This is a genomic window from Streptomyces sp. SudanB5_2050, from assembly GCF_964272335.1.
GTDB lineage: Bacteria > Actinomycetota > Actinomycetes > Streptomycetales > Streptomycetaceae > Streptomyces > Streptomyces rochei.
The window spans coordinates 7,209,980-7,321,518 of the sequence record NZ_OZ186760.1 but is presented as its reverse complement, the minus strand read 5'-3'; the positions used below and the strand labels follow the sequence as shown (position 1 = coordinate 7,321,518).

Sequence of the window (111,539 nt, the reverse complement as noted above, 5' to 3'; positions counted from 1 at the left end):
TGCGCCCCGAGGGGTTCGAACCGCAGGTCACCGGCATGGACTGGCTGCCCGACGGACGCCTCGCGATCAGCACCTGGGGCGGCTCCGACAACGTTGCCGGTGAGGTGTACCTGCTCGACAACGTCACCGGCGCGACCAGCCGCGACAAGGTCACCGTGAAGAAGGTGGCGAGCGGCCTGCGCGAGCCCATGGGCATCAAGTACGTCGACGGCTCGCTCTACGTCTCCCAGAAGCACGAGCTGACCCGGCTGGTGGACGAGAACGACGACGACGTGACCGACGCGTACCGCACGGTCGCCACCTGGCCGTACGGCGGCAACTTCCACGAGTTCGCCTTCGGCCTGCTCTACCGCGACGGCTACTTCTACGTGAACCTCTCGGTCGCCATCGACCTGGGCGGCGCGACCACCACCCCGCAGCCCGCGCCGAACCGCGGGACCACGTACAAGATCAGCAAGAAGACAGGGAAGATCACCCCGGTCGCGGGCGGACTGCGCACGCCCAACGGCATCGGCTGGGGGCCGGGCGGCGGTCTCTTCGTCACCGACAACCAGGGCGGCTGGCTGCCCTCCTCGAAGCTGGTCCAGATCAAGCAGGACCGCTTCTTCAACCACTACACCGAGCCCGCGGGCCCCTTCGAGGACTCCCCCGTCACCGAGCCGGTGCTCTGGCTGCCGCAGAACGAGATCGGCAACTCGCCCTCCACCCCGCTGTACCTGAACAAGGGCACGTTCGCCGGCCAGATGCTGATCGGCGACGTCACCTACGGCGGTCTCCAGCGCGCCTACCTGGAGAAGGTGAAGGGCCAGTACCAGGGTGCCGTCTTCCGCTACACCCAGGGCCTGGAGGCCGGCGTCAACCGCATCACCATGGGCCCGGACGGAGCCATCTACGCCGGCGGCCTGGGCGCCGACGGCAACTGGGGCCAGGCCGGCAAGCTGAAGTTCGGCCTGCAGAAGCTGACGCCCAACGGCGGCGACACCTTCGACATCCAGAAGATGCGGGCCGTGCCCGGCGGCTTCGACCTGACGTACACCCAGCCGGTGTCCGAGGAGACCGCGGCGAAGCTGGCCGAGCGCTACGACGTCCGGCAGTGGCGCTACACCCCGACCGCCGACTACGGCGGCCCGAAGATCGCCGAGGAGGAGCTGTCCGTCAGCTCGGCGACGCTCTCGAAGGACGGCCGGACCGTGCGGCTGCGGCTGGACGGGCTGAAGCCGGACCGCGTGGTGCACGTGCGCTCGCCGCGGCCCTTCACCTCCGCGTCCGGTGAGGCGCTGTGGAGCACCGAGGCCTGGTACACCCTCAACGAGATGCCCGGCAAGCAGCCGCCGCCCGCCACCCTCTACGAGGCCGAGGAGGCCCGGCTCACCGGCAAGGCCGGCGTCAACACCGACCACGTCGGCTACTCCGGCAGCGGATTCGTCGACCGCTACGCCACCGAGGGCAAGGCCGCCACGACCTTCGACGTGACGGTCCCGAGGACGGGCACCTACGACGTGGGGCTGCGCTACTCCAACGGCCCCAACCCCTTCGAGGGCACCAAGTCCCTGTCGCTGTACGCCAACGGCAAGAAGGTGCGGCAGACGGAGCTGGCCTCCACCGGGGACTGGGACACCTGGTCCACCCGGACCGAGCGCCTGCGCCTGCGGGCCGGTCACAACACCGTTTCCTACCGGTACGACCCCGGCGACACCGGCCATGTCAACCTCGACCTGATCACCGTGCACCCGCAGGGCGCCCGCGTCGACCTGTTCGACGGCACGGCCGCCTCGCAGGCCCGGTGGCAGCATCCGGACGGAAGGAGCGTGGCCTGGCCGCTGGCCGAGGAGCGGTCGATGGAGGTGTGCTGCGGTGACATCCGCACCAAGGACGCCTACCAGGACTTCAAGCTGCACGTGGAGTTCCGCGTCCCGCAACTGCCGCCGGACGTGACCGGCCAGGACCGCGGCAACAGCGGCATCTACCTCCAGGACCGCTACGAACTCCAGATCCTGGACTCCTACCGGGACACCACCCTCGCCGACAACGAGGCCGGGGCCCTCTATCTGAAGAAGGCCCCCGACACCAACGCGGCGACCGCGCCCGAGACGTGGCAGACGTACGACATCGTCTTCCGCGCGGCCCGCTACGACGACGGCGGACGCAAGACCGCCGACGCGCGGGTGACCGTGGTGTGGAACGGTGAGACGGTCCACGACGACGTGGCCCTCGACGGTCCCACCGCGGGCGGCCGGGCCGAGACCCCGGCGGCCGGGGCGATCCGGCTGCAGGACCACGGGAACAAGGTCCGCTTCCGCGACATCCGGGTGCAGCGGCTGAGCTGATCCGGACCGGTATGTCGGGTGTGCGGGGTGGCCGTGGTCGGTCACCCCGCTCGCCGTGCGCCGCGCCCCACTCGGCCCGTATCGGCCGGGGACCACTGGGTACGCTGAGTGAGGAGTCCCCGCACATCGAACAAGGAGCGGAATTGAGCGAGCCGGCGTCCATCGCCCTGCAACTGGAGATCGCCCGGGAACTGGAGGTCGCCGAGACCTTCGACGCCGAACGGGAGATCGAGCGCCGGGTGGCCTTCCTGACCGAGCGGCTGACCTCCACCGGGCTGCGCTGCCTGGTCCTCGGGATCAGCGGCGGCGTCGACTCGACCACCGCGGGCCGGCTGTGCCAGCTCGCCGTGGAGCGGGCGCGGGCCGAGGGCCACGACGCGCACTTCTACGCGATGCGGCTGCCGCACGGAGTCCAGGCCGACGAGCACGACGCCCAGCGCGCGCTCGACTTCATCCAGGCCGACCACGTGCTGACCGTCGACATCAAGCCCGCGAGCGACGCCATGCTGGACGCGCTGCTCGCCGCCGACGTGGCCTTCCGCGACGCCCACCACCAGGACTTCGTGCACGGCAACATCAAGGCCCGGCAGCGCATGATCGCCCAGTACGCCGTGGCCGGTGCGCACAACGGGCTGGTCGTGGGCACCGACCACGCCGCCGAGGCGGTCTCCGGCTTCTTCACCAAGTTCGGTGACGGCGCCGCCGACCTGGTCCCGCTGACCGGTCTCACCAAGCGCCGGGTGCGGGCCGTCGCCGAGGCGCTGGGGGCACCCGCCGAGCTGGTGGGCAAGGTCCCGACGGCCGACCTGGAGTCCCTCGCCCCCGGCAAGGCCGACGAGGACGCCCTCGGTGTCACCTACGACGAGATCGACGACTTCCTGGAGGGCAAGCCGGTGAAGCCGGACGCCTTCGAGAAGATCGTCTCCCGCTACCGGGCGACGGACCACAAGCGCCGGATGCCCATCGGCCCCTGAGCCTCCGTCCGCGGCCGACGAGCCGCACTCTATGTGCGGCTTGTCCGATATCGCCTTAATGTGTCGACTGAGAGACGCGGACAGTCGACGCCGGTCCAGCCGGCGGAAGGTGAGCTTCCATGGCTGCACGGCTCAAGAAGTCAGGTCTGCTCGGTGAACTCTCGGCGGAGTTCGCCGGCACGATGATCCTCATCCTCTTCGGGTGCGGAGTGGTGGCGCAGGTGGCCGCGGGCGGCGCCCTCACCGATCCGGAGGGCGGCCTCGGGGACCACGACAGCATCTCCTGGGCGTGGGGCCTCGGCGTCACCCTCGGTGTCTATGTGGCCGCGCGGCTGAGCGGCGCCCACCTCAATCCCGCGGTGACCCTCGCGCTCGCCGCCTTCAAGGGCTTCCCCTGGCGCAAGGTGGCCCCGTACGCGCTGGCCCAGACGGCCGGCGCGTTCGTGGCCGCGCTCCTGGTCCGCTGGAACTACACCGAGGCGCTGGCCAAGGCGGACCCCGGACACACCATCAAGACGCAGACGGTCTTCTCCACGCTCCCCGCCAACGGCAACACCGCGCTCCCGGTCCACGAGTGGGGCGCCTTCCGCGACCAGATCATCGGCACCGCCATCCTGCTGCTGCTGATCATGGCCATCACGGACCTGCTCAACACTCCGCCGGGCGCCAACCTCGCCCCCTTCGTCATCGGCCTGGTGGTGGTCGCCATCGGCATGGCCTTCGGCACCAACGCGGGCTACGCCATCAACCCGGCCCGTGACTTCGGGCCCCGGCTGGCGAGTTTCCTCACCGGGTACGGCGGGGCCTGGCGGGACCAGTACGGGAATCTCTACTTCTGGGTCCCGATCATCGCGCCGCTGATCGGCGGTGTGCTCGGAGCGGGGCTGTACAAGGTCTTCGTCGGCCGGTTCCTGCCGACCGCCGAGCCCGAACCGACGGGGCGCGTACCGGCGCCCGAGGACTGACTCACCGGCCGGAGAGGCGGCACCCATGGCGGACTTCATCGGCGCGGTGGACCAGGGAACCACCAGCACCCGATTCATGATCTTCGACCACGGCGGCAACGAGGTGGCGAAGCACCAGCTGGAGCACGAACAGATCCTCCCCCGCTCCGGCTGGGTGGAGCACGATCCCGTGGAGATCTGGGAGCGGACCAACTCGGTGATGCAGAACGCCCTGCGTCACGGCGGCCTGTCGGGGACCGACCTGGCGGCCATCGGCATCACCAACCAGCGCGAGACCACGGTGGTCTGGGACCCGCGCAACGGCCGCCCGTACTACAACGCCATCGTCTGGCAGGACACCCGCACCGACACCATCGCGGCCAACCTCGAACGGTCCGGCCGGGGCGACGTCATCCGCCGCAAGGCCGGACTGCCCCCGGCGACCTACTTCTCGGCCGGCAAGATCCAGTGGATCCTGGAGAACGTCGACGGCGTGCGCGAGGCGGCGGAGGCGGGACACGCCGTGTTCGGCAACACGGACACCTGGGTGCTGTGGAACCTGACCGGCGGCCCCGACGGCGGCATCCACGCCACCGACGTGACCAACGCGAGCCGCACCATGCTGATGGACCTGGAGACCCTCGACTGGGACGACGAACTGCTGGGCTTCTTCGGCATCCCCCGGTCGATGCTCCCCACCATCAACCCCTCCTCCCATCCGGATGCCTACGGCGCCACCCGCACCTCCCGGCCGCTGCGCGCCGCCGTCCCCATCGGCGGCGTCCTGGGCGACCAGCAGGCGGCCACCGTCGGCCAGGTCTGCTTCGCGCCCGGCGAGGCCAAGAACACGTACGGCACCGGGAACTTCCTGCTGCTCAACACCGGTACGGAACTGGTCCGTTCGCAGCACGGTCTGCTGACGACGGTGGCCTACCGGTTCGGGGACGACCCGGCGGTCTACGCGCTGGAGGGGTCCATCGCGGTGACCGGCTCCGCCGTGCAGTGGCTGCGCGACCAGATGAAGATCATCAAGACCGCGGCCGAGAGCGAGGAACTCGCCCGATCCGTGGAGGACAACGGCGGCATGTACTTCGTGCCCGCCTTCTCCGGCCTGTTCGCGCCCTACTGGCGCTCCGACGCCCGCGGCGCGATCGTCGGCCTGGCCCGGTACAACGACAACGCGCACCTGGCACGGGCGACCCTGGAAGCCATCTGCTACCAGAGCCGGGACGTCGTCGAGGCGATGGAGCAGGACTCCGGCGTCCACCTGGACGTGCTCAAGGTCGACGGCGGGGTGACCGCCAACGACCTCTGCATGCAGATCCAGGCCGACGTCCTGGGCGTCCCGGTCAGCCGCCCGGTGGTCGCGGAGACCACCGCGCTCGGCGCGGCCTACGCGGCGGGACTGGCCACGGGCTTCTGGCGGGACACCGACGAACTGCGCACCCACTGGCACGAGTCCAGGCGCTGGGAGCCGAAGTGGACCGAGGAGCGGCGCGCGCAGGGGTACGCCGGCTGGAAGGCCGCCGTGCGGCGCACCCTCGACTGGGTCAAGGTCGAGTGACCCCGGCCTGAGACCGCCGCGGGCGCACGACGGGGATCACCATAAGGTGATCCCCATGTCTGCCAGATTGAGTTCCGCGAGGACGCGCGCCGCGATGCGCACCACCGCGCGTGTCTCTGCCGAGTTGCTGCTGATACTCGCCATGCTCGCGGTGGCCCTGTGGGTCCTCGGCCGTATGTGGCCCGTCGTGTGGCCGCTGATAGTCGGTCTGCTCCTGACCACCCTGACCTGGCCCGCGGCCCGTTTCCTGCGACGGCACGGGTGGCGCCCCGCGCTCGCCGCCTCCGTGGTGACCGTGGGCTTCCTGCTGGTCGTCACGGGCATCGTGGCGCTGATCGCGGTCCCGATGTCGTCCCAGACCGACGAGTTGACCGACGGCGTGGTCGAGGGCATCGAGCGGCTGCGCGAGTGGGCCGCGGGTCCGCCGCTGAACATCGACGACGCCCAGATCACCGGGGCGCTCGACTCGGCGATGGCCCGCATCCAGGACAGCGTCGACGGTGTGGTCACCGCGGTGGCCACCGGGGTCGGCACGGTGGTCAACGGTCTCATCACCGCCGTCCTGGGCGTCTTCCTGATGTTCTTCTTCCTCAAGGACGGGCCGCGCTTCCTGCCGTGGCTCGCCCGCCAGCTGCCCGGCCGGCTCGCCACCGACGTCCCGACCGTGGCCCTGCGCAGCTGGGAGACCCTGGGCTCCTTCGTCCGCTCGCAGGCGCTGGTGGGCCTGCTCGACGCGGTCTTCATCGGGCTCGGCCTGTGGATACTCGGCGTGCCCCTGGTGCTGCCGCTGGCGGTTCTGACGTTCGTGTCGGCCTTCGTGCCCATCGTGGGCGCCCTCTTCGCCGGCTTCGTCGCGGTCCTCATCGCCCTGGTGTCGAACGGTCTGACGGACGCCCTGATCGTGCTGGCGATCATCGTGGTGGTTCAGCAGCTGGAGGGCAACGTGTTCCAGCCCATCATCCAGAGCCGCGGCCTCGGGCTGCACGCGGCGGTGATCCTGCTGGCGGTGACCCTGGGCGGGAGCCTGGCCGGGATCGTGGGCAGCCTGCTCGCCGTACCGGTCGCCGCGCTGATCGCGGTGGTGTGGAACTACGTCCGCGAGCAGCTCGTCGATCCGCCGCGGGAGCCCGCTCCGTCGGACACCTGAGAACGGCGGGACCCGGGCCCGTCCTTCCCGGGGCGGCCCGCCCACGGCGGGGGCGGACCCGGTCCGACCGCCCTCGCGCCACGGCCGCCTGCTGTTAGCTTGCGGCCGTGGACCTCTTCTCTCTCTCCTGGTCGGCGTTGCGCGCCGCGGTCGCCGGGCTGCGCGACGAGGACTTCGGGCGCCCTTCCGGCTGCGCCGGCTGGCTCGTACGGGATCTGGTGTGCCATCTGGTCATCGACGCCCAGGACGTCCTGATCACCCTGGCCACCCCCGCCACCGCGGAACCGACGCGGGACGCGGTGACGTACTGGAACGTCGTCGACGCCCCGACGGGCGACGATCCGCTCGACGCGCTGACCGTCCGCCTGGCCGCCGCGTACCAGGAACCCTGGCTGCTCAAGTTCCATCTGGACGACGTCGGCTCCGCCGCGGGCCGGGCCGCCGGCCTCGCGGACCCGACGGCCCGGGTGGGCACACGCGCCGAGGTGCTCACCGCCGGCGACTACCTCGGCGCGTACGTGCTGGAGTGGACGCTGCACCACCTCGACCTGGGCGCGCACCTGCCGGACGTCCCGGGGCCGCCCGCCGAAGGGCTCGCCCGGTCACGGGAGATGCTGGAGCGGCTCGCGGGGACCGCCTTCCCGGCGTCCTTCACGGACCGGGACGCGCTCCTGGTCGGCACCGGACGGCGGGCACCGACCGAGGCCGAACGCGCGGCCCTGGGCGGGACGGCCGCGCGGCTCCCCTTCCCGGTCGGCTGAGCACCCCGCGGGACGCCCACGGGCACTGGAGACAGTGATCGACGGGGGTTACGTTGGTCCCGTACCGATCACCTCGCGGAGAGGACGCCATGCCCGCCGACGGCCCGTACGACATCCTGGACGACCGCTTCCGTACCGGGCGCTGCGCCAACGGGGACAGCAGGCTGGAGGTCCTCCACGACGACTGCCGCTGGGCCGAGGGCCCGCTGTACGTCCCCGCCTGGCGCCAGCTCGTCTGGAGCGACATCCCCAACGACCGCATCCTGCGCTGGGACGAGGCCACCGGCACGGTCGGCGTCTTCCGCGCCCCGGCCGGGCACAGCAACGGCAACACCCTGGACCGTCAGGGCCGCCTGGTCACCTGCGAACAGGGCAACCGCAGGGTCACCCGTACGGAGCCCGACGGGGCCGTGACCGTCCTCGCCGACCGCTACGACGGCAAGCGCCTCAACAGCCCGAACGACTCCGTCGTGCGCTCGGACGGCACCGTCTGGTTCTCCGACCCGGACTTCGGCATCACCAGCGACTACGAGGGGCACCGCGCCGAGTCGGAGATCGGCGCGTGCAACGTCTACCGGATCGACCCGGTGTCGGGCGAGGTCCACCTGGCCGCCGACGGTTTCGACGGCCCCAACGGCGTGATCCTCTCCCCCGACGAGAAGCGGCTGTACGTCTCGGACTCCCGGGCGGCCCGGATCCACGTGTTCGACGTCCACGAGGACGGCGCGCTCTCGGGCGGCAAGGTCTTCGCCGAGGCCCGGGGCGACGTGCGGTTCGACAACATCCGCTTCGACGACGAGGGCCGCCTGTGGGCCGCCGCGCTGGCCGACGGTGTCCACTGCTACGACCCCGACGGCACCCTCATCGGACGGCTGCGGGTGCCCGAGCCCGTGTCCAACATCGCCTTCGGCGGCCCCAAGAACAACCGTCTGTTCATCACGGCCACCACCTCCCTGTACTCGCTGGTGATGTCGGTGACGGGAGCACCGCGCCTGTGAGCGGCGCAAGGGGCCGAACCGGTGTGCGAGGCAAGGCCGTTGCGGCGTAGGTTGTGACGAAGCACCCATGCCTCGGCTGAAAGACGGACCGTACCCATGAGCGATCCCGTGACGACTCCCGGCCCCGCACCGCACCAGAAGATCGACACCTCGGTGCCGCACTCGGCCCGGATCTGGAACTACTGGCTGGGCGGGAAGGACAACTACCCGGTCGACGAGCAGGCGGGTGACGCGTACACCTCGGTCTTCCCCGGCATCGTCACCATCGCCCGCAGCAGCCGAGCCTTCCTGCGCCGCAACATCACGTATCTGGTCGCCGAGGCGGGTGTGAGGCAGTTCCTCGACATCGGGACCGGTCTGCCGACCGCCGACAACACCCACGAGGTCGCCCAGCGCATCGCACCCGAGTCCCGCATCGTCTACGTGGACAACGATCCGATGGTCCTCGCGCACGCCCGCGCGCTGCTCTACTCCACGCCCGAGGGCGCGACGGCGTACATCGACTCCGACGTGCTCGACCCGGACAGCGTCCTGCGGGACGCCGCGAAGACGCTGGACTTCGACCGGCCCGTCGCGCTCATCCTCAGCAACATCCTGGGCCACGTCGCCGACTACGACCGGGCGCGTTCCATAGTCACCCGCTTGATGGACGCACTGCCGTCCGGCAGCTACCTCTCCGTCAACGACGGCTCCCGGGGCGTCGATCCGGCGTTCGACGAGGCCCAGGACGGCTACAACGAGAGCGGCGCCGTCCCGTACAACCTGCGCACCGTGGAGGAGATCACGGCGTTCTTCGACGGGCTCGAGCTGGTGGAACCCGGGGTCGTCTCCGTCCCGCTCTGGCGTCCGGACGCCGACGCGCCCGCCCCGAAGCCCATCGCCGAGCACGGCGGCCTGGCCCGCAAGCCGTAGGACCGACCGGGGCGCGGACGCCCCGCACGTGAGGAGCACGGATGACCGAGTGGACACTGCCCGAGACCTTCGCCGGCAGTACCGGGTCCGTCCGGTGGAACCGGCTGGGCGAGCCGGGCCGGCCGCCGCTGGTCCTGCTGCACGGCACGCCGTTCTCCTCGTACGTCTGGCGCGCGGTGGCCCGTTCGCTGGCGCGGGACCACCAGGTGTTCGTCTGGGACATGCCGGGTTACGGGATGTCCCAGATGTCCGCCGGTCAGGACGTGTCCCTGGCCGCGCAGGGCCGGGTCTTCACCGAACTGCTGGCCCACTGGGGCCTGACGGAGCCCGTGGTGGTCGCCCACGACTTCGGCGGTGCGGTGGCGCTCCGCGCCCACCTGCTGCACGGCGCCGCCTACCGGGCCCTGGCCCTGGTCGACCCGGTGGCGCTGGCCCCTTGGGGCTCGCCCTTCTTCCGGCTGGTGCGCGAACACGCGGAGGTCTTCGAGCGGCTGCCGCCGGCGCTGCACGGCGCTCTGGTCCGTGAGTACGTGGGGTCGGCGAGCAGCCCGGGGCTGCACCCGGCGGTGCTGGAGCGGCTGGTACGGCCGTGGCTCGGCGAGCGGGGCCAGGCCGCCTTCTACCGGCAGATCGCCCAGGCCGACCAGCGCCACACCGACGAGATCCAGGACCGCTATCCCGCCATCGGCGTACCGACGCTGGTCTGCTGGGGTGAGGACGACGCCTGGATCCCGGTGGCCAAGGGACGCGAACTCGCGGCGGCCGTCCCCGGCGCCCGCTGGGAGCCGGTCCCCGGCGCCGGTCACCTCGTCCAGGAGGACGCGCCCGCGGAGCTGACCGCCGCGCTGCTGGGCTTCCTGCGGCGGCTCGCCTGACGGCGGTGTGACGACGCCCGAGGGACCCGGGGGCGTGTGACCGCGCGCGGGGCCGCGCGCGCTGCTCGTGCCCACGGAGACGGCACGGTGCCCGGGAACCGAACGGTTCCCGGGCACCGTGTCTCGTCCGACCGGTCTACCGGTCAGGCGGGGGTGATGTTCTCCGCCTGCGGGCCCTTCTGGCCCTGGGTGATGTCGAAGGTGACGGCCTGGCCTTCCTGCAGCTCGCGGTAGCCGGTGGCGTTGATGTTGGAGTAGTGCGCGAAGACGTCGGGGCCGCCGCCGTCCTGCGCGATGAAGCCGAAGCCCTTTTCGGAGTTGAACCACTTGACGGTTCCGCTGGCCATGCCTTTTGCCTTTCAGCCGATATCGGATCCGCACCGTGCGAACCCGGAGGTGGTCGTCCTGGTCCTCCGGCATTGCACAGCAAACCGCCCGCACTCCGGCGCGGGCGGTCTGGGCGAACCACGACATCTGCTGCTGACGCTACACGGCATGTCCGAGCCCCACCAGTGAGTAAGGGGTCCGAGCGGCAACGATGTTGCCTCCTGGGCCATACGGGGGAGACGGCGAGGCGGGCGCACAACCCGGTTCCGTTAGTGGTGAAGCAATGAGTAGTCCACCCACGGAGTCGGAGAACGATATGACCGTCAGAAGAGCGCTGGCCCTGGTGATCGGCGCCGTGCTGTGCACCGGCGTGCTGGGGACCGGGTGCGCCCAGCAGCCGTCGGGGCTCTCCTCCGGGGACGCGCAGCCGCCCGCCGCGTCCGCGTCGTCCCCGGCGGCCGAGGCGGCCCGTACGTCCCCGCAGGCCGGTCCCCCGCGTTCGTTCCCCCGGCCCCTGCCGGGGATCGGGCCGGCCATGCGGGCCCGGCTCCCCGACGGCTCCCGGCAGGCGCTGGTGGTCACCGGGGCCACCGAGACGTCGAACCGGGCGGAGGTGGTGCTGTACGAGCGGTACCCCGCCGAGGGTTGGCGTGCCGTCGCCGGTCCCTGGCCCGCGCACAACGGGCTGCGCGGCTGGACCGACGACCACGAGGCGGGTGACCTGCGCACTCCCGTCGGGGTGTTCGGCCTGAGCGACGCCGGGGGCCGGCTGCCCGACCCGGGCGCCCTGCTCCCCTACGACCAGGATCCCGAGTTCGCCGTGTCGGGCACCGGACACCTCGGGGAGCCGCTGGAGGGCTCGTTCGACTACGTGATCGCCATCGACTACAACCGGGTGCCCGGCACCACTCCGCTGGACAAGACCCGCCCTCTGGGTGAGGACAAGGGCGGCGGCGTCTGGATCCACGTCGACCACGAAGGACCGACCAACGCCTGCGTGTCGCTGAGCGAGGACCACATGCGCGCGCTGCTCACCGCCCTGGACCCGGAGAAGGAGCCGGTCGTGGTCATGGGACCGGAGCCGGTGCTGGCGCGGTAGGGCGCCGCCCGGCGCGGGTCCGGCCACCGCCGGACGCTGAGCCGCGCCGGACGCCGACACCGCTCCGGACGCCGCAACGGCGCCGTGGCCGACGGAGGTGGCCGACGGCCACGGCCGGCCGGCACAGCCGTGGCGGGAACCCGGCCGTCCGCCCCGGTTCAGCCCACGGGCGGCATGTCGGTGGGGGCCGAGTCGAGTCCGGGCCGGCGCTCACGCCAGCCGCCCCGGGTGAAGTCGGGGATCTCCACCGGGCGCCCGCCCCGGGCCAGCGACCGGACGCTCAGGGGCACGGGCGAGCACCAGGCCGCGGAGTCGTAGACGTCGATGTCCGGCACCAGCCCCGCCCGCATGCACTGGACGATCCGCCACTGCAGTACGTAGTCCATGCCGCCGTGGCCGCCGTTGTTGGCCGCGTCGTCGCCGACCTTCCGCCACAGCCAGTGGTCGTACTCCTTGCGGTAGCCCTCGAAGTCGCGCCAGGTGTGGCCGCTGTGGTCCGGTTCGACGTAGATCCGGGCGCCGGTCGGGGCGGGGCCGGCGTAGTCCTCGACGATGCCCCGGCTTCCCGCGAGGGTGTTGATCCGGCTGTAGGGGCGCGGGGAGCTGACGTCGTGCTCCGCGCGGATCGTCCGGCCCTTCGCCGTCTCGATCATGCAGGTGACCAGGTCCCCGTTGACGTACTCCTCCTTCCAGGACGGGTGGTCCCTCGGGACGAAGCGCGCACGGTAGTCGGCCAGGCCCCTCGGGGCGGTGGAGGTGGCGCTGAGGGTGGTCATGCGGTCGCCGCGGTTGACGTCCATGGCGGCCGCGATGGGCGCCAGGCCGTGCATGGGGTAGAACGACGCGGTGCTGCGGGTGTGCCACAGGCGCCGCCAGGAGTCGGTGTAGTAGGTGTCGGAGAAGAGGAGTTCGCGCAGGTCGTGCAGGTAGCCGCCGTGGCCGTTGGTGAGGTCGCCGAACAGGCCGTCGTGCGCGGCCTTGAGCATGGCCAGCTCGTTGCGTCCGTAGTTGCAGTTCTCGGACAGCAGCAGGTGCCTGCGGGTCTTCTCCGAGGTGTCGACCAGGTCCCACAGTTCGCGCAGTTCCGTCGCGATGGGGAGTTCCACCACGGCGTGGCGGCCGCTGAGCAGTGCCGCCCTGCCCTGCTCGTAGTGGAACTCCCAGGGAGTGGCGATGTAGACGAGGTCGATGTCGTCGCGCCCGAGCATCCGGGCGTAGGAGTCGGCGGAGCCGCCGTACTCGGCGGGCCGTGGGTGGCCCTTGCTCTGCAGGCGGTCGGCGGCGCGCCTGGCACGGTCGGCGCGGATGTCGCAGACGGCGGTCACGGTGCAGCCGGGCACGGCCGCCCACCCGGTGATCATGCCGCTGCCCCGGTTGCCGAGGCCGATGACGCCGACGCGGACGGTGCGGTGGGCGGCGAAGGGCACGCCGATCATCGATTTCTGGCCGCGTCCGCGGCGGGGGGCCGGTTCGGCGGCCGCCACGGACGGGGCGGCCGCGGTCATCCCGGCCGCGAGCGCGCCGGTGGCGACGGCACCGCCCAGGAGCAGTCGGCGTGAGACAGCGGGCGTTTCGGACATGACGGCAACACTCCTCGTGGCGGTGGCATCACGGCGGGGGCACTGTCGGGCGTTGTCGAGCACGGACGGGCACGGTCGAGCACGGTCGAGCGCGGTGGGGCACGGCGGAACACGGGGCGGGCACGGGAACAGCAGGGCGGAGCCCCGGCGGACCGCGTCGAAGTCGCACCGTCGATCCGCCGGTCCGTCGAACGCTTTCGGGGCATGACTCTGCGGCCTCTGCCGTTACATGTCAATACGTGCTCGATACAAAGCCGTTCCGAGCATTTCCACGCACCCGGGTGGGGGCGGTGTGCGGTCCGGCGGCTGTGGTGCGGCGGTCAGAACAGCCGTTCCTGGGCGGGCGCGGGCCGCTTGCGCCGGCTGCGGCGCGGGGTGCCGCGCGGGGGCGCGGTCTCGCCGAACAGGGGCGCGGTGCCGTACTCGTCCGGTTCGGCGGGCACGGCCGCGGGCCCGGTGCCCACGTTGAGGACCAGCGGCGCCTCCCGGTCGAAGTCTCCGGGGGTCATCGCCACCCACTCACGCTCCTGCCGCTCCTCCACGCGCCGACACCTCCCTCGCTCCGCCCGCCGCGACCACGCGACGCTACCAGCACCCGGCCGGCCCCGTGATCACGGCTCCCGCCCGGTACGACCGCCGCGGACGCCGTCCCTCCCGCCGGGCGGTCACCCGACCGGCGGACGACGGCGGCCCGAGGTCGCGGCCCGCCGGGACGGCGCGCTGCGCGGCGGCCCGTGCGGGGCACACACTGAGGACATGGGTTCCCTCGATCCGGCGACAGTAGCGCGACGATTCCCGGACGGACCGGTGAGCGTGGCGTCGGCCCGCAGGTTCGTGCGCGCCGCGCTGGAGGACGTCGCCTCCGAGTTGGTGGACACGGCCCAGCTCCTGGTCAGCGAGCTGGTCACCAACGCGGTGCTGCACGCGCGCACGGAGGCCGAGGTGACGGTGTCCCGCCTCGACGGCCGGGTGCGGGTGCGCGTCGCCGACCGGCGGCCCGGTCGCTCGCTGGTGCGGCAGAACTGCCCGCCGTACGCCGGCACCGGTCAAGGGCTGGCGCTGGTGGAGCAGTTGGCGTCCCGCTACGGCGTCGACATCGGCGACGAGGGCAAGGCGGTGTGGTTCGAACTGTGGCCGGACGGTCCGCCCCCGCCGTCGTCCGGGTGGGGGACCGCGGCGGCGTCGTGTCCGGCCGAGCGGACGGTGACGCTCGTCGACGTACCGAGCGCCCTGGAGTCGGCCTGCCGGCAGCACCGGCACGCCGTCCTGCGGGAACTGACCCTGGCGGCGTCCGCAGGCGGTCCCGCTCAGGTGCCGCCCGAGGACCTGGCCGCCGCCAACGACGTCAACAACGTGATCAGCGCCTGTGTGACGGCCGCGTCCCGGGACCCGCTGCCCGACTCCGGTCTGCGTTCCCTGCTCCTGCCGCTGCCGGCCGACGCGGCACCCGCCGTCCGGGCGCTGCGCCGCACCCTCGGTGTGGCCGAGGAGGCGGCGCGTGGGGAGCGGCTGCTCACCCTGCCCGCCCTGCCGCGTTCCCGGGCGTTCCAGGACTGGTTCTTCGACCAGATCGTCGAGCAGTTGGACGGGGGTGGGCCCACCGCGTGGACCGTGATGCCCCGCGATCCGGAGGTCAGCTCCGACGAACTGGTCCCGTGGGACCCCGGTCAGGTGCGCACCAGCCGTATGCCGACCATCGCCGCCGACGACGGCAACCGGATCATCGCGGCGAACGGGCCGGCGGCGGAGCTGCTGGGCTGGTCACCGGACGATCTGGTGGGGCGCCGTCTGACCACGCTCATCCCCGAGCACCTGCGCCGTCGGCACACGGCGGCGTTCAGCACCATGCTGCTGACGGGCCGCACCCGCATCGTGGGCCGCTCCGTGCCGCTTCCGGCCCGGCACCGTGACGGCGGCGTGGTTCCGGTGCGGCTGTTCATCCAGACGCAGGAGACGGCCGACGGCCGCACCGTGTTCGTCGCCCAGCTGGCACCGCGGGCGACCACGGCCCCGGAGGTGCCGAGGACGGTCGGCAGCGCCCGTGACGCGGCCCGGTCGGCCGCCGGGGAGGCTCCCGCGAGGGTCCCCGCGGGCGGCCCGTCGGCGGAGGGCGACGCCGACACCGCCATGTCGGCCCTGGACCGCCTCTCCCTCCTGGCCGAACTGGGGTCACGGTTCAGCGACGCCCTGGACCTGGACGAGGGGCTGCGGCGTGCCGGGCACCTGCTGACGCGGCGGCTGGCCGACTGGTGCGTGCTCGACCTGTTCACCGAGCACGACCAGGTGGACCGGGCCTGTGTCGTCCACCGCGACCCCCGCGGGCTGCGCCCCACCGCGTACGAGGGCCTGCTCCCGGCCGTCTCCGAGGAGTCGCGCGGTCCGCTCGCCCGGGTGCTGCGCGGCGCGGGTCCGCTGCTGCTCACCGAGGCACCGCCGCCCGACCAGGCCGACAACGCGCTGGACCGCGACTACCGCGCCCTGTTCCACGGGCTGGGCGCGGGCAGCGCCGTGGTCGCTCCGTTGCGGGCCCGGCGCAAGATCTTCGGTGCCCTGACCCTCGCCCGCGCGACCGGCCGGCGGCCCTTCACCGAGGAGGACCTGCCGCTCGTCGACGACCTGGTGCACAGTCTCGCGCTCGGGGTGGACAACGCCCGTCTGTACCAGGACACCCGCTCCATCGCCGAGCGGCTGCAGCGCTCCCTGCTGCCGGTGCTCCCCCGGGTCGAGGGGCTGGAGCTGGCCGCCCGCTACGCCGCCTCCTCGACCACCGCTCAGGTCGGCGGGGACTGGTACGACAGTTTCGTCGTGTCCGGCGGGGACACCGCCCTGGTCATCGGCGACGTCACGGGGCACAACCTCGACGCGGCCATCGCCATGAGCCAGTTGCGCAGCATGCTCCGCGGTATCGCGGTGGACCGCGAGGAGCCGCCCGCGGAGGTCCTGCGCCGCCTGGACCTGGCCAACCACAGCCTGCACCGGGAGGCCACCGCCACCTGCGTCTACGGCCTGCTCAAGGGCCGCGCGCCGGGTCCCTGGGAGCTGCGGCACTCCTCGGCCGGTCATCTGCCGCCGCTGCTGACCACGGCCGAGGGCGAGACCCGCTATCTGGACGAGGGTGCGGGTCTGCTCCTCGGCATGGACCCGGACATGCCCCGCCGCACGGCACGCCATCGGCTGCCGGCCGGCTCGACGCTGCTGCTGTACACGGACGGTCTCGTCGAACGCCGGGACGAACCGCTGGACGAGGCCCTGGACCGGTTGCGACGGCACGCCGCCGACCTGGCGCGCGAGTCCCTGGACACCTTCTGCGACGAGTTGATGATCGGTCTGGGGGCGGACAGCGAGGACGACATCGCCCTCCTCGCCGTCCGTCCCTCGTGACCGCGCCCGCCGGGCGTCAGTCCGTACGGTGCCCCGCGAGCAGGTCCGCGATCCGCTCGTGCAGCTCCTCGGGCACCCGGATGCCCCAGCGGCCGGCGGCCTCGGCGCCCAGCTCCCGGCTCCACCGCCAGCTGTCGCGGGCCGCGGTGCGCAGCTCGTCCTCGCGGGCGGCGGCGGTGGTGGCGGTGTAGCGGTCGACGTCGGCGGCGGGCAGGTCCTTCTCCAGGGCCCGGCTGGGGGTCAGCCAGTGGGCGGTGGAGCCGCGCAGCAGCCGGCACAGCTTGAGCTGGAGCGGGCCGACGACGGCGTGCAACAGGGTGTGGGCGCGGGCCACTTCGCCCCGGGCCAGGACGTGGGCCAGCATCAGCGTCCAGTTGGCCAGTTCGTCGCAGAGCTGCTGCGCGGTGGCGGCGGGCTCGGGCGGACGGAACTCCGCCAGGCGGCGGGCGGCCCGGGTGAGGCGGCCGGTGCGGTCCAGGAGGACGGCGGCCTCGGGGCGGGGCAGGTGGACCATGCCCTCCCAGGTCGGGACCTCCTCGATGCCCTGGCCGGCCGGGGTGATGTGGAACTCTCCGCGCATCAGGTCGTCGAAGACGACCGCGAGGATGCCGTACATGTTGGTGTACGCCAGCTCCAGCGGGGCGAGCTGTCCGAGGAACGCCCGGGCGTCGAAGTCGTCCAGGTGCTTGTCCTCGACGTACAGGTACGCCTCGATGTCGGAGTGGGCGTCGGCCTCGCCGACCGTCCAGGAGCCGTAGAGGAGGACTCCTTCGAGACGGGGTTCCGACTCGGCCAGCCGGCGCAGGCGGGCGATGCGGTCGTCCAGGGCCGGGGAGGCGGAGGACACGGGGCGAACGGACATGGGTGACTGTCTCCTGAGTGAGCGCGCGGGCACGAGGGATCGACGCCCGGCAGGTGCGGGGCGGATGGCTGCGGACCGTGCGGTCGGTTCAGGAGACGCCCATGACGGGGAGTCTACGCGACGCTCGTGGATCACGGGGTGACGATCGGGAACCGGGGGTCGGGGCGTTCCATGAGGCCGCCCAGGGTGGTGAGCGCGGTGAGGTCGCCGTCCGGGACCATCAGGCCGGCCGCGACGGCGGCGGGGAACGTGGTCGTGCGGCCGACGACGGCGTCGAGCGTGGCGCGGGCCAGGCGCAGGGTCAGGTGCGGCTTCTCGCCGCGCGGGGCGTCGCCGGGCATCGGGATGAGCGCGCCGTTGGACAGCAGCAGCGTCCAGACCTCGGCGGGGGCGTCCGGTGTGCCGTCGGTGATCTCCCAGCGCAGCAGGAGGCGTCCGGCCGCGGCGGCGCGCGGGCCGTCGATCCGTACGGCCATGGACTGGAAGATCTGCTCCACGGTCAGCGCGGCGGCCATGCCGGACCCGCCGCGGCCCGGGGCGCCGAGGACTCCCCCGCGCAGTTCGGCGGCGCCGGTGAGGTAGAAGTTGCGCCAGGGGCCGCACTCGGCGCCGTGGCCGAGCCGTTCGAAGGTGTCGGCCTGGAGGGCGCGGGCCTCGGCGTGTCCGGGCTCGGCGAACAGGACGTGGTTCAGCACCTCGGCGACCCAGCGCAGGTCCCCGCGGTCGTAGGAGAGGCGTGCCTTGGCGACCACGGCGTCGGCGCCGCCCATGAACTCGGTGTAGCGGACGGCGGCTTCGCGGGGCGGGTGCTGCCACAGGTGCGCGGGGTTGCCGTCGAACCAGCCCATGTAGCGCTGGTAGACGGCCTTGGCGTTGTGGCTGAGGGAGCCGTAGTGGCCGCCGATGTGGGTGCGTTGTTCCAGCGCGGGCGGGAAGCGCAGTTCCTCGGCGATCTCGGCGCCGGTGTGTCCGGCGTTGATGAGGCGTACGCACTGGTCGTGGAGGTAGGCGTAGGCGTCGCGCTGCTCCTCCAGGAAGCGCACGGCGCGGTCCTGGCCCCAGGTGGGCCAGTGGTGGGAGGCGAAGACCACGTCGGTGGTGTCGGCGAACAGGCGCAGGGTCTCGGTGAGGTAGCGGGCCCAGGCGCTGGGGTCGCGGACCAGGGCGCCGCGCAGGGTGAGGACGTTGTGCAGGGTGTGGCAGGCGTTCTCCGCCACGCACAGCAGCCGCAGGTCGGGGAAGTGGATGTTCATCTCCGCCGGGGCCTCGGTGCCCGGGGTGAGCTGGAAGACCATCCGGACGCCGTCGACGGTCTCGGTCTGGCCGGTGGCGCGGACGTCGAGGTTGGGGGCGATGAGACCGACGCTGCCCAGGGACGTGGTCTGGCCGAGGCCGCAGCCGATCTGTCCCTCGGGTCCCTTGGGCAGGGCGGCGCCGTACATGTAGACGGAGCGGCGTGCCATGGCGGGGCCGGTGATGACGTTCTCGCCGGCGGCGTGTTCGAGGAAACCGGCGGGCGCGATGACCGGGAGCCGTCCGGCGGCGTCCTCGGGGTCGGCGACGCCGTGGACGCCGCCGAAGTGGTCGACGTGCGAGTGGGTGTAGAGGACGCCGGTGACGGGGCGGTCGCCGCGGTGTTCCCGGTAGAGGGCGAGTGCGGCGGCGGCCACCTCGGCGCTGATGAGGGGGTCGACGACGAGGACGCCGCGGTCGCCCTCGACGAAGGTGACGTTGGACAGGTCCAGGCCGCGCACCTGGTACACGCCCGGCACCACCTCGTACAGGCCCTGCCTGGCGGTCAGGCGGCTCTGTCGCCACAGGGACGGGTGCGCGGTGGGCGGGCAGTCGCCGTCCAGGAACGCGTAGGCGTCGGCGTCCCAGACGGTGCGGCCCTCGGCGTCGCACACCACGCCGGGGCTGAGCCGGGCGATGAAGCCCCGGTCGGCGTCGGCGAAGTCCTGGTCGTCCTCGGGGAGGTGGGCGGGGGTGGTGCCGGGCATGGATGCTTCCTCGGTGGGGGTGAAGGCGGGGTGCGGGGCGGTCAGGCCAGGGTGGCGAGGCCCTTGGCGATGCCGTTGCGCTGGATCTCGGACGTGCCGGTCAGGACCCGGAACATGCGCATCTTGCGGAACAGGTACTCGATCTCGTGGCCCTGGGTCAGTCCGTCCTTGCCGTGGATCTGCACCGCCTCGTCGAGCAGGCGGAAGGCCGACTCGGCGACGAAGAGCTTGCACATGAACGCCTCGGTGCGCACGTCCTCGCCCCGGTCGAGGGCGGCCAGCGCGGCGTAGGTCATCGAGCGGGCCGCGTAGAGGTCGGCGGCCATGTCGGCGAGCTTGTGCTGGATGGCCTGGAGGGCGAGCAGGGGCTTGCCGTTGACCGTGCGGGTGAGGGCGCGGTCGCGGGTGAGGTGCAGTGCGCGGCGGGCGGCGCCGATCGCCGACGGGCAGTGCAGGAGGCGGTTGACGGTGACGCGGCCCAGGGCGATGCGCAGGCCCTTGCCCTCCTCGCCGAGGAGGTTGGCGGCGGGGACGCGGCAGTCGTCGAGGACGATGTCGCTCTCGATGTGCTCCCCGGACATGGGGGTGGCACCGTCGGTGACCCGGCAGCCGGGGCTGTCGAGGTCGACGAGGAAGGCGGAGTAGGACTCCTCCTCCGTGCCCGCCATGCGCGCCACCACGATGGCGAAGTCGGCGAAGGGGCCGGCGGAGCTGAACACCTTGTGACCGGTGAGGCGGTAGCCGTCGCCGTCCCGGACGGCGGTGGTGCGCATGGCCCGCACATCGGAGCCGGCGTCCGCCTCGGTGAGGGAGAAGCAGCAGGCGCGTTCGCCGCGGACCAGCGGCAGCAGATAGGTGTCGAGCTGGTGGGGGGTGGCGTGGCGCAGGATGTCGCCGGCGCGCAGCGGGCCGCCCATGTCGCCGAGGACACTGTGGCCGAGGACGCGGCCGGAGGCGGCGATCTCCTCCTTGAGCACGGCGAGTTCGGAGTAGGTCAGGGCCTGCCCGCCGTATTCCTCGGGGAGGTGGATGCCGTAGAAGCCGAGTGCGCGGCAGCGTTTCCAGACCGGCTCCAGATCGGCCCGGGAGAGGCGGGAGGTGTGGGTGATGCCGTTGTCGTGTTCGTACTGGGCGAGTTCACCGTCGAGGTATCCGCGCAGGCGCTCGACCAGGTCGGCCAAGCGCGGATCGTCGGGGACGGGGCGGAAGGAGAAGGTCATGGGGCGGGTCTCCGGGGGAGGTCGTGGTGCGGGGCGCCGGGGGGGGGGGGAGGTTGTGGTGCGGGGCGCCCGGGTCTCGGTGCGGGGCGCCGGGGTCGGGGGCTCGGCCCGGTTCAGTGCACGCGGCGGGTGGCGTGCGCCCAGTACGGTTCGCGGACGGCCTTGCGGTCGAGCTTGCCGTTGCGGTTGTGCGGGAGTTCGCCGACGAAGTCGACGGAGCGCGGCTTCTTGAAGCGGTCCAGGCGCCGGGCGCAGAAGTCGGCCAGTTCGTCGGCGGTGACCGGGGTGCCGGGGCGGGGGACTACGACGGCCTTGACCGCCTCGCCCCACTGCTCGTCCGGGACCCCGATCACGCAGGCCTCCTGGACGGCGGGGTGCTCGTACAGGACGGTCTCGACCTCGTTGCTGTAGATGTTGAAGCCACCCGAGATGATCATGTCCTTCTTGCGGTCGACGAGGAACAGGTAGCCGTCCTCGCGCATCCAGGCGAGGTCGCCGGTGTGCACCCAGCCGTCGCGGAAGGTCTGGGCGGAGAGTTCGGGCGCCCGCCAGTAGCGGCGGACGCAGTCGGGTCCGCGCACGATGATCTCGCCGACCTCACGGGGCGGGAGCGTGTTCCCCTGCTCGTCGACCACCCGGACCTCGGTGTCGTAGGCGGCCCGGCCGCAGGACTGGAGGAGTTCGGGGTCGTCGGTGACCGCGCGGGCGATGTCGGCGCCGGACATGCCGGCCACCACACTGGTGGTCTCGGCCAGACCGTAGCCCTGGGCCACCACCGGGCCGAACAGGGCGACGGCGTCGCGCAGTCGCCGCGGTGAGACGGGTGCCCCGCCGACGCGGACGCTGGTGAGGCTGGACAGGTCGCGGTCGGCGGCCCCGGGATGGGCGAGTACGGCGTTGAGCATCGCGGGTACCAGGAACGTGGCGGTGATGCGCTCGCGCTCCACGGTGTCCAGGAACGCCTGTGCGCTCCAGCCCGGCAGCACATGGGTGGTGGAGCCGCCGAAGACGCCGGCCAGCAGGACCATGCCGGTGGCGTGCGTGATGGGACCGCAGGCCAGGTAGCGGGTGTCCGGGCGGGGCCGTGACTCGTCGTTCATGAGGGTCTTGCGCATGTTGGCGAGCCGGTTGCCGAAGGTCTGCACCGCCGCCTTGAGCGAACCGGTGGAGCCGGAGGTGAAGTTGAGGACGGCGGGCGCGTCCTCGTCCGTCTCCACGGCCACGGGCTCGGTGCCGCCCTCGGCGAGCAGGCCGTCGTAGGAGACGGTCGTGGCCTGCGGCCCGTCGTCGGTCGCGGACGCGTCGAGGGCCACCGGGAGGCAGTCGGTGCCGGCCGCCGCCACGGCCGCCAGGGCGTCCTCGCGGTGCGCCTCGTCGAAGACGAGCACCCGCACGGGGGCGTCGCGCAGGATGTGCTCGATCTCCGCGCGGCCGAGCCGGGCGTTGACCGGCACCCGGATCAACCCGGCCTTGTACAGCGCGAATTCCACCTCCACCAGCTCACCGCGGTTCCAGGCGAGGGAGGCCACGGCGTCGTCGGGGCCGAGTCCGCGCCGGACCAGCGCGGAGGCCAGCCGGTTGGCGCGCTCCTCGAGGCGGGCGTAGGTCCAGGTGCGGTCGCCGCAGACCAGGGCGGGGTGCTCGGGCCAGTGACGGGCGCTGCGGGTGAGGTAGATGCCGAGGTTCAACGACGGGCTCCCATACGCGAACATGAACGGGCTGAATGTTTCCAGACAGATTGTTCGGTAACGCATCGCCTGTCAAGAGTCCGTAGACTGACTGCCGCTCGGACGGCGCGGACCCGCCGGGCCGGCAGGGATCGGAACCGGACAGGGAGACGGACTACGGGGATGGCCGAGGACCGACGCATTCGCAAGACGCGCAGAGCACTGCGCGACGCCCTGGTCGCGCTGGTCCTGGAACGGGGCTTCACGGCGCTGAGCGTCGAGGACATCACCCAGCGCGCCGACGTGGCGCGGGCGACGTTCTACAGCCACTTCCGGGACAAGGACGAGCTGTTCGCCCGCGTCACCCGGGACCTGCTCGACGAACTCGACGAACGGCTGCGCCCGGCGATGGCGGAGACCGCGGTCGGTTTCACCGGCAGGCCGGTGCTGGAGATGCTGCGGCACGCCCGGCAGGAGCGCGACCTGTACCGGATCGTGCTGCGGGGCGAGGGGGACGGCAAGCCGCTGCGGATGTTCACCGAGGCGTGCGCCCGCGTCGCCGCCGAGGAGTTCCGCGGCCGCTCGGAGCGCAACGACGTGAAGCCGCGGATCGACGCCGACCTCCTGGCCCGCGTCTGGGTCGGCGAGCAGGTGTCGGTCCTCCAGTGGTGGGTCGAGCACGAGACCCCGCCGCTGCCGGCCGAGGAAGTGGTGCGCATGCTGCTCGACTTCGCGCTGCACGGCCGGTACTGGGCCACCGGTTTCGACCGGCCCGAGTGACGGCGGACCGGCCGCCTCAGCCCTCGCCGCCGAGGGCGCGGGCGTCGCGGTCCGGGCGGATGGCGAGCATCGCCACCGCGCCGCACACGGCCATCACGGCCGCGGACAGCAGGAAGGCGATCGCGTAGCCGGTCGCCTCGGAGGCCGCGCCGTCGACCAGGTGCCCGGTGAGATACGGCACGAACATGCCCGGCAGTGTGCCGGTCGCCGCGACCACGCCGAAGACCGGGCCGCGCCGGCCCGCGGGCACGACGGCCGCCGTGGTCACGTAGTGCAGGGGGATCGCCACCGCGTGGGCGGCGAAGGCCACGGCCACCAGCGCCAGTTGCGCGGGGCGCTGTTCGGCGAAGGGCAGCAGGGCGAGCGCGGCGCCGGACACCAGGACCGCCGCCCCCTGGGCGATCCCGTCGGCGGCGCGGCCGGCCCGGCCATGCCGTTTGCGCCGGTCGACGAGGGCCGGGACGGACAGCAGCAGGAGCAGGCTGAGCACCGAGACCGCGCTGACGGCGACCGACGCGGTCGACGCGGTCAGGTCGAGCTGGGTCTGCAGATAGACCGGCAGCCAGGCACTGGAGACCGCCAGCGCCCAGTGGGAACCGAAGGCGCTGAGGACGCTGCCCACGACGGTCCCGCTGAGCAGCAGCCGGGACAGCGGAGGCGCCGACGCCTCGACCGTGGCCCGGGTGCCGTTCCGCTCTCCGGCCCCGGGGGTCCCGGACGCCGGGGCGGCACCGGCGGCGGACCGCTGGGCGGCGGCGCTGTAGGGGCCTTCCTTGCCGACGGCGTACCAGACCAGGCACCAGGCGGCGCTGGTGATCGCCAGCGCGACGAAGGCCGAACGCCAGCCCAGATTCACGATGAACCAGGTCAGCACCGGTGCCGCGACGGCGGTACCCAGGGCCGCGCCGCCGATCTGCAGGGCCGAGGGCATCCCGCGCCGGCCCGGCGGGAACCAGCCGTAGAGGGTGTGCATGGACATCGAGGCGGCGGGCCCCTCCGCGGCGCCCAGCAGCAGCCGCCCCGCGACGAGGGCGGGGACGGTGGCCACCAGGGCCGGCAGTTGGGCCACCGCCCACAGGGCCGCCATCACCAGGAGCATGGTGCGCGTCGACCACCGGGCCGACAGCAGTCCGACGACCAGTCCCGAGACGCTGAACAGCACGTAGAAGGAGCTGGAGATCAGCCCGTAGGTGCTCTTGTCGATGGCGAGTTCGTCCATGAGCGGGACCGCGGCGAGGCCCAGCACGGACTTGTCCGCGTAGTTGATCATCATGAAGGCGACGACCATCGCGAGGATCAGCCAGGCGCGGCGCCGGTCGTACGCGGGTGGGTCCGGAGTCTCCGGGGCCGAGGTACGTCGGGGCGGGAGAGGATGAACGGCCACAGCGGCTCCAGGTAGGCACGGCGGAAGATATCGAACGACCTGTCCATTAACTTTCGTCTAGTCCGGCAAAGTAGTTCGCGACTCCAGCGGGGTCAACGGTCCGGACGTGACCTTTGTGCGGGCGGGGGTGGGCCGTCCGGTTCCGCCGGCACTGCCCGTTCGGGCACCGGCTTGTGCCTCGGCGCCTCCTGACACCCGCGGCGACAGGCCGTTGACTTCGGCCCGTGAGCATCACGTCCCGGCGGGCGGCCGGGTGAACGACGACCGACCGACGGTGGCGGCCCCGGCCACGGCGGACCCGGCCGGGGCGGCGGACGGCGAAGGGCCGGCGCGGCAGCGCGGGCAGGAGGAACCGGCACCGAGGCGCCGGCGACGCGGTCCCGGGCCCTTCACGCTGCTGCTGCTCCCGGGGCTGGTGACCGTGACGGGCGTCGCCGCCTTCCTGGCGCTGACGGGCGGCCTGCCCACACCGTGGCCCGAGGACGCGGAGGCGGAACAGGCGGCCGTGGACATCGACCCGTCCTACGTCCCCTGGCTGCGCGAGGCGGCCTCGGCCTGCACCGTCCTGGAACCGTCCGTGCTCGCCGCTCAGATCGACCAGCTCTCCGGGTGGAGCGACGACACGGACGAACTCTCGGGCCACAAGGGCATCGCCGACTTCACCGACGGCGAGTGGCGCACCTGGGGCAGGGACGACGACGGCAACGGACGCTCCTCGCCCCTCGACCCGGCGGACGCGATCATGGCGCTCGGTCGGCAGGACTGCGCCCTGGCGGAGCGGATGACGGAACTGCGCACCTCGGGCAGGATCAACGGGGACCTCGTCGACCTGACCCTCGCCGCCTACGCGGAGGGAGCCGACGCGGTGACCGAGGCGGGCCGCGTCCCGCCGACGGCCACGGCCTACCTGGCCGAGGTGGAGGCCCTGGTCCCGCGCTACGAGGCGCTCGACCGGGACGGTGCCGCCGGCGGCACGGGCCAGGCCGCCGGAGCGCTCCTGGCCGCCCCGGTCAGCCCGCTCACGGTCACCTCGCCCTACGGTTCGCGGGAGCACCCGCTGACCGGCGTCACCAAGCTGCACACCGGCGTGGACTTCGCCGCGCGCCAGGGGACGCCGGTCGCCGCCGCACGGGCGGGCCGCGTCGTGTTCGCCGCGTCGACCACCGCGTACGGCAACCGCGTGGTGATCGACCACGGGACGATCGAGGGCAAGCGGCTGGAGACGACCTACAGTCACCTGTCGTCCCTGGACACCGCCGTGGGCCGGACGGTGGAGGCGGGCACGATGGTCGGCCGGGTGGGCTCCACGGGCCTGTCCACCGGTCCCCACCTGCACTTCGAGGTCGTCCTCGACGGCTACTACACCGATCCGCGCCCCTGGCTGACGCCCACGGGCTGAGACGAGTCGGACGTTTCCGCCCCGCCGACCGGCGTCCGGAGCGTTTGATCCGCCGGATCCCGTCCAGGGTTTCAGCATGACCGTGTCGAAGCGCGAGACAGAGCGAAAGTACGAGCCGTCGTCCTCCGGCATCGAGGGGCTGCCCGATCTGACCGGCGCCGGGCCGGTGGCCTCGGTCACCGCGGCCGGGCCCGAGGAGCTGGACGCGGTGTACCACGACACCGCGGACCTGCGGCTGGCCGGCTCCTCGGCGACGCTGCGCCGCCGCACGGGCGGGCCGGACGCCGGCTGGCATCTGAAGCTGCCGCTGACCGGGGACACCCGGGAGGAGGTGCGGGCCCCGCTGTCGGACGAGGTGCCGGACGCCCTGCGCGAACTGCTCCTCTCCCGCACCCGGGGAGCCGCGCTGCGTCCGGTGACGCGGGTGCGGTCGACCCGGGCCGTGCGGCACCTGTGGGACGCGGACGGCGCGCCGCTGGCGGAGGTGAGCCTCGACGAGGTGCGGGCGGATTCGCTGCTGCCCGGCGGCGGCCGTGCCGAGTGGCGGGAGGTGGAGGTCGAACTCGCCGACGGGGTCGGGGCCGGGCTGCTCGACACCCTGGAGAAGAAGCTGCGCAAGAAGGGGATCGTCCGGGCGGACAGCCCCTCGAAGTTCGTCCGGGCGCTGCGGGAGACCGGCGCGGCGGCCGAGGGCACCCGGACCCGCGCCGCGGCGGCCCCCGGTTCACCCGGCTCGTATGTGCTGGCCTATCTGGAGGAGCAGGTCGCCGCCCTGGTGGCCCTGGACCCGGCGGCCCGGCGTGAGCTGCCCGACGGGGTGCACCGGATGCGTGTCGCCTGTCGCCGCCTGCGCAGTTGCCTGCGCTCCTACCGGTCGGTGCTCGACCGCCGGGTCACCGATCCGGTGCGCGCGGAACTGAAGTGGCTGGCCGGTGAGCTGGGAGTGGAGCGCGACCAGGAGGTACTGCGCGAGCGCCTGGGCGCGGGGATCGACGACCTGCCCGGTGAGCTGGTGCTCGGTCCGGTCGCCGCCCGGCTGCGGGCCTGGGAGGTGTCGCGGGGCGAGGACAGCCGGACGCGCACCCGCGCGGCCCTGGCCTCGGACCGCTATCTGCGGCTTCTGGACGCGCTGGACGGCCTGCTCGCCGAGCCGCCGCTGCGCGGCAAGGCCACCGGGAAGCCGGCCCGGACGATGGGCGGGGCGGTCCTCAAGGAGTACGACCGGCTGGCCGGCCGCATGGAGCGGGCCCTGGCACTGCCGCCGGGTCCGGACCGGGACGTGGCGCTCCACCAGGCCCGCAAGGCCGCCAAGAAGGTGCGGTACGCCGCCGAGGTCGCCCGGCCCGTGCTCGGCAAGCCCGTCAAGCGCCTCGGCAAGCGCGCCAAGGCCGTCCAGCGACTGCTGGGCGACCACCAGGACGCGGTCGTCGCCCAGGAGGCACTGCGGGAACTGGCGGTGGCCGCGCACACGGCGGGAGAGACCGCGTTCACCTGGGGAGTGCTGCACGGACAGGAACGGGCGCGGGCCCGGGCACGCGAGAAGGAGCTGCCCGCCGTGTGGCGGGAGGCGTCGGACCCGGCGCTGCGGACCCACCTGGCGCACTGACCGGCCGGGCGGTCGCGCCGGGCACGGCGGCACCGGGCCGACCGGGCCGCCCCGGGCCCGGGCTCGGGCGTCCCGGCACCCGCCGCGCTCAGGCCGCCCGCGCGCGGGTCCGGACCAGACGTGGCCGCGCGGGCGCGGGCGCGGGTGCGGGCGCGGCCGGTGTCGTCCTCACGGCGGTGACGCGGTACATCGTCCGGGTCGGGTCGATCAACGGCTCGCCCAGGGCGATCCGGCCCGCCGCGTACAGCCGGTCACACTCGGCGGTGGGCAGCGCCGCGTAGCAACCGCCCCGGCCGGTGGCCGAGTCCAGTGGCCGCCAGTAGCTGTATCTGCGCCGTCCGCCCTCGCGCACGGTCACGAACACGGGGGTGCGCGCGTCGGTGACGATGCGCAGGACGTCGGCCTCGGCGGCGCTGAGCGGGCCGCACGGGCGGGGCCCGCGGCGACCGTTCGCCCGTGGGTCGGTGGTCTGCGCGTGAACGGCGGTGAGCGGCATCGGCTGCGGCCTTTCCGGGACAGGGGACTCGAGACCGCCTACCCGTTCCGGCCGGAGTTGATCTCGCTTGCCCGCATTGTTGTGCACGGCACTGACAACGGGGGTCCGCACCGCCGCGAAGCCACGGGTCAGGCCGTGGATGCGGCCACCTGGCGCAGCGGGTGGGGGTTGAGACGGGCGAAGCCCTCCTGGCGCTCGTAGGGGAAGTACGGATAGGGGGCCGTCGTGGCGCTCGCCGCGTCGAGGCGGGCCACCTGCTCCTCGGTCAGGCTCCAGCCGACGGCGCCGAGGTTCTGCCGCAGCTGCTCCTCGTTGCGGGCGCCGATGATGACCGAGGAGACGGTCGGGCGGCGCAGCAGCCAGTTGATCGCGATCTGGGGGACGGTCCGGCCCGTCTCCTCGGCGACGGCGTCCAGGGCGTCGACCACCCGGAACAGGAGGTCGTCCGGGACGGGCGGGCCGAAGTCGGCGGTGGCGTGCAGCCGGCTCCCTGCCGGAAGCGGGGTCCCGCGGCGGATGCGACCGGTCAGCCGGCCCCAGCCGAGCGGGCTCCAGACGACGGCACCGACGCCCTGGTCGAGACCGAGCGGCATCAGCTCCCACTCGTAGTCCCGGCCGACGAGGGAGTAGTAGACCTGGTGTGCCGCGTAACGCCGGTGTCCGTGGGTGTCGGCGTCGGCCAGGGACTTCATCAGCTGCCAGCCGCTGAAGTTGGAGACCCCGGTGTAGCGGAGCTTGCCGGCCCGTACGAGGTCGTCGAGGGTGGCGAGCACCTCCTCGACCGGGGTTCCGGCGTCGAAGGCGTGCAGGTGGAAGAGGTCGATGTAGTCCGTGCCGAGGCGGCTCAGGGCCCGGTCGACGGCGGTGATCAGCCGGGCGCGCGAGGTGCCCGCGTCGGCCGGTCCGTCGCCCGTCGGGAGCCCGGCCTTGGTGGAGATGATCACCTGGTCGCGCCGGCCCCGGATCGCGGCGCCGAGCACCTCCTCCGACGCGCCGCCGGAGTAGACGTCGGCGGTGTCGAACATGGTCACCCCGGCCTCCAGGCAGATGTCCACCAGTCGGCGGGCCTCCGCGGCGTCCGTGGTGCCCCAGGCGCCGAACAGCTCTCCCCGGCCGCCGAACGTGCCGGCGCCGAAGCTCAGCTCCGGGACCATGAGCCCGGACGCGCCCAGTCTCCTGAATTCCATGACGGTCTCCCCTTCGTCTTCGTCTTCGTCGGGCCGTCTCCGCGCCGGGCGGCGCCGGTGCGCGTCGCGCAGCGGACGGCGATTCCTAACGGGACTTACATCCCCTTAAGATGCTGCGAGACTAACAGGAGAGAGCAACTAATGGAACCGGAGTACCGTTATGGCTTCTGAGGCCGCGAAGGAGACCGCGAACCCGGGCAGCGTCCGCCCCGGAGGGCGCACCGCGCGGGTACGCTCCGCCGTCCTGCGGGCCGCGGGTGACGCCCTGGCCGAGCACGGCCTGGCCGGACTCGACCTCGCGGACGTCGCCCGCCGCGCGGAGGTCGGAAGGACCACCGTCTACCGCCGCTGGGGGAATCCGGTCGCCCTCGTCGCCGATCTGCTCGTCGAGATGGCGGAGCAGTCGCTGCCCCGCACGGAGACCGGCACCCTCGCCGGCGACCTGCGCGCCAACGCCCGGCTCGTGCGGCGCACCCTGGCCGACCCGCGCCAGGGCCCGCTCTTCAAGGCCGTGATCGCCGCGGCGACCTGCGACAGCCGGGCGGCGGCGGCCCTGCACCGGTTCTACGAGACCCGGGTCGACGAGTGGGCACCCTGCGCCCGGCAGGCCGTCGAGCGCGGCGAACTGCCCCCGGGCACCGACGCGCGCGAGGTGATCCGCGCCGTATCGGCCCCCCTGTACTACCGCCTGCTCACCACCGCCGAACCGCTCGACGAGGCGGCGGCCGACCGTGCCGCCGACGCCGCCGCGGCGGCGGCACGCGCGGGCGCCTTCGTCACCACGACGGAGTGACGGGCCGCCGGCACGTACGGCAGGCACCCGGAATGCGCCATTGCCACCGGGACGTCCGGCCGGTGGCGCGGGGCGGCGCGGCACCGGCCGCGCCCCCGCCCTGTGGTGCGCGAACACCGGCCGCCATCGGGTGACACGAAGCCGTCACAACTCCTTCACCGCACACACACTTCCGGCCGAGCCCTGTTCCGCCCGTTCCGGACGGTGCAGACGGTGCGGCCGGGCCGTGCCTAGTCTCCCGGGCCATGCGATCCACACGAACGAGACGCCTCGGTCTCGCCACGATCATCGCCCTCGCCCTCGCCCTGTTCGGCCTGGCGCCCACCGCGAGCGCCGCCGACCCCGCCCCGGCCGAGCTGACGTTCACCACCGACACGGCGACCACGCGGCCGGGCGGCACGGTGAACCTGTCGATGACCATCAAGAACAACAAGACGTACGACATCTGGTTCGTCTACCAGACGATCGACCCGACCTGGCTGACCACCCAGCGGCCCGACCTCAAGTACGCCTTCACCGGCTGCACCTTGGCCTCGGACGCCGGCGCCGTCCCGTGCTCCGGCACCGGACCCGCCGACCTCGGCACCAACTACGGGGCGACCGTCCCGCCCGGCCAGAGCCGCACCGTCACCCTGACCCTCCAGGTCGCCGCCGACTCCGGCTGCAACGGGAACATCGGCTTCTACTCGTACTTCTACGTCGAGTTCAGCGACAGCACCAGCGTCAACGGCGGCCCGGTGTACACGCCGGAGACCCGCGTCCTGTGCGCCTGACCGCGAGGGTACGGCTGACCTGATCTCGCTCCGGCGCAGGTCGGCACCCTGGTCGAGACCACTGACACCCGCGCGCCCCCGGAAGCGACGCTTCCGGGGGCGCTCCCTCCGACTCGCAGCAGCACACGGGCCTGCCGGGCCCGTCCGCCGTCCCCGCCCGGCGTCGGCGGACCGCGTGCGGCGGCGCCGCTTCCGGCGAAATAGACACATACGCTTTTCCGTCAAGTTCCGCAGCAGGCACACAAATGCTCCACATGAGCATCACTATGTGACGCGACGGAAACGTCGACGACCGACGTCTCAGGGGGGCGACGGCGTGGTCACGGGGTGGGGTGGACTCCGGCAGGAGTCCGTCCACCCCTGCCCAGGGGGAGGGAATCTCACCGCATGAAGCGGACCATACGCACCACGGCGCTCGCAGTGGGCGCGCTGATCGCGTCGCTCGGTCTACCGGCCGGGCCGGTCCACGCCGACGCCCCGGCCCCGCGCATCGACCTGCGGGTGCTGGTCGTGAGCGACGGCGGACCGGCCACCGACGCCATCGCCGCCGAACTGGAGACGGCGGGCACGCCGGTCACGGAGGTGGACCTGCGGGACGCCGGCCGGCCGGTGATCGACGCCGGGTTCCTCGCGGACACGGTGGACGGACGGCCGCGCGCCCGGTTCCAGGCCGTGGTGCTGCCCAACGACAACCCGTTCCCCGCGGGCTCCGCCGAGATGACGGCGCTCGCCGACTACGAGCGCGCGTACGCGATCCCGCAGGTCGACGCCTACACCTACGCCCGACCCGAGGTCGGGCTGCAGGCCGCCGTCGGCGCCGGGTACGCCGGCAGCGTCGACGGCGTCCGCGCGGAGGTGACCGAGGCCGGGCTGTCCGGGCCCTTCGGGTACCTGGACGGCACGGTGCCGTTCGAGGACAACTCCCCCACCGTGGGCGAGTCCTACGCCTACCTGTCGACGCCCGCGCCCGGCGCCGACTTCGTGCCCTACGTCCAGGCGGCGATCCCGGGACGGCCGACGAAGGGGTCCCTGGTGGGCGAGTACCGCCACGACGGACGGCGCGAACTGGTCGTCACCTTCGTCTACAACCAGCACCAGCAGCAGTTCCGGCTGCTGGCCCGGGGCATCGTGGAGTGGATGACCGGGGGCGTCCACCTCGGCGCCGGCCGCAACTACTTCGCCGTGCACGTGGACGACGTCTTCGCGGCCGACGACCGCTGGGACACCGAACTGAACTGCACGCCGGGGGACGTGGACTGCCCGCCGGGCGAGGGCACGCCCAACCCCATCCGCATGGTCCCGGCCGACGTCGACCACGCCCTCGCCTGGCAGCAGAGCCGGGACTTCACCCTGGACCTGGCCTACAACGGCTCCGGCAGCGTCGACCACCGCGAGGACAACGGCGGCGCCGACCCCCTCGCCGACCGGTTCGTCGCCGAGCGGAACCGCTTCCGCTGGATCAACCACACCTACACCCACGCCTTCCTGGGCTGCCGGCAGGACGTCACCGTCGTCCCGTGGAAGTGCGCGACCGATCCCGACGGCAGCACCCAGTGGGTGAGCCGGAACGAGATCGCCGACGAGATCGCCACCAACCGCGTCTGGGGCGAGAGCGCCGGACTGCCGCTGGTGAACCAGGAGTTGGTCACCGGCGAGCACTCCGGCCTGAAGGTCGCCCCGCAGCAGCCCGAGGACAACCCGAACCTGGGCCCGGCCCTCACCGACACCGGGATCACCTGGCTCGCCTCGGACAACTCCCGCGACCCCGTCCAGCGGCGGGTGGGCAGCGCCACGACGGTCCCCCGCTACCCGATGAACGTCTTCTACAACGCGGGGCGGGCGGCCGAGCAGGTCGACGAGTACAACTGGATCTACACCAGCCGGGCCCAGGGCGGCAGCGGCATCTGCGAGGACAACCCCGCCACGTCCACCTGCCTGACCGCTCCGCTGGACCCGGAGACGGGCTACACGGAGCACATCGTGCCGCTGGAGACCCGGATCGCCCTCGGACACGTGCTGTCCAACGATCCCAGGCCGCACTTCATCCACCAGTCGAACCTCGCCGAGGACCGCATCGCCTACCCCGTCCTGGACGGCGTACTGGAAGGCTACGCGGCCCTGTTCGCCGACAGCGCCCCCGTGGTGAACCTCCGCATGGCGGACATCGGCGTCGAGATGCAGCGCCGCGCCGCCTGGCGGAACGCGGTCGACGCCGGACAGGTCACCGCCTACCGCGTCGGCGACAGCGTCACCGTGCGGGCGCCGGAGGGCGTCGCCGTGACGGCGACGATGCCCGAGGGCACCCTGCGGGGCGGCACGGCCTTCGGCGACGCCTACGCCGGCGCGCTCTCCGGCTGGACCCCCACGTCCGGCGGGACGCTCGACCTCACCCTGCCCTCCACGCCCACCGCTCCCGGTGACAAGGTCACCCTCCCGGCCGACACCGGCACCGCCGCCCCCACCGCGCCCCCCACCCGGGTGCCGCCGGGTGTGACCGAACCGGTGCCGTACGGCGCGCGGCGCTGAGCACGACGCGTCACCGAAGGCCCGCACACCCACCTCGGCCGTGGAGCACAGCCATGCACGTTCCCCACGGCGCGCGACGCTCCGGCGCGTCGCGCGTCACCCTGCTCACCGAAGGCACCTATCCGCACAGTCACGGCGGCGTCAGTGTCTGGTGCGACCAGCTTGTCACGGGCATGCCCGACCTGGACTTCGACGTCATAGCCGTCACCGGCACCGGTCGCGAACCGGTGGTCTGGGACGTCCCCGCGCACGTCGGCCGGGTCGTCTCCGTCCCCATGTGGGGGGCCGCCCCTGAAGGGCGCGTCCCCCGGCGGCGCCGGGCCGACCGGCTCGCCGCCGACTACGAGCGGTTCGTGACCGCGCTGCTCGACCCGCGCGCCGAGGAGGGGTTCGGCCCGGCGCTCTACCGGCTGGCCCGGGCCGCCGCGGACGGCGTGCTCAGCCCGTTCCTCCGCGGCGACCGGGCGATCGCCGTCCTCACCGCCGTCTGGAACCGGCCGGGGCTGCCCGTGCGCGAGGCCCGGCCCACCCTGCACGACGCGGTGACCGCGACCACCCTGCTGGAGCACGCCCTGCGCCCGCTGGCCGCGCCGTACCCGGAAGAGGGTGTGGCGCACGCGGTCAGCGGCGGTGTCGCGGTCCTGCCGGGCCTGGCCGCGCTGGACCGGCACGGGGTGCCCCTGCTGCTGACGGAGCACGGCGTCTACCTGCGCGAGCGCTACCTCGGCTACCGCACCGCCCCCTACCGCTGGCCGGTGAAGGCACTGCTGCTGGGCTTCTTCCGGCTGCTGGCGGAGGAGAGCTACCGCCGGGCCGCCCTGATCACCCCGGGCAACCGCTACAACCGGCTGTGGGAGGAACAGGGCGGCGCCGCACCGGAGTCCATACGCACGGTCTACAACGGCGTCGACCCGGCCGCGTTCCCGCCCGCCGGACCGGAGCCCGAGCAGCCGGTGCTCAGCTGGGCCGGACGGGTCGACCCGATCAAGGACCTGGAGACCCTGATCCGCGCCTTCGCCCTGGTGCGGGCCGAACTGCCCGCCGCCAGGCTGCGGTTGTTCGGCGGGACACCGCGCGGCGGCGAGGCGTACCGGGAGCGCTGCGAGGCGCTGGCGGCGCACCTCGGACACGGTGAGGCGGTGACCTTCGAGGGCCGGGTGGAGGACATCAAGGACGCCTACGCCGCCGGCAACGTGGTGATGCTGTCGAGCATCAGCGAGGGCTTCCCGTTCACGCTCATCGAGGCCATGTCCTGCGGGCGCGCGACGGTCTCCACGGACGTGGGCGGGGTCCGGGAGGCGGTCGGCGACGCCGGGCTGGTGGTGCCGCCGCGCGACCCGGCCGCCATGGCCGCGGCGGCACTCGCCCTGCTGCGGGACGCCGGACGGCGCCGGGCGATGGGCGAGGCGGCCCGGCTGCGGGTGATCGAGCAGTTCACCCTCCGTCAGACCATCGACACCTTCCGGTCCATCTACCTGGAACTGTCGGCGTTCGGCGGCGCGGCCCCCGCCGCGTCCCCCGCCGACCCCGCGTTCGCGGCGGCGGACCGCGGCGCACCGGTGGGGAGCGCGACCGGATGAGCGGACCCATGGCCCTCGAACCGGGCGGCGCGGAGCAGGACACGCTGGCGCTCCGCCTCGTCGACGAGCGCGCCGGCACCCGTCGTGCGACCGACCAGCACACCCTCGCCCTGGTACGGCCCGGTCACGATCCCCGGCGGGACGCGGTCGACCGGCTGGCCGCCGAACTGGCCGACCGCGTCGCGCCCGCCGTGCACCCCTACGAGGTCGCCGCGCTGCTGGAGTCCGAGGGACTGACCGGCGAGGTGATCGAGGAGCGGTACGGGCACCGCGACCTGTTCTCGCTCGCCACGGCGCTGTACGAGCGGGTGCCGCGCGGCTTCCCGGACCCTCCGCGCCCGGCCGATCCCTGGCGGCCCGACCATGTGCGGTGCGCGCTGCGGGGAGCGCTGTTCGCGCTGCCCGGCCTGGCCTACGCGCTCGCCGGGCGCCTGCTGCCCGCGGACGGGACGGTGCGGGCCCTGGTGGTCGCGGGGCTCCTGTCCTGGGCGTGGAACCAGGCGCTGGGGCACCGGGCGTACCTGCGGCTGGCGACCGGACGGCGGGAGGCAGGCCGCACCCTGGTGAAGGGGGCTCCCGCGGGTGCCGTCGCGGCGACGGCGGCCGGGGTGTCCCTCGCCGGGTCCGGTGCGGCGGCCCTCGCCGTGACGGTCCAGTCGGGATACCTGGCGGCGGCCGGAGTGCTGCTGGTGCTGGGCCGGGAACGGCTGCTGCTGGCCGCGCTCGCGCCGGTGACCGCCGGTGCCGTGGCGTTGCCGTGGTGGGAGCCCGGGGACGTCCTGCGGGCCGGCCTGCCGGTGGTGTCGCTGCTCGGCGCGGTGGCCGCGGCCGGGTGGGCGCTGCGCGGGGTCCTGGCGACCGCGCCGGTCCCGGACGCCGCCCGTCCGCATCCGCTCCGCTCGGTGCCGTACGGCCTGTTCGGCCTGGCCGCCGGGACGCTGGTGTTTCTGGCGGGCCGTCAGCACCCGTGGGCGGCGGTGGTGCTGACGCTGAGCATGGGCCCGGCGGAGTGGCTGCTGTACCGGTACCGGGGTCTGTCGGTGGCGGCGCTGCGGAGCACCGCGACCCCGGCCGGTTTCCGGGCGCGGTCCGCCGCGGTCCTCGCCGGCTGCCTGCTGGCGTATCTCGGTCCGCTGCTGCCGGCCGCGCTGCTGGTGGACGCCGATCCCGTCACGCTGCTCCCGCTCGCGGCGGTGCTGTGGACCTCGCTGCTGCTCCAGGCGTTCGGCGTGGCCTGGGTTCCGGCCGTCCTGTGTCTGGCGGCGGCCGCCGGCGCCGGCGCGGTGGCCCTGGCCGGGTCCCCGCCGGGTCCGGCGACCGCGCTGGCCCTGTGCTGCGGCGGCGCGGCTCTCTGTCTGACGGTGTGCGTACTGCGGCTGCTGGGTCGGCCGGCGGCCCATGCCTGAGGCCCGGCGGAACCGCCGTACCGCCACCGGACCCGGCGCGGGCCGGACCCCGTGCCCCGCCCTCCCCCGAACACCTGCGCAAGACCGGCCGAAGTGCCGCCGTACCACCGACCGTTCCACCCACCGGAAGGACCCCGCGTGACCGCCACACCGCTCGCCGCCGTCACCGGAGCCGAGGGCTTCATCGGCTCCCACCTCACCGAGGCCCTGGTCGCCTCCGGCCACCGGGTGAGGGCCATGGCGCAGTACAACTCCTTCTCCTCGTACGGCTGGCTGGAGACCCTCTCCCCCGACGTCCTCGACCAGGTCGAGATCGTCCTCGGCGACGTCCGCGACCCCGGATCGGTCCGGGGCCTGGTCGAGGGCGCCGACTGCGTCTACCATCTGGCCGCCCTCATCGCGATCCCGTACTCCTACCAGGCACCGCACAGCTACGTGGACACCAACGTCACCGGCACGCTGAACGTGCTGGAGGCGGTGCGCGCCCAGGGCACGCCCCGGCTGGTGCACACCTCGACCAGCGAGACCTACGGCACCGCGCGGACCGTGCCGATCACCGAGGACCACCCGATCCACACCCAGTCGCCGTACGCCGCGTCCAAGGCGGGCGGGGACCGGCTGGCGGACAGCTACCACGCCAGTTTCGACACGCCCGTCGTGACGCTGCGGCCCTTCAACACCTACGGGCCGCGCCAGTCCATGCGGGCGGTGATCCCGACGGTCATCGGTCAGGTGGCGGCCGGCGAACGGACCATCACCCTCGGCGACCTGCGCCCCACCCGGGACTTCACCTTCGTCAAGGACACCGCGCAGGCGTTCCTCGCGGTCGGCAGGGCGCCCGCCGAGCGAGTGGTGGGCCGTACCTTCAACGCCGGTACCGGCGGCGAGATCTCCGTCGGCGACCTGGTCGCGCTCATCGGCAAGGTGATGGACACCGCACTCGACGTACGGGAGGACGAGCGGCGGCTGCGGCCCGCGAACTCCGAGGTGATGCGGCTGGTCGCGGACGCGACCCGGCTGCGGGAGGCGACCGGCTGGGCCCCGGCGCACGACCTGGTGCAGGGCCTCGCGCACACCGTGGACTTCTTCCGCGACCCGGCCAACCTGGCCCGCTACAAGACCGGCATCTACAACATCTGACCGCGGGCACCCGCTCGCGGCATCCGACCACCACATCTGCCCACGACCGGCACGTGAACCGAGGGGGAACCACATGCACGCAGTGATCCTGGCCGGCGGCAAGGGCGTCCGGCTGCGGCCCTACACGACCGCGCTGCCCAAGCCGCTCGTGCCCATCGGCGACCAGCACGCCATCCTGGAGATCGTCCTGCGCCAGCTCGCCGCGGCCGGTTTCACCGGCTGCACCATCGCGATAGGCCACCTCGGCGAGATCATCCGCGCCTACGTCGGTGACGGCTCGCAGTGGGGTCTGACCGTCGACTACTCCACCGAGGAGAGCCCGCTGGGGACCATGGGGCCGCTGCTCACCATGCGCGAACGGCTGCCGGAGCACTTCCTGGTGATGAACGGCGACATCCTCACCGACCTCGACTACGCCGACGTGCTGCGCAGGCACCGCGCCTCCGACGCGCCGCTGACCATCGCCACGTACGCGCGGAAGGTGCACATCGACTTCGGCGTGCTGACCACGGACGCGAGCCGGGTCGTCGCCTTCACCGAGAAGCCGAGCATGGACTACCGCGTCTCCATGGGCGTGTACGGGCTCTCCCGGGCGACGCTCGACGGGTACACGGCCGGGCTGCCGCTGGGCTTCGACGAGCTGGTGCTCGACCTGCTCGGGTCCGGCAATCCGCCGCACGCCTACGACTTCGACGGCTACTGGCTCGACATCGGCCGCCCCGACGACTACGACCGGGCCAACGCGGAGTTCACCAGCCGCAAGTCCCTGCTGCTCAAGGGAGCCTGAGCACCGCATGCGCATTCTCGTCCTGGGCTCCACCGGCTTCCTGGGCGGCCACGTCGCCGAGCGGCTGCGCGCCCTGCCCGGCGCGCGGGTCCTCGAAGGCGGCCGCTCCGCCGGCGCCGGCGTGCCCGTCGACCTGGCCACCGACCGGGCCGACCGGCTCGCGCGCGTCTTGGCGGAGGCGGACGTCGACACCGTCGTCAATTGCGCGGGGGCGACCGGCGGTGACCCCGTGACGCTCGCCGAGGTGAACGCACGCGGTCCCGCCGTGCTGTGCGAGGCGCTGCGGCGGGCGCGCCCCTCGGCCCGCCTGGTGCACCTGGGCTCCGCCGCCGAGTACGGTCCGGGAACCGAGCGGGTACCGGTGCCCGAGTCGGCACCGACCCGTCCCGTCAACGCCTACGGCGCCTCCAAACTGGCCGGCACCGTCACCGTCGCCACCTCGGAGCTGGACGCGGTGGTCCTCAGGGTCGGCAACCCGGTGGGGCCCGGCGCACCGCCCACGGGTCTGCCCGGCCGGGTCACCGGCCTGCTCCGTGCGGCGGGCGCCGATCCGGACGCGGTGCTGCGGCTGGGCGACCTGTCGGCGTACCGGGACTTCGTCGACGTGCGCGACGTCGCGCGGGCCGTCGAACGGGCGGTCGCGGCGGCCGGCCCGCTGCCGTCCGTGCTGAACGTCGGGGGCGGCGGTGCCGTACCGGTGCGGCGGCTGGTGCGGACGCTCGCGGACATCGCCGGATTCCGCGGCCGGATCGAGGAACAGGGCGCCGGTTCGGCGCGCTCGGGCCAGGTGTCCTGGCAGTGTTCCGACATCACCGCGGCCCGGGCGGCGCTCGCCTGGCGGCCGTCGTACTCGCTGGACGAGTCACTGGCCGCGCTGTGGTCGGCCGGTGCCCCGTCCCGGACCCCGGAAGGCGACCGCCCGTCGTGAGCCTGCTCGTTCCGCTGTACGTCCACCCCGCCGAGGACCCGGGCTCCTGGCACCGGCTCATCACGGCGGCCGACCGCACGTACGGGGTCGTCCTCAACCCGGCGAACGGTCCGGGCGACGCCCCCGACCCCGCCTTCGCCTCGGCGGCGGGCGCGCTGCGGGCCGCGGGTGCCCGGCTGCTCGGGTACGTCGACACCGACTACGGCACGCGTGCGGCGGCCGAGGTGGCCGAGGACGCCCGGCGGCACCGGGAGTGGTACGGGGCGCAGGGGTGCTTCCTGGACCGGGTGAGTTCGGCGCCGGACGCGCTCCCCGCCCACCGGGCGCTGGTGCGCGCCCTGCGCCGGCAGGGCTCGGCCCCCGTCGTGCTCAACCCGGGCGTCCATCCCGCCCCGGGCTACGCCCGCATCGCCGATCTCCTCGTCACCTTCGAGGGCCCCTGGTCGGTGTACGTGTCCTCGTTCAGCCGGCCGGACTGGACGCTGCGGCACCGCCCGGAGCGGTTCTGCCACCTGGTGTACGGGGTACCGGAGGCGCTGGCGCCGCTCGCCGTGCGCACGGCGCGGGAGCGCGGTGCCGCAGTGTCCGGTCCGGTCACGGGCTCGCTGCCCAACCCGTGGTCCCGGCTGACTCCGGTACTGGCCGGGGATCCGTCGTGAGGCGCGGGGCGCGGGCGTTCGCGGCGGTGCTGGCCGCGCTCGCCATGACGGTGGTGGCCGGGTGCTCCGGTGCGGGCGACCCGCGGCCGCCGGAGCCGTCGGGCCCGTCGGGGTCGTCGGCGACCGAGGTGTGGCGGCCCCGGCCGGGTCTCGCCTGGCAGTGGCAGCTGGACGGGCGGGTCGACCCGTCGGTCGACGTCCCGGTGTACGACATCGACGGCTTCGAGAACGGCGTCGCCGACGTGGCCCGGCTGCACCGCGCCGGCCGCAAGGTGATCTGCTACGTCAACGTGGGTGCCTGGGAGGACTTCCGGCCCGACCGGGACGCCTTTCCCCGGTCCGTGCTGGGCGAGCCCAACGGCTGGCGGGGCGAGCGCTGGCTGGACATCCGCCGGCTCTCCGTCCTGCGGCCGATCATGGAGCGGCGGTTCGACATGTGCCGGGACAAGGGCTTCGACGCGGTGGAACCCGACCTGGTGGAGGGCTACGCCGACGAGACCGGCTTCCCGCTGACCGCGCGGGACCAGCTGGCGTACAACCGCATGATCGCCGCGATCGCCCACGAGCGCGGTCTCGCGGTGGGCCTCAAGAACGATCTGCCGCAGATCCCCCAGCTCGTGGACGACTTCGACTTCGCCGTCAACGAGCAGTGCGCCGAGTACGGCGAGTGCGCGCGGCTCGCTCCCTTCGTCGCGGCGGGCAAGGCGGTCTTCCACGTGGAGTACGACGAGCCGACCCGGGGCTTCTGCGCCCAGTCGCGCCGGCTCGGGCTGTCCTCGATGCTGAAGCGGCCGGAGCTGGGGGTCTGGCGCGAGCCGTGCTGACGGCGGTGCGGGGGCCATGCGGCAGGATGGGGGCATGAGCGTAGTCAAGATCAACGTACTGACCGTCCCGGCCGAGCAGCGCGAGACGCTGGAGAAGCGCTTCGCCTCGCGGGCCCACGCGGTCGAGAGCTCCGACGGCTTCGAGTGGTTCGAGCTGCTGCGGCCGGTGGAGGGCACCGACAACTACCTCGTCTACACCCGGTGGCGCGACGAGGCGTCCTTCCAGGCGTGGATGGAGGGCCCCATGAAGGCGGCCCACCAGGGCGGCGCCGAGGGCGGGGAGCGGCCGAAGCCCGCGGCGAGCGGGTCCACCGTGTGGTCGTTCGAGGTCGTGCAGCAGGCGGCGCCGAAGGAGGCGTGAGAGGACGGTGGCGGCCCCGGTGCGGGGCCGCCACCGCCGTCAGGCCAGCTGGACGAGCAGGTCGCCGCCCTCGACCTGCTGGATGCGGTTGATGGCGAGCCTGCTGACCGTGCCGGACTTCGGGGCGGTGATCGTGGCCTCCATCTTCATCGCCTCGATGGTGGCCACCGTGGCACCGGCCTCGATCTCGTCCCCCTCGGCGACGGCCAGCGTGACCACGCCCGCGAACGGCGCCGCCACGTGCCCGGGATCCGACCGGTCGGCCTTCTCGGTCACCGGGACGTCGGAGGCGGCCGAGCGGTCGCGGACCTGGATCGGGCGGAGCTGGCCGTTGAGCGTGGACATCACGGTGCGCATGCCGCGCTCGTCGGCGTCGCCGACCGCCTGCAGTTCGATGAGCAGCCGGACGCCCGGGTCGAGGTCGACCGTGTACTCCTTGCCGGGACGCAGCCCGTAGAAGAAGTCCTTGCTGTCCAGGACGCTGGTGTCGCCGAAGGAGGCGCGGTGGGTCTCGAACTCGCGCGCCGGCCCGGGGAACAGCAGCCGGTTCAGGGTCGCCCGGCGCTCCTTGGCGAGCCCGGCGCGGTCGTCGGCGGACAGCTCCGGCGCCGGCTTGGCCTCGGCCCGGCCGCGCAGCGCCTTGCTGCGGAAGGGCTCGGGCCAGCCGCCGGGCGGGGTGCCCAGTTCGCCGCGGAGGAAGCCGATGACGGAGTCCGGGATGTCGAACCGGTCGGGGTCCTGCTCGAAGTCGGCCGGGGAGACCCCGGCGCCCACCAGGTGCAGGGCGAGGTCGCCGACCACCTTGGAGGAGGGGGTGACCTTCACCAGGCGGCCCAGCATCCGGTCGGCGGCGGCGTACATGGCCTCGATGTCCTCGAAGCGGTCGCCGAGTCCGAGCGCGATGGCCTGGGTGCGCAGGTTGGAGAGCTGCCCGCCGGGGATCTCGTGGTGGTAGACACGTCCGGTCGGTGAGGCCAGGCCCGCCTCGAAGGGGGCGTAGACCTTGCGGACGCTCTCCCAGTACGGCTCCAGGTCGCCGACGGCCTGGAGGTCGAGGCCGGTGGGCCGCTCGGTGTGGTCGGTGGCGGCGACGATGGCCGACAGGGACGGCTGCGAGGTGGTGCCCGCCATGGACGCCACCGCTCCGTCGACCGCGTCGGCGCCCGCCTGGATCGCGGCGAGGTAGGTGGCGAGCTGGCCGCCGGTGGTGTCGTGGGTGTGCAGGTGCACCGGCAGGTCGAACTCCCGGCGCAGCGCGGAGACCAGGGTCGCGGCGGCCGGGGCGCGCAGCAGGCCGGCCATGTCCTTGACGGCCAGGACATGGGCGCCGGCCTCCACGATCCGCTCGGCGAGCCGCAGGTAGTAGTCGAGGGTGTACAGCCGCTCGTTCGGGTCGGACAGGTCGGCGGTGTAGCACAGGGCGACCTCGGCGACGGAGGTGCCGGTCTCGCGTACGGCGTCGATGGCGGGGCGCATCTGGTCGACGTCGTTGAGGGCGTCGAAGATGCGGAAGACGTCGATGCCGGTGGCCGCGGCCTCCTGCACGAAGGCGTCGGTCACCTCGGTCGGGTACGGGGTGTAGCCGACGGTGTTGCGGCCGCGCAGCAGCATCTGGAGGCAGATGTTGGGGACCGCCTCGCGCAGGGCGGCCAGCCGCTCCCAGGGGTCCTCGGCGAGGAAGCGCAGGGCGACGTCGTAGGTGGCGCCGCCCCAGCACTCCAGGGACAGCAGCCGGGGCAGGGTGCGGGCGACGACCGGGGCGACGGCGAGCATGTCCTTGGTGCGGACGCGGGTGGCGAGCAGCGACTGGTGGGCGTCGCGGAAGGTGGTGTCGGTGACGCCGATGGTGGGCGACTCGCGCAGCCAGCGGGCGAAGCCCTCCGGGCCGAGTTCGGTCAGCCGCTGCCGGGAACCGGCCGGGGGGTCGCCCGCGGGCAGGGCCGGCAGCTTGCTCAGCGGGTCGGCGAGTTCGGGGCGTTCGCCGTGCGGCTTGTTGACGGTGACGTCGGCGAGGTAGGTGAGCAGCTTGGTGCCGCGGTCGGCGGAGTGGCGGGCGGTGAGCAGGTGCGGGCGCTGCTCGATGAAGGACGTGGTGACCCGGCCGGCCTGGAAGTCGGGGTCGTCCAGCACCGCCTGGAGGAAGGGGATGTTGGTGGCGACGCCGCGGATGCGGAACTCGGCCACGGCGCGCCGGGCGCGGTTCACGGCGGTGGTGAAGTCCCGGCCTCGGCAGGAGAGTTTCACCAGCATGGAGTCGAAGTGGGCGCTGATCTCCGTACCGGCGTGGGTCGTTCCGCCGTCGAGGCGGATGCCGGAGCCGCCCGGCGAGCGGTAGGCGCTGATCTGCCCGGTGTCCGGGCGGAAGCCGTTGGCGGGGTCCTCGGTGGTGATGCGGCACTGGAGGGCGGCGCCGCGCAGGGTGATGTTCTCCTGCGCGAGACCGAGGTCGGCGAGCGTCTCCCCGGCGGCGATGCGCAGTTGGGACTGGACGAGGTCGACGTCGGTGACCTCCTCGGTGACCGTGTGCTCGACCTGGATGCGTGGGTTCATCTCGATGAAGACGTGGTTGCCGTCGCGGTCGACGAGGAACTCCACGGTGCCGGCGTTGCGGTAGCCGATCTGCCGGGCGAAGTTGACGGCGTCGGCGCAGATCCGCGTCCGCAGTGCCGGGTCGAGGTCGGGGGCGGGTGCCAGCTCGATGACCTTCTGGTGGCGGCGCTGCACCGAGCAGTCCCGCTCGTAGAGGTGGATCACGTTGCCCTCGCCGTCGGCGAGGATCTGCACCTCGATGTGGCGGGGTTCGACGACCGCCTTCTCCAGGAAGACGGTGGAGTCGCCGAAGGCTGAGGCGGCCTCCCGGGACGCGGCCTCGATGGCCTCGCGCAGCTGGGCGGGTTCCTCGACGCGGCGCATGCCGCGCCCGCCGCCGCCCGCGACGGCCTTGACGAACACGGGGAAGCCGATGTCGTCGGCGGCGCGCACCAGTTCGTCCACGTCGGTGGAGGGGGCGGAGGAGCCGAGGACCGGCACTCCGGCCTCGCGGGCCGCGGCCACGGCGCGGGCCTTGTTCCCGGTCAGTTCGAGGATCTGCGCGCTCGGTCCGACGAAGGTGATGCCCGCTTCCTCGCAGGCGCGGGCCAGTTCGGGGTTCTCGGAGAGGAACCCGTAGCCGGGGTAGACGGCGTCCGCTCCGGCGCGGCGGGCAGCGCGGACGATCTCCTCCACGGAGAGGTAGGCGCGCACCGGGTGCCCCGGCTCACCGATCTCGTACGCCTCGTCGGCCTTCAGCCGGTGCAGCGAGTTGCGGTCCTCGTGCGGGAAGACGGCGACCGTGCGCGCGCCGAGCTCGTAGCCCGCACGGAACGCGCGGATCGCGATCTCACCGCGGTTGGCGACCAGCACCTTGCGGAACATTCTTGATCCCTTCAGCCTGCCGGGTGACGAGACCATGGTGTCGGCGCCGCCTCCGCTACGCCATGTGAGCCGGGCCACTCACTGTCCGGTGCCCGGCCGTGTGAGGTCGCCGTCGCGGCCCGGTCAGACGTCGGAGTCGATACCGGTGACCACCGTGGGTCCGAGCGGTGCGCTGCCGTCGTCCAGGCCGGCCGCGCGCAGGGCGGAGTCGGCGACCTGACGGGCCCGGCCCTCCGCGTGGGCGGTGGTGTCGGCCTCGACGGTCAGGCGGATGGTGAAGGTGCCGTCGTCGTTGACCGAGAGGGCGTCGAGGTCCTCCTCGTCCCCGAGGTGGGTGCGGTGCGGGTCGGCGGGGCGCAGTGCGCGGGCGAGCTCGTCCTTCGTGCTGTCCGGGACCTCGCCGGTGAACGTTCCCGGGACCGAGATGACGTACGTCGTCATGGCACTCCTCCTTCGGCTCCCCTCCGCCTACCCCGATACCGGCGGGCGACCCCGGCGGCATCGGGGGTGGTCACTCCAGGGCGGCGGCGAGCCGGTCCCGCAGGCGCTCGACGCCGACCGGGGTGCGGGAGGGGGCAGCGGTCGCGCAGCCCGGCAGGCCCGCCCTGGCCAGGGTGCTGAGCAGGGCCCGGGGTCCGCTGTCGAGGTAGGTGGTGAAACCCGCCCGGCTCAGCGCTCGCAGGGTGCGGTCGAAGGCCATGGGTTCGGTGAGATGGGCGGCCGCCATGGCGCGCAGTCCGGCCGGGGTGCGTACGGCACGGTGTGTGGTGGCCGTGTACACGGCCAGTTCGGGCCGGGCGACGGGCTCCGTCCGCAGGTGCCGGCGGAAGGTGCGGTGGACCTCCGCGAGCAGGGGGTGGTGGTAGGCGGTCCGGCTGGTCAGCTCGGTGGCGCGGTGACCGAGTTCCCGGGCGGAGCGTCCCGCGGCGGCCAGTTGGTCGGCGGGTCCGGCCAGGACCGTCTGGGCGGGCGCGTTGCGGGCGGCGATCCGCAGCTTCGTCAGCCCCTCGGCGCGCAGCAGCTCCGCCGCCCGGTCGGTGGTCATGTCGGTGGCCAGCAGGCCGGCCGCGGGCAGCGCGGCGTCTCGCAGCAGCCGGTCGCGCAGGTGCAGCAGCCGGACGGCCTGCTCCGGGGTGACGGCGCCGGCCACGGTGAGCGCGGCGAGGTCGCCCACGCTGTGGCCGAGCACCGCGTGGACGGGCGGTCGCGCGAGGTCCAGCAGGACGGTCGCCGAGGCGACCACCGCGGCGTAGGTGGCCAGGTCGAAGGAGAGCGGGTCGGCGCGCAGGAGCCGGTCGGGGTCGGGCGCGGCGGGGTCGGTGAGGAGGCGGCCGACGGGCGGTCCGGTGCCGCCGAGCGCCGTGCTGTGGGCGTCCACCCTCCGCAGCACCCGGGCGACGGACGGCACCCCGCTCAGGTGGCGCAGCGCGCCCGGGAGGTAGGCCCCCTGACCGGGGCACATCAGCACGGTGCGTGGTGTGCCGCCGGCGGGGGCCGGGGGGCCGTGGTTCACGAGGCGAAGGCGAGCGCGACGTTGTGCCCGCCGAAGCCCATGCTCGTGGTGACGGCCGCGAGGGGCCCCGGGGGCAGGGGCGCGGGGCTGCGGCCGACGACGCGCAGGCCGATCTCCGGGTCGACGCGTTCGAGACTGCGCGCGGGCGGCGCGGTCCGGTCGCGCAGCGCGAGGACGGTGAGGACCGCCTCGATGGCGCCGGCCGCTCCCAGCGTGTGTCCGAAGGCGGCCTTGGTGGCGCTGACCGCCACGTCGTCCAGGCACGTGGCGAAGACCTGCTCCAGTGCCCGGGCCTCGCCGAGGTCGCCGAGCGGCGTGGAGGTGGCGTGGGCGTTGACGTGCCGGACCTGCTCCGGGTGGAGTCCGGCGTCGCGCAGGGCCAGGTCGACGGCGGCGGCGCAGCCCGTCCCGCCGGGTGCGGGCTGGGCGACGTGGTGGCTGTCGTTGGTGATGCCCGCGCCGGTCAGCCGGCCGTGGACGCGGGCGCCGCGGGCGGCGGCGTGCGCGGCGCTCTCCACGACCAGCATGCCGGCGCCCTCCCCCATCACGAAGCCGTCGCGGTCGGCGTCGAAGGGTCTGGACGCGCCCTCGGGATCGTCCAGTCGCCGGGAGAGGGCTCCCAGCCGCGCGAACCCGGCAAGGGCGAGCGGGTGCAGCGCCGCCTCGGCGCCGCCCGCGACGACGATGTCGGCGCGGCCGTCCCGGATCATGCCGAGGGCCTGCCAGAGGGCTTCGGCGCCCGAGGCGCAGGCACTGACCGGGGCGTGCACCCCGGCCTTGGCGCCCACCATGAGCCCCACCTCGGCGGCCGGGTGGTTGGGCAGCATCACCGGGATGGTGCGCGGACTCACCCGTCCCGGGCCACGGGTGTGCAGGCGGTGGTTCTGCTCCAGGATGCTGGTGAGCCCGCCGAGTCCCACGCCGACGACCACGGCCAGCCGGGAACCGCTCGCGGCGAGGACCGACACCTCCTCGAACCCGGCGTCGCGCACGGCCTCCCGGGCGGCGACCAGGGCGAACTGCGCCGAGCGGTCGCAGTGCGCGGCCTTGGCGGGCGGCAGCACCGTGCCGGGCTCGACGGCCGCCGGGGCCGCCAGATAGGTCTGGGGCGGTCCCTCCGGCGGCGCGAAGTCGTGGCGCCCGACGCCGCACGCGCCGTCGAGCAGCGCCCGCCAGGTGGCGGGTACGTCGCCGCCCAGCGCGGTCGTCAGACCCAGGCCGGTGACGACGGCGGCGCGTTCCTCGGGCGCCGGGGCGGCCGCGTGCCGTGGGCTCACGCGGTGCCGCCCGCGGGAGCGGCGACGGCCTCGGACAGGTGGGCGGCGATCTGCCGGACCGTGGTGAGCCGCTCCGCCTGCTCCTGCGACACCTCGATCTGCCAGCGGTCCTCGATCGCGGCGATCACTTCCAGCATCGCCAGCGAGTCGACGCCCAGGTCGTCCTTGAGGGAGGAGTCGGGGCCGACTTCCTCCACGGACAGGTCCTCGACCGTCGCGGCCAGCAGTTCCCGCAGTTCGTCGAGCAGCTCGCGTTCCTCGGCGGTGGACGGCATGTCCTTCCTCCTTCTCGTCCGTGTGCGGCGCCCCGGAGGCGGCGGGCGGGAGGTTCCCGCCGTCCCGGGGTGCGCCGACGGTGCTCCGGCGACCTGCCGGGCGCACGCCGACAGGCTGTCCTGCGGCCCGGCACGGCAAGCGCTCCGCACGGGGTGACGGCGGGGCATCGGGAGCGCGCGAGGGGCTCCGGCGGACCCCCGTGTCCTGGCTTCACGTTGAAGCGCCCCGCGGCGGACCGAGGGTGCCGGGCGGCGGGCGCGTAACCGGCCGGGGCGGGGCCGGTCGCGTGCGCCGGGACGGCGACGGCCGGGACGGCCGGGGCAGCCGGGACGGCCGGGACGGGGCCGGTCGCGTTCACAAGGGCGGCGACGGCCAGGGCGGCCGGGGCGGCGGCCGTTCCTCAGCGGACTTTGGCGGCTCTTTTAAGGCTTCTTGAAGATGACCTTCGAACGGCCGTTTCCGCCCCGGCCGGGTCCTAGGCTCTCGATCACCCCCCACAGGCCCGGTGGGCGCGATCGCGTCCACCGGGTACCGGGGCCGAGCCAGCCGACCGACAGACCGAGGTGTCCTGCATGGGTTCCCGCCGAGCCGCTCGCCCGTCCCGCTCCCACGCCCGTCCGCGCGGCGGGCTCAGGACACGCGGTACCGCGCTGGCCCTGGGCGCCGTCGCCGTGACCGCGGGCGTCGGGATCACCCTGGCCGTCGCCGACGGCGAGGACCGCGGGGCCTCGGACCGGGTCGCCGCGAGCACCGCCGGTGAGGCTCCGGGCGCCGAGTACGCGGCGGGCGGTACGGCGCCGCTCGCGTCCGGCCCGGCGAGCCCGACCGCCACGGCGAGCGGCTCCCCCAGCGCGAGCGCGAAGCCGAAGGAGAAGGCCAAGCCGTCGGCGAGCCCCACCGCCGGGGCCCGGAAGACGACCGAGGCCGCCTCGAAGGCGCCCGCGAGGACGACGGCGAAGAGCGGCGGTGGCGGGACGGCGAGCGGTGGCGGCGGCACCGGTTCGGGCAGCCTCGGATCCGGCTCGGGGTCCGGCTCGGGGTCGGCGTCGGGGTCCGGTGGTTCCGGCGGGTCCGGCGGGTCCGGCGGCTCCGGCGGGCCCGAGGCGCAGGTCCTCGCGCTGGTCAACGAGGAGCGGGCCGCGGCAGGCTGCTCCCCGGTCACGGCGAACGACCGGCTCACCCGGGCCGCCGACGACTACAGCGACGTCATGGCGAGCAGCGGCGTGATGTCCCACACCGGCCCCGACGGCTCCACGATGACGACCCGGGTGGAGGCCGCCGGGTACCAGTGGTCGACGCTGGGCGAGAACATAGCCCGGGGGCAGGCGGACGCCGCCTCGGTGATGGAGTCCTGGATGAACAGCCCCGGCCACCGCGCGAACATACTGAACTGCTCCTTCAAGGAGCTGGGCGTCGGCGTCCACTTCGGCGACGGCGGCCCCTGGTGGACGCAGAACTTCGGCGCCCGCCGCTGACCCCCGTCACCGGCCCCCGGCGCCGCCCGCGCCGGCCAGCACGAAGGACACCCGCACCCGCGCGCCGCCCAGCGGCGCGCGGGTGATCGTCAGTTCACCGTCCGCCGCGCGGGCCGCCCGGGCCACGATGTCCAGGCCCAGCCCCGTGGACCCGCCGACGCTGACCCCCCGGGTGAGCGCGGCCTCGGGGTCCGCCACGCCCGGCCCCGCGTCGTCCACCGTGAGGAACACGTGCCGGTCGGCCCGCTCCACGCGGACGGCGAAGGCGGTGCCCTCGGGGGTGTGCCGGAAGACGTTGCCGATCAGGGCGTCGACGACGGCCGCGAGGTCGTCCTCGGGGAAGGCGACGGGCGCCGGGCGCGGGGTGAGGGAGCGCTCGTAGGGCCGGCCCTGCTGGGCGGCGAGGACCGACCAGAAGTCCAGGCGCATGGCGACCACCTCGGCGACGTCGCACGGCTTCGCCGCGCCCGCCCCCGCACCGGCCAGGTGCGCCGACGCCAGCGGGGTGCGGGCCGCGGCGATGATCGAGTCCAGCTCGCTCTCCAGCTGGCCGGCCGCCTCCGTGACCCGCCGGGCGCTGGGGGTCGCGCCCATGCGGTCGGCCTCCAGGTAGAGAGCGGTCAGCGGGGTACGCAGCCGGTGCGAGAGGTCGGCGACCAGTTCGCGTTCGACGGCGAGCAGGTCGACGACCCGGTCGGCCATCGTGTTGAACGCCGCGCCGGCCTCCTGCAGCTCGGGCGGGCCGTCGGGCTCCACCCGGACGTCCAGGTCGCCGGAGCCGAGGGCCAGCGAGGCTCGCTTGAGGCTGCGGGAGGAGCGCACCACGCGGGCGCCGAGCCGGTCGGCCACCAGCACCGAGCCGCCGACCAGACCCAGCGCGAGCAGCGCCATCACCCCCCAGGAGGCGGCCACGCCCCGGGTGAGGTCGGCGGCGGGCACGAAGGCCTCCACGACCGCGACCCGGTCGCCCCGCAGGACGACGGGCTGGAGGTAGACCCAACCGTCCTCGGTGTCGACGGCCAGCGTCTCGCGCCCGCGCACGGCCCGGTCGAGGGCGTCCCGGGGCGCGTGCGGGGTGCCGACGAAGCCGCCGTCGGGCAGCCGTACGACGAGCTGGTCGGCGGAGCCGAGTTCGGCGACGGCCTGCTGCACGTCGGCGCGCCGGGTGGTGAGGGCGAGGACCGGGGACAGGGCGGAGGCCCGCTGCTCGGCGGCGGTGGTGACCCGGTCCCGGGCCTGTTCGCGGACGAGGAGGGCGAGCGGGATGAGGAAGGACAGCGCCACCATCGAGGTGACGGCCAGGGCGATCCCGGCGAGGGCACGTCTCATGGCGAGCTGACCAACTTGATGCCTATGCCGCGCACGGTGTGGAGGTAGCGGGGCTTTCGCGCCTTCTCGCCCATTTTGCGGCGGAGCGCGGAGAGGTGGACGTCGACCGTCTGGTCCTCCACGTACGGCTGCTGCCACACCTCGGCGAGTATCCGCTGCCGGGAGATGACCTGGTCGGCGTTGGCGGCGAGGTAGGCGAGCAGGTCGAACTCGCGGCGGGTGAGCGGGAGCTCCCGGCCCGCGAGGTGAGCGGTGCGCGCGGTCGGGTCGATGCGCAGGTCGGCCACCTCGAGGACGGGCCGCCGGGCGGCCCGGACGTCGGCGGGCACGGACCGGCGCAGCACGGCGGCGAGCCTGGCCGCGAGCTGGCCGCCGGAGAACGGCTTGACCAGGTAGTCGTCGGCCCCGGCGTTGAGCAGCCGGATGATCTCGCTCTCGTCGTCGCGGGCGGTGGCGACCAGGACCGGGACGCGGGAGATGCCCCGGATCATCCGCAGCACGTCGAGACCGTCCAGGTCGGGCAGCCCGAGGTCCAGCACCACGATGTCCGGCGGGCTCTGGGTGATCTCGCGCAGCGCCTCGAAACCCTGGTGGGCGGTCTTGACCGCGTAGCCGTGTCCGGTCAGGACCTCGATCAGCGCGGCCCGGATCACAGGGTCGTCCTCGACGACCAGTACGGAGGCCATGGGCAGGCACGTTAGCCGGTCCGTCACTATGGTGTCGTGTCCCGCCTCCTGCGCTACCTGATCATCTGGCTGTCCTGTACGGCGGCCAGTGTCACGGCTGTCATCATCACGATCCACTTCGTGGTGGGCTCGACGCGGCCGACCGCGCCGGTCGCGCAGTCGGCGCCCAGTGACCCGCCGCAGTCCCCGCGTCCCGGTCCGTCGAGGACGGTGGAGCCCTCCCCCAGCCCGTCGGCGACCAGCCGCAGGCCGAGCCCCACACCGTCCCGGAGCAGCGAGAAGCCGCCCGAGCCGACCCCGACGCCGACGCCGACCGCCCGCACCGCTCCCCCGGCGACGCCGACCGGCGGGGGCGGCTCGGGGTGCGAGACGGGCGGCGCCGGTGTCTACACGGTGCCGTCCGAGGGCGGCAAGGCGACCGTGCGGTTCGGCGACGCCGGGGTGTGTCTGATCTCGGCGGTGCCGGACCGGGGCTTCACGGTGAGCACGGAGCAGAGCGGCCCGCAGACGCTGACGGTGACGTTCTCGGCGAGCCGCCACCGGTCGGAGATCACGGCCACGACCCGGCCGCAGAGCCGGGCCGATGTCCGCGAGGTGTCGTGGTGACACCGCTCACGGGCGTCCCTCACGCGCAGGCGGTCCCGTTGACGCTGAAGGCGGTGGGGGCGGTGTTGGCGGTTCCCTTCGCCGCGGTGAACCCGAGGGTGACGGTGCCGCCGGCCGGGACGGTGGCGGTGTAGGAGGCCGGGGTGACGCTCACCGCGCCGCCGGTCTGGGTCGCGGTCCCGCCCCACATGTGGGTGACGGTCTGGCCGTCCGGGAAGGTGAAGGCGAGCGTCCACGGAGTCAGGGGCGCGGTCCCGGTGTTGCGGACGGCGATCTCCCCCTGGAATCCGCCCGGCCACTCGCCGACGACGCGGTACGTCACCGCGCACACGGCACCGGGGGTGCCGCCGCCCTCGCGGGTCCTGACGTCCACGGTGGCGGAGCGCGCCGAACGGTTGCCGGCCGCGTCCCGGGCGTAGACGGCGAAGGTGTAGGCGGTGTCGGGGGTGAGGCCCGACACGGTGACGGAGTTGGTGGTGGAGGTGGCGGCCGGGGTCTCGGCGCCGTCGCCCACCCGGACGACGTCGTACCCGGCGACGCGGGTGTCGTCGGTCGACGCGGACCAGCCGAGGGTGACGGAGGTGGCCGTCACGGCGGAGGCGGACGGGGTTCCGGGAGCGGTGGGTGCCTCGGTGTCGTCCGGGGCTCCGCCGCCGAAGACCGTCGCTTCCTTCGACGTCCGCGCGATGCCGTCGGCGCCGTGGAAGATGCGCTCGCCCCAGGAGCTGAGCCGGCTCGGGTCGAAGTCGAGCGCGAGGTCCAGGACCGGGTCGGTGTTGCCGCTCCACGACCAGGCCAGGTAACCGAGGTCCAGTTGCTCGGCGGTGGCCATCATGGTGTCCTCGTCGGGGTCGCCCCACTGGTCGGCGGGGCCGCCGAACTCACCGATGAGGATGGGCAGTCCGGCGTCGACATAGGCGTTCAGGTAGTCGGTGATCTCCTGGGCGGTGTCGTAGACGCTGTACATGTGGATCGAGAAGATCAGGTTGCCGGTGGCGTCGGCGTCGAAGACGGTCCGGGCGTCGGCCCGCATGACGCCCTGCCAGTCCTGGCCCCAGTTGGGCGCGTCCACCATGATCGTGTGCTGGAACCCGGCGTCGCGCAGCTTCTTCACCGCCGCGACGGTCGGCTCGGTCCAGCCCGCGGGGTCGGTGTTGCCCCAGGGCTCGTTGCCGATGTTGACGATGACGTAGTCCTCTTCGCCCGCCAGGACGTCCTTGAGGCCGATCCAGTAGTCGGCGGCGTGGTCGAGCGTCCCGGCGGCGGCGTCCTCGCCGTAGCCGGTGGTGTCGTGCACCTCCAGGACGCAGATCAGCCGGTTCGCCTTGCACTGGGCGACGACGTTCGCGACGTCGGCGGGGCTGTTCTCGCTCCAGCGGTGACCGTCGGAGAGGACGACCCGGACGCTGTTGGCGCCCAGTGCCTTGATGTCCGCCAGCGACTGGGTCTCGCCGGGGTACCAGGTGTGGGCGTGGTTGACGCCGCGCATGACGAAATCGTTGCCGTTGGCCTCGAGGAGCCGGCCCCCGCTGATGTGCAGGCCGGTGGCCGCCCGGGCGCCGGACGACTGGGCCAGGGCCGCGGCCGGGCAGAGGGCGCCGAGGAAGGCCAGCCCCACGAGGGCGGCCAGCAGGGTGAGCAGGCGGGCTGAGCGGCCCGGCCGGGTTCGGGAGGGTGGTGTCGTACGCACGGTGCCTCCAGTGGGTGGATGGGAAGCGCTTACTACTGTGGGAGCGCTCCCATGAACCCACGGCGGCGCGTACACGTCAAGACTGGCGACGCCGGTGCGTCGGATGCCGGTGGGAACGGGTGCGTCCCGCTCACCCGGGTGAGCGGGACGCACCGGGTCTACTGCCCTCGGGATCCGGTCAGGGCAGGGTCCACTTCTGGTTGGGTCCGGTGTGGCAGGTCCACAGGTGGACCGGCGTCCCGTCGTTCCACGTACCGCCCGACGCGTCCAGGCACTTGCCCGACTGCGGATTGCGCACCGTCCCGTCCGGCTGGGCCGCCCACTTCTGCGCACCCGTCCCGTTGCACGTCCACAGTTGAACGCGCGTCCCGTCCGCACTGCCGCCGCCCGAGACGTCCAGGCACTTCCCCAGCGCCTTCCACGTCCCGTCAGCGGCCACCGTCCACGCCTGCGCCGACGACTGGTTGCACGACCAGAGCTGCACCTCCGTACCGTCCGCCGTGCCCGCGCCGTCCACGTCGAGGCACTTGCCGTTCACCCCCCGCACCGGACCCGTACGCGGATCGGGTCCCGGCGTACCGGCGTGCTTGACGCGGATGTCGCGGAAGGCCACCTCGTCGCCGTCGCCGTGGTTCTGGAGGCCGATGTGTCCCTGCCGCAGGCTGCGCGCCGGATCGGTGTTGGTGAAGTCGTTGATCTTCACGCCGTTGAGGAAGACCTCCAGCCGCTCTCCGGTGACGCGGAGTTCGTACGTGTTCCACTCCCCCGGCGGGTTCAGCGCGGCGTCGCGCGCGGGGAGGTCCGCCGACCGGAAACCGTAGACGGCGCCCGTGGTGCGGTCGGCCGCGTCCGTGGCGTCGATCTGGATCTCGTAGCCGTTGTCCACCGCCGACCAGGGGTCGGAGGAGGCGGGGAAGCCCACGAAGACACCGGAGTTGTCGTCCCCGGACGCCTTCCAGTCCAGCTTGAGGGAGTAGTCCCCGGTGAACTCCTCGGCGGCGTACCAGAGCATGCCCAGCCCGCCGTGCGAGGTGAGGGTACCGTCGGCGAGGGTGAACCCGCCGGGGCCGGCCTGCTGCCAGCCGGTGGTGGCGGAGCCGTCGAAGAGGGAGGTGTAGCCGCTCTCCGGGCGGCAGTCGGCGTTGGTCATGCCGGCCGCCCAGCGGATGCCGCCGAGGAGGTGCCGGCGGAAGGCGGGGTCGGTGTAGGACTCGTCGGTGTGGCCGCCGCCGGTGTAGAAGGCCCGGCCGCCTTCGTAGTCCTTGCACCAGGCGATCGGGTGGTCGCCGTTCATGGTGCCGCCCGAGTAGCTGGACTCGTCGAGCGAGGCCAGGACGTGGGCGGTGGTGCGCGGGTTGGTGCGGTAGTTGTACCACTCGTCGGTCCGCTGCCAGGTGCCGCCGAGGTGCGCGGTGGCGTCGTGCGCCCGGTCCTCGACCTCCACGGTGGCGGGCTGGATGGCGGGGTGAGAGTGGAAGAGGGCGCCGGCCAGCCCCTCGTAGAAGGGCCAGTCGTACTCGGTGTCGGCGGCGGCGTGGATGCCGACGTATCCGCCGCCGGCGTTGACGTAGTCCTCGAACGCCGTCTGCTGGGCGTCACCGAGCACGTCGCCCGTCGTCGACAGGAAGACGACCGCCTCGTACCGGGCGAGATTGCCGGTGGTGAACGCCCCGGGGTCCTCGGTGGCGTCCACGGTGAAGTTGTTCGCCGCGCCGAGATCCCGCAGGGCCGCGATGCCGTCGTCGATCGAGGAGTGGCGGAAGCCCGCGGTGCGGGAGAAGACGAGCACGTCGTACGCGGGGTCGGCCGCGGCCTGTGCCGCGGCGTCCGGGGACGCCTGGACGGCGGTGCGGACGGTGGCGGCGTCGGTCGCGACGCCGGGCAGGGCGGTGGCCTGGGGCGCCGCGCACAGTACGGCGGCGGCGAACAGGCCGAGGGCTGCTTTCGCATGGTTGCGCATGGGGGTCGCCTCCTCTCTACGGCAGGGTCCACTTCTGGTTGGGTCCGGTGTGGCAGGTCCACAGGTGGACCGGCGTCCCGTCGTTCCACGTACCGCCCGACGCGTCCAGGCACTTGCCCGACTGCGGATTGCGCACCGTCCCGTCCGGCTGCGCCGCCCACTTCTGCGCACCCGTCCCGTTGCACGTCCACAGCTGGACCCGCGTACCGTCGGCGCTGCCGCCACCGGACACGTCCAGACACTTCCCCAGCGCCCGCAGCGTCCCGTCACCGGCCACCGTCCACGCCTGCGCCGACGACTGGTTGCACGACCAGAGCTGCACCTCCGTACCGTCCGCCGTGCCCGCGTTGTCCACGTCCAGGCACTTGCCGTTCACCCCCCGCACCGGGCCGGTCCGGGCACCGCCTTCGCCGGTGGTGAAGGAGAACTCGTCCACGTCGAAGAGGGAGCCCGCGCCGCCCCTGAAGACGAGGTAGAGGGTGGTGGTGCCGGACGGCCGGCCGCTCAGGGCGGCCGTCACGTCCTGGAAGGTCTCCCAGCCGCCGGTCACCGGTACCGTCGCGGTCCCGAGCAGCGTGCCGGTCGGGGAGCCGGCGCGCACCTCGATGGTCCCGCCGGTCCCGGCCGAGGAGACCCGGGCGGTGAAGGAGGTGACGTTGTCGAGGGCGTACGGCCGGAAGGAGATCCAGTCGCCGTTCTCGATGTGGCCGACGGTCCTGCCGCCGTGCGCGGGCGCGTGCGCGACGACCTGGACGCCCGAGGAGTCGCCGTAGTGCTCGGCCTGGCGGTGGCTGGGCTGGGTGATGTGCTGGTCGTGGGTGGTGAGGGCGGGCTGGCCGCCTGCGCCGTTGTCGGTGTACTCGGCGTCGATGACGCCGAAGATGTTGGCGTTCGGGTCGTGTTCGCCGTCCGCCAGGGTCTGGAGGGTGCCGGTGCAGCCGGTGGCGGAGGTCTGCGGGTGGCCGTGGCTGTCGTGGCCGATGATGAAGGTGACCTTCACCTTGGCGCAGTCGATCGCGCCGTCCTCGGGGTCGGTCACCGTCACCTTGAAGGGGATGGCGGCGCCGAAGTCGTAGACGCGTCCGTCGGTGGGCAGGTCGATGCGCACGCTGGGCGCGGTGTTGCCGACGGTGATCTGGACGGATGCCGTGGCGGACTTGCCCGTCGAGTCGGTGACCTTCAGCGTGGCCGTGTACTGGCCGACGGCCGTGTAGGTGTGGGTGGGGTCGGCCGCGGTGGAGGTGGCGCCGTCGCCGAAGTCCCAGGCGTGGGTGAGGGCGTCCCCGTCGGCGTCGGAGCTGCCGGCGGAGGAGAAGGTCACCGTGAGGGGTGCCTTGCCGGAGGTGGTGTCCGCGCCGGCCTGGGCGACGGGGGCGTGGCCGCCGGTGACGTGCTCGATGCGGTAGAGGGCGGAGTTGGCGTCGCCGTTGAAGTATCCGGTGCCGTAGTCGAGGACGTAGAGGGCGCCGTCCGGGCCGAAGGCCATGTCCATCACCTGGGTGCCGCTCCAGGGGAAGGCGTTGATGGACTGCACGGTGCCGTCACCGCCGGCCTCGACCCGCTTGATCCAGCGGCGGCCGAACTCCCCGGCGAAGAAGTCGCCGTCGTACGCCTCGGGGAACTTCACCTCGGAGGCGGAGTCCGGGTCGTAGCGGTAGACGGGTCCGCCCATCGGTGACTCGGAGCCGCCCCCGAACTCCGGTACGGAGCCGCCGTCGTAGGGAATCCAGGCGCGCTGGGCGGGCGGCAGGTCGGTGAGGCCGGTGTTGCGCGGCGAGGTGTTCTTCGGAGCCGCGCAGCTGAAGGTGGTGCCCGCGGCGCCGGTGGCGAAGTCGTGGTCGACGTAGGCGTCGTTGTCGCCGGTGCAGTAGGGCCAGCCGAAGTTGCCCGCCTTGGTGACGCGGTTGAACTCCACCTGTCCGGCGGGGCCGCGGGAGGCGTTGGCGGTGCCCGCGTCCGGGCCGTAGTCGCCCACGTAGACGGTGCCCGTGGCCTTGTCGACGCTCATCCGGAACGGGTTGCGGAAGCCCATGGCGTAGATCTCGGGGCGGGTCCTGGCGGTGCCGGGCGGGAAGAGGTTGCCGGACGGGACGCTGTAGGAGCCGTCGGCGTTCACCTTGATGCGCAGGATCTTGCCGCGCAGGTCGTTGGTGTTGCCGGACGAGCGCTGGGCGTCGTAGGCGGGGTTGCGCGAGGCGCGCTCGTCGATGGGGGTGTAGCCGTCGGAGGCGAAGGGGTTGGTGTCGTCGCCCGTCGAGAGGTAGAGGTTGCCGGCCGCGTCGAAGTCGATGTCGCCGCCGACGTGGCAGCACAGGCCGCGGGAGGCGGGGACGTCGAGGATCTTCTTCTCGCTGCCCGCGTCCAGGGTGCCGTCGGTGCGCAGCACGAAGCGGGAGAGCCGGTTGACGCCGTCGAAGGGGGCGAAGTCGGAGGCCGAGCCGTCCGCGGGCGCGTCACCGGCCGGCGTGTCGAGCCGGGGCGCGTAGTAGAGGTAGACGAACCGGTTGGCGGCGAAGCCCGGGTCGACGGCGACGCCCTGCAGGCCCTCCTCGTCGTGGCTGTAGACGTCGAGCCTGCCGGCCACGGCGGTGTTCCCCGCCGCGTCGGTCAGCCGGAGCGTGCCGTCGCGCGAGGTGTGCAGCACCGAACGGTCCGGCAGGACCGCCAGGGTCATGGGTTCGCCGGTCTCGGCCACGCCCTTGGCGAGGGTGACCTGTTGGAACTCCTCGGCGGCCACGGTGCCCGTTGCGCCGCCGACCGGGTCCGCCGGGGCGGCGGTGGCCGGGCCCGTCGGCAGTACCAGGGCGAGGGCGCCGACCAGGGCCGGCAGTAAGGAGCGGACACGTCTGTGCCCGAGCGGTCTCGTGCGCACAGGGTTCTCCCGGAAGGTGAGGGGTGGCGGCAGGCGTGCGAGGCCCGCCGTGAGGGAGTGGGGCGCGCGCCGTCGCGCCGTCGAACGCCGGTCGGGAGACGCTTATGACCGGTTCATTTCAAGGAAGTTAGCGGGCTTGGTCCGAACCTGTAACCCGTTCCGCACAAGATCTCGTTTCTTTTTCCCGTCGCCGGACAAAGTGGCGGGTGCATCGAATGCGGGGCGCGCGGGGAAGCCGGTGCGTCGCTCCACCGTCACGCCTGCCGCCTGCCCTCTGCCGCCCACTCTCTGTCGCGTGCCGTCCGGATGCCGCGACGCCGGACCGGGTGTCCCGGCCCGGCGTCGGTGTGCGCGTCTACCGGGTGCCGGGCCGGTCGAGGCGGGTCAGGACCGCGCGCACCGCGCGGCGTACGGCCTCGCGGGACTCGTCGGTCGGGTCGACGGTCTCGAAGGCGTGGTGGCCGTGCGGCACGTCGACCACCTCCACGTCCGCCCCGCACTCCTCGGCCGCGGCGAGGAACTTCTCCACGGTGGCCGCGATCTCGGGCATCTCCAGGCCCACGCGGGTGAGGACGACGGGCAGGGAACCCGCGTTCGCCACCGCGCGCGCCGGGTCGAAGCGGTCGCCGGACATCCCCCAGTTGGGCAGCGGTGCGAGGACCGGGTAGGTGGCCGCGAGGCAGCGCAGCCAGGGAGGCGGCGCGTCCAGCCAGTCGGCCGCGATCGGGCCGCCGCCGGAGAAGAACCACAGCGCCACCCGGTCCGCGTCCACGCGGGGGTCGGCCCGCACCAGATCCACGGCGGCGGCCACGTCGGCCGCCGCCCGCTCGTAGTCCGCCAGATCGTGCAGGCGGTGGTCGACGACGGCGCCCACCGCGCCGCCCGCCGCCGCGCAGCGCGCGTACCCCGTCAGAGTCGGCCAGTCCCTCGGCGTGGGACGGAGGTCCGCGGGGACGGGGCCGCCGTGCACGAAGAGGACCGCCGGTCGCGGTTCCCGGGTGTCGGGCAGGTGCAGGTCGACGTTCCCGTGCCGCTCCCGGGGGACTTCGGGGACGTCCAGCACGAACGGCCGCAGGTGTACGGGCGGTTCCGTCTCCTCGACGGGCTCCAGCCGGTGCCCCTCGCCGGCCGCGGCCCGCAGCAGTACGTCCGCCAGTTCGGCGGGGCGGGACAGCATCGGCCAGTGTCCGGTGGCCAGCTCGAAGAAGGTCACCCGGGGATCGACCAGGGCCCGCAGCGCGGGATCTCCGAAGCCCACGAGCATCTGGACCATCGCGATGCTCGTGCCGTTGCCGGTGCACAGCACACCGGTGGTGGGCACGTCCGCCACCGCACCGGTCAGCCGGAGCGGCTGGAGCAGGGTGCCCGTCGGCTGCGGGGCGGCGAGGGCGGTGAGACGGTCGAGCAGCGGGTCGGACACGCCCTCGGTGCTGCCCCAGGAATCCCATTCGGCGCGCGTGGCCGGGGGACGCAGCGCGTCGCCGGCGCCACCGCCCCCTGCGGTCAGCCGTTGGCGCAGCGACTGGTCGGGGACGGTGGCCAGGGCGGGGGCGCCGTCCCTGGGCATGCCCGAGTCCAGGTAGACGATCCGGTCGACGAGCCCGGCCCTCCGGTCGGCGGCGCCGACCGCCGGATGGATGCCGTAGTCGTGACCGACGAGGACGACCTTCCGGTCGGCCGCGCCGACCGAGTCGAGCACCGCGACGACGTCGGCGATGTGGGTCTCCAGGTCGATCCCGCCGCCCTCCGGGCGGGGCGGGCCGTCGAGCCCGGTGAGGGCGACCGGGTGCGCCCCGGCGCCCGCCGCGGTCAGCCGGGCGGCTGTGTCCTGCCAGACGTGTGTGCCGGTGAACATGCCCGACACCAGGACGAAAGCGGTCATGGCCTCTCCTCCGTGCTCCGGCGGACCGGCCCGATCACCGGCCCGCGTTCGCCGGTACGGTAGGAACTCCCCCTGAGGGAGGTTCAAGTGCTCACGTCCCACGACGGTCTGTGCGGTATCGGGGAGCTGGCCGAGCGGGCGGGCGTCACCGTCAAGACCGTCCGCTTCTACTCCGACCGGGGTCTGCTTCCGGAGGCCGCCCGCAGCGCCGGCGGGCACCGGCGGTACGGCTCCGACGCACTCGGCCGGCTGCGCCTGATCCGCTCCCTGCGCGCACTGGGCCTGTCGGTCCCGCAGGTGCGCCGGGTCCTGGAGGAGGACGCGGCCGGCGGCGAGGGTGGGCGGGAGGGCGGCGCGCTGGAGGACGCGGTCGCCGGGCGGCTGCGTGAACTCGGCTCCGAGCTGCGGGCCCTGCGCTGGCGGGAGGCGGCCCTTCGCCTGGTGCAGGAGTGTCCGCCCGGAGAACGGGCCGAACGGCTGAGCGTGATCGGGGGCGTGTCCCTACCGCCCAGCACCGATCCACTGGTCCGGTTCTGGCGCGGCTGGCTGCCGCCGCGGATGCCGGCCCGGTCGGTCCGGGCGTTCCTGGAGGTCGCGGTGCCGCAACCGCCGGACGACCCCGACCCGGCCCAGGTCCTCGCCTTCGCCCACCTCAACGCCCTGACGCTCGCGCCGTGTCCGGGCACGGCGCGGCCCCAGCCCGAGGCGCACCGGGCGGCCGGTGCGCGCGGGGCCGCCGTGCTGTACGCGGGGCTGGCGGAGGCGTACGAGCTGGCGGGTGTCCAGATGCGGCGGGGCCGGGACCCACGGCCCGGGGAGGCGCTGGACAGCTTCGTCGACGCCTACACCGGCGCGTACGGAACCCGGGACAGCCCGGATTTCCGCCGTCGGCTGGCCGGGCAGCTCGCGGACGACCCGCGGATCGACCGGTACTGGGACCTCGTGACCGAGGTCGTCACCGAGCCGGGCCGACGCCCGGAGCCGACGCCCGGCTCCGCGCACGACTGGCTGCTCGCCGCTCTGGTCGGACAGACCGGGGCCCCGGCCCTGTCCGCGGTGTGACCGTCAGGGCAGGTCGCCCCGCCAGTCGAAGCGGCGTGGTTCCTCCGGCCTCGGCGCGTACGCGGCACGCCCGCCCGGCCCGTAGCGCCCTATCTCCGTCGCCAGGGACACGCCCCGGGCGCGCTCCCGCTCGGTCAGCTCCGTGATGTCCAGGAGCAGACCGTCCAGCGGACCGCCGACCAGGTGCGCGTAGACGCGTCCGGCGCGCGGTCCGGGGTCGTCGTGCTCCGCTCCGTAGACCCGGCCCCGCATGAACTCCACCTCATCCATGCCCGCAGCCTCGCATCCGCCACTGACAACGGCCCCATTCCGGGCCCGGCGCCGCTGCTACGGCGGCGGCTCGTCGAAAAGTTCCAGCAGGCAGCGGGCACCTTCGGCGGTCACCGCCGCGCCGGCGGCGCCGGACGCGGGGAACACCCTGGCGTAGGCCCCGGCCCGGCTCAGTGCGCTGAGCCGCCAGGCGAGGTCCACCGCACGCCGCAGCTCGCGCCGACTCCGGCCGTCTCCCGTCCACGCCTCCAGGTAGGCGTCGCGCAGCCGTGCCCGTACCCCGGGGCCGTACCGCTCGCGGGCGCGGCGGGCGGGGACGGCCAGACTGCAGAAGGGGTGGGAGACGACGGCGTCGCCCCAGTCGAGGACGGTGAAGGTGCCCGGCGCGGGGTGCAGGACCTGACCGTCGTGCAGGTCGGCGTGGTCGAGGGAGTCCGGGACTCCGAGGGTGGCCAGCTCGTCGCACCAGTCCACCAGACGGGGACGGACCCGGCGCAGCCGCTGCCGTTCCTCCGGCCGCAGCGGTGTGTCGTCGAAGCGGTCGAGCACGCCGGGCAGTTCACCGACGGACGTGCGCGGGACGCCGAGCCGTTCGATCTCCCGTGCGCGCGGTGTCAGGGCGTGCTGGAGGGCCGCGTACCGGCGCAGGAGTGATTCCCACGCCTCCAGGCCGGCGGCGCCGCGGTCCAGTGCGTCCCTGAGGAGCGGTCCGCCGTCGGGCAGCAGGGACCAGCCTCGGCCGGCGTCCACCGCGATGGGCTCCAGCACCTGTCCGGGCGCCCAGCGGGCCAGGGCCGCGGTCAGCGGACCCTCGAAGGCACTGGCCGGCGGGTTCGCCTTGAACCAGACCGCCTCGTGCCCCTCGACGGGCAGGCGTGCCAGGACGGACCACGGCCGCGACCGCACGCGCCACTCCCCCGTCGGCCGCAGGCCCCGCGCGGCGAGTGCGGCCGTCGCCCAGTCGACGGCGGCGGTCCGCCAGCCGACGTCGTCCCAGGGCGTCACCGCGTCCTGGAACCGCCCGCGGTCCACGATCACCGGGTTCTCGCTGCTCATCGGGTCATCCCAGCAGCCCGCGCACCGGGCGGCCAGCGCTTTTCCGCGGCGGTGACGCAGAGGCGCGACCGGCACCGGGACAGGGCGGGACCGGGTCACGGCGGGACCCGGACACGCCGGGACCGCGGGCCGGCCGGTTCCGGTCGGCCCGCGGTCCGGGGGGATCAGGTGGATCAGGTGGATCAGGCCAGGTCGAACCGGTCGAGGTTCATGACCTTGACCCAGGCGGCGACGAAGTCGTGCACGAACTTCTCCTTCGCGTCGTCACTGGCGTACACCTCGGCGAGGGCCCGCAGCTCGGAGTTGGAGCCGAAGACCAGGTCGGCGCGGGAACCGGCCCACTTGACCTCGCCGGTCGCGGCGTCGCGGCCCTCGAAGGTGGTCTGGTCCTCGGACGTCGACTTCCAGGTGATGCCCAGGTCGAGCAGGTTGACGAAGAAGTCGTTGGTCAGCGAGCCGGGCGTCCGGGTGAACGCGCCGAGCTGCGACTGCTGGTAGTTGGCGCCCAGCACACGCAGGCCGCCGACCAGCACGGTCATCTCGGGCGCGCTCAGCGTGAGCAGGTTCGCCCGGTCGAGCAGCAGGAACTCGGCCGGCAGGCGGTTGCCCTTGCCGTAGTAGTTGCGGAACCCGTCGGCGGTCGGTTCGAGCGCCTCGAACGACTCGGCGTCGGTGTGCTCCTCCGTCGCGTCCACCCGGCCCGCGGCGAAGGGCACCTCCACCTGGAAGCCGGCCTCCTTGGCGGCCCTCTCGACGGCGGCGGTGCCGCCGAGCACGATCAGGTCGGCCAGGGACACCTTCTTGGCGCCGGCGCCGGAGTTGAACTCCTGCCGGACGCCCTCCAGGACCCGCAGGACCTGGGCCAGCTCGTCGGGCTCGTTGACCTCCCAGCCGCGCTGCGGCGCCAGGCGGATGCGGGCGCCGTTGGCACCGCCGCGCTTGTCGCTGCCGCGGAAGGTGGACGCCGAGGCCCACGCGGTGGACACCAGCTGCGAGACGGACAGACCCGACTCCAGCAGCTTGGTCTTGAGCGTCGCGATGTCCTCGGCGTCGATGGGCTCGCCCTCCGCCTCGGGCAGCGGGTCCTGCCAGATGAGGGTCTCCTCGGGGACCTCCGGGCCGAGGTACAGGGACTTCGGGCCCATGTCGCGGTGGGTGAGCTTGAACCAGGCGCGGGCGAAGGCGTCCGCGAACTCGTCCGGGTTCTCGTAGAAGCGGCGGGAGATCGGCTCGTAGATCGGGTCGTAGCGCAGCGACAGGTCGGTGGTGAGCATCCGCGGGCGGTGCTTCTTCGCCGGGTCGTGCGCGTCGGGGACGATCTCCGGGGCGTCCTTGGCGACCCACTGGTGGGCGCCGGCGGGGCTCTGCTCCAGCTCGTACTCGAACTCGAAGAGGTTCTTGAAGAAACCGTTGCTCCACCGGGTCGGCGTCGAGGTCCAGGTGACCTCCAGGCCGGAGGTGATGGCGTCCGCGCCCTTGCCCGTGCGGTAGGTGCTGCGCCAGCCCAGGCCCTGCTCCTCCATGGAGGCGGCCTCGGGGTCGTCGCCGACGTGGTCGGCGGGGCCGGCGCCGTGGGTCTTGCCGAAGGTGTGGCCACCGGCGATGAGCGCGACGGTCTCCTCGTCGTTCATCGCCATGCGGCCGAACGTCTCCCGGATGTCACGGGCGGCGGCGATCGGGTCCGGGTTGCCGTTGGGGCCCTCGGGGTTGACGTAGATGAGGCCCATCTGGACCGCGCCGAGCGGGTTCTCCAGCTCGCGGTCGCCGGTGTAGCGCCGGTCGTCGAGCCAGGTGGTCTCGGGCCCCCAGTACACGTCCTCCTCGGCCTCCCACACGTCGGCGCGGCCGCCGGCGAAGCCGAAGGTCTCGAAGCCCATCGTCTCCAGGGCGACGTTGCCGGTGAGGATCAGCAGGTCGGCCCAGGAGATGCTCTGGCCGTACTTCTTCTTGACCGGCCACAGCAGGCGGCGGGCCTTGTCGAGGTTTCCGTTGTCCGGCCAGCTGTTGAGCGGGGCGAAGCGCTGCTGGCCGGCGCCCGCGCCGCCGCGGCCGTCGCTGACGCGGTAGGTGCCCGCGCTGTGCCAGGCCATGCGGATCATCAGGGGCCCGTAGTTGCCGAAGTCGGCGGGCCACCAGTCCTGCGAGGTGGTCAGCACCTCGGCGATGTCGCGTTTGACGGCCTCGAGGTCGAGCGCCTGGAACGCCGCCGCGTAGTCGAACTCCTCACCCAGCGGGTTGGCCACGGCGGGGTTCTTGGCGAGGATCTTCAGGTTGAGCCGCTCCGGCCACCACTGACGGTTGCCGCCACCCTGGGTGGGGTGCGGGGCACGTCCATGGGCGACCGGGCAGCCGCCCGTCTCCTCCGTCTTCGCGTCGGTGACGATGGCGTCGTGGTTCTCGGACATGGGAATCCTTCCGAACGGGGCGGATCAAGGTGCGGTGGAACTGCCGGAGGTGGAGCAGTCGGGGCACAGGCCCCGGTAGATGACCTCGGCCTCGTCTATCGAGAAGCCGTGGTCGTCGGAGGCGGTCAGGCAGGGCGCCTCGCCGACGGCGCAGTCGACGTCGGCGAGGGCTCCGCAGGACCGGCACAGCACGTGGTGGTGGTTGTCGCCCACCCGTCCCTCGAACCGCGCCGGGCCGCCGGGCGGCTGGATGCGGCGCACGAGCCCGGCCGCGGTGAGGGCGTGCAGCGCCTCGTACACGGCCTGGAGGGATATGTGACCCACGCGCCGGCGCACCCCGTCGGCGATCGCCTCGGCGTCGAGGTGATCGCCCCGTCGGACGGTGTCGAGCAGCGCGGCCCGGGCCGCGGTCACCCGCAGGCCGGCTCCGCGCAGTTCCGCGGCGACGGCCGGGTCCCGGGATGCGGTCATGCCGGTGAACCTACTCCGGTAAACACGAACCCCTCAAGGAAACGAACCGATCCATTTCGGTGACGGTCCGGTGCCGGTGTGCCGCGCACGGCGTGCCGTCGTGGCCGCGAACGATCGTGGTAGACAACGTGAGGGGTGGGCACTGGCAGGGAAGGCCGTATCCCGGCGCCGCCCGACAACAGGAGTGAGTGATCAGCCCGTGCTGTTGAAGACGTTCCGCTGGGCCTTCGCCGTGACCGCCGCCGGCCTGGTCGCGGGAGTGCTGTACGACGGGTGGACGGCCTTCGGTCTGGTGGCCATCCTCGCCGTGCTGGAGATCTCGCTGTCCTTCGACAACGCGGTGATCAACGCCGGAATCCTGAAGAAGATGAGCGCCTTCTGGCAGAAGATCTTCCTCACCGTCGGCATCGTGATCGCCGTCTTCGGCATGCGCCTGGTCTTCCCGGTGGTGATCGTGGCCGTCAGTGCCCGGCTCAGCCCGTGGTCGGCGGTCCATCTGGCGCTCACGGACAAGCAGCGCTACCAGGAACTGGTGACCGACGCGCACCCGTCCATCGCCGCGTTCGGCGGCATGTTCCTCCTCATGATCTTCCTGGACTTCGTCTTCGAGGACCGGGACGTCAAGTGGCTCGTCCGGCTGGAGCGTCCGCTGGCGAAGCTCGGCAGGGTCGACATGCTGTCGGTCTGCATCGCGCTGATCGTGCTGCTGGTCTCGGCGATCACCTTCGGCGCCCACGCCCACCAGCACGGCGGCGTCCACGCCGACAAGGCGGAGACGGTGCTGCTCGCCGGTGTCGGCGGGCTGATCACCTATATGGTCGTCGGCGGCCTCTCCGGCTTCTTCGAGGAGCGACTCGAACGGGAGGAGGCGCGCGAGCAGGAGGCCGAGGAGAAGGCCGCGCGCGGCGGGTCCCGCTCGGCCGTGGCCCTCACCGGCAAGGCGGCGTTCTTCATGTTCCTCTACCTGGAGGTCCTGGACGCGTCGTTCTCCTTCGACGGCGTCATCGGCGCCTTCGCCATCACCAACGACATCGTCCTGATGGCCCTCGGCCTGGGCATCGGCGCGATGTACGTCCGGTCCCTGACCGTGTACCTGGTCCGCCAGGGCACCCTCGACGACTACGTCTACCTGGAGCACGGCGCCCACTACGCGATCGGCGCCCTCGCCGTCATCCTCCTGGTCACCATCCAGTACGAGATCAACGAGATCGTCACCGGCCTCATCGGGGTCGTCCTGATCGGGTCGTCGTTCCTGTCCTCCGTCCGCCGCAACAAGCGACTGGCGGCGGCCTCCTGACGTCGTGTCCGGCGGATGAGCCGCGATGCCGTACCGCGGGGGTGGAGCGGCCGAACGGGTGCGCTACATTTTGCGCGCTGCATTGTGCACCGCCCTGACCACGATCGATCGCGATCCCTGACGCTACGGAGCCGGCAACCCCATGAGCGACATCGTCAACGGACTCGGCCGCGCCACCGCCTACGGCGGTCTCGGCCTGGTCCTCCTGGTCCTCGGCATCGTCCTGGTCGACGTGCTGACGCCCGGAAAGCTCGGCCGGCAGATCTGGGAGCAGCGCAACCGCAACGCGGCCATGGTGCTCAGCTCCGCGCTGCTCGGCATCGGCGGCATCGTCTTCACCTCGATCTGGACGACGTACGAGGACTTCGGCAAGGGCCTGGTGTCGACCGCGGCCTTCGGGCTGCTGGGCCTCGTCATGATGGCGATCGCGTTCTGGGTCGTCGACCTGATCACGCCGGGACGGCTGGGCGCCACGCTGGTGGAGCCGGAGCCGCACCCGGCGGTGTGGGTCACGGCGTCCTGCAACCTCGCCGTGTCGGCGGTCATATCGGCGTCCATCGCCTGACGCCGCGCGGTGGTTCGGGACGTTCAGGACACGGTGGCGGGCGGCGGGGTCCAGCGACGGGTGCGGGAGGCGGCGCCCGTCACGCCGTAGTCCTTCTTCAGCTGTTCGGGGATCGCGTAGTGCATGACGCGTCCCCGGGTCAGGGTGGACAGTTCCAGGGCCGTGGTGAGGTGGCCCAGCCGGTCCAGCGCCCAGGCTCCGAAGGGTGAGCGGTCCTCGATCGTCTCCAGGACGCCGAGGAGGTGCGGAGCGGCCTTGACGACGGTGTCCCAACGGGTGCGGGGAACCTCCAGCCAGTCGGCGCAGGTGTCGCCGACGAGGTAGCGGATCAGCGCGGAGACCACCGGGTCGAAGAGGGTGCCGGGGACGACCTCCTCGTACAGGTCGATGAGCTGCCGGGTCAGGTGCGCGCCCTCCGGCGAGGGGCCCATGTGGCGCAGCATGTACAGGTCGAGGAACTGCCGCGCCCCGTCGAGCGTGGTGGGGACGGCCGTCTGGTCGACGCCGAGGACGGCACCGACCACGCGCCAGGCGTAGTAGTAGGCCTCGGCTCCTTCCTGTGACATGTGGATGCCCAGGCGGTGCAGGCTGTCCAGGACGAGCAGGGAGAAGAACATCTGCCCGCCGATCATGTCCTCCTGGCAGATGGGCGTGCCGAGGGCCTCGGTGTCCCAGCGGTCCTCCCGCTTCAGGTGGTGGCGGATGGCGGCGTGCAGCAGACGCACCTTCTGGGCCGCCGGGATGAAGCGGCCGCCGGCCTCGAAGGCGTCGGGCTGCATGAGGTAGACGGTGAACTGGCCGGTCTCCGCCATGCGTTTGGAGGGGTAGCTCAGCCCGTGGGTGGCCGAGAGCAGCCTGGCCACGTGCGGGACGACGTAGCAGGCGGGCATGGAGGCGAACGACAGCGCGGTGGAGATGTGCACGTTGTTGTCGATGAAGAAGAGGCGGGCCTTCTCCATCTCGGACCAGTCCACCCAGTCCGGCGGGGTGCCGGTGGCCCGCAGGTACTCGCGGGCCACCCCGGGCAGGCCGTCGGGCAGTTCCTGGCCCGCGGTGGAGACGTAGCGCATCAGGGAGTTGAACTTGCCGACCTCGCCGCGCTCGAACAGGGTGGCGACGACGGCGTCGGCCAGTTCGTCGCCGCTGTGGCGCAGGGCGTTCATCGACGTCTCGGTGTGGGTCATCGCGGTCTCCTCGTCAGTGGATGCGGTCGGTGGCCTGCCGGGCGAGGTCGCGCAGCGCCCGGCGCGCGTGCGGCGGGACGCCGGCGGTGTCCAGGGCGCGGGTGGCCTGTTCCACGCGGGCGTGGATCATCCGCTCGACGCGCTGCGGCGCGCCCAGTTCCCGCATGAGCGCGCGTACCTCGCGCAGGTGCCCCTCGTCCAGGTCGCCGCGGCCCAGCACGCCTCGCAGCCGTGCGCGCTGCCGGTCGTCGGCCGCCCGCCAGGTCTCGGCCAGCAGCGCGGTGGGGCGTTGGGCGCGCACGTCGTCCAGGCCCTCCTTGCCGGTGTGCTCCGGGTCGCCGAAGAGGCCGAGCAGGTCGTCGCGGAGCTGGAACGCCTCGCCGAGGGGCAGGCCGTACGCGGAGTAGGCGTCCCGCAGTCCCTGGCCGGCGCCGGCCAGCAGGCCGCCGATGAGCAGGGGGTGTTCGACGGTGTACTTGGCGGTCTTGTACCGGACCACCTTCAGTGAGGTCCCGGTGTCCGGTGGTCCGCCGGTGTGCAGGATCTCCAGGCACTCCCCGGCCACGAGTTCGCGGGCGAGGGCGGCCCACAGGTGCCGGGCCCGGGAGAGGTAGGCGGCGGGCAGGCCGCTGGCGGCGAACAGCTCCGCCGCCAGGGCCATCAGCTGATCGCCCACCAGCATGGCCAGCGACCGGGCGGCCGGCCGGGCCCGTGGATGGCCGCCTTGGGCCAGCACGGACGCCAGCGCCTCGTGGACGGTGGGCAGGCCGTGGCGCAGTGCGCTGTCGTCGATGAGGTCGTCGTGGACGACCGCCGCCGCGTGCACCAGCTCCATCGACGCGGCGGCCCGTACCAGGGCGTCGCTGTCGGGTTGTCCGGCCGCCCGCCAGCCCCAGTAGCAGAAGGCCGCGCGCAGCCGTTTGCCGTGCCCGGCCGCGGTGCGGAGCTGCTCGGCGACGGGTGCGAGGGTGTCGTCCACGGCCAGCAGGTGCCGGGACTCCTCGTCGAGGAAGGCGTGCAGTACGGCGTCGACGCGCGCCTTGAAGGCGGCCGGGTCCCAGCGGTCAGTCATCGCCGGCGTCGGCCGCCCTTCGCGCCCGCACCTGCCGCGCGAGCACCTCCAGGTGGGCCGGTGGCACGTTCGCGTACCGGTCCAGGGCCAGTCTGCCCCGGGCCCGGAGATCCTGTTCTGCTTCCCGGACCAGGTCGGCGGTGTCCGAGCGGCGCAACAGTCCGCGCACCGCGCCGACCGCCGTGCCGAGGGTGCTCACCGCCAGGTCCGCGAGTCCGGCCGCCAGCAGTACGGCCTGGTCGTCCGGACCGTCGCCCCGTCTCGCCGAGTGCGTCATGCCTCTCCCCCAGGAGTCGTGTCGTGACCGATGCGCCTGGTCAGCGGCGCATCAGGTCCGAGCATGACCCGGCTCCCGGGGCGGAAGATCCGGTATTCCCCTTTGAGCGACAGGGGGAACAGGCGTCGGACGGCCCGGCCCCCCGCGCGTGGCGACCGACGCGGAGGCGCGTCGCCGCGGCTGCCGGAAGGGCGGGGGCCGGGGGGCGGGGGCCGGTACGGTCATCCGTCCCGGTCGACACTCCACTGGGGCAGTCGCTCGAAGAACGCGACCGCTTCCTCGCGCCACCGCGGGCGCCAAGCGGCCGCCACCTCCGCGGCCTGCTCGGCGCAGCGACTCATGTCCGCCCGCAACTGGGCGGGCACGCCGTGGCGCTCGCCGATCTCACGGATCGCGGCGACGGTCTCCTCGGTGCAGTCCCGGTCTCCCAGAGCCCGCTCCAGAAGTGCCTGCTCGGAGCCGCTCACGGTGGACAGCAGACGGGCGACCGTGTAGCTGCGTCGTCCCTCGCGGATGTCTGCGCCCGTCGGTTTGCCCATCGCGGCGGCGTCGCCGAACAGGTCGAGGTAGTCGTCACGCATCTGGCCGCAGATGCCCACCAGCCGTGCGTAGCGCCGCAGTTCCGCGTCGTGGAGGCCCGGTTCCCCACCGGCCGCGAGGAGCCCGAGGCGCAGCGGCGCGAGGACCGAGTAGCGGGCCGACTTGTGGTCGGCGACGTCGTGGAGGATCTCCTCGTCGGGTGTGCCGGGGGCGAAGTCCCGCTCCAGGTCGGTGATCTGGCCGACGAAGGTGTCGGCCGCGGCCCGGACCTGGACCTCGGTCATCGCCTGCCGCAGCTCGACCGGCAGGTCGGCGTCCAGGAGCACCCGCAGCGAGAGGGCGAGCGCCAGGTCGCCGGCGAGGACGGTGAGCCCGAGCGCGGCCCGCGGGTGGCCGGGGAACCGGTCGAGGTAGGCGCGGTAGGTGGTGGGCCCGCCCCTGCGGGTGGCGCTGTCGTCGATGAGGTCGTCGTGGACGAGACCGTGCGTCTGCAGCAGCTCGACACTCAGCGCGGCGGCGTCCAGCGCCTCGGCCGGCGCGTCGTCGCGCACCAGGCGCGCGGCCTCGTGCACCAGGACGACCCGCATCCGCTTGCCTCCCCGCAGGGACAGGTCACGGAGCAACGCCAGACAGTCCGGGGTGTAGCGGCTGAACGCCGGAGCCTCCAGCGTCTTGTCGAGGCCGTCGAAGTACTCGGCGAAGACCCGGTCGAAACGGCGCCCGTACCGGGCGACGCGGTCGCGCGGCTGCTCGGTCATGACGAAGTCCTCCTGAATGCCTGGCGGGTGACACGCCCGACAGTCTCCCAGGAGGTGATCGGCGAAGGGTGACGCGGCGCGGCCCGGCCCGCCTGGGCGGGCGGGGCCGGGCCGTGGTGCGGAGGTGGGTCAGCGTTCCTCGCGGAACGGGACGTGCTCGCCCGCCACCGGGTCGTACTTGCGCAGGACGAGCCGGTCGGGGTCGTTGAGGCGGTTCTTGCGGGTGACGTAGGTGACGCCGGTCCCGGCGGTCGACTTCAGTCTGACGACCGGGCGTGCGGTGCTGCGTGCCATGGTGCTCCTTCCGACCGCGGCGCGGGCCGCCGTTCCGTCCCGCGCATGTCGGTCACGGCTCACAACACCGGCGCCCGCCGGCGCATTCCCACCGTCGTGCCGGTCAGCACTCCTGCCACAGCCGGGTCATCACCCGCACGCCGAAGCGCAGGCCCTCCAGCGGCACCCGTTCGTCGACGCCGTGGAAGAGGCGGCCGTAGTCGAGGTCGTGCGGGAGCTTGAGGCCCTTGAAGCCGAAGCAGCGGATGTCCAGCTCGGTGAACGCCTTCGCGTCGGTACCGCCCGGGTTGCAGTACGGCACCGGGTGGCCGTCGGGATCCTCGGCGCGCACGGCCGCGCACATGGCGTCGACGAGGGGGCCGTCGAAGGTGGTCTCCATGGCGATGTCGTGGTTGACCCACTCACGGGAGACCGAGGGCAGAAGCAGGGCGTCGATGGTGTCGATCAGCTCCTGTTCGTGGCCGGGCAGGAAACGGCCGTCGACGCGGGCGGTGGCCCGGCCCGGGATGACGTTGGTCTGGTAGCCGGCCGTGAACATGGTGGGGTTGGCCGAGTTGCGCAGCACGACCTGCATGAAGTCGGCGACATGGCCGAGCTTGGCCAGTTCGGCGTCCAGGTCGTCGGCGTCCAGGTCGAGGTCGACGCCCTGGAGACGGGCGGCCTCGGTGAGCAGGGCGCGCACCGGTTCGATGAGGCGGACCGGGAAGGTGTGCCGGCCGATGCGGGTGAGCGATTCGGCGAGGTCGGTGACGGCGTTCTCGTCGTTCGGGGAGGAGCCGTGCCCGGCCCGGCCGGACGCCGTCAGCTCCATCCACGCCATGCCGCGCTGGGCGTTCTCGATCGGGTAGAGGCGCCGGGTGTCGTCCAGGGCGTAGCTGAAGCCACCGCCCTCGCCGATCGCCTCGGTGACCCCGGCGAACAGCTCGGGCCGGTGCTCGACCAGCCAGTGGGCGCCGAACTTGCCGCCGGCCTCCTCGTCGGCGAGGAAGGCGAGGACGATCTCCCGGGCCGGCCGGGTGCCGGTGCGGGCGAAGTGCCGGGCGGTGGCCAGCATGACGGCCACCGTGTCCTTCATGTCGATGGCGCCGCGCCCCCACAGGTAGCCGTCGCGGATCTCGCCGGAGAACGGCGGCACCTGCCATTCGGCGGGGTCCGCCGGCACGACGTCCAGGTGGCCGTGCACCAGCAGGGCGCCGCGCGCCGGGTCGGCGCCGGGGATGCGGGCGATGACGTTGGCGCGGCCCGGGGCGCTCTCCACCAGTTCCGAGGCGATGCCCACCTCGGCGAGCCGGGCCACGACCCAGTCGGCGCAGGCGCGCTCGTCGCTGGTGGGGTTGGAGGTGTCGAAGCGGATCAGCTCCGCGCACAGGTCGACGACCTCGCGCTGCGCCTCCTTGGAGGCGGGGGCGGGGACAGGGACGGGGCTGGTGCTCACGGTGCTCCTACGGGGGCGGTGCCGGACGCCGCCGGGGTGCGGTCGGCGGCTTCGTCGTCATCGTCGAGGGTGGTGGTGCCGTACGTCCTGATCCAGCCGGCCAGGCCGAGGACGCTGTACAGGACGAACGCGGTCAGCAGGGAGTTCAGGGCGGGGATGCCGCCGTCGTAGAACTTGCCGACGCAGAAGGCGGCGGCCCAGATGACCAGGGACATCGGCACCCAGGTCGGCGAGGTGGCCGGCAGGGTCTCGGACTCGCGGGTGGCGTCCAGGGGTGCGCGCATGCGGCGGACCACCCAGTACTCGGCGACGATGATGCCGCCCACCGGCGGGATGGCGACGCCCAGCACCGACAGGAAGTCGGTGAAGTGGGTCATCATGCCGACGGCGGACAGCAGGGTGCCGGCGATGCCCAGCACGATGGTGACCGCGCCGCGGTGCACGCGCTTCTTGAAGACGACCTGGAAGAAGTTGACGACGCCCAGCGAGGAGCCGTAGAGGTTCCAGTCGTTGATCTTCGCGGTGGACATCAGGACGACGAGCACGCCGAAGACGCCGGAGGTGGAGAGCACGATCTGGGAGACCTGGCCGCTGCCGACCATGTGGCCGAGGAGGACGCCGGTCATGCCGACGATGTACTCGGACAGGATCATCGACGAGGCGCTCTGCAGGAAGACGTGACTGCCCTTGCGGTTGTAGCGGGTCATCTCCGGCGAGACGATCGCACCGGTCATGAAGCCGCCCGCGATGGCGGTCGCGGCGACGGCGAGGGGGATGGTCTCGCCGGGGGCCGGGGAGTTGATCAGCTCGGTGAGCGAGTGGTCGCTCAGCGCGTCGGTGACCGACCAGGCGACCATCGCGAAGAACAGCGGTGTCACGATCTTCGCGAAGACCGCCATGTACCGGAAGCCGAAGATCACCAGGACGGTGATGGCGAGGCCGGCGGCCGTGCACCACAGCCAGGAGGGGCCGCCGACGAGCGCGGACACGCTGTCGCCGAAGATCGTGTTCTGTACGCCGAACCAGCCGACGAGGCTGACCGAGATGACCAGGCTGACCAGCGCGGAGCCGTTGCGGCCGAAGCCGGCCCAGCGGGTGAGCAGCGGGGTCGCCAGGCCCTCGCGCATGCCGGCCAGCCCGATCGCGAAGATCACGACCTCGAGGATCACCGCGCCGAGGGTGAAGGCGAGGAAGGCGTCGCCGAAGGACATGCCGACGCCGATGGTGGCGCCCAGGGTGAACTGCGAGATGGAGCCGGACTGCGCGAGCCACTGGAGCAGCATCGTCCAGAAGCCGAGCCGCTTGTCGCGCGGGACGCGGGACAGGGCGTAGTCGTCGCTGCCCACGGCCTTGGTGCCGCCCGCCTCGGGGGCGGTGCTGTCGTTCGCGGCCATGATCACGACTCCCGGGGTTCGCGGCCGAAGGTCTGCAGGTGGGTCAGGGAGCCGTAGCGGGACACGAGCGCGTCGAACTCCTGGTCGTCGTGGAAGTCGAGGCGTCCGCCGCCGTAGGCCTTGGCGGTCTCGACGGCGAACCGGGCCGCCGCCGCGATGTCGGTCTCGTGGCTGGCGCCCGTCTGGCAGCCGGGCACCGCCGCGGCGGAGGTGATCGCGAGGCCGACGACCGGGGCGGCCGTCGCCGTGGCCGGCTGCAGGATCGAATTGATGTGGTGTACACCGTTACCGTACGGGGTGATGTCCTGGGTGGTCACCGGGTACGTGACCAACGGCTCACCGGTCACCACCGCCAGCAGTTCCCCCAGCTGCTCGCTCACCTTGAGCACCCAGCCCTCCTTGACGGTGGGCGACAGGGCGAGGCCCTTGTGGTTGATGATCCGGTTGCCCTTGGTGGTGTCGATCGAGAGCACGGCCTCCATCTCGCCGGTGACCTCGTGCCGGTTCATGGTCGCGATGTCGACCGGCGAGTCCATGAAGGGCACCGGGTCGTGCGGCGCGGTCGGGGCGTCCGGGCAGATGTGGGTGGCGACGATCACGTCACCGTCGAGCACGTCCCCGCGCCGGCGCATGTCCAGCAGCTTGGCGGCGGTGGCGAGCGCGGCGACGGCTCCGTCGGCGTCGGAGACCAGACCGGTCATCTCCGGGCGGGCCCCGATGCCGCCGAGGCGTCCGACCACTCCGAGCGTGCGGGCCGTACCGCCGGCGGTACGCCCGCTGCGGCCCGGGACGCGGACGAGCACGAAGTCCGTCGAGCCGCGCTCGCCGGTGACGGTGGTGACCTCGGCGCCGGAGCCCTCGGGTCCGGCCACGGAGTCGAGGTGGGCGGCGACGCGCTTGCCGTCGACGTCGGGATCGTCCAGCAGATCCACGAGGTCCAGGACGTACTTCAACATGGGCGGTTCTCCTGATCCGCACCTGGGCGGTGCTGACAGCAGGTTCCGGATCGATTAACGTTCTCCGCAACTGTTTCCCGCTATCTGCAATTCAGGTCTGCATCGTGAGATGCGCGGGACGGCGACCGCATCCGTGACCGCACGACGAGGAGAGCCGCCATGGCCGATCGGCCCGTCCAGCCCTCGGACCGCAAGACGCCGGCCGGGGCCCTGCAGACCGTCGACCGGGCGCTGCTGGTGCTGCTGGCCTTCGAGCGCAGCCGGCCCGACTGGGGCGTGACGGAGATCGCCGGCGAGTTCGGCTGGGACACCTCGGTCGCCCAGCGGCTGCTGTCCACGCTCGCGGGCCGCGGCTTCCTGGTCTCCGACCCGGCGACGCGCCGCTACCGCATCGGCCCGGCCGCCCTGCGCCTGGGCCGGCTCTGGGAGCGCTCGGGCTCGCTGGAACTGCTCGCCGAACCGGTCCTCCAGGACCTGCGCGCGGCGACCGGCGACACCGTCCTGTTCTGCCTGCCCGACAGCTTCCACATGCGCTGTGTCGCGGCCGTCGAGGGCGAGGAGGGACCGCTGCGCTACTACCCGCTGGTCGGCGAGCTGTACCCGGCGCACGCGGGTGCCACGAGCAAGTCGTACTACGCCTTCCTGCCCGACGACCAGCGCCACCGGCTCTTCCGCGGCCGCCCCATGGCGCGCTTCACCGAGCGCACGGTGACCGACCCGGACCAGCTGGAGCAGGAGTTCCGCCGGGTGCGCGCCCAGGGCTACGCCTGGACCGTCGGCGAGTACGACGCCGGCATCGGCACGGTCGCCGTGCCCGTGTTCCTCGGCTCCGAGCCGTACGGCAGCCTCAGCCTCGGTGCCGCCAAGGAGCGCTTCCCCGAGGGGCCCGAGGACCGCCTGGAGGTGCTGCGCCGCGCCGCCCGGCTGCTGGAGCGGCGCCTGACGCACCCGCCGCAGCACCAGCGCCGCCCGCGCTCTCCCCGTACCGCCTGACCATCCACGCGTCACCGATCCGACCCGTCGACGAGGACACCCCCGTGAATCTGCTGCTCCTGTCCAACTCCACCCAGTACGGCCGCGGCTACCTGGAACACGCCCTCGACACCGTGACCGGCTTCCTGCCCCGCGGTGCGCGGCTGGCGTTCGTTCCGTACGCCCTCGCCGACCACGACGCCTACACCGCCAAGGTGCGCGGCGCACTCACCGGCGCGGGCATCGAGGTGCGGGGGGTGCACGAGGGCGGCGACCCGACGGCCCGGCTGGGTGAGGCGGACGCGGTGTTCGTCGGCGGCGGCAACTCCTTCCGGCTGCTGAGCGCCCTGTACCGCACGGGACTGCGGGAGGCGCTGATCGAGGCGGTGGGCGGCGGGCTGCCCTACATGGGGGCCAGCGCCGGTACGAACATGGCGGCGCCCTCGCTGCGCACCACCAACGACATGCCCATCGTCGAGCCTCCGTCCTTCGAGGCGCTGGGACTGGTCCCCTTCCAGATCAACCCGCACTACCTCGACCCGGACCCCGCCTCGACGCACAAGGGCGAGACCCGTGAGGAACGGCTGACGGAGTTCCTGGAGGAGAACGACGTGCCCGTGCTCGGGCTGCGGGAAGGCTCCTGGCTCCGGGTGGAGGGCGACCGCGCCGTGATCGGGGGCGAGCGGGACGCCCGGCTGTTCCGGCGGGGCGGTCAGCCGCGCGAGATCGCGGTCGGTTCGGACGTGTCCGAACTGCTGCGGGTGACGGCCGCGTTCGACACGCGGGCCTAGGCACGCCGACGCCGGAGGCCCGCTCGGCGGCCTCCGGCGTCGCACCCGCGGGGTGCGTCAGCGCTTGATCTCCTTGATCTTCAGCATCCGCGTGATGACCTTGTCGAGTTCCTCGTCCTCGAAGACCTTCTTCCAGTCCTCGCGCACGATCGACTCACGGCCGTAGTCCATGGCGATCAGGCAGGCGTCCGAGAAGGGGTTGGAGCCCTTGAGGGTGTTGGCCAGGGCGACCTGGGTGTGGCCCAGCAGCATCGCGCGGGCGGCCTTCTCGGGGACGCCGACGGTGTGGACGGTCTCGTGCAGGGCCTCGGTCAGCAGGGCGCCGACCATGCAGGCGATGGTCTCCACGAGGGTGGGCTCCAGCACGGCGAGCTGCTTGACGGTGACCCAGTGGACGTCGACGACCGGCGCGTACATCACGCGGATGACGGACTCGGCCAGCTCCTGCTTGGCGGCGTCCCCGCCCTCGTAGGCGGCGACGACCTCCTGCGGGGCGGCGATGCCGCCGAAGGTGTCCTGCCACTCCTCCTTGGTGGTGCGCTCCAGGAACACCGAGGGGTGGCAGGGGTGGGCGCAGGCGTAGTGGATGTCCTCGCGGGCGAAGAGGAGGCCGGCGTAGGCGGCGGCCGGGTCGAGGGTGAGGACGATCGTGCCGGGCTTCATCAGCGGCACCAGTTCCTCGGAGACCTTGCCGAGGACGACGTCCGGCACGGCGAGGATGACGACGTCGGCCTCGGCGGCGGCGTCCTTCGACTCGGTCAGTTCGCGGCCGAGGTCGCGGATCAGCTCCCGGCCCTTGGGCGACGCCTCGCTGAAGAGGACCCGGAAGTCGCTGTCGACCAGGTTGTCGGAGACGCGCTGGCCCATCTTGCCGGCGGCCCCGATGACGGCGACGGTCTTGACGTCGACCTGGGTCTGGATCTCGGTGGCCATTACTTGCTCCTCAGGAGGGTGTCGATGCTGTGCTGCGTCCACTGGTGTTCGAGCCGGGCGGTGGCCTCGTAGCCCTCGTCCTGCCACGGGAGCCAGTGCTCCACGATCTGGTTGATGCCGCGCTCGGCGGGACGGACGGCGGCGACCATGCCGTCGTGGTCGAGGAGGCCCTCGCCGAGCGGGCAGCCGGCGTAGGTGAAACCGACCCAGCCGTCGCGGCGGGTGAAGGCGAAGTCCTTGACGTGGATGTTGACCACGTACGGCGCGGTGGCGGTCACCACGTCCACGGGGCGTTCCAGCCGGGCGACGCTGTTGCCCGGGTCCAGGACGATGCCGAGGTGCGGGTCGTCGACGGCGCGTACGACGTCCACCAGGTCGTCGGTGGCGACCTGTTCGTAGGTCTCCAGGCCGAGGGTGACGCCGGCGTCGGCGTAGCGCGGCACCGCTTCCTTCAGCAGGGCGACCGCCTCGGCGGTGTCCGGCCGGTGGTCGGCCGTGTTGAGCATGGAGCGGACCAGGGTGACGCCCAGTTCGCCCGCCATGTCGAGGTACTTGAGCAGGTGCTCGGGGCGGATGCCGCGGGTGCCCAGCTCCAGGGTGAGGCCGAGGTCGTCGGCGGTGGCGCGGACGTCGGCGAGCCGTGCGGCGTCGTAGGACTCGATCGGGGCGTAGTCGCAGATCTGGAAGACCTCGCCGCCGAGCGCGGCCGTGTCCCGCAGCATCGCGGGCAGGGTCATCGGCTCGGGCGCGCGGTCGGAGACCCGCCAGAAGTACGCGTAGGTGCTGATGCCGTACGCCATCACGCCACCGCCGCCGGGGCCGGGGCCGGGGAACGGATCTCGTCGAGGATGGCCTCGACGCCCGCCGGGTCGTGGGCGAACCGGCCGAGGAACAGCCCTTCCGCGGTTCCGTTCAGACGGGTGAGGAGGCCGGGGCCCGCGCTGCCGCCGTAGACGACGGTGGAGCCGGTGTGCTCGGGACGGGTGTCCAGCCAGTCGCGCAGGGCGGTGCACACGGTGCCGATGTGGTCGGCGGAGGCGGGCTCGGGGGCACCGATGGCCCACTGGGGTTCGTAGGCGAGGACGACGGCGCCCTCCAGGCCGTGCAGCAGGCGCTCCGCCTCGGCGACCGTGCGGGCGGCGGCGTCCGAGGCGTCGGACGCGTCGCGTTCGCCGACGCAGAGGACGGGGGTGAGGCCGTTGCGCAGGGCGGCGGCGGTCTTGGCGGCGACGACGGTGTCGCCCTCGCCGTACAGGCGGCGGCGCTCGGCGTGGCCGACCTCGGCGTAGCGGCAGCCGATCTCCTTGAGGACGGGGCCGCCGACCTCGCCGGTGTAGGGGCCGCTGTCCTCGGTGGCGATGTCCTGGGCGCCGAGGGCGACGCCGTAGGGGGCGAGGATGCCGGCGGCCGGGACCAGGGTCGGGAAGGCGGGGAGGACGAACAGGCGGGCGGCGCCGGAGGTGACGGCGGGGTGGCGGTCGGCGAGGGCGGCGATCCTGCGGGCCCAGTTGAGGGTCTGGTGGTGGCCGAAGTACATCTTCAGGCTCACCCCCAGCAGGACGGGTGACGGGGCGGGGCTGGTCATCAGGCGGCTGCCCCGTCGCCCGCGCCGGTCTCGTAGTCGCACATCAGCTGGACCTTGGCCGCCGACGCGGAACTCTCGTCGAAGCGGTAGGTGAGCCATTCGGCGGCGAGGCGGCGGGCCAGTTCGAGGCCGATGACACGCTGGCCGAAGGTGAGGATCTGCGCGTTGTTGGAGAGGATCGCCCGCTCGACGGAGAAGGAGTCGTGGGCGGTGACCGCCCGGATGCCCTTGACCTTGTTGGCGGCGATGGCCACGCCGAGTCCGGTCCCGCACACCAGCAGGGCGCGGTCGGCCTCGCCGCGGGCGACCATCTCGGCGGCGGCGATGGCGACCTTCGGGTAGGCGGTGTGCCCGTCGGCATCGACGCCGACGTCGGTGACCTCGGCGACCAGGGCGCTGCCGGCCAGGTCCTGCTTGAGGGCTTCCTTGTACTGGTAACCGGCGTCGTCGGACCCGACGACGATGCGGAGCTTGTCGGTCATCTCGGCTTTCCTCAGTGGTGGTCGTGGGGGTGGTCTTCGTGGGGGCGCCGGATCAGGACGCCGTGGACGGCGCGGGTGATCAGGGCGAGGGAGTGGGCTCCGGCGTCGGGGGTGCCGAGGGACTTCTCGGCGTGCGGGCGGGCCCGGCCCTTGCGGGGCAGCAGTGCGGCGGTGGCGGCCGCCGCCTCGGTGGCGGAGATGGCGGCACGGTCCCACGCGTCGGTGAGGGCCTGTCCGTCGGCCACGGCGGCGGCCAGCGTCTCGGCGAAGGGCACGAGGACGTCGACCATCGTCTTGTCGCCGACCGCGGCCCCGCCGAGCCTGCGGACGGCGGCGGACGCCTCGGTCACCCCGGCGGCGACCCGGCCGGCGTCCGGTGCGTCCCGGTCGCCCAGCGCGGTGCCGAGGGAGCGCAGGATCGCGCCCCACAGCGCGCCGGAGGTGCCGCCCGCCCGGTCGGCCCAGGCGTCGGCGGCACGGGCCAGGACGGTGCCGGCGCCCGCTCCGCGCGCGTGGGCGTCGGCGGCGGCGCCGCGTGCGGCGGTGGACCCCCGCCGCATGCCGATGCCGTGGTCGCCGTCGCCCGCCACGGCGTCGATGCGGCCCAGCTCCTCGACATGGGTGTCGACGGTGGCGGCCACCGCCTCCAGGGCGGCCAGTACGGTCGCCGCGGCGTGCCGGGAGTCCTCGGAGGCCGGGGGTACGGCCGGGTCCGCGTCCTCCTCGGCCGACGGCTCGCCGGCGTCGGGCACGGGTGCGTCGAGGGTGCCCTTGCGGAAGGCCGGGGTGTCGGCCGGCGCCCGCCACAGCTCCTCCAGCTCCTCGTCCAGCCAGGTCAGGGTGAGGGAGACGCCGGCCATGTCGAAGCTGGTGACGAGTTCGCCGACCTCGGGGTCGACGATCTCCACCCCGACGTCCCCGAGGAGGGCGGAGACCTTGCGGTACACGACGAACAGTTCCTCGTACTTGACCGAGCCGAGGCCGTTGAGGACGACGGCGGCGCGCTGCCCCCGCGGCCCCGGGACGTCCTCGGGGAGTTCCTTCAGCAGGGTGTCCACCAGCAGCCGGGCCGCCTCGTCGGCGGTCGGCAGAGGTTCCTCGCCGATGCCGGGCTCCCCGTGGATGCCGAGGCCGACGGCCATGCGGGCCTCGGGGACGGTGAAGAGGGGGTGGTCGGCACCGGGCAGGGTGCAGCCGGAGAAGGCGATGCCGAAGGAACGGGTGCGGGCGCCGGCCCGTTCGGCGACGCGCACCACGTCGTCCAGGGCGAGGCCCTGCTCGGCCGCGGCGGCGGCCGCCTTGAAGACGGGCAGGTCACCGGCGATGCCGCGGCGCTCGGCGGACTCGTCGGGACCCGCGCTCGCCATGTCGTCGGCGACGGCGAAGGTCCGGGCGTCGATGCCGTCGGCGGCCAGGCGCTCGGCGGCCTGCCCGAAGTGCAGGACGTCACCGGCGTAGTTGCCGTACATCAGCAGCACACCGGCGCCGCCGTGGGCGGCCCTGGCGACCGAGCGGATCTGCTGGGCGGAGGGCGAGGCGAAGACGTTGCCGACCGCGGCGCCGTGGGCCAGTCCGCGTCCGACCAGGCCGGAGAAGGCCGGGTAGTGCCCCGAGCCGCCGCCGATCACGACGGCGACCTGTCCGGCCGGGGTGCGGGTCGCCCGGACGACGCCGCCCGTGACGGGGCGCACCCAGCGCCGGTGCGCGGCGGCGAACCCTTCCAGCGCCTCGTCGGCGAAGGCGGCGGGGTCGTTGAACAGGCGGGTCATCGCAGGGCCTCCATGGTCCGGCGCTCGGGGTCGGGGGTCGGTTCGTCGGTGCGGTGGCGGGTGGCGAGCCGGATCATCAGGACGGCGGACAGCAGCATGAAGAAGCCGACGAGGTAGAGCGGCACGTAGTAGGCGCCGGTCCAGTCCTTGAGCCAGCCGGTGATGTAGCTGGAGGCGAAGCCGGCGATGTTGCCCGCCGTGTTGATCAGGGCGATGCCGGCCGCGGCGGCGGCACCGGTCAGGAAGCGGGAGGGCACGGACCAGAAGACCGGCAGGGCGGCGAAGATGGCGCAGGCGGTCACGGTGATCACGGCGACCGTGGCGGTCGGCGAGCCCATGTAGAGGGCCAGCGGGATGGAGAGGCCGCCGACGACGGCCGGTCCGGCCACATGCCAGGTGCGGGTGCCGTGACGGGTGGCGTGCCGGGTCCAGAAGAAGAGGACGACGGCGGCCGGCAGGTACGGGATGGCCGTGATCCACGCCTTGTCCATCACGCTGAACGTGGTGTCGTACTGCTCCTGGAAGCCGTTGATGATCGTCGGCAGGAAGAAGGCGAGGGCGTAGAGGCCGTAGACGAAGCCGAAGTAGACGACGGCGAGGGTCCAGACCCGGCCACTGGTGAAGGCCCGCTTCAGGTCGCCCTTGGCGTGCTGTCCCTCGTGGCCCGTCTTCCGGGCGTTCTCGGCGGCCAGCTCGGCGGTCAGCCAGTCGCGTTCGGCGGGGGTGAGCCACTTGGCGTCGGCGGGCTTGTCGATCAGGTAGAACCAGGCGACGACGCCCAGGACGATCGCGGGCAGCGAGACGAACAGGAACATCACGCGCCAGCCCTCGAGGCCGAACAGGCCGTGGCGGCCGATCAGCCAGCCCGCCAGCGGGGCGCCGAACACGGTGGTGAGCGGCTGGGCGAGGTAGAACAGGCCGAGGATCTTGGTGCGGTGGCGGGAGGGCACCCACTGGCTGAGGAAGAGGATGGCGCCGGGGAAGAAGCCGGCCTCGGCGACACCGAGCAGGAAGCGCAGGGTGTAGAGCTGGCCGCTGCTGCTGACCCAGGTGAACAGCAGGGAGACGATGCCCCAGGTCACCATGATCCGGGCCAGCCAGCGGCGGGCGCCGAAGCGGTGCAGGGCCATGTTGCTGGGGACCTCGAGCACGATGTAGCCGAGGAAGAAGATCCCGGAGGCGAAGCCGAACTGGGCGGCGGTCAGGGCGAGGTCCTGTCCCATGCCGTTCGGTTCGGCGAACGAGACGGCCGTGCGGTCCAGATAGTTCACGAAGAACATCAGCGCCACGAACGGCACGAGGCGGACTGAGACCTTCTTGATGGCAGTTCTCTCGACTGCCGCGGATGGCGCTTGGGCACCCATGGGCGACTCCTCGGCTCGCCCGGACAGCTCTGTCCGGGGTGGGTCGTGCCCGGCGGTCCGCCACAAAGGGGGCGGCCGGCCGGTTCGCCTTCACGCTATGCCTCCGATTCAAATTGGTCACCAATTTACCAGTGTGGCGACGGTCATAGATTTCCCAGCGCCCGAACTCTTGACAAACCACGACCGTGGCGGAGGTGAACTGCCTGGTCAGCCAGGTGAGTACGGCATCTGGTTGACTGGTGACCGTGACCAGTCAGCCTGATCAGCACAGCTCCGCCGCCGCGCCCGACCTCGCGCAGCTCCTGCGGCCCGTGGTGCGCGAGTCGTCCGTCAGCGAGGTCGCCAAGCGGCTCCTCGACCACCTCTCGGCCGGTGACATCCGGCCCGGCACGCGCCTGCCCGCCGAACGGCAGCTCGCCGAGGCGCTGGGCGTGGCGCGGTCCAGTGTGCGCGGCGCGCTCTCCGCCCTGGACGTGCTCGGCATCATCGAGATCCGGCCGGGCTCCGGCTCCTACGTGCGCGAGGGCACCTCGGAGTTCCTGCCCCGGGCGATCAACTGGGGGCTGATGCTGGGCCAGCGGCGCACCCAGGACCTGGTCGAGGTGCGCACGTACATGGAGGGTGTCTCGGCACGGCTGGCGGCCGAGCGCGCGACCGACGCGGACGTGGCCCGGCTGGAGGAGCACCTCCAGCACATGCGGGACGCGGGCGGCGACGTCACGGCGTTCATCGACGCCGACATCGCCTTCCACCTGGAGACGGCCCGCATCGCGCGCAACAGCGTGCTCAGCGACATCCTGCACAGCATCCGTGCGCTGCTCCAGGTGTGGATGGAACGCGTCAGCGACATCGAGGGCACCGTCAGCGGCACGCTGTGCGAGCACGACGCGGTCCTGGAGGCGATCCGCGCGCGCGACCCGGAGGCCGCCGACCGGGCCATGGCCGAGCACATGAGGATGGCCAGCGCACGGCTGCGCGCCTCCGTGGACGGCGACGCCTGACCCGTACGCCCCCTCCGCCCCTCCAGTCGCCCGCCGCCCACCACGCGGCGTTCAGCTCACCGTCGACGCGCGGTCAACGCCCCTGGGCACCGTGAGCCGCGCACGGTGGACTTCCCGCTTCTGGAGGGCAGATGAGCACGGCGGAACAGCACGAGCACCCGGGCAGACGCACGGTACTGAGAGCGGCCGTGGCCGGCGGCGTCGCCGCGACGGCGACCGGGACCGCGGCGGCCGTACCCGCGCAGGCCGCGGAGGCCACCGGACGGCGGCGCTTCGACGCCGACAGCCCGCGTTTCACGCTGGCCGTCCTGCCGGACACGCAGTACCTGTTCGACGCGGACAGCACCGACCCCGCTCCCCTGCGGGAGACCTTCCGCCACCTGGTGACCGACCGCTCCGGGGCCAACATCGCCTTCATGACCCACCTCGGCGACGTCACCGAGCACGGCACCGAGGACGAGATCCGCCGCGCCGCCCAGACCTTCCGCACGCTGCACGGCAAGGTGCCCTACAGCGTGCTGGCCGGCAACCACGACATCCCGTCGTCGACGGACGACCAGCGCGGAGACTCCGCCTATCTGCGCGAGTTCGGGCCCCGCCGCTACGCCTCGATGCCCACCTTCAAGGGCGCCTCGCCGGACGGCTACAACAGCTACCACGTCGTCCGGGCCGCCGGCCGCGACTGGCTGGTCCTCGCCCTGGACTGGCGGATCAGCGACAAGGGCACGGCCTGGGCACAGGGCGTGCTCGACGCCCACCCGACGCTGCCCGCCGTGCTCACCACGCACGACCTCGCCCACGCGGACGAGGAAGGCACGGCCCGGCTCTCGGGCAACGGACAGCAGCTGTGGGACGGTCTGATCCGCGGCAACGACCAGATCTTCCTGGCCCTCGGCGGACACTACTGGCCGCCCGGTCGCACGGTCCTGCGCAACGACGCGGACAACGATGTCCACCTCCACGTCACCAACTACCAGGACCGCTACTACGGCGGCGCCGGCATGATCCGCACCTACGGTTTCGACCTCGCGCGCGGGGTGATCGACGTCGAGACGTTCGCCCCCTGGTTCCTGGCACGCGATCCCGCCCGGCGCACCCCGCTGGAGGCCGAGACGGTCGAACTGACGGGCCCCGCCGACCGGTTCAGCCTGAGCGTCGACTTCGCCGAACGCTTCCGGGGCTTCTCCCCCGTCGCGCCGCCCGAGCCGCGGCCCGCCTCCGCCGTGATGCCCCGCGGCACGGTCGCGTACTGGAGGTTCGACACCTCCGGCATGACCACCCCCGCGGACGGCGGTCCGGTCCCCGACGGCCTGGTCGTCCGCGACCTCTCCGGCCACGGCAACGACCTCACGGCCGGCCGGCTGCACCACAGCGGTCCCGAGGCGCTCACCTGGTCCGCGGACCACCACCCCGGCCAGCCCGCGCACGCCAGCCTCCGCTTCGACGGCGGCAAGGGACCGGACCGCGGCGCCGTCCTGCGCACCGGTGCGCGGGCCCCGCTCAACAGCGAGAGGTTCCCGCGCGGGTACACCATCGAGACCTTCGTGCGGTTCCCCGAGCCGTTCGAAGGCGATCACGACTGGATGGGCATCCTGAGCTGGGAGGGGCGCAACGGGGACGCGGGCAAGACCACCGGCTGGTCCCCGCTGGAGCCCACGTGCAGTCTCAACGTGTCCCCGGAGCGGTTCCTGCAGTTCGTCGTCTACCCCGACCGCCAGGACGCGGACCCCACTTCATGGAGCCACGCGGTCCCGGTCGGCCGCTGGACGCACGTCGCCGTGGTGAACGACGGCCGCCGCACCGTCGTGTACGTCGACGGTTCGAGGATCGCCCGCAACCCCACGGCCCCCTCGACCGGCATCGCGACCCTCGGCAAGCCCTTCGTCCTCGGTGCCACCCAGTTCGACGGGAAGTTCGGGCAGGGTTTCTACGGCTGGATCGGCGACACCCGCATCGTCGACCGGCCGCTGCGGACACGGGACTTCCTCACCCCCTTCGACTGACGCCCGCCCGCGGGGACCGGCAGGACCGCCGGGGCGCACCGGCGGCCCGCGCGGTCTGTCGGGCCCGGCGGGTCGTCAATAGCCTGGGCGTACAAGGCCGTTGTCGACCGAGGAGTCCCATGTCCACCGCGCAGCAGGTCCCCGACATCCTCTCCCCCGAGTTCGCGGCGAACCCGTACCCGGCGTACCGGGTGATGCGCGAGAGCGCGCCGCTCATCCACCACGAGGCCACCCAGAGCTGGATCGTGTCGCGCTACGAGGACGTGGAGCGCGTCTTCAAGGACCGCGCCGGGCAGTTCACCACCGAGAACTACGACTGGCAGATCGAGCCGGTGCACGGCAGGACGATCCTGCAGCTGAGCGGGCGCGAGCACGCGGTCCGCCGTGCGCTGGTCGCCCCCGCCTTCCGCGGGGCCGAGTTGCAGGAGAAGTTCCTGCCGGTCATCGAACGCAACTCCCGTGAACTCATCGACGCCTTCCGGCACACCGGACGGGCCGATCTGGTCGCCGACTACGCGACCCGCTTCCCCGTCAACGTGATCGCGGACATGCTGGGCCTGGACAAGGCCGATCACGACCGCTTCCACGGCTGGTACACGTCGGTCATCGCCTTCCTCGGCAACCTCTCCGGCGACCCCGGGGTGGCGGAGGCGGGGGCCCGCACCCGGGTCGAGTTCGCCGAGTACATGTTCCCGATCATCCGGGAGCGCCGGGAGAAGCCGGGCGACGACCTGCTGTCGTCCCTGTGCGCCGCCGAGGTCGACGGGGTGCGGATGAGCGACGAGGACATCAAGGCGTTCTGCAGTCTGCTGCTCGCGGCGGGCGGTGAGACCACCGACAAGGCCATCGCGAGCATCTTCGCCAACCTGCTGGCCCATCCCGAGCAGTTGGCGGCGGTGCGCGAGGACCGGAGCCTGATACCCCGCGCCTTCGCCGAGACGCTGCGCTACACGCCACCCGTCCACATGATCATGCGGCAGACGGCGACCGACGTGGAGCTGAGCGGCGGGACCGTGCCGGCGGGCGCCACCGTCACCTGCCTGATCGGCGCGGCCAACCGGGACGCGAACCGGTACCGCGAGCCGGACCGTTTCGACATCTTCCGCGACGACCTCACCACCACGACCGCGTTCTCCGCCGCCGCCGACCATCTCGCCTTCGCGCTCGGACGGCACTTCTGTGTGGGGGCGCTGCTGGCGAAGGCCGAGGTCGAGACCGGCGTCGGCCAGCTGCTGGACGCCATGCCCGACCTGCGGCCGGCCGACGGCTTCGAGGTGGTGGAGCAGGGCGTCTTCACCCGGGGCCCGCGGGCGCTGCCGGTGCGGTTCACGCCCCGCGCGGCCTGACCGGTGGCGGACCGGTCCGTCACGGCACCACGGGGGTGAAGAGCGCCGGCAGGGCCGTCAGTCCGCGCATCCAGATGGACGGCCGCCAGGTCAGCTCGTCCGGCTCCACCGCGAGCACCAGGTCGGGGAGGCGTTCCAGCAGGGTCTCGACCGCCGTGCGGGCCATGACGTCGGCGAGCAGCGGTGCCGGGTAGGGGCACCGGTGCTCGCCGTTGCTGAAGGACAGGTGCGCGGAGTTCTCGGCGCCGACGTGGGCCTCGGGCCACAGCTGCGGGTCGGTGTTGGCCGCCGCCAGGCCCAGCACCAGGCAGTCACCGGCCCGGATCTGCCGACCGCCGAGCTGGGTGTCGTTCACGGCCCAGCGGCCGATGAAGTTCTGGGTCGGCGTGTCCAGCCACAGCACCTCGTTCAGCGCCTCGCCCACGCTGAGCCGGCCGCCCGAGACGTTCAGGGCGAAGCGTTCGTCGGTGAGCAGCAGTCTGAGGGTGTTGCCGATCCAGTTGGCGGTGGGCTGCTGGGCGGCGGCGATGACCGAGATCAGGTCCTGGACGATCTCCTCGTCGGTGAGCCCCGCCGGGTGGGTCAGCATCCGGGAGGTGACGTCGGGTCCGGGCCGTTCGCGCTTGTGGCGCACCAGGCGGTGGATGCGCTCGCCCACCCGCGCGTACGCCGCCACCGGGTCGTCGCCCTCCGCTGCGTCGAGGGAGACCCGCAGGTCCTCGACGAGCTGCCGGGTCTCGTCCCCGCCGTGCGGCATCCCGCACATGCGCACGGCGGCACGCATCGGCAGGGCGTGGGCGTAGTCCCGCATCAGCTCGGCCCGGCCGCTGCCGGCGAAGGACGCGATGAGGTGGTCGGCGAGCTGGCGGCAGTCCCGGGCCAGTTCGAACTGGTCGACGCCGGCGAGTGCCTGCGAGATGACGCCGGCCCGCCGCCGGTGTTCCTCGCCCTCGGTGAACAGGACGGACGGCTGGTAGCCGACGTAGGGCAGGAGCGGCCAGTCGGGCGGGATGGCGTCCCACTGGTTCCAGCGGCGCGAGTCCCGGGCGAACAGCTCGTCGTGGCTGGTGACGTAGCTGACCTCGGCGTAGCCGAGGACCAGCCAGGCGGGGATGGAGCCGTCCAGGAGCACTGGGGCCACGGCGCCGTGCTCGGCCCGCAGACCGCGGTACAGCTCCGACGGTGTCTGCTGGTACTCCAGTCCGGCGAGCGCCACGGCCTTGTCGTGCGCGGGGCACGCGGGCGGGACGGCGTGGTCCGGAGCGGGGTGGATGTCGGTCACGATGCGCTCTCCTGGGCCAGGGCCAGTTGGTAGAGGTGGTCCACGAGGGTGACCAGTACGTGCTTGCCCGAGGTCCGCACCCGTGCGTCGCAGTCGATCAGCGGTACGTCGTCGGGCAGGGCGAGGGCCTGCCGGATCTCGTCCAGGGAGTGCCGGGCACGGTCGTCGTCGAAGCGGTTGACGGCGACCACGAACGGGGTGCGGTGGTGTTCCAGCCGGTCTATCGCGTACCAGGAGTCGTCCATCCTCCGGGTGTCGACGAGGACGACGGCGCCGAGGGTGCCGGAGAACAGCCGGTCCCACAGGAACCAGAAGCGCTCCTGGCCCGGGGCTCCGAACAGGTAGAGCACCATGCGCTCGTTGAGGCTGATCCGGCCGAAGTCGAAGGCCACCGTGGTAGTGGTCTTGCCCGTCAGTCCGCCGGTCTCGTCGACGCCGACGCCGGCCTGGGTCATCACCTCCTCGGTGTTGAGGGGGCGGATCTCGCTGACCGAGCGGACGAGGGTGGTCTTGCCGACGCCGAAGCCGCCGACGACGACGATCTTCAGCCCGGTCTCCGCGGCGTCGGTCAGGGGCGTGCGGCCCGAGGCGGTGACGGTCGGTGAGGGCGGGTCAGAGGTTGCGGAGCCCATGGAGCACCTCCTGGAGAAGGGCGGTATCGGGGTGCGTCGCGGCGGCCTGTCCCAGGCGCGGATGGCGGGCGGTGATCCGGCCGGTGGCGAGCAGGTCGCCGAGCAGGATGCGGACCACGGTGATCGGCAGTGCCAGTTCCGCGGCGACCTCGACCACGGCCGTCGGGTGCCGGCACAGGTCGAGGATGCGTACGTGTTCCGACTGCATGCCGGGCGCCGGTTCGCATTCGCTGACCACGAGCGTGACGAGGTCGAACGAGTCGTCGGCACGGCTGCGCCCGCCGGTGACCGTGTAGAGCCGGTCGGGTGCGCCGGTGTCCACGGGCCTGCGGGTCACGGCGTACGGCTCCCGGGGGCGGCGTGGCGCGGCTCGGCCCGCAGGTGCTCGCCGATCTGCTCGACCATCTCGGTCATCTGGTGGCCGACCACGCCCGGGTCGGCGTCCTCCACCGCGACGACGGCCAGGTGTGCGCCCTCGCCGGCCTCGACGATGAACAGCAGCCCTCCGTGGAACTCGGTCATGGAGTGCCGGACGCCGCCCGTGCCGTTGCCGAACTCGACGGACGCCCCCTGGGCGAGGGCCTGGATGCCGGAGCAGATCGCGGCGAGCTGGTCCGCCCGGTCCAGGGTGAGGTGTTCGGTCCAGCACAGTTTGAGGCCGTCGCGGGAGAGGACGAGGGCGTGCCGGGTGCCGGGGGTGCGGTCGAGGAGGTTCTGCAGGAGCCAGGTGAGGCTGTTGTCGGTGGTCTGCATGGTGGGTGGGGGGACGGTGGTTCCTGGTTCTGCGGTCACCGGCCCGTTCCTCCAATCTCACGAGCTCGAAGGGCGAGGGGCGCCGAGGTGCGCGGTGCGGTCCGGCGCGGGCTACCCCGACGCGGGCGGTTCGGTCTCCGGTGCGGGGCCGGCCGCCCCGGACCGGCGCCCGCGGTGGAAGGCGCCGAAGCTGGAGCCGGCGTCCCGGGGCGCCGTCGCCGCCCGGTCGGGGGTCTCGCGGCGCTGCTCCCGCCGTTCGCGCTCGGCGGCGGCCATGGTGCGGCCCGGGGAGCGCACGGGCAGGCCGCCCGCGGTGGCGGGTGCGGGCCGGGCCCGTTCGGCCCGTTCGGCCCGCTCGGGCGGATCGGGGCGGACGTCCGGGACGCGTCGCCTGTCCACGGGTGCCTCGGCGGCCGGGGCGGGACCGGGGACGGCGGGGGCGACACCGGCCGAGCGGCCGAAGGTCGCGGACGGTCCCGGGTCCCGCTGCTGGGCGAGCAGTTGCGGCGGGAGCAGGACGACGACACCCGTGCCGCCGCGTGAGGAGGGCCGGTAGCTGACGGCGATCCGGTACTTGGCGGCCAGCCGTCCGACCACGGCGAGGCCGAGCCTGGTGCCCTGGAGCGAGGCCAGGTCGTTCATGCGTCCCGACACCGCCTGTTCGGCGTGGCGCATGGCCGCGTCGGCCATCTTCAGTCCGCTGTCCTCGATGGTGACGACGATGCCGGCGGTACGTTCCTCCACGTAGACGTGGACCTCGTCGATGGGCGGCGAGAAGTTGGCGGCGTTGTCCATGAGTTCGGCCAGCAGGTGCATGACGCCCTCGGCCGCGTACCCGGAGATGGCGGCGCTGGTGGAGCAGTGCATCCGGACCCGGCGGTAGGCGGCGATCCGGCCGACGGCTCCGCGCAGGATGCTCTCCATCACGATGGGCTTGTTCCAGGCCCGGCTGGAGCGCCCGCCCATGAGGAGGGCGAGGCGGTCGGTGACGAGGCCGAGCTGTGAGGTGCTGTGGTCCAGGCGGAGCAGGTCGCCGAGGACTTCCTCACCGTGGCGGTCCTGCATGTCGCGCAGGTCGGCGAGCATGCTGACGGCCTTGGCCTGGACCCGGCTGAGGGATTTGGCGGCGGCCGCCTGGGCCGCGGCGGTGCGCCGTTCGCTGTGGGCCAGCTCCCGGACGAAGAGTTCGGCCAGGGCGCGTGCCTGCGGGCCGTGCGGCCACTCCAGTTCGGCCAGGACGACGTCCGCCGAGGTGCCGTCGCGCAGTTTCTCCACCGCGGCGGGCAGGGTGCGGCTCGCGAGCTGTTCCAGCTCCGCGGTGAGCCGGTGGGTCTCCTCCCGCGCCTGCCGGTGCCGGGAGTCGGCGTCCGCGGCCTGCCGTACGGCGTCCTCGGCGAGCGCGGCGAAGCTCTGTGCGACCTGGCGCAGGTGCGCGCCGGAGACGGGCGCGGTGTTCGCCACGGCCTCCTCGGCGCCCGCGCCGTCGCGGACCTGCTGGGCGATGCCGGGCAGGGCGACGTTGACGAGGTGCACGAACCCGGCGTTCTCGTGGGCGAGTCGGGTCTTGAGCGCGCTGATCTCCGTCCTGCGGTCGGCCGCGGTCCGGCGGGCCCGTCCGACCAGGTGCGAGCCGAGCACGACGGCCGCCGCGACACACAGCCAGGACGACACGGCGAGGGTCGCGGTCCAGCTCCGGGCGGTGTCGGGGGCCGCGGCCCAGGCGGCGCCGGCGGCCGCTGCGGCGGCCGGCAGCACGACCAGGGGGACGGTGGGGGTGGTACGGCGGGCTTTCTGCGTCCTGGGTGGGGCGGGGGGTGCAGACACTGACATTCCGCGGTCCCTCTGGTCCTTGAGAGCGGGGAAAAGGGGCGAGTCGGCGCGCGCCGGCGCCGGGCCGTGGCGTCCGCCCGAGCCGATGGTGATCGCTCCGGCGGACTTGCGGCTCATGCTAGTCAGCGGCCGGTGTACGTAAGCCGGAGCGGCCGCAGACCCCACCGAGGAGCGAACTTCTCCCGCATCCCCCCGATCGAACGCATCGATGTGCTACAGGCGTTCTGGGCGGGACGGCCGCCCCGCCGTCCCCGCGCCGCCCGCCCCCTCTTCCGGGTCGGCGGGTCCGTCCGTCAGGGGCGTCGGCCGGCGCGGACGCGGGTATGTAGGGTGGCTTGCGCATACATACCCGAGCGCTTCCCCCCGGTAGGAGCCGTCCCCATGTCCCAGTGCGGCGGGCACACCCGAGCGGTGTCGCTGCTGCGCTGTGCGCTGGCGCTGGTGACCGTGGTGGTCGCCGTGCTCTGTGTGGCCGGAGCGGGACGGTCGCCGGCCGCGGGGGCCGGTGCCGCGACGGCCACGGCCGGTTCGGCGGCGCCGTCCACCGTGCGCGCCGTCGACCGCGCCCAAGGGGACGAGGTGTCGCCCACGGCGCCCCGCCCGTGCGAGAAGAAGGGCCTGGCCGAGCAGTCCTCGACGCGCGGGGACGTCCGCGTCCCGGAGGCGCCGTCCGCCGGTTCGGCGGACACGGCCGCACAGCGCGGGACGGCCCCGCCGGCATCGGCCGCCCGCACCGCCTCGGGGCCCGCTCCGCCCGCCGCTTGTGCCGGCGGTGTCTCGACCACCGTTCTGAGGATCTAGACCGGCCCGTTCGTGCCGTGTCCACCGCATCCTCGTGAACGGAGTCCTTCCTCATGTCCTCCTCCCGGTCGCCGCGCCGGGCGGGAGCGGCTCTCGCGTCCTGGCGCCCCGTGCAGTGGGCCGCCGCCGGGGCCGGTGCCGCGCTGACCGCCGTCGTCGTGGGGGTCCCCACCGCCGTCGTGCCCTCGCCCTTCTTCTCCCGGTCGGTTCCCGTCCAGTGGTGGAACCCGCCGGTCCTCGCGGCCACGGCCGTCCTCGCGGGCATCGTCCTGGCCACCTTCGTGCGCCCGCCCGGGGCGAGCGGGCGGGTGCGGACCGACGGTCCCGGCAGCAGGCTGGGTCCGCTCGGCGGTGTGCTGTCCTTCCTCGCCGTGGGCTGCCCGGTCTGCAACAAGGTCGTCCTGCTGCTGCTCGGCGGCTCCGGAGCGCTGACCTACTGGGCCCCGCTCCAGCCGGTCGTCGCCGTCGCCTCCCTGGCGCTGCTGGCCGAGGCCGCGCTGCGCAGGCTGTCGACGGCCGAGGCGTGCCCGCTGCCGTCCCGCGCCTGAGCGCGGACGCCACCTCGCGTCCGGCCGCTTCCTCCTGACTGCTCCTCCCTTCTTCCTCCCTTCTTCCTCCTCTTTCGGAGTCGATCATGAACGCTGCATCACGCCTGCCCGAGAAGTCCCGTTCCGGCCCCGGCCGCGGCGGCCCGGTACCGGGTCGCCGGCTGCGGTTGGTCCTGGCCGCCCTGGTGCTGGTGGCCGCCGTCGCCGTCGCCGCCGTCGCCCTGGGCGGCGGGGGATCCGCCGACCGTCCCGCCACCGCCTCGCGGTCCGGTTCGCCGTCCGCGGCTCCACCCGCCGACCCGGCGCTGCTCGCGCTCGCCCGACGGGACGCCGACGACCCGTACGCCGTGGGGAAGCCGGACGCGCCCGTGGTGCTGATCGAGTACTCGGACTTCCAGTGCCCCTACTGCGGCCGGTTCGCCCGTGAGACCAAGCCCGCGTTGCTGCGCGACTACGTCGAGGCGGGCGTGCTCCGGATCGAGTGGCGTCACTTCCCCGTCTTCGGCGCGGAGTCGGAGCAGGCGGCCCGGGCCTCGTGGGCGGCGGGCCGGCAGGGCCGGTTCTGGCAGTTCCACGACACGGTCTACGGGAAGCCCCGCGAGCGCAACAAGGGCGACTTCGCCGAGAAGGAGCTGCTCGCCATGGCCGAGGAGGCGGGGGTCGAGGACCTGGACCGCTTCCGTGCGGACATGGCCTCCGACGCGGCGGACGAGGCCGTGGCCCGGGACGTCGAGGAGGGGTACGCGCTCGGGGTGAGCAGCACTCCCGCCTTCCTCGTCAACGGCCGACCCGTCCTGGGCGCCCAGCCCACGGACGTGTTCGCCGAGGCGATCGAGGCCGCCGAGGCCGCCGGCGCGAACCGTGCCCAGGGCGGCGGCGATGAGTGACCCGGGTTTCGCGGTGGCCTTCCTGGGCGGGCTGCTGGCGCTGCTCAGCCCTTGTTCGGCCCTGCTGCTGCCGGCGTTCTTCGCCTACTCGTTCACCGGCCGCACCCGGTTGCTGGGGCGCACCGTGCTGTTCTACGCGGGGCTGTGTCTGACCATGGTGCCGCTCGGTGTGGCGGGTTCGCTGGCCGGGCGCCTCTTCTACGGGCACCGTGACCTGCTCGTCCTGGTGGGCGGCTGGCTCGTCATCGCCCTCGGGGTGGTGCAGGCGCTGGGTCTGGGGTTCGGTTCGCGCCGGATGCAGCAGTTGGCCGGGGCGCACCGGTCGGGCTCGGCGCTGTCCGTGGCGGCGCTGGGTGCGGTGTACGGGCTGGCCGGGTTCTGCGCCGGGCCCATTCTCGGCAGCGTCCTCACGGTGGCCGCGATGGGCGGTGACCCCTGGCGCGGTGGGGCGCTGCTCGCGGTGTACGCCCTGGGCATGGCCGTGCCGATGTTCGTGCTGGCGGCGCTGTGGGACCGGTTCGACCTGGGCCGGCGTCGCCGGCTGCGCGGACGGCCGGTGCGGCTGGGGCCGGTGCGGCTGGGGCCGGTGCGGACGCACTCGACCTCGCTGGTGGGCGGAGCGATGTTCGTCGCCCTGGGCGCGGTCTTCCTCCTCTTCGACGGCACCTCGGCGCTGCCGTCGCCGGTGGGCGTGGACACCGAGTTCGCCTGGGAGCGGCGTCTGTCCGGGCTGGGGGACGCGGTTCCCGACCGCCTGCTGCTGGGCGCGCTCGCCCTGGCCGTGGCGGCCGGGGCGCTGACCGTGCTGGTGCGCGGGGTGCGGGGGCCGCGCGAGGGCGGTCGCGGACGGGAGGACGGCGTCCGGGACCGCCCTCACGGCGACGAGCGGGGCGCGCGGGGGCCGTCCGCGGGCGCGGGGGCCGATTCCGGCTCCCCGACACCGTCTGGGTGACTGTGGGATGCGGCCGGGCGGGACAGCGGATCGGATGGGTGCCATGCGCAAACCCATAGCCGTGGCGTCCCGCCACTCACGCCGCCTGCTCGCGTCGGGCGTCCTCCTCGCCTCCCAGTCGCTCCTGTTGGGCCTGTCCGCGGTCCCCGCCTCGGCCGACGGCACGGGTGTCCCGCCCGCCCGCGGCACCGCCCACATGGGCATGGGCGTCCTGGCCCACGAGGGAGTGCAGGGCGTGCCCATGGGCACGCGGGTCACCCAGACCGAGGGCGTGGACGTCTCCAGCCACCAGGGCAACGTCGCCTGGTCCACCCTGTGGAACAGCGGGGTCAAGTGGGCCTACGTCAAGGCCACCGAGGGCACGTCCTACCGGAACCCCTACTACTCCCAGCAGTACGGCGGTTCGTACGACACCGGCATGATCCGCGGGGCGTACCACTTCGCCGTCCCGGACGGCGCCGGCGGTGCGGCCCAGGCCGACTACTTCGTCGACCACGGCGGCGGCTGGTCCAAGGACGGCCGGACGCTGCCCGGCGTGCTCGACATCGAGTACAACCCGTACGGCGCCACCTGCTACGGCAGGACGGCGAGTCAGATGGTGGACTGGATCGGCGACTTCCTCGACCGGTACAAGGAGCGCACCGGCCGCAACGCGGTCATCTACACCTCCACCAACTGGTGGAAGCAGTGCACCGGCAACTACAGCGGCTTCGGCGACACCAACCCGCTGTGGATCGCCCGGTACGCCTCGACCGTCGGCGAACTCCCGGCGGGCTGGGACTTCCACACCATGTGGCAGTACACCTCGTCCGGGCCGACCGTCGGGGACCACGACAAGTTCAACGGCGCGCTCGACCGCGTCAAGGCTCTGGCCAACGGCTGACACCGCCCGTCGTCCGCCGTGCCCCTCGGAGGCCGGCGGACGACTCCGTCAGTCCTCGGCGAGGGAACCGAGTATGTCGGCGACCCGCTCACGCACCACGTCCCGGGCCGCGGGGGGCAGTGCGCCGACATCGGTGCCGTCCAGGGCGGCGAGCGCCTGGTCGGCGCCGCCGTCGCAGGGCACGGTCTCGCCGATCACCTCGTAGCCGTCGCGTACGGCCACCCGCAGGAGGTGGCGGCCCTCGTCGTCGGCGTGCACGGCGGTGGCCACGACCAGGGGCGGCGGGCCGCCGGCCTCGGCGGGCTCCTTGCGGTAGCCGCTGGCCTTCGGTGTGCGCCAGCGCAGGCCGAGCAGCAGATGACGCTTGGCCAGGACCTCGGCCAGGTCGGTCTCGTAGGCCCGGTCCGGTCCCAGGACGGTGGGGCGGGCGTCCAGGACCAGGGCGGCGGGCAGCAGGCAGCGCAGGCTGCTGCCGACGATGTTCCCGCCGACCGTGGCGGCCCGGCGCACGGCCCCGGTGCCCACCGTGCCGGCCGCCCGGCGCAGTACCTCGGGCACGCGGTCGTCCACGCGCTGCAGGACCACGGCGGCGCCCAGTGCCTCGGGTTCGAGCACGTTCGCCTCCGGCAGGTCGCGCAGCGACATGGCCAGGGCCGGGAAGCCGTCCCGCTGCCAGGTCGCCCACACGAGCGTGGCTCCGCCGATGGGCACCGCTCCCTCCGCCATGCACTCCTGCGCTTCGGTGACGGACGTGGGCAGACGCAACAGCATGGCGATCGACCTGCTTCCCCGGCGGGCGGCGGTACGACGACGCCTCGCCCCCCGCCGCGTGATCACGGCCACTGCGCATTGTCCGTACCGCCACGGGGGCGCGTACAGGGCTCACTCACCCGCAGTGTGCGCCTCTCGCGCGCCGGAGCACCCCTGCCCGGACGAGCCCGCGCCGTGTGCTCCGCGCACCGCGTCGGTCGGCGTCGCGCGCAGTCCCGCCTCCCCCGCGTCGACCCATGCGGGCACGTGGGCGTTCCACCGCTCGGCGGCGTCGTGCAGTGCCTCGGCGAAGGTCCGGCGGGCGCGCGCTCGGAGCAGCGGCGCGGCGACGGCCAAAAGGGACGCGCGTAGGAACGGCCCCTGACGCGTGCCCGCACGGTGACCCGCCAGCGGCCGTCGGGGGCCGGTTGCGGCGCCGCCGCAACCGTGGCGCGGGCGAGTGCGTGCGTCAGCGTCCCGCGCAGGGGCGCGGCGACCGACGGTCCCGGGCGAGGACGGTGAAGGTCGGACCGGTCCGCGACCGGCCGTCCGCCGCTTCCTCCGCTCCCGTGTCCTGCGCCCGTGTGTCTTCGGCGAGGTCGTGGAGCGTGCCGAGACACGACTCCAGCAGGCGTCGGGGCACGGGAGCGAGGGTCACGGTGTGCTGGAAGCGGGCCATGACGGCGAGGATGGCCGTCCGGGTGGGCCGGCGTCATGGGGGCTTCCGGGCAGGGACGAGACCCGGCCGGCTGCCGGTTTCCGACGGGACGCCGGTGGTCGTCGGGCGACGAAGACGAATTCGCGGCCCGGGCGGTCCGGGGCGTCCCGCACCTCCCGCGGTTCGAACCCCGTTGCCTCGAGGTCCGCCTCGACCTCCTCCCGCTCGCGGAAGCGCAGGGTCGAATCAGAGGTCAGCACCGCGCCGTCCGCGGCGAAGACGTAGGTCCAGCGGAAGCCGACCAGCGGCCACCGGACCTCCGTCAGGTCACACCAGCTCTCCACCGCGCCGACGCCGGGGATCTCCGCGACCCGCCACGTCCGGTCGCGGTCCCACTCCTCCCAGGCGCGTCGCGCCGGGTCGCGGGTCTCGAACACCAGGTGCCCGCCGGGCCGCAGGGCGGCACGGGCGCCCCGCAGCGTGGCGTGCCACTCCCGTGTGACGGTGATCTCCTGGGCCGCGTTCGCCGTCATGGTGGCCAGGTCGGCCCGCAGGGCGGGCAGCGAGGTCGCGTCGCCCTCGATCCACCGCACCGTGTCACCGCCCGCCTTGGCCCGCGCCACCGCGAGGGACGCCCCCGCCGGGTCGACGCCGACGACCTCCGTGCCGCGGCCGGCCAGGAGCAGGGCGAAGACCCCCGTGCCGCAGCCGATGTCCACCACCCGCCGGGCCTCGAACTCCTCGGCCATGCGCAGGTAAGGGAGCAGGTCCGCGCGATCGGGGTCGAGGGCGTCGTAGACCGCGGCGAGCCGCGGATGCCGGAAGCACTCGTCAGCCATGCGGCCGACGGTATCCGACGTCCGCGGCCGCGCGGACGGTCCGTCAGACGGCGGGCGTCACCGGCGCGGGACGCTCCGCCTCGGCGAGCCACTCGATGAGGGACGTACGGGCCCGGGCGACCCGTGACCGCACCGTCCCCGTCGGACACGCGCTGACGTCGGCGGCCTCGGCGTAGCGCAGCCCGAGCATCTGGGTGAGGACGAAGGCCTCCCGTCGCTCGTCGGGGAGGGTGGCCAGCAGATCGGCGAGGGCGATGCCGTCGTCGAAGCCGGGCAGGTCGCGCGGCTGGGCGCGTTCGGCGGCCGACTGCCAGTCGTCGGTGGCCGCCGTCCGCGGCCGGGCGGAGTCGCGGCGGATGCTGTCGACCACCGCGCGGCGGGCGATGGACAGCAGCCAGGTGCGGGCCGAGGAGCGCCCCTCGAACCGGTGCAGACTGCCCAGGGCCCGCAGGAACGTCTCCTGGGTCAGGTCGTCGGCGCTCTGCGGGTCGGCGCCGAGGAACGTGACGTACGTGCGCACGTCCCGGTGCAGGGCGCGTACGAAGTGCTCGACGGCTTCGGGGTCGCCGGTGCCGGCGGCGAGCGCCCAGGCCGTGATCGACGCCTCCCGGGCGTCCGTGGGCGACTGCCGGCACGAGGGTGGCGGGGCAGGATTGATCACCTGTGTCCGTCCTTCTCGGGATCGGGAACCCGGCCCATCGGGCGACCCGCCCGTACGGGACGGGCGGGCGGCGGCGCGGGAGGGCCGGTGACGGGGTGGCGGCCGGGCGCGGGCGCGCGCGGCCGGTGCCCGAGGCGTGCCGTCGTGGGGCGACGGTCCGGCGCGGATGCCGACGGCCTCGGGGAGCCTGCTGTCGTCAGGCGACAGCGACCCCGGCGGGCGGGCCCCGGTCGGTGAGCGCACGGGCGAGGATGAGGCGGCGCGGCATCCGGGCGGAGGCCGCCCGGCCGGGGCGGACGCGCGGCCGGTGCGGTGGCGCGGCCGGACACAGCGGCAGGCGCAGCGGGGCCAGGACCCGGGCGGTGAGGGACCGCACGATGCGGAACGCGGCGCGCTCGCCGTGGGCGAGCCACAGCCCGCACAGCAGCGCGGCCAGCAGGTGGGCGGCGAGCATCCCGGCCGGGGACGTGCCGCCCATGGTGTGGCCGACGGGGTCGGCGGCGTGCGCGGTGTGCAGGACGTGCGCGGCGTGGCCGCCGGTGCCCATGGGCATCGGCACGCCTGCGTCCCCGGACGCCGGGGCCGACGGCATGCGGCACAGCAGTACGTCCAGCCACCGGCGTACGAGGGTCTCCTCGCCGGAGGGCCCGGGGCGGGCCGTCGCCTGGGCGAAGGAGAAGGAGGCGTGCAGGACGGTCTGCGCGGTCACGGCGAGCAGGACGACGGACGAGTGACCCCGTTCCCGGCCGGCCAGGGCCCAGGCGGCACCGCCCGTGGCCGCCGCGCCCGCCGCCACCGCCCACCAGGGCACCGCGGTGCCGGACATGAGGAGGTGGCCCAGGGCGGCGAGCAGCACGCAGACGGCCGCGAACACCGCGGCCCGTACCGTGCGACAGCACCACCCTGCTCTCATCGCGGCCTCATCCTCGCATCCGGACTCCCGTGGTCGCCGATGGGTACGGATTCCGCTCCCGGACCCCACTCAATCCGACGCGCGTGTTCCGCGCCATACCCCGGGTGGTCGGCACCCGCGGCGCCTCCCCGCACCTACGGTCGGACGGCGGGCCGGTCCGGTTCCCGGCCGTTGCCGTGGAACGGAGGCGACGGGTGCGGAGCGGGGTGCACCGGCGCACGGAGGTCGTTCGCCGTGCCTCCGCCCCCGGAGCCGGGCGCGCGTCCCCGGCCGATGTCCCGGGTATCTCCCGGGCAGTCCCCCACGGCCACCGGTGCGCACACCGGCACGGTCGCCCCACCTCATGGAAGGCACCCGGTATGAACGAGCCTCACGGGCTGGAGCCCGTCGCGACGTTCTGCGGCAACTGCGACTGCGGCTGCCCGCAGCTGTTCGTCGATCCCGCGGCCCCCGCGGAACGGCGGATCGTCCTGACCGACGACTTCGGCCAGCGCGTGCAGATGAGCGCCGACCAGTTCGCGTCGCTGGTCGAGGACGCCAAGGGGGGCAAGCTGGACGGTGTCGCGTCGGCCTGAGACGTCGTCGGCCTGAGAAGGCGTCGGTCTGAGAAGGCGTCGCCCCCGGGCGACCGGGCGGAGGAGTCCGTCCGGCACCCGCCCGGGCCGGTCGCGCGGCCGGGCGGGTGAACGATCGGGCCGGGGCCCGGTCACGATCCGCCGCAGGGGGAACAGGGACAGGCATGCGCGCACTCGTCATCAACTGCACTCTCAAACCCTCCCCCCAGCCCTCGAACACCGAGGCCCTGGCCGGCACGGTCATCGCGGCCCTCAAGGGCCACGGTGTCGAGGTGGACGTCGTACGGGCCGTCGACCTGAACCTGAAGCCGGGGGTGGAGACCGACATGGGCGAGGGCGACGACTGGCCCGGTGTGCACGAGAAGCTGCTCTCGTCGCAGATCCTGGTCATCGCGTCGCCGACCTGGCTCGGCCGTCCGTCCTCGGTCGCCCAGCGGGTGCTCGAACGCATGGACGCCATGCTCTCCGAGACCGACGACGAGCAACGCCCCGTCGCCTACAACCGCGTCGCCGGCGTCCTGGTCACCGGGAACGAGGACGGCGCCCACCATGTGATCAGCGAGATCACCGGCGCGCTCACGGACATCGGCTACACCGTCCCCGGCCAGGCGTGGACCTACTGGCACCTCGGCCCGGGACCCGGCCCCGACTACCTGGACGACGACCGCGGCCACGACTGGGCGGCCTCCACCGGCCGTGCCATGGCCTCCAACCTGGTCCACGCGGCGCGGGCGCTCAGCGCGATGCCCCTGCCGGCGCCGCCGTCGTGACCGTGACCTCGGCACCCGGCGTGGGGACCCGCCGGGAGAGCCGAGTGGCCGCGGGGGCCGGGGCGGCGCGGCCGGCCCGGCTCCGAGCCGAGGAGGAAGCGGACGATTGCCTCACCCCGCGCGGGTGACCCGTGCTTTCCGGACACCACGGGCGCGCATGTCTGCCGTCGCCGATACGGGGCATTCGTGCACGTGCAACGACGTACGAAACGCATGAGGAGCTGATGTCCGCCATGACGCACGACCTGACCCCGAAGTACACGGTCCCGGGCATCGAGCGCGAGGCCGCCGGGCGGCTGATCGGTGTGCTGCGCATGCGTCTGCACGCGCTCAACGATCTGCACCTGACCCTCAAGCACGTCCACTGGAACGTCGTGGGACCGCACTTCATCGCGGTGCACGAGATGATCGATCCCCAGGTCGACCAGGTGCGCGAGATGGCCGACGACGTCGCGGAGCGCATCGCGGCGCTCGGCGGGGTGGCGCAGGGCACACCCGGGGCGCTGGTCTCCGAGCGCAAGTGGGACGACTACTCGATCGGACGCGCCGACGCCATCGCCCACCTGGCCGCGCTGGACGTCGTCTACACCGGTGTGGTCGAGGGGATGCGCGCGGCGATCGACGAGGCCGGGAAGATCGACAACGCCACGGAGGACCTGCTGATCGGTCAGCTCAGGGACCTGGAGCAGTTCCAGTGGTTCGTGCGCGCCCATCTGGAGAACGCCGGCGGCACGCTGGCCACCGGCACGGCGAAGTCCGAGGCGGAGGCCGCCGAACGCGGGGCGGAACTGGGCTAGGGCCCGCCCTGGGCACCCCCGGCCCCGTCGGGCGCGTCGATGGTGACGCGCCCGGCGGGTCGTGCTCAGCGCCGCCCGAGCCGGCGCTCGCCCCGGCTGCCCTGCTCGTAGGGCAGGTCGTAATGGGCGAAGACCGCGCCCTCGTCCTCGGCCGGCAGCTCACCGTCCGGGTCGATTCCGGGGGCGTCCTTGACCAGGTTCTTGTCGTAGGTCACCTTCAGGTAGGACGGTCCGACGGTGGCCTTGTCGACCGGCACGAACACCAGGCGCCGACGGGTCGGCAGGCCGATGGTCACCGCCGCGAACGCGGGCCGGTCGGTGGCGGTGTCGAAGTAGACGGACTCCAGGGTGCCGATCTTGCGGCCGCCGACGTCGACGACGTCCTGGCCCCGCCAGTCACGGATGTTTTCGGCTTCGAACATGCTCAGTCTTCCCTTCCGAGGACGCGCTCCCTGTCGTGTTCCCCGCTTCGCGCCCCCGTCGCATGCCTTGTCCTCACTTCGGCCCAACGGGCACCCGTTCGGATAGGCTGCCTGGTGGGAGCGAAGGCCCGGGGACGTGGACGGGCACCCGGCGGAATTTCGAAGGAGACCGATGTGGATGCCCCGGACCCCGCGGCCGGACGGCTCCGGGACGGGAGCGGAGCCCTGCTCGAGGTGGGCCCGCTGCGAGACCGTCCCGGCATCCGTGCCAGCGGTGAGATCGGCGTGACCACCCGTCGGTCCTGGGAGGACGCGCTCACCGAACTGTCCCGGCGGCACTCGGACGTGTCGTACGTGGAGCTGTCCGGCGTGCGGTTCGTCGACGTGGCCGGGGTGGCGGCGCTCGCCGTCACGGCCATGGAGCTGCCCGGCGGACGGGTCGTCGTGGAGCAGCCGCCACCGCAGCTGCCCCGGGTCCTGGAGCTGTTCTGGCCGACGCTGCGGCGGATCGAGGTGACGCCGCGATGACCACGGTGACCAGCGAGGAGACCTTCTCGCACCCGGCGCTGTTCTACCGCGGCGCGGGCGACTACACCGACCGGACGGTGGCCTTCGTACGGGAGGGGCTGACCGCCGGAGAACCGGTGGCGGTGGCGGTGCCGGGCCCCAATCTGGAGCTGATCAGGACGGGGCTCGGCGCGGACGCGCGGGACGTCACCTTCCTCGACATGACGCGGGCCGGGCGCAACCCGGGGCGGATCATCCCCGGTGTGCTCCGGGCGTTCGCCGACCGGCACCCCGAAGGCCGGGTGCGCATCATCGGCGAGCCCATCTGGGCCGGGCGGAGCGCGGTGGAGTACCCGGCGTGCGCGCAGCACGAGGCGTTGATCAACGCGGCTTTCGCGGGCCGTGCCGCCACGATCCTGTGCCCGTACGACGCGACCGCCCTGGAGGCGGACGTCCTGGCCGACGCCCTGGTCACCCATCCCACGGTCATCGACGAGGGTCGGGAGCGGGCCAGCGGGGACTACGACTGGCGCGCGGTGGTCGACCGGTACAACGCGCCGTTGGACGGCCCGGCGGCGGAGGTCGCCGTGTTCGGTTTCGGCACCGGTGAGCTGCCGCAGGCGCGCCGCTTCGCCGTCGACCGGGCCCGGTCGCTCGGTCTGTCCGAGACCCGGCTGCCCGACGTGGAGCTGGCGGTGGCGGAGCTGACCACCAACAGCGTGGTCCACGGCGGCGGCCGCGGAACGCTCGCGGTCTGGGCCGAGGCGGGACGGATGGCGTGCGAGGTCCGCGACGCCGGGCGGCTGAGCGATCCCCTCGCCGGGCGCCGGCCACCGCGGCCGGGGCAGATCGGGGGACGCGGGCTGCTGCTCGTGCACCACATCGCCGATCTGGTGCGGACCCACACGGCGGACGAGGGCACCACCGTCCGCTTCTACCTGGACATCTGACCGATATGCCCCCCTTCGCCCCGGTTTCTGACGCCCCATAAATTTGATCGGCACATGGGCAGGCATGAGCCCCATGGTCCGGGGTAGGCGGTGGTTCGTCGGCCGGTGAGCCGACGGTGACGGGGGCCGATCGACTGGGAGGGCACATCATGGCGACGACGACCGCAGAGACCACCGCGCACACCACCACGCAGATGCCGGAGGTCGCGGACCCGTCCAAGGTGGCGCCCAAGGACGCGCGGGAGTTGTCGAAGCTCTTCTTCCAGCAGCTGACGACGCTGGAGGAGGGCACTCCCGAGTACCAGTACGCCCGCAACACGCTGATCGAGATGAACATGTCCCTGGTCCGCTTCGCGGCCGGCCGGTTCCGCAGCCGGGGCCCGGAGGAGATGGAGGACATCGTCCAGGTCGGCATGATCGGCCTGATCAAGGCCATCGACCGGTTCGAGCTGACCCGCGAGGTCGAGTTCACCTCCTTCGCCGTGCCGTACATCGTCGGCGAGATCAAGCGCTTCTTCCGGGACACCTCCTGGGCCGTGCACGTGCCCCGGCGGCTCCAGGAGGCCCGGGTCCAGCTGGCCCGCGCCACCGAGGAGCTGCGCAGCCGCCTGGGCCGCAACCCGACCACCAAGGAACTGTCGGAGCTGATGAGCCTGCCGGAGGACGAGGTCGTCGAGGCCCGTCTCGCGGCCAACGGCTACAACTCCGCCTCGCTGGACGCGGCCATCGGCGGCAGCGAGGACGGCGAGTCGGCCCTGGCGGACTTCATCGGCGCCGACGACGCCACGCTCGCCCTCGTCGACGACTTCCACGCGCTGGCCCCGATGATCGCCGAGCTGGACGAACGCGACCGCCAGATCATCCACTGGCGGTTCGTGGAGGAGCTGACCCAGAAGGACATCGGCGAACGCCTCGGGGTCTCGCAGATGCACGTGTCGCGACTGATCTCGCGGCTGCTGGCCCGCCTGCGCGAAGGCATGCTCGCCACCGGCTGATCGCGACGACCCGCCGCGCGCCGGTCCGGACCCGCCTCGCGGCGTCCCGGCCGGCGCGCCGTCGTGCGGGTGCCGCGAGCATCGCCCCCCCCCCACGGGTCCGGATCCGGATGACCGCGGTGGCCGAGAGGTCAGGCGGCGGCCGTCTTCCGCCGGCGGCCGCCGGCACCGGTGAGGGCGTCGATCAGCTCCTCGCGGCTCATCCTGGACCGGCCGGCGACGTCCTGCTCGGTGGCCCGCTGGTACAGCTCGGCCTTGCTCAGCTCCCGCAGCTCGCGCCGTGTCGGCGGCTTGCGACGGGAGGGAGCCTTCTTCCGCGGCCCGGCGGCGCGCTCGGCCGCTTTCGCCTTCTTTCCGGCCGACCGCTCACCCGTCGCGCCCTTCGCCTTTCCGGCCGCCGACCGCTCACCCGCCGCGCCTTTCGCCTTCTCTGCTGACCGGTCAGCCGTGGCGCCCTTCGTCTCGGCGCCCGGCCGCTCGCCCCCATCCCCCTTCGTCCTGCCCGCCGACCGCCCGCCCCCGGTGCCCTTGGACTCGACGGCCGGTTTCCCGCCTCGCGCGCCCCCGGCCCGCTCCAGGCTGCCCCGCAGCACGTCCATGAGGTCGACGACATTGGTCGCCTGCGGCGCCTCCTCGGCCACGGCGATCTCCTGCCCCTCGGCCTTGGCTCGCACCAGCTCGCGCACCTTCTCCTGGTACGTGTCGTGGTAGCGCTCGGGCTCCCACGGACCGCTGAGTGCGTCCACGAGGCGCAGTGCCATGTCGAGTTCCTTGTCCCGGCCCGCACGCTCCGAGGGCAGCTCGGGCAGCTCCCGGCCGGGGTCACGGACCTCGTCGGCCCAGTGGAGGGTCTGGAGCACGAGGACCTCGTCCTCGGCACGCAGCACGGTCAGGTACTGGCGGTTGCGCATGACGAAGGTGGCGACGCCCGCCTTGCCGGACTCGGCGAGCGCCGCGCGCAGCAGCTCGTAGACCTTGAGGTACTCCTTGCCGCGCGGGGCGACGTAGTAGGTGCGGTCGAAGTAGACCGGTGCGATCCCGTCCAGGTCGACGAAGTCGGTGATCTCCAGGGCCCGGGAGCGGCCCGGCGCGATCTCGTCGAGCTCGTCCGGCTCGACGACGACGTACTCGCCCTCGCCCACCTCGTACCCCTTGACGATGTCGCCGGGGTCGACCTCCTCGCCGGTGCGCTCGTTGACCCGCCGGTTGCGGATGCGGTCGGAGGTGCCGCGCTGGAGCTGGTGGAAGTGGACGGTGTGGTTCTCGGTGGCCGTGAAGAGGCCGACGGGCACCGAGACCAGCCCGAACGTGATGACGCCTGTCCAGATCGCCCGTGCCATGGCCGTCCGCTCCGTCCGCTCCGTCCGTCCTGCCCGCCACCGTCAGGCACTCCACGCTGACACCGCGCCCGCGCCGCCGCGCGCCGGGCGGAGCACTCGGGTGGGCGGCGGGCCGACAGCGCGCGGATCGGCCGCGGCCGGGTTTCCCTGTGAGGTGCGGGACGGCCCGCGCGCGGGCGCGCCGGCCGTCTCCCCCACCGCCCGAAGCAGTAGCACAGCCGAACAGAGGGGCACCGCCCATGAGCCGTCACGTGAAGCCGATCACCCGCGAGGAGCACCTGCGTTTCGTCGCGGCCCGGCCGTCCGTGAGCCATCTGCAGACCCCCGCGTGGGGCGACGTCAAGCCGGACTGGCGGGCGGAGAGCCTGGGCTGGTTCGACGAGGGCGGCGACCTGGTCGGGGCCGGGCTGGTGCTGCTGCGTCCGCTGCCGAGGCTGAAGCGGTGCCTGGCCTATCTTCCCGAAGGGCCGGTCATCGACTGGGACGCGCCCGATCTGGAGCGCTGGCTGGAGCCGATGCTCGCGCACCTGAAGGGGCGCGGGGCGTTCTCGGTGAAGATGGGGCCGCCGGTGGTGACCCGGCGCTGGAGCGCCGAGGCGGTCAAGGAGGCGATCGCCGATCCGGGTGCCCGGCGGCTCGCGGACGTGCCGCCCACCGAGCGGGAACCGGGGGCCGAGGCGCTGGCCGAACGGCTGCGCCGGATGGGCTGGCGGCCGTCCGCGTCCGGCGGCGAGAACGGCTTCGCCGCCGGGCAGCCGCGCTACGTCTGCCAGCTGCCGCTCGCCGGACGGACGCCGGAGCAGGTGCACGGCGGCTTCAACCAGCAGTGGCGCCGGAACGTCAAGAAGGCCGAGAAGGCGGGCGTCAAGGTCGTCCGGGGCGACCGCGAGGACCTGAGGACGTTCTACGAGCTGTACGTCGAGACCGCCGAGCGGGACCGGTTCGTACCGCGACCGCTCGGCTACTTCGAGCGGATGTGGACGGCGCTGACGGCCGAGGACCCGGACCGCATGCGGCTCTACCTCGCCCACCACGACGGGGAGGTGCTGGCGGCGGCCACGATGCTGACCGTCGGCGACCACGTGTGGTACTCCTACGGCGCCTCCACCGCCCGCCGGCGCGAGGTGCAGCCCAACAACGCCCTCCAGTGGCGGATGATCTGCGACGCGCTCGAACTGGGCGCGTCCGTCTACGACTTCCGCGGCATCACCGACACCCTCGACGAGGACGACCACCTGCTGGGGCTGCTGCGCTTCAAGGTCGGTGCGGGCGGGCGGGCCGTCGAGTACCTCGGCGAGTGGGACTACCCGCTCAACAGGGTGCTGCACAAGGCGCTGGACCTGTACATGGCGCGGCGCTGACACCTTCCCCGGCACCGCGGGGCCCGGGGGCCGGCCGCCCCGGTCAGCCCGCCGGCTTCTCCCAGACCGAGACGTGGCCGCGGCTCTCGTGGGTGAACGGCTCGCGGGTCCACCCCTCCCACCGGTCGCGCAGCCGCATCCCGGCGAGGCGGGCCATCAGGTCGAGTTCGGAGGGCCACACGTACCGGAACGGGTAGTGCTCGTACTCGGGGCGCCCGTCCACGAGGGTGACGTAGTTCGAACTCATCCGCTGGGTGGCGGTGTCGTAGACGTCGAACGCCCATCCGTCCGCGTCGACGCGGAACGGCACGGCACGCTGCCCGGGCGGCAGGAGACGCAGTTCGGGCACGCCCACCTCGATGACGAAGCAGCCGCCCGGCTCCAGGTGCGCGGCGGCGTTGCGGAAGCAGTCGACCTGGGCGTCCTGTGTCGTCAGGTTGTTGATGGTGTTGAAGACCAGATAGGCGACCGAGAAGGTGCCGGGCACCCGGGTCGTCGCGAAGTCGCCGATGGTCACGCCGACCGTGTCCCCGCCGGGTTTGGCGGCCAGCCGGGAGGTCATGGCCCGGGACACGTCGATGCCGTGCACCGGGACGCCGCGGGCCGCCAGCGGCAGCGCGACGCGGCCGGTGCCGATGCCGAACTCGAGGGCCCTTCCCCCGCCCGCCAGTTCGGCCAGCAGGTCGACGGTCGGGGTCAGCACCTCGGGTGCGAACCTGTCCGCCACCGATGCGTCGTAGTGCGCGGCGACGCTCTCGCCGAATACGCCGTCCTCGTCAGACATGCGAGGGACCGTACCGCGCGTCAGGCCGTCGGCGCCCGCCATTTTCCGCGCGTCAGGAGCGTGTAGAGCAGTGCGGCCGTGACGAGACCGGCCGGCAGGGCGAGGTCCACTCCGCCGAGAGCGCGGGCGATCGGCCCGGTGTAGAGGGTGTTGACGCACAGGGCGGAGACGGTGACGCCACCGGCGAGGGCGAGGGCGCCGGCCGGGTTGACGCCGGCGGTGTACCAGAAGGGGCCGCCGGGGGTCTCGTCCATCAGCGCGGGACCGTCGTAGCGGTTGCGGCGCAGCACGATGTCCGTGGCGTAGACGGCCAGGGCGGGTCCGAGCAGGACGACGGTGAGCTGGAGGACGTTGCTGACCGTGTCCAGGAAGTCGGAGGCGAGGAGGCCGTACAGGGTGAGGGCGACGGCCGCGGTGCCGTCGGCGAGCACGCTGAGCGAGCGGCGGATGCGGATGCCGACGGCCTGGAGCGCGAGGCCGGCACTGTAGGCGGTCAGGGCGTTGATGGCGATCGTGCCGAGGACCAGGGCGAGCAGGAGGAGGGGGCCGAACCAGTCGGGCAGCAACTGCCGCAGGCCCGCCTGCGGGTCCGTCATGTCGACCACCGTCGCGGCGAGTGCGCCGAGGGAGCAGACGGCCGCACCGGGCAGGAAGCCGCCGAGGAAGGTCCAGCCGACGACGGACCGGGCGGGCGCGGTGCGCGGGAGGTAGCGGGAGAAGTCGGCGCTGGTGGTGTACGACAGCGGGGCGGACGCGATCAGGGTGACGCCGGCGGCCAGGACCGCCCACAGATCCGTGCCGGTGAGCGGTTCGGCCGGTACGTACGAGAAGTCGGTGTGCCGGAACACGCCCACGGCGACGACCGCGAAGGCGGCCGTCAGGGCCAGCGTGATCGGGAGGTACAGCTTCATGATCATGGCGTGGCCGTAGACACCGATGGCCAGGGTGAGCGCGGCGACCACCATCACCACGGCGACCTTCACACCGGTGTTCGCGGTGATGCCGGCCATCTCCACCAGGGCGAAGGCCGCGGTGGCGGCGGCGGCCAGGTTCAGCGCGAAGTAGCAGACGGAGATCAGCCAGCCCACGACGGCGTTGTTGACCCGGTTTCCGCGCACTCCGTACATCGCGCGGGTGATGACCTCGCTCGGGGCGCCCGCCGCCGGCCCGGATATGGAGAGCAGACCGGTGAGCAACCAGAAGAGGTTGCCCGTCACGATCACCGCCAGCGCCTGCCACAGGGTCAGGCCCATCAGGATCAGGGCGCCCCCGGTCACCAGGCTCAGGTAGTTCACGTTGGCCGCCGCCCACACCGAGAACAACTGCCGGGGCCTGCCGTGGCGTTCGTGGTCGGGGATGTGGTCGATGCCGTGCGCCTCGACGCGGCCGGCCCGGTCCGAGGGGGGCTGCGGCGGCGGTGTCTCCCGAGCGGTGCCGGTGCCGGGTTGCGGGTCGGGGATCGTGGACGCCATGCGGCTCCTCCGGGTGCTGGTAACCCACCTGCTTGCTTGTTGGTCGCACACTCAATAGCATCGATTCCATGCCGTCAAGCGTTCCGAACAAGCGAATCCGCAAGTCTCCCGCCGCCAGACGTGCGGAAATCGTTGCCGCAGCGTCAGCCGTCGCGCTGAGCGAAGGACTGGAGTGCATCACCTTGCGGCGGATCGCCGAGGAGCTGGCGGTGCGTCCCGGACTGATCAGCCACTACTTCCCGGCGGTGGAGGATCTGGTGGCGGAGGCCTACGGCGACGCCGTCGGCGCGGAACTCGACGCCCTCCTCCCGGCCGACCGGGCCGGGGCCTCGCCGACCCGGCATCTGGCGCGGTTCTTCGCGCGGGCGACCGGGCCGGCGTTCGACGACATCAGCCGACTGTGGCTCAACGCCCGGCACCTGAGCCGCTACCGGCCCGCGCTGCGCGAGCGGGTGGCCGTCCAGGAGGCGGCCTGGCGCGACCGGCTGGAGTCGCTGATCCGCGACGGCGTGGAGCAGGGGGAGTTCCGCACCGACGACCCGATGGTGGCCGCCATCCAGATCCTCGTCGTCCTCGACGGCCTCGGCATGCTCGTCAACAGCGCCGACACCGAGGACGACCCACCCGCGGTGCGGCGGCTGCCCATCACCACGGCCGAGCGTGAACTCGGCCTAGCCGAAGGCGCCCTGACGGCCGCCGACACCGACTGACCCGCCCTTCCAGGAGTGACTGTGCGTACCTCTCTCGTTCTGCTCTCGGCCCGGCTGCTCGACCCGGTCACCGGGGAGTTCCTGCCGCAGACCGCGCTGGCCGCGGCCGACGGCCGGATCTCCGCCCTCGGTGACGACCGGGAGATCCGTGCGCTGGCGGACGCCTCGACCACGGTGGTCGACCTGAAGGGCGCCGTGGTGACACCGGGCCTGGTCGACGGGCACATCCACCCCGTCACCGGCGCCGAACTGACCCACGGGCTCGACCTGTCGGGCTGCACCGACATCGACGCGGTGCGCGCGGCACTGGCCGGCGCCGTACGGGACCTGTCCCCCGGCGCGTGGCTGCACGGCTGGGGCCTGGACCCCAACGTCTTCGGTGACCGCCCGGTGCGGACGGCGCCCTTCGACGCGGTCCTCGACGGCGTGCCCGCGCTGCTGCTGCTCTTCGACGCGCACTCGATGCTGGCCAGCCGGCGGGCCCTGGAGCTGGCCGGGGTGGACGGTCCGCGCACCTTCGACCAGGCCACCGCCGAGGTGGTGTGCGACGCCGACGGGCGCCCCACAGGTCTGCTGCTGGAGGACGCCGCCTGCGAGCTGGTGGAGCGGGTCGCCCCGCAGCCCACGCGCGCGGAGCGCCTCGACCGGCTCGCCGCGGCCCTGCGCGCTATGGCGGCCACCGGCCTGACGGGCGGCCACGTCATGGACGCGAACGGGGACAGCCTCGACTTCTTCGCCGAGCTGGACCAGGCGGGACGGCTGCCGCTGCGCCTGCGGGTGGCGCCCTGGTGCCAGCCGGGCACCGACGCGGACGGGGTGCGGGCGCTCGTCGAGGGACAGGGCAGGGGCGGCCGGCTCTGGCGTACCGCCGGCGTCAAGATCTTCATGGACGGGACCGTCGACAACGGCACCGCCTGGCTGGAGCAGCCGGACTGCCA

General features: G+C 73.2%; 104 protein-coding genes (2 of these 104 running past the window's edge). 49 read left to right on the top strand and 55 right to left on the bottom strand.

Annotated features, from left to right (window positions below; all coding sequences use genetic code 11):
* The 9 genes from ACFZP7_RS32220 to ACFZP7_RS32180 form a co-directional block, all read left to right on the top strand.
* Positions 1 to 2,327 carry the 3' portion of a family 16 glycoside hydrolase gene (locus ACFZP7_RS32220; RefSeq protein WP_385637546.1) on the top strand. Its footprint begins 682 nt before the window's first position, so the window shows 2,327 of its 3,009 coding nt (coding positions 683-3,009); its start codon lies beyond the left edge, outside the window; its stop codon occupies positions 2,325 to 2,327.
* Positions 2,328 to 2,470: 143 nt separating this feature from the next.
* Positions 2,471 to 3,301 carry an ammonia-dependent NAD(+) synthetase gene (nadE, locus tag ACFZP7_RS32215; RefSeq protein ID WP_019330254.1) on the top strand — a complete coding sequence of 277 codons (831 nt, stop codon included), beginning with the start codon at positions 2,471 to 2,473 and terminating at the stop codon, positions 3,299 to 3,301.
* Between the two features lie 119 nt (positions 3,302 to 3,420).
* Complete coding sequence (locus ACFZP7_RS32210) at positions 3,421 to 4,266, top strand: MIP/aquaporin family protein (protein WP_019330255.1); 846 nt, start codon at positions 3,421 to 3,423, stop codon at positions 4,264 to 4,266.
* Positions 4,267 to 4,291: 25 nt separating this feature from the next.
* Positions 4,292 to 5,809, top strand: a complete 1,518-nt coding sequence (gene glpK, locus ACFZP7_RS32205) for a glycerol kinase GlpK (protein ID WP_019330256.1) — start codon at positions 4,292 to 4,294, stop codon at positions 5,807 to 5,809.
* Between the two features lie 55 nt (positions 5,810 to 5,864).
* Positions 5,865 to 6,956, top strand: coding sequence for an AI-2E family transporter (locus tag ACFZP7_RS32200; protein WP_030974063.1), 1,092 nt, complete (start codon positions 5,865 to 5,867; stop codon positions 6,954 to 6,956).
* A 107-nt stretch (positions 6,957 to 7,063) separates the two neighbouring features.
* A complete protein-coding gene (locus ACFZP7_RS32195) occupies positions 7,064 to 7,717 on the top strand; it encodes a maleylpyruvate isomerase N-terminal domain-containing protein (RefSeq protein WP_385637543.1) in 654 nt (217 codons plus the stop codon).
* Positions 7,718 to 7,806: 89 nt separating this feature from the next.
* Positions 7,807 to 8,715, top strand: a complete 909-nt coding sequence (locus tag ACFZP7_RS32190; RefSeq protein ID WP_385637540.1) for an SMP-30/gluconolactonase/LRE family protein — start codon at positions 7,807 to 7,809, stop codon at positions 8,713 to 8,715.
* A gap of 96 nt (positions 8,716 to 8,811) precedes the next feature.
* On the top strand, positions 8,812 to 9,627 hold the full coding sequence (locus ACFZP7_RS32185) for an SAM-dependent methyltransferase (protein ID WP_031015151.1): 816 nt from the start codon (positions 8,812 to 8,814) through the stop codon (positions 9,625 to 9,627).
* A gap of 41 nt (positions 9,628 to 9,668) precedes the next feature.
* Complete coding sequence (locus tag ACFZP7_RS32180; protein WP_192339764.1) at positions 9,669 to 10,502, top strand: alpha/beta fold hydrolase; 834 nt, start codon at positions 9,669 to 9,671, stop codon at positions 10,500 to 10,502.
* Between the two features lie 143 nt (positions 10,503 to 10,645).
* Here the strand turns inward: ACFZP7_RS32180 and ACFZP7_RS32175 are convergent, their stop codons facing one another.
* Positions 10,646 to 10,849, bottom strand: a complete 204-nt coding sequence (locus tag ACFZP7_RS32175; protein WP_019330262.1) for a cold-shock protein — start codon at positions 10,847 to 10,849, stop codon at positions 10,646 to 10,648.
* Positions 10,850 to 11,145: 296 nt separating this feature from the next.
* On the opposite strand from ACFZP7_RS32175, the gene ACFZP7_RS32170 reads away from it, so the two are divergent.
* Entirely contained in the window at positions 11,146 to 11,928 is a 783-nt protein-coding gene (locus ACFZP7_RS32170) for a hypothetical protein (protein WP_385637537.1), read from the top strand.
* 158 nt (positions 11,929 to 12,086) lie between these two features.
* Here ACFZP7_RS32170 and ACFZP7_RS32165 read toward each other — a convergent pair whose 3' ends face one another.
* Entirely contained in the window at positions 12,087 to 13,508 is a 1,422-nt protein-coding gene (locus ACFZP7_RS32165; protein ID WP_031015156.1) for a Gfo/Idh/MocA family protein, read from the bottom strand.
* Between the two features lie 320 nt (positions 13,509 to 13,828).
* The gene (locus ACFZP7_RS32160; protein ID WP_030974049.1) at positions 13,829 to 14,050 is read right to left on the bottom strand and encodes a hypothetical protein; all 222 of its coding nucleotides are present in this window, start codon (positions 14,048 to 14,050) and stop codon (positions 13,829 to 13,831) included.
* 214 nt (positions 14,051 to 14,264) lie between these two features.
* Between ACFZP7_RS32160 and ACFZP7_RS32155 the strand changes: the two genes are divergently transcribed.
* Entirely contained in the window at positions 14,265 to 16,889 is a 2,625-nt protein-coding gene (locus ACFZP7_RS32155; protein WP_385637534.1) for a SpoIIE family protein phosphatase, read from the top strand.
* A 16-nt stretch (positions 16,890 to 16,905) separates the two neighbouring features.
* Here the strand turns inward: ACFZP7_RS32155 and ACFZP7_RS32150 are convergent, their stop codons facing one another.
* The 4 genes from ACFZP7_RS32150 to ACFZP7_RS32135 form a co-directional block, all read right to left on the bottom strand.
* On the bottom strand, positions 16,906 to 17,751 hold the full coding sequence (locus ACFZP7_RS32150; RefSeq protein WP_031015161.1) for an aminoglycoside 6-adenylyltransferase: 846 nt from the start codon (positions 17,749 to 17,751) through the stop codon (positions 16,906 to 16,908).
* Positions 17,752 to 17,882: 131 nt separating this feature from the next.
* On the bottom strand, positions 17,883 to 19,751 hold the full coding sequence (locus ACFZP7_RS32145) for an alkyl/aryl-sulfatase (RefSeq protein ID WP_385637531.1): 1,869 nt from the start codon (positions 19,749 to 19,751) through the stop codon (positions 17,883 to 17,885).
* 41 nt (positions 19,752 to 19,792) lie between these two features.
* A complete protein-coding gene (locus ACFZP7_RS32140; RefSeq protein WP_306693436.1) occupies positions 19,793 to 20,971 on the bottom strand; it encodes an acyl-CoA dehydrogenase family protein in 1,179 nt (392 codons plus the stop codon).
* A 113-nt stretch (positions 20,972 to 21,084) separates the two neighbouring features.
* Complete coding sequence (locus ACFZP7_RS32135; RefSeq protein WP_385637528.1) at positions 21,085 to 22,659, bottom strand: class I adenylate-forming enzyme family protein; 1,575 nt, start codon at positions 22,657 to 22,659, stop codon at positions 21,085 to 21,087.
* 162 nt (positions 22,660 to 22,821) lie between these two features.
* Between ACFZP7_RS32135 and ACFZP7_RS32130 the strand changes: the two genes are divergently transcribed.
* Positions 22,822 to 23,418, top strand: a complete 597-nt coding sequence (locus ACFZP7_RS32130) for a TetR/AcrR family transcriptional regulator (RefSeq protein WP_019330271.1) — start codon at positions 22,822 to 22,824, stop codon at positions 23,416 to 23,418.
* 16 nt (positions 23,419 to 23,434) lie between these two features.
* On the opposite strand, the gene ACFZP7_RS32125 is transcribed toward ACFZP7_RS32130, so the two are convergent.
* Entirely contained in the window at positions 23,435 to 24,802 is a 1,368-nt protein-coding gene (locus tag ACFZP7_RS32125; protein WP_385637525.1) for an MFS transporter, read from the bottom strand.
* 253 nt (positions 24,803 to 25,055) lie between these two features.
* On the opposite strand from ACFZP7_RS32125, the gene ACFZP7_RS32120 reads away from it, so the two are divergent.
* Both ACFZP7_RS32120 and ACFZP7_RS32115 read left to right on the top strand, forming a co-directional pair.
* Positions 25,056 to 26,201, top strand: a complete 1,146-nt coding sequence (locus tag ACFZP7_RS32120) for a M23 family metallopeptidase (protein ID WP_385637522.1) — start codon at positions 25,056 to 25,058, stop codon at positions 26,199 to 26,201.
* A gap of 76 nt (positions 26,202 to 26,277) precedes the next feature.
* Complete coding sequence (locus tag ACFZP7_RS32115) at positions 26,278 to 27,807, top strand: CHAD domain-containing protein (protein WP_385637520.1); 1,530 nt, start codon at positions 26,278 to 26,280, stop codon at positions 27,805 to 27,807.
* 88 nt (positions 27,808 to 27,895) lie between these two features.
* On the opposite strand, the gene ACFZP7_RS32110 is transcribed toward ACFZP7_RS32115, so the two are convergent.
* A complete protein-coding gene (locus ACFZP7_RS32110; RefSeq protein WP_385637517.1) occupies positions 27,896 to 28,303 on the bottom strand; it encodes a hypothetical protein in 408 nt (135 codons plus the stop codon).
* 128 nt (positions 28,304 to 28,431) lie between these two features.
* A complete protein-coding gene (locus ACFZP7_RS32105; protein ID WP_385637515.1) occupies positions 28,432 to 29,490 on the bottom strand; it encodes an aldo/keto reductase in 1,059 nt (352 codons plus the stop codon).
* Positions 29,491 to 29,650: 160 nt separating this feature from the next.
* Between ACFZP7_RS32105 and ACFZP7_RS32100 the strand changes: the two genes are divergently transcribed.
* The 11 genes from ACFZP7_RS32100 (at position 29,651) to ACFZP7_RS32050 (ending at position 41,267) form a co-directional block, all read left to right on the top strand.
* Positions 29,651 to 30,283 (top strand): TetR/AcrR family transcriptional regulator C-terminal ligand-binding domain-containing protein, encoded by a 633-nt coding sequence (locus tag ACFZP7_RS32100; RefSeq protein ID WP_385637513.1) that lies wholly within the window; start codon positions 29,651 to 29,653, stop codon positions 30,281 to 30,283.
* Positions 30,284 to 30,528: 245 nt separating this feature from the next.
* Entirely contained in the window at positions 30,529 to 31,056 is a 528-nt protein-coding gene (locus ACFZP7_RS32095; RefSeq protein WP_164287834.1) for a hypothetical protein, read from the top strand.
* 387 nt (positions 31,057 to 31,443) lie between these two features.
* A complete protein-coding gene (locus tag ACFZP7_RS32090) occupies positions 31,444 to 33,582 on the top strand; it encodes a hypothetical protein (protein WP_385637510.1) in 2,139 nt (712 codons plus the stop codon).
* 53 nt (positions 33,583 to 33,635) lie between these two features.
* Positions 33,636 to 35,162 (top strand): GT4 family glycosyltransferase PelF, encoded by a 1,527-nt coding sequence (pelF, locus tag ACFZP7_RS32085; protein WP_385637508.1) that lies wholly within the window; start codon positions 33,636 to 33,638, stop codon positions 35,160 to 35,162.
* Positions 35,159 to 36,568, top strand: coding sequence for a hypothetical protein (locus ACFZP7_RS32080; RefSeq protein ID WP_385637505.1), 1,410 nt, complete (start codon positions 35,159 to 35,161; stop codon positions 36,566 to 36,568). The genes pelF and ACFZP7_RS32080 overlap by 4 nt, the downstream gene beginning before the upstream one ends.
* A gap of 138 nt (positions 36,569 to 36,706) precedes the next feature.
* Positions 36,707 to 37,708 carry a GDP-mannose 4,6-dehydratase gene (locus ACFZP7_RS32075; protein ID WP_019330282.1) on the top strand — a complete coding sequence of 334 codons (1,002 nt, stop codon included), beginning with the start codon at positions 36,707 to 36,709 and terminating at the stop codon, positions 37,706 to 37,708.
* Between the two features lie 73 nt (positions 37,709 to 37,781).
* The gene (locus ACFZP7_RS32070; RefSeq protein WP_030974025.1) at positions 37,782 to 38,495 is read left to right on the top strand and encodes a nucleotidyltransferase family protein; all 714 of its coding nucleotides are present in this window, start codon (positions 37,782 to 37,784) and stop codon (positions 38,493 to 38,495) included.
* A 7-nt stretch (positions 38,496 to 38,502) separates the two neighbouring features.
* Complete coding sequence (locus ACFZP7_RS32065) at positions 38,503 to 39,423, top strand: NAD(P)-dependent oxidoreductase (protein WP_062129944.1); 921 nt, start codon at positions 38,503 to 38,505, stop codon at positions 39,421 to 39,423.
* The gene (locus ACFZP7_RS32060; protein WP_030974022.1) at positions 39,420 to 40,082 is read left to right on the top strand and encodes a spherulation-specific family 4 protein; all 663 of its coding nucleotides are present in this window, start codon (positions 39,420 to 39,422) and stop codon (positions 40,080 to 40,082) included. The genes ACFZP7_RS32065 and ACFZP7_RS32060 overlap by 4 nt, the downstream gene beginning before the upstream one ends.
* Entirely contained in the window at positions 40,079 to 40,906 is an 828-nt protein-coding gene (locus tag ACFZP7_RS32055; RefSeq protein ID WP_385637501.1) for an endo alpha-1,4 polygalactosaminidase, read from the top strand. The genes ACFZP7_RS32060 and ACFZP7_RS32055 overlap by 4 nt, the downstream gene beginning before the upstream one ends.
* A 34-nt stretch (positions 40,907 to 40,940) precedes the next feature.
* Entirely contained in the window at positions 40,941 to 41,267 is a 327-nt protein-coding gene (locus ACFZP7_RS32050) for an antibiotic biosynthesis monooxygenase (protein WP_030974017.1), read from the top strand.
* Between the two features lie 39 nt (positions 41,268 to 41,306).
* Here ACFZP7_RS32050 and ACFZP7_RS32045 read toward each other — a convergent pair whose 3' ends face one another.
* The 5 genes from ACFZP7_RS32045 to ACFZP7_RS32025 form a co-directional block, all read right to left on the bottom strand.
* Positions 41,307 to 44,681, bottom strand: coding sequence for a pyruvate carboxylase (locus tag ACFZP7_RS32045; protein WP_358897320.1), 3,375 nt, complete (start codon positions 44,679 to 44,681; stop codon positions 41,307 to 41,309).
* A gap of 123 nt (positions 44,682 to 44,804) precedes the next feature.
* Entirely contained in the window at positions 44,805 to 45,122 is a 318-nt protein-coding gene (locus tag ACFZP7_RS32040) for a hypothetical protein (protein WP_030974014.1), read from the bottom strand.
* Between the two features lie 70 nt (positions 45,123 to 45,192).
* Positions 45,193 to 46,194, bottom strand: coding sequence for an ACP S-malonyltransferase (locus ACFZP7_RS32035; protein ID WP_385637498.1), 1,002 nt, complete (start codon positions 46,192 to 46,194; stop codon positions 45,193 to 45,195).
* Complete coding sequence (locus tag ACFZP7_RS32030; RefSeq protein WP_030974010.1) at positions 46,191 to 47,471, bottom strand: beta-ketoacyl synthase; 1,281 nt, start codon at positions 47,469 to 47,471, stop codon at positions 46,191 to 46,193. The genes ACFZP7_RS32035 and ACFZP7_RS32030 overlap by 4 nt, the downstream gene beginning before the upstream one ends.
* Positions 47,468 to 47,746 (bottom strand): acyl carrier protein, encoded by a 279-nt coding sequence (locus ACFZP7_RS32025; RefSeq protein WP_031015194.1) that lies wholly within the window; start codon positions 47,744 to 47,746, stop codon positions 47,468 to 47,470. Before ACFZP7_RS32025 ends, ACFZP7_RS32030 begins: the two co-directional genes overlap by 4 nt.
* Before the next feature lie 573 nt (positions 47,747 to 48,319).
* Between ACFZP7_RS32025 and ACFZP7_RS32020 the strand changes: the two genes are divergently transcribed.
* Positions 48,320 to 49,222: a CAP domain-containing protein gene (locus tag ACFZP7_RS32020; RefSeq protein ID WP_385637494.1), complete on the top strand. Its 903-nt coding sequence runs from the start codon at positions 48,320 to 48,322 to the stop codon at positions 49,220 to 49,222.
* A 6-nt stretch (positions 49,223 to 49,228) separates the two neighbouring features.
* Here the strand turns inward: ACFZP7_RS32020 and ACFZP7_RS32015 are convergent, their stop codons facing one another.
* Genes ACFZP7_RS32015 through ACFZP7_RS32005 form a run of 3 tightly spaced genes read right to left on the bottom strand, consistent with a single transcriptional unit; the run spans position 49,229 to position 51,560 of the window.
* Positions 49,229 to 50,551: a HAMP domain-containing sensor histidine kinase gene (locus ACFZP7_RS32015; protein WP_046251290.1), complete on the bottom strand. Its 1,323-nt coding sequence runs from the start codon at positions 50,549 to 50,551 to the stop codon at positions 49,229 to 49,231.
* Positions 50,548 to 51,237, bottom strand: a complete 690-nt coding sequence (locus ACFZP7_RS32010) for a response regulator transcription factor (RefSeq protein WP_019330295.1) — start codon at positions 51,235 to 51,237, stop codon at positions 50,548 to 50,550. The genes ACFZP7_RS32015 and ACFZP7_RS32010 overlap by 4 nt, the downstream gene beginning before the upstream one ends.
* Positions 51,238 to 51,290: 53 nt before the next feature.
* On the bottom strand, positions 51,291 to 51,560 hold the full coding sequence (locus tag ACFZP7_RS32005) for a hypothetical protein (protein ID WP_217684448.1): 270 nt from the start codon (positions 51,558 to 51,560) through the stop codon (positions 51,291 to 51,293).
* Between the two features lie 70 nt (positions 51,561 to 51,630).
* Here ACFZP7_RS32005 and ACFZP7_RS32000 point away from each other — a divergent pair, with 70 nt between their 5' ends.
* Positions 51,631 to 51,843, top strand: a complete 213-nt coding sequence (locus ACFZP7_RS32000; RefSeq protein WP_199578323.1) for a hypothetical protein — start codon at positions 51,631 to 51,633, stop codon at positions 51,841 to 51,843.
* A 19-nt stretch (positions 51,844 to 51,862) separates the two neighbouring features.
* Here the strand turns inward: ACFZP7_RS32000 and ACFZP7_RS31995 are convergent, their stop codons facing one another.
* The 4 genes from ACFZP7_RS31995 to ACFZP7_RS31980 form a co-directional block, all read right to left on the bottom strand.
* Positions 51,863 to 53,533 (bottom strand): cellulase family glycosylhydrolase, encoded by a 1,671-nt coding sequence (locus tag ACFZP7_RS31995; protein ID WP_385637491.1) that lies wholly within the window; start codon positions 53,531 to 53,533, stop codon positions 51,863 to 51,865.
* Between the two features lie 178 nt (positions 53,534 to 53,711).
* The gene (locus ACFZP7_RS31990) at positions 53,712 to 55,493 is read right to left on the bottom strand and encodes a ThuA domain-containing protein (protein WP_385637489.1); all 1,782 of its coding nucleotides are present in this window, start codon (positions 55,491 to 55,493) and stop codon (positions 53,712 to 53,714) included.
* A 16-nt stretch (positions 55,494 to 55,509) separates the two neighbouring features.
* Positions 55,510 to 58,365: a PQQ-dependent sugar dehydrogenase gene (locus ACFZP7_RS31985; RefSeq protein ID WP_385637486.1), complete on the bottom strand. Its 2,856-nt coding sequence runs from the start codon at positions 58,363 to 58,365 to the stop codon at positions 55,510 to 55,512.
* Positions 58,366 to 58,720: 355 nt separating this feature from the next.
* Complete coding sequence (locus ACFZP7_RS31980; RefSeq protein WP_385637483.1) at positions 58,721 to 60,247, bottom strand: alpha/beta fold hydrolase; 1,527 nt, start codon at positions 60,245 to 60,247, stop codon at positions 58,721 to 58,723.
* A gap of 87 nt (positions 60,248 to 60,334) precedes the next feature.
* On the opposite strand from ACFZP7_RS31980, the gene ACFZP7_RS31975 reads away from it, so the two are divergent.
* Positions 60,335 to 61,309, top strand: coding sequence for a MerR family transcriptional regulator (locus ACFZP7_RS31975; protein WP_125770884.1), 975 nt, complete (start codon positions 60,335 to 60,337; stop codon positions 61,307 to 61,309).
* Positions 61,310 to 61,312: 3 nt separating this feature from the next.
* Here ACFZP7_RS31975 and ACFZP7_RS31970 read toward each other — a convergent pair whose 3' ends face one another.
* From ACFZP7_RS31970 to ACFZP7_RS31955, 4 genes are all read right to left on the bottom strand, one after another.
* Complete coding sequence (locus tag ACFZP7_RS31970; RefSeq protein ID WP_019330744.1) at positions 61,313 to 61,579, bottom strand: hypothetical protein; 267 nt, start codon at positions 61,577 to 61,579, stop codon at positions 61,313 to 61,315.
* Between the two features lie 57 nt (positions 61,580 to 61,636).
* On the bottom strand, positions 61,637 to 62,635 hold the full coding sequence (locus ACFZP7_RS31965; protein WP_385637480.1) for a phosphotransferase: 999 nt from the start codon (positions 62,633 to 62,635) through the stop codon (positions 61,637 to 61,639).
* 182 nt (positions 62,636 to 62,817) lie between these two features.
* Positions 62,818 to 65,040 (bottom strand): catalase/peroxidase HPI, encoded by a 2,223-nt coding sequence (gene katG, locus ACFZP7_RS31960; RefSeq protein WP_030976093.1) that lies wholly within the window; start codon positions 65,038 to 65,040, stop codon positions 62,818 to 62,820.
* 24 nt (positions 65,041 to 65,064) lie between these two features.
* On the bottom strand, positions 65,065 to 65,511 hold the full coding sequence (locus ACFZP7_RS31955; protein WP_019330747.1) for a Fur family transcriptional regulator: 447 nt from the start codon (positions 65,509 to 65,511) through the stop codon (positions 65,065 to 65,067).
* A gap of 199 nt (positions 65,512 to 65,710) precedes the next feature.
* Between ACFZP7_RS31955 and ACFZP7_RS31950 the strand changes: the two genes are divergently transcribed.
* Entirely contained in the window at positions 65,711 to 66,808 is a 1,098-nt protein-coding gene (locus ACFZP7_RS31950; RefSeq protein WP_385637478.1) for a DUF475 domain-containing protein, read from the top strand.
* Between the two features lie 142 nt (positions 66,809 to 66,950).
* Complete coding sequence (locus ACFZP7_RS31945; protein ID WP_019330749.1) at positions 66,951 to 67,373, top strand: DUF350 domain-containing protein; 423 nt, start codon at positions 66,951 to 66,953, stop codon at positions 67,371 to 67,373.
* 23 nt (positions 67,374 to 67,396) lie between these two features.
* Here ACFZP7_RS31945 and ACFZP7_RS31940 read toward each other — a convergent pair whose 3' ends face one another.
* The 8 genes from ACFZP7_RS31940 to ACFZP7_RS31905 form a co-directional block, all read right to left on the bottom strand.
* A complete protein-coding gene (locus tag ACFZP7_RS31940) occupies positions 67,397 to 68,557 on the bottom strand; it encodes an oxygenase MpaB family protein (RefSeq protein ID WP_019330750.1) in 1,161 nt (386 codons plus the stop codon).
* Between the two features lie 13 nt (positions 68,558 to 68,570).
* A complete protein-coding gene (locus ACFZP7_RS31935) occupies positions 68,571 to 69,629 on the bottom strand; it encodes a polyprenyl synthetase family protein (protein WP_385637475.1) in 1,059 nt (352 codons plus the stop codon).
* Positions 69,622 to 69,906, bottom strand: a complete 285-nt coding sequence (locus ACFZP7_RS31930; RefSeq protein ID WP_030976085.1) for a hypothetical protein — start codon at positions 69,904 to 69,906, stop codon at positions 69,622 to 69,624. The genes ACFZP7_RS31935 and ACFZP7_RS31930 overlap by 8 nt, the downstream gene beginning before the upstream one ends.
* A gap of 221 nt (positions 69,907 to 70,127) precedes the next feature.
* Positions 70,128 to 71,204 (bottom strand): polyprenyl synthetase family protein, encoded by a 1,077-nt coding sequence (locus ACFZP7_RS31925; protein ID WP_385637472.1) that lies wholly within the window; start codon positions 71,202 to 71,204, stop codon positions 70,128 to 70,130.
* A gap of 129 nt (positions 71,205 to 71,333) precedes the next feature.
* The gene (gene rpmG, locus ACFZP7_RS31920; RefSeq protein WP_019330754.1) at positions 71,334 to 71,498 is read right to left on the bottom strand and encodes a 50S ribosomal protein L33; all 165 of its coding nucleotides are present in this window, start codon (positions 71,496 to 71,498) and stop codon (positions 71,334 to 71,336) included.
* A 103-nt stretch (positions 71,499 to 71,601) separates the two neighbouring features.
* A complete protein-coding gene (locus ACFZP7_RS31915) occupies positions 71,602 to 72,933 on the bottom strand; it encodes a M20/M25/M40 family metallo-hydrolase (protein ID WP_385637469.1) in 1,332 nt (443 codons plus the stop codon).
* Complete coding sequence (locus ACFZP7_RS31910; protein ID WP_031015227.1) at positions 72,930 to 74,327, bottom strand: cytosine permease; 1,398 nt, start codon at positions 74,325 to 74,327, stop codon at positions 72,930 to 72,932. Before ACFZP7_RS31910 ends, ACFZP7_RS31915 begins: the two co-directional genes overlap by 4 nt.
* A gap of 2 nt (positions 74,328 to 74,329) precedes the next feature.
* A complete protein-coding gene (locus tag ACFZP7_RS31905) occupies positions 74,330 to 75,283 on the bottom strand; it encodes a DUF1177 domain-containing protein (RefSeq protein ID WP_385637466.1) in 954 nt (317 codons plus the stop codon).
* 159 nt (positions 75,284 to 75,442) lie between these two features.
* Here ACFZP7_RS31905 and ACFZP7_RS31900 point away from each other — a divergent pair, with 159 nt between their 5' ends.
* Positions 75,443 to 76,276, top strand: coding sequence for an IclR family transcriptional regulator (locus tag ACFZP7_RS31900; RefSeq protein ID WP_019330758.1), 834 nt, complete (start codon positions 75,443 to 75,445; stop codon positions 76,274 to 76,276).
* A gap of 44 nt (positions 76,277 to 76,320) precedes the next feature.
* Positions 76,321 to 77,046, top strand: coding sequence for a dipeptidase PepE (pepE, locus tag ACFZP7_RS31895; protein WP_385637464.1), 726 nt, complete (start codon positions 76,321 to 76,323; stop codon positions 77,044 to 77,046).
* Between the two features lie 57 nt (positions 77,047 to 77,103).
* Here the strand turns inward: pepE and ACFZP7_RS31890 are convergent, their stop codons facing one another.
* Genes ACFZP7_RS31890 through ACFZP7_RS31865 form a run of 6 tightly spaced genes read right to left on the bottom strand, consistent with a single transcriptional unit; the run spans position 77,104 to position 83,179 of the window.
* Entirely contained in the window at positions 77,104 to 77,979 is an 876-nt protein-coding gene (locus tag ACFZP7_RS31890) for a phosphogluconate dehydrogenase C-terminal domain-containing protein (RefSeq protein ID WP_385637461.1), read from the bottom strand.
* Positions 77,979 to 78,779: a sugar phosphate isomerase/epimerase family protein gene (locus tag ACFZP7_RS31885; protein ID WP_385637459.1), complete on the bottom strand. Its 801-nt coding sequence runs from the start codon at positions 78,777 to 78,779 to the stop codon at positions 77,979 to 77,981. Before ACFZP7_RS31885 ends, ACFZP7_RS31890 begins: the two co-directional genes overlap by 1 nt.
* Complete coding sequence (locus ACFZP7_RS31880) at positions 78,779 to 79,564, bottom strand: triose-phosphate isomerase (protein WP_385637457.1); 786 nt, start codon at positions 79,562 to 79,564, stop codon at positions 78,779 to 78,781. Before ACFZP7_RS31880 ends, ACFZP7_RS31885 begins: the two co-directional genes overlap by 1 nt.
* A complete protein-coding gene (locus ACFZP7_RS31875) occupies positions 79,564 to 80,046 on the bottom strand; it encodes a ribose-5-phosphate isomerase (protein WP_046250147.1) in 483 nt (160 codons plus the stop codon). The genes ACFZP7_RS31880 and ACFZP7_RS31875 overlap by 1 nt, the downstream gene beginning before the upstream one ends.
* A gap of 11 nt (positions 80,047 to 80,057) precedes the next feature.
* Positions 80,058 to 81,815, bottom strand: a complete 1,758-nt coding sequence (locus ACFZP7_RS31870; protein ID WP_385637455.1) for a dihydroxyacetone kinase family protein — start codon at positions 81,813 to 81,815, stop codon at positions 80,058 to 80,060.
* The gene (locus ACFZP7_RS31865) at positions 81,812 to 83,179 is read right to left on the bottom strand and encodes an MFS transporter (protein WP_029394597.1); all 1,368 of its coding nucleotides are present in this window, start codon (positions 83,177 to 83,179) and stop codon (positions 81,812 to 81,814) included. The genes ACFZP7_RS31870 and ACFZP7_RS31865 overlap by 4 nt, the downstream gene beginning before the upstream one ends.
* 239 nt (positions 83,180 to 83,418) lie before the next feature.
* On the opposite strand from ACFZP7_RS31865, the gene ACFZP7_RS31860 reads away from it, so the two are divergent.
* From ACFZP7_RS31860 to ACFZP7_RS31850, 3 genes are all read left to right on the top strand, one after another.
* Entirely contained in the window at positions 83,419 to 84,180 is a 762-nt protein-coding gene (locus ACFZP7_RS31860) for a FadR/GntR family transcriptional regulator (protein WP_019330766.1), read from the top strand.
* Positions 84,181 to 84,311: 131 nt separating this feature from the next.
* Positions 84,312 to 86,183 carry a LamG-like jellyroll fold domain-containing protein gene (locus ACFZP7_RS31855; RefSeq protein WP_385637451.1) on the top strand — a complete coding sequence of 624 codons (1,872 nt, stop codon included), beginning with the start codon at positions 84,312 to 84,314 and terminating at the stop codon, positions 86,181 to 86,183.
* Positions 86,184 to 86,302: 119 nt separating this feature from the next.
* Entirely contained in the window at positions 86,303 to 87,529 is a 1,227-nt protein-coding gene (locus ACFZP7_RS31850; RefSeq protein WP_385637449.1) for a cytochrome P450, read from the top strand.
* A gap of 19 nt (positions 87,530 to 87,548) precedes the next feature.
* Here the strand turns inward: ACFZP7_RS31850 and ACFZP7_RS31845 are convergent, their stop codons facing one another.
* From ACFZP7_RS31845 to ACFZP7_RS31825, 5 genes are all read right to left on the bottom strand, one after another.
* Positions 87,549 to 88,811, bottom strand: a complete 1,263-nt coding sequence (locus tag ACFZP7_RS31845) for a cytochrome P450 (protein WP_019330769.1) — start codon at positions 88,809 to 88,811, stop codon at positions 87,549 to 87,551.
* On the bottom strand, positions 88,808 to 89,443 hold the full coding sequence (locus ACFZP7_RS31840) for an ATP/GTP-binding protein (RefSeq protein WP_019330770.1): 636 nt from the start codon (positions 89,441 to 89,443) through the stop codon (positions 88,808 to 88,810). The genes ACFZP7_RS31845 and ACFZP7_RS31840 overlap by 4 nt, the downstream gene beginning before the upstream one ends.
* Positions 89,424 to 89,780, bottom strand: a complete 357-nt coding sequence (locus ACFZP7_RS31835) for a DUF742 domain-containing protein (RefSeq protein ID WP_019330771.1) — start codon at positions 89,778 to 89,780, stop codon at positions 89,424 to 89,426. The genes ACFZP7_RS31840 and ACFZP7_RS31835 overlap by 20 nt, the downstream gene beginning before the upstream one ends.
* Positions 89,777 to 90,196: a roadblock/LC7 domain-containing protein gene (locus tag ACFZP7_RS31830; RefSeq protein WP_019330772.1), complete on the bottom strand. Its 420-nt coding sequence runs from the start codon at positions 90,194 to 90,196 to the stop codon at positions 89,777 to 89,779. Before ACFZP7_RS31830 ends, ACFZP7_RS31835 begins: the two co-directional genes overlap by 4 nt.
* Before the next feature lie 111 nt (positions 90,197 to 90,307).
* Positions 90,308 to 92,026, bottom strand: coding sequence for an ATP-binding protein (locus ACFZP7_RS31825; protein ID WP_385637447.1), 1,719 nt, complete (start codon positions 92,024 to 92,026; stop codon positions 90,308 to 90,310).
* Between the two features lie 381 nt (positions 92,027 to 92,407).
* Here ACFZP7_RS31825 and ACFZP7_RS31820 point away from each other — a divergent pair, with 381 nt between their 5' ends.
* From ACFZP7_RS31820 to ACFZP7_RS31800, 5 genes are all read left to right on the top strand, one after another.
* The gene (locus ACFZP7_RS31820) at positions 92,408 to 92,827 is read left to right on the top strand and encodes a hypothetical protein (RefSeq protein WP_019330774.1); all 420 of its coding nucleotides are present in this window, start codon (positions 92,408 to 92,410) and stop codon (positions 92,825 to 92,827) included.
* A gap of 53 nt (positions 92,828 to 92,880) precedes the next feature.
* The gene (locus ACFZP7_RS31815) at positions 92,881 to 93,375 is read left to right on the top strand and encodes a hypothetical protein (RefSeq protein WP_385637445.1); all 495 of its coding nucleotides are present in this window, start codon (positions 92,881 to 92,883) and stop codon (positions 93,373 to 93,375) included.
* A gap of 86 nt (positions 93,376 to 93,461) precedes the next feature.
* Entirely contained in the window at positions 93,462 to 94,262 is an 801-nt protein-coding gene (locus ACFZP7_RS31810; protein WP_385637442.1) for a DsbA family protein, read from the top strand.
* Positions 94,255 to 95,214, top strand: a complete 960-nt coding sequence (locus tag ACFZP7_RS31805) for a cytochrome c biogenesis CcdA family protein (RefSeq protein ID WP_385637440.1) — start codon at positions 94,255 to 94,257, stop codon at positions 95,212 to 95,214. The genes ACFZP7_RS31810 and ACFZP7_RS31805 overlap by 8 nt, the downstream gene beginning before the upstream one ends.
* 43 nt (positions 95,215 to 95,257) lie before the next feature.
* Positions 95,258 to 96,097, top strand: coding sequence for a lysozyme (locus ACFZP7_RS31800; protein ID WP_031015258.1), 840 nt, complete (start codon positions 95,258 to 95,260; stop codon positions 96,095 to 96,097).
* Between the two features lie 48 nt (positions 96,098 to 96,145).
* Here ACFZP7_RS31800 and ACFZP7_RS31795 read toward each other — a convergent pair whose 3' ends face one another.
* The 6 genes from ACFZP7_RS31795 to ACFZP7_RS31770 form a co-directional block, all read right to left on the bottom strand.
* Positions 96,146 to 96,868, bottom strand: a complete 723-nt coding sequence (locus ACFZP7_RS31795; RefSeq protein WP_270891721.1) for an FAD binding domain-containing protein — start codon at positions 96,866 to 96,868, stop codon at positions 96,146 to 96,148.
* Between the two features lie 111 nt (positions 96,869 to 96,979).
* A complete protein-coding gene (locus tag ACFZP7_RS31790) occupies positions 96,980 to 97,204 on the bottom strand; it encodes a hypothetical protein (protein WP_385637437.1) in 225 nt (74 codons plus the stop codon).
* Positions 97,205 to 97,316: 112 nt separating this feature from the next.
* On the bottom strand, positions 97,317 to 97,526 hold the full coding sequence (locus ACFZP7_RS31785; RefSeq protein WP_385637436.1) for a hypothetical protein: 210 nt from the start codon (positions 97,524 to 97,526) through the stop codon (positions 97,317 to 97,319).
* On the bottom strand, positions 97,502 to 98,344 hold the full coding sequence (locus ACFZP7_RS31780) for a class I SAM-dependent methyltransferase (RefSeq protein WP_385637433.1): 843 nt from the start codon (positions 98,342 to 98,344) through the stop codon (positions 97,502 to 97,504). The genes ACFZP7_RS31785 and ACFZP7_RS31780 overlap by 25 nt, the downstream gene beginning before the upstream one ends.
* A 43-nt stretch (positions 98,345 to 98,387) precedes the next feature.
* Entirely contained in the window at positions 98,388 to 99,005 is a 618-nt protein-coding gene (locus ACFZP7_RS31775; protein ID WP_031015267.1) for a sigma-70 family RNA polymerase sigma factor, read from the bottom strand.
* Positions 99,006 to 99,201: 196 nt separating this feature from the next.
* A complete protein-coding gene (locus tag ACFZP7_RS31770) occupies positions 99,202 to 99,918 on the bottom strand; it encodes a hypothetical protein (protein ID WP_385637431.1) in 717 nt (238 codons plus the stop codon).
* 359 nt (positions 99,919 to 100,277) lie between these two features.
* Between ACFZP7_RS31770 and ACFZP7_RS31765 the strand changes: the two genes are divergently transcribed.
* The 3 genes from ACFZP7_RS31765 to dps all read left to right on the top strand — a co-directional run bounded on the left by ACFZP7_RS31765 (position 100,278) and on the right by dps (position 102,060).
* Positions 100,278 to 100,493: a hypothetical protein gene (locus ACFZP7_RS31765; RefSeq protein WP_019330785.1), complete on the top strand. Its 216-nt coding sequence runs from the start codon at positions 100,278 to 100,280 to the stop codon at positions 100,491 to 100,493.
* 164 nt (positions 100,494 to 100,657) lie between these two features.
* A complete protein-coding gene (locus tag ACFZP7_RS31760) occupies positions 100,658 to 101,263 on the top strand; it encodes a flavodoxin family protein (RefSeq protein ID WP_019330786.1) in 606 nt (201 codons plus the stop codon).
* A 233-nt stretch (positions 101,264 to 101,496) separates the two neighbouring features.
* Positions 101,497 to 102,060 carry a DNA starvation/stationary phase protection protein Dps gene (gene dps / locus ACFZP7_RS31755; RefSeq protein ID WP_210902356.1) on the top strand — a complete coding sequence of 188 codons (564 nt, stop codon included), beginning with the start codon at positions 101,497 to 101,499 and terminating at the stop codon, positions 102,058 to 102,060.
* A gap of 65 nt (positions 102,061 to 102,125) precedes the next feature.
* On the opposite strand, the gene ACFZP7_RS31750 is transcribed toward dps, so the two are convergent.
* On the bottom strand, positions 102,126 to 102,482 hold the full coding sequence (locus tag ACFZP7_RS31750) for a PRC-barrel domain-containing protein (protein ID WP_019330788.1): 357 nt from the start codon (positions 102,480 to 102,482) through the stop codon (positions 102,126 to 102,128).
* A 174-nt stretch (positions 102,483 to 102,656) separates the two neighbouring features.
* Here ACFZP7_RS31750 and ACFZP7_RS31745 point away from each other — a divergent pair, with 174 nt between their 5' ends.
* The 3 genes from ACFZP7_RS31745 to ACFZP7_RS31735 all read left to right on the top strand — a co-directional run bounded on the left by ACFZP7_RS31745 (position 102,657) and on the right by ACFZP7_RS31735 (position 104,934).
* On the top strand, positions 102,657 to 103,010 hold the full coding sequence (locus tag ACFZP7_RS31745) for an STAS domain-containing protein (RefSeq protein WP_031015275.1): 354 nt from the start codon (positions 102,657 to 102,659) through the stop codon (positions 103,008 to 103,010).
* The gene (locus ACFZP7_RS31740; RefSeq protein WP_164287745.1) at positions 103,007 to 103,939 is read left to right on the top strand and encodes an anti-sigma factor RsbA family regulatory protein; all 933 of its coding nucleotides are present in this window, start codon (positions 103,007 to 103,009) and stop codon (positions 103,937 to 103,939) included. The genes ACFZP7_RS31745 and ACFZP7_RS31740 overlap by 4 nt, the downstream gene beginning before the upstream one ends.
* A 149-nt stretch (positions 103,940 to 104,088) precedes the next feature.
* Complete coding sequence (locus ACFZP7_RS31735) at positions 104,089 to 104,934, top strand: RNA polymerase sigma factor SigF (RefSeq protein ID WP_031015279.1); 846 nt, start codon at positions 104,089 to 104,091, stop codon at positions 104,932 to 104,934.
* A gap of 131 nt (positions 104,935 to 105,065) precedes the next feature.
* Here the strand turns inward: ACFZP7_RS31735 and ACFZP7_RS31730 are convergent, their stop codons facing one another.
* Positions 105,066 to 106,274 carry a Ku protein gene (locus tag ACFZP7_RS31730; RefSeq protein ID WP_385637427.1) on the bottom strand — a complete coding sequence of 403 codons (1,209 nt, stop codon included), beginning with the start codon at positions 106,272 to 106,274 and terminating at the stop codon, positions 105,066 to 105,068.
* Between the two features lie 239 nt (positions 106,275 to 106,513).
* On the opposite strand from ACFZP7_RS31730, the gene ACFZP7_RS31725 reads away from it, so the two are divergent.
* Positions 106,514 to 107,635, top strand: a complete 1,122-nt coding sequence (locus ACFZP7_RS31725; RefSeq protein ID WP_385637424.1) for a lipid II:glycine glycyltransferase FemX — start codon at positions 106,514 to 106,516, stop codon at positions 107,633 to 107,635.
* 43 nt (positions 107,636 to 107,678) lie between these two features.
* Here ACFZP7_RS31725 and ACFZP7_RS31720 read toward each other — a convergent pair whose 3' ends face one another.
* Both ACFZP7_RS31720 and ACFZP7_RS31715 read right to left on the bottom strand, forming a co-directional pair.
* Entirely contained in the window at positions 107,679 to 108,419 is a 741-nt protein-coding gene (locus ACFZP7_RS31720; RefSeq protein ID WP_031015286.1) for a class I SAM-dependent methyltransferase, read from the bottom strand.
* Between the two features lie 20 nt (positions 108,420 to 108,439).
* A complete protein-coding gene (locus tag ACFZP7_RS31715) occupies positions 108,440 to 109,891 on the bottom strand; it encodes a purine-cytosine permease family protein (RefSeq protein WP_385637422.1) in 1,452 nt (483 codons plus the stop codon).
* 182 nt (positions 109,892 to 110,073) lie between these two features.
* On the opposite strand from ACFZP7_RS31715, the gene ACFZP7_RS31710 reads away from it, so the two are divergent.
* Together ACFZP7_RS31710 and ACFZP7_RS31705 are read left to right on the top strand one after the other, a co-directional pair.
* Positions 110,074 to 110,601 (top strand): TetR family transcriptional regulator C-terminal domain-containing protein, encoded by a 528-nt coding sequence (locus ACFZP7_RS31710; RefSeq protein WP_371321392.1) that lies wholly within the window; start codon positions 110,074 to 110,076, stop codon positions 110,599 to 110,601.
* Positions 110,602 to 110,622: 21 nt separating this feature from the next.
* Positions 110,623 to 111,539, top strand: the 5' portion of a protein-coding gene (locus tag ACFZP7_RS31705) for an amidohydrolase (RefSeq protein ID WP_385637420.1). The gene runs 709 nt beyond the window's last position; 917 of the gene's 1,626 nt are visible here — the first part of the coding sequence; the start codon lies at positions 110,623 to 110,625; the stop codon falls past the right edge of the window.

Excerpts from the sequence above, each read along its gene's own strand:
- ACFZP7_RS32210 (WP_019330255.1), top strand. The coding sequence starts at position 3,421 with ATGGCTGCACGGCTCAAGAAGTCAGGTCTGCTCGGTGAACTCTCGGCG.
- glpK (WP_019330256.1), top strand. The coding sequence starts at position 4,292 with ATGGCGGACTTCATCGGCGCGGTGGACCAGGGAACCACCAGCACCCGA.
- ACFZP7_RS32200 (WP_030974063.1), top strand. The coding sequence starts at position 5,865 with ATGTCTGCCAGATTGAGTTCCGCGAGGACGCGCGCCGCGATGCGCACC.
- ACFZP7_RS32190 (WP_385637540.1), top strand. The coding sequence starts at position 7,807 with ATGCCCGCCGACGGCCCGTACGACATCCTGGACGACCGCTTCCGTACC.
- ACFZP7_RS32185 (WP_031015151.1), top strand. The coding sequence starts at position 8,812 with ATGAGCGATCCCGTGACGACTCCCGGCCCCGCACCGCACCAGAAGATC.
- ACFZP7_RS32180 (WP_192339764.1), top strand. The coding sequence starts at position 9,669 with ATGACCGAGTGGACACTGCCCGAGACCTTCGCCGGCAGTACCGGGTCC.
- ACFZP7_RS32175 (WP_019330262.1), bottom strand. The coding sequence starts at position 10,849 with ATGGCCAGCGGAACCGTCAAGTGGTTCAACTCCGAAAAGGGCTTCGGC.
- ACFZP7_RS32170 (WP_385637537.1), top strand. The coding sequence starts at position 11,146 with ATGACCGTCAGAAGAGCGCTGGCCCTGGTGATCGGCGCCGTGCTGTGC.
- ACFZP7_RS32165 (WP_031015156.1), bottom strand. The coding sequence starts at position 13,508 with ATGTCCGAAACGCCCGCTGTCTCACGCCGACTGCTCCTGGGCGGTGCC.
- ACFZP7_RS32155 (WP_385637534.1), top strand. The coding sequence starts at position 14,265 with ATGGGTTCCCTCGATCCGGCGACAGTAGCGCGACGATTCCCGGACGGA.
- ACFZP7_RS32150 (WP_031015161.1), bottom strand. The coding sequence starts at position 17,751 with ATGTCCGTTCGCCCCGTGTCCTCCGCCTCCCCGGCCCTGGACGACCGC.
- ACFZP7_RS32145 (WP_385637531.1), bottom strand. The coding sequence starts at position 19,751 with ATGCCCGGCACCACCCCCGCCCACCTCCCCGAGGACGACCAGGACTTC.
- ACFZP7_RS32140 (WP_306693436.1), bottom strand. The coding sequence starts at position 20,971 with ATGACCTTCTCCTTCCGCCCCGTCCCCGACGATCCGCGCTTGGCCGAC.
- ACFZP7_RS32130 (WP_019330271.1), top strand. The coding sequence starts at position 22,822 with ATGGCCGAGGACCGACGCATTCGCAAGACGCGCAGAGCACTGCGCGAC.
- ACFZP7_RS32115 (WP_385637520.1), top strand. The coding sequence starts at position 26,278 with ATGACCGTGTCGAAGCGCGAGACAGAGCGAAAGTACGAGCCGTCGTCC.
- ACFZP7_RS32110 (WP_385637517.1), bottom strand. The coding sequence starts at position 28,303 with ATGCCGCTCACCGCCGTTCACGCGCAGACCACCGACCCACGGGCGAAC.
- ACFZP7_RS32105 (WP_385637515.1), bottom strand. The coding sequence starts at position 29,490 with ATGGAATTCAGGAGACTGGGCGCGTCCGGGCTCATGGTCCCGGAGCTG.
- ACFZP7_RS32100 (WP_385637513.1), top strand. The coding sequence starts at position 29,651 with ATGGCTTCTGAGGCCGCGAAGGAGACCGCGAACCCGGGCAGCGTCCGC.
- ACFZP7_RS32095 (WP_164287834.1), top strand. The coding sequence starts at position 30,529 with ATGCGATCCACACGAACGAGACGCCTCGGTCTCGCCACGATCATCGCC.
- ACFZP7_RS32090 (WP_385637510.1), top strand. The coding sequence starts at position 31,444 with ATGAAGCGGACCATACGCACCACGGCGCTCGCAGTGGGCGCGCTGATC.
- pelF (WP_385637508.1), top strand. The coding sequence starts at position 33,636 with ATGCACGTTCCCCACGGCGCGCGACGCTCCGGCGCGTCGCGCGTCACC.
- ACFZP7_RS32080 (WP_385637505.1), top strand. The coding sequence starts at position 35,159 with ATGAGCGGACCCATGGCCCTCGAACCGGGCGGCGCGGAGCAGGACACG.
- ACFZP7_RS32070 (WP_030974025.1), top strand. The coding sequence starts at position 37,782 with ATGCACGCAGTGATCCTGGCCGGCGGCAAGGGCGTCCGGCTGCGGCCC.
- ACFZP7_RS32065 (WP_062129944.1), top strand. The coding sequence starts at position 38,503 with ATGCGCATTCTCGTCCTGGGCTCCACCGGCTTCCTGGGCGGCCACGTC.
- ACFZP7_RS32050 (WP_030974017.1), top strand. The coding sequence starts at position 40,941 with ATGAGCGTAGTCAAGATCAACGTACTGACCGTCCCGGCCGAGCAGCGC.
- ACFZP7_RS32045 (WP_358897320.1), bottom strand. The coding sequence starts at position 44,681 with ATGTTCCGCAAGGTGCTGGTCGCCAACCGCGGTGAGATCGCGATCCGC.
- ACFZP7_RS32040 (WP_030974014.1), bottom strand. The coding sequence starts at position 45,122 with ATGACGACGTACGTCATCTCGGTCCCGGGAACGTTCACCGGCGAGGTC.
- ACFZP7_RS32025 (WP_031015194.1), bottom strand. The coding sequence starts at position 47,746 with ATGCCGTCCACCGCCGAGGAACGCGAGCTGCTCGACGAACTGCGGGAA.
- ACFZP7_RS32020 (WP_385637494.1), top strand. The coding sequence starts at position 48,320 with ATGGGTTCCCGCCGAGCCGCTCGCCCGTCCCGCTCCCACGCCCGTCCG.
- ACFZP7_RS32015 (WP_046251290.1), bottom strand. The coding sequence starts at position 50,551 with ATGAGACGTGCCCTCGCCGGGATCGCCCTGGCCGTCACCTCGATGGTG.
- ACFZP7_RS32010 (WP_019330295.1), bottom strand. The coding sequence starts at position 51,237 with ATGGCCTCCGTACTGGTCGTCGAGGACGACCCTGTGATCCGGGCCGCG.
- ACFZP7_RS31990 (WP_385637489.1), bottom strand. The coding sequence starts at position 55,493 with ATGCGCAACCATGCGAAAGCAGCCCTCGGCCTGTTCGCCGCCGCCGTA.
- ACFZP7_RS31980 (WP_385637483.1), bottom strand. The coding sequence starts at position 60,247 with ATGACCGCTTTCGTCCTGGTGTCGGGCATGTTCACCGGCACACACGTC.
- ACFZP7_RS31970 (WP_019330744.1), bottom strand. The coding sequence starts at position 61,579 with ATGGATGAGGTGGAGTTCATGCGGGGCCGGGTCTACGGAGCGGAGCAC.
- ACFZP7_RS31965 (WP_385637480.1), bottom strand. The coding sequence starts at position 62,635 with ATGAGCAGCGAGAACCCGGTGATCGTGGACCGCGGGCGGTTCCAGGAC.
- katG (WP_030976093.1), bottom strand. The coding sequence starts at position 65,040 with ATGTCCGAGAACCACGACGCCATCGTCACCGACGCGAAGACGGAGGAG.
- ACFZP7_RS31955 (WP_019330747.1), bottom strand. The coding sequence starts at position 65,511 with ATGACCGCATCCCGGGACCCGGCCGTCGCCGCGGAACTGCGCGGAGCC.
- ACFZP7_RS31945 (WP_019330749.1), top strand. The coding sequence starts at position 66,951 with ATGAGCGACATCGTCAACGGACTCGGCCGCGCCACCGCCTACGGCGGT.
- ACFZP7_RS31940 (WP_019330750.1), bottom strand. The coding sequence starts at position 68,557 with ATGACCCACACCGAGACGTCGATGAACGCCCTGCGCCACAGCGGCGAC.
- ACFZP7_RS31935 (WP_385637475.1), bottom strand. The coding sequence starts at position 69,629 with ATGACTGACCGCTGGGACCCGGCCGCCTTCAAGGCGCGCGTCGACGCC.
- ACFZP7_RS31930 (WP_030976085.1), bottom strand. The coding sequence starts at position 69,906 with ATGACGCACTCGGCGAGACGGGGCGACGGTCCGGACGACCAGGCCGTA.
- ACFZP7_RS31925 (WP_385637472.1), bottom strand. The coding sequence starts at position 71,204 with ATGACCGAGCAGCCGCGCGACCGCGTCGCCCGGTACGGGCGCCGTTTC.
- rpmG (WP_019330754.1), bottom strand. The coding sequence starts at position 71,498 with ATGGCACGCAGCACCGCACGCCCGGTCGTCAGACTGAAGTCGACCGCC.
- ACFZP7_RS31910 (WP_031015227.1), bottom strand. The coding sequence starts at position 74,327 with ATGGCCGCGAACGACAGCACCGCCCCCGAGGCGGGCGGCACCAAGGCC.
- ACFZP7_RS31905 (WP_385637466.1), bottom strand. The coding sequence starts at position 75,283 with ATGTTGAAGTACGTCCTGGACCTCGTGGATCTGCTGGACGATCCCGAC.
- ACFZP7_RS31900 (WP_019330758.1), top strand. The coding sequence starts at position 75,443 with ATGGCCGATCGGCCCGTCCAGCCCTCGGACCGCAAGACGCCGGCCGGG.
- ACFZP7_RS31890 (WP_385637461.1), bottom strand. The coding sequence starts at position 77,979 with ATGGCCACCGAGATCCAGACCCAGGTCGACGTCAAGACCGTCGCCGTC.
- ACFZP7_RS31885 (WP_385637459.1), bottom strand. The coding sequence starts at position 78,779 with ATGGCGTACGGCATCAGCACCTACGCGTACTTCTGGCGGGTCTCCGAC.
- ACFZP7_RS31880 (WP_385637457.1), bottom strand. The coding sequence starts at position 79,564 with ATGACCAGCCCCGCCCCGTCACCCGTCCTGCTGGGGGTGAGCCTGAAG.
- ACFZP7_RS31875 (WP_046250147.1), bottom strand. The coding sequence starts at position 80,046 with ATGACCGACAAGCTCCGCATCGTCGTCGGGTCCGACGACGCCGGTTAC.
- ACFZP7_RS31870 (WP_385637455.1), bottom strand. The coding sequence starts at position 81,815 with ATGACCCGCCTGTTCAACGACCCCGCCGCCTTCGCCGACGAGGCGCTG.
- ACFZP7_RS31865 (WP_029394597.1), bottom strand. The coding sequence starts at position 83,179 with ATGGGTGCCCAAGCGCCATCCGCGGCAGTCGAGAGAACTGCCATCAAG.
- ACFZP7_RS31855 (WP_385637451.1), top strand. The coding sequence starts at position 84,312 with ATGAGCACGGCGGAACAGCACGAGCACCCGGGCAGACGCACGGTACTG.
- ACFZP7_RS31850 (WP_385637449.1), top strand. The coding sequence starts at position 86,303 with ATGTCCACCGCGCAGCAGGTCCCCGACATCCTCTCCCCCGAGTTCGCG.
- ACFZP7_RS31840 (WP_019330770.1), bottom strand. The coding sequence starts at position 89,443 with ATGGGCTCCGCAACCTCTGACCCGCCCTCACCGACCGTCACCGCCTCG.
- ACFZP7_RS31830 (WP_019330772.1), bottom strand. The coding sequence starts at position 90,196 with ATGCAGACCACCGACAACAGCCTCACCTGGCTCCTGCAGAACCTCCTC.
- ACFZP7_RS31825 (WP_385637447.1), bottom strand. The coding sequence starts at position 92,026 with ATGTCAGTGTCTGCACCCCCCGCCCCACCCAGGACGCAGAAAGCCCGC.
- ACFZP7_RS31820 (WP_019330774.1), top strand. The coding sequence starts at position 92,408 with ATGTCCCAGTGCGGCGGGCACACCCGAGCGGTGTCGCTGCTGCGCTGT.
- ACFZP7_RS31815 (WP_385637445.1), top strand. The coding sequence starts at position 92,881 with ATGTCCTCCTCCCGGTCGCCGCGCCGGGCGGGAGCGGCTCTCGCGTCC.
- ACFZP7_RS31810 (WP_385637442.1), top strand. The coding sequence starts at position 93,462 with ATGAACGCTGCATCACGCCTGCCCGAGAAGTCCCGTTCCGGCCCCGGC.
- ACFZP7_RS31805 (WP_385637440.1), top strand. The coding sequence starts at position 94,255 with ATGAGTGACCCGGGTTTCGCGGTGGCCTTCCTGGGCGGGCTGCTGGCG.
- ACFZP7_RS31800 (WP_031015258.1), top strand. The coding sequence starts at position 95,258 with ATGCGCAAACCCATAGCCGTGGCGTCCCGCCACTCACGCCGCCTGCTC.
- ACFZP7_RS31795 (WP_270891721.1), bottom strand. The coding sequence starts at position 96,868 with ATGCTGTTGCGTCTGCCCACGTCCGTCACCGAAGCGCAGGAGTGCATG.
- ACFZP7_RS31785 (WP_385637436.1), bottom strand. The coding sequence starts at position 97,526 with ATGGCCCGCTTCCAGCACACCGTGACCCTCGCTCCCGTGCCCCGACGC.
- ACFZP7_RS31780 (WP_385637433.1), bottom strand. The coding sequence starts at position 98,344 with ATGGCTGACGAGTGCTTCCGGCATCCGCGGCTCGCCGCGGTCTACGAC.
- ACFZP7_RS31770 (WP_385637431.1), bottom strand. The coding sequence starts at position 99,918 with ATGAGAGCAGGGTGGTGCTGTCGCACGGTACGGGCCGCGGTGTTCGCG.
- ACFZP7_RS31765 (WP_019330785.1), top strand. The coding sequence starts at position 100,278 with ATGAACGAGCCTCACGGGCTGGAGCCCGTCGCGACGTTCTGCGGCAAC.
- ACFZP7_RS31760 (WP_019330786.1), top strand. The coding sequence starts at position 100,658 with ATGCGCGCACTCGTCATCAACTGCACTCTCAAACCCTCCCCCCAGCCC.
- dps (WP_210902356.1), top strand. The coding sequence starts at position 101,497 with ATGACGCACGACCTGACCCCGAAGTACACGGTCCCGGGCATCGAGCGC.
- ACFZP7_RS31750 (WP_019330788.1), bottom strand. The coding sequence starts at position 102,482 with ATGTTCGAAGCCGAAAACATCCGTGACTGGCGGGGCCAGGACGTCGTC.
- ACFZP7_RS31740 (WP_164287745.1), top strand. The coding sequence starts at position 103,007 with ATGACCACGGTGACCAGCGAGGAGACCTTCTCGCACCCGGCGCTGTTC.
- ACFZP7_RS31735 (WP_031015279.1), top strand. The coding sequence starts at position 104,089 with ATGGCGACGACGACCGCAGAGACCACCGCGCACACCACCACGCAGATG.
- ACFZP7_RS31730 (WP_385637427.1), bottom strand. The coding sequence starts at position 106,274 with ATGGCACGGGCGATCTGGACAGGCGTCATCACGTTCGGGCTGGTCTCG.
- ACFZP7_RS31725 (WP_385637424.1), top strand. The coding sequence starts at position 106,514 with ATGAGCCGTCACGTGAAGCCGATCACCCGCGAGGAGCACCTGCGTTTC.
- ACFZP7_RS31720 (WP_031015286.1), bottom strand. The coding sequence starts at position 108,419 with ATGTCTGACGAGGACGGCGTATTCGGCGAGAGCGTCGCCGCGCACTAC.
- ACFZP7_RS31715 (WP_385637422.1), bottom strand. The coding sequence starts at position 109,891 with ATGGCGTCCACGATCCCCGACCCGCAACCCGGCACCGGCACCGCTCGG.